Origin of the sequence: Tabrizicola flagellatus (assembly GCF_008271465.1) — a bacterium.
Taxonomy (GTDB): domain Bacteria; phylum Pseudomonadota; class Alphaproteobacteria; order Rhodobacterales; family Rhodobacteraceae; genus Tabrizicola; species Tabrizicola flagellata.
Window position 1 is genome coordinate 1 of record NZ_VMDU01000011.1, and the last position, 98560, is coordinate 98560.

Consider the following 98560-nt stretch of genomic DNA (forward strand, 5'->3'; position numbering starts at 1 on the left):
GACCCTCCTGCCCGAACAGCGCGTCGGTCTCGGTCCCGCCATAGAGCGAATCCTCGCCGAACGAGCCATAGAGCCAGTCCACCCCCTCGCCGCCTTCGAGCAGGTCGTTGCCGTAGCCGCCGTCGAGGTTGTCGCCGCCATTGTCGCCATAGAGCGAATCGTTGCCGAAGCCGCCGAACAGCGCGTCGGTCTCGGTCCCGCCCTCCAGCCGGTCCTCGTCGTCGCCACCGAACAGCCAGTCCACCCCGGAACCGCCGTAAAGGCGGTCGTTCCCGGTCTCGCCCTCAAGGTTGTCGCCGCCGTTGCCGCCGTAAAGGATGTCGTTCCCGGTCCCGCCCCAGAGCGCATCGGTGTCGTCCCCGCCGTCAAGGCTGTCGTTGCCGGCGTCGCCATAGAGCCAGTCCAGCCCCGCCAGCCCCGACAGCGTGTCGTTTCCCGCCCCCGCGGCCAGGGTGTTGTCCAGCGCGTTGCCCGTGCCGTTCGACGAAAAGCTGGACTTCATCAGCAGGATCTCGAAGTTCGCGCCCAGCGTGAAGGTCGTCAGGTAGCTCTCGATCGTGTCGGTGCCCTCGCCGGCCGCTTCGGTCGGGGCCTCGAGCATGCTGGAGATGACGTAGGTGTCGTTGCCGACCCCGCCGAACATGGCGTCGGTTCCCGCTCCGCCTTCGAGGTAGTCGTCCCCTTCGCCGCCATAGAGCGTGTCGTCGCTGGAGCCGCCTTCAAGCGTGTCGTTGCCCTGATTCCCCGTCAGCATGTCGGCGCCGGCGTTGCCACGCATGAAGTTGGCGACCTCGTTGCCGATCAGGGTGTCGTTGCCGGCCCCGCCGAAAGCGTTCTCGATGACCACGCCACGGGCGATGGTCATGTTGTCCACCAGGCCGCCAATGTCGGAGTAGGTCAGCGCGATCAGCGAGATTTCCTGGTTCACGCTGAAGTTCGAGAAGTCGATCGTGTCAATGCCGTTCGAATCGTAGATGGTGAAGGCGATGGGCTGGCCGACATAGACATTCGACGTGGCCGGGATCAGCCCGGTCCACTGGTTCAGCAGGTTCTGCAGGTAGCCGCCGATGTTCGAGTTGTAGCCGTAGGTCGAATTGCCGCCGTTCGTGGCGCCCGAGAAGCCGTAGAGGTTCTGGATCGCGATGATGTCCGCGGGCATCAGGGTCGCAATCCAGGCAAAGCTGCCCGGAACCAGCGTGTTGTCGATCTGGCTGAAATACGACATGACCGTCGCCAGCCAGCTGTCATTGTCGTAGAGGTTGTCGACGCCAAAGACCGCATTGCCGTTGTAGTTGCCGGCGTGGCCGAGACCCAGGGCATGCCCGATCTCGTGCATGTAGGTCTGCAGCATGTAGCTGTTGAGGTTCAGCTCTGCCCAATCGGCCGGGATGTTGATCGTCGACTGGGTGATCCAGCCATTGGTCGTGCTGAAGCTGGCATAGGCGCCGTTCGGATCGTTGTTGTCGAAGATCAGGTTCGCGTTGCCGGAGGTGCTGGCGATGAAGGTGATGCCCGTGACCTCGGACCAGGCTTCGAGCGCGGCCACCGCGATGGCCTGTTCGGCCGCAGAGAGGCCGGTGACGTTGTAGGTCAGCGACCGCGCGGGGTTCAGCTGGAACCGGTAGGACGTGCCGCCCCAGTATCCGTTGGTCAGCTGTGCGGCGATCTGGTCCCAGGTGAAGGGGGCCGAGACGATCGGACCGGCCGCGGCATCAACGTGCTGGTCCAAGCCGGCAAGGGAATCGTTCGGGTCACGGGTGGCGCAAAGCAGGCACATTGAACTTCATCCTTCGGCTAATGGTTAGCGTGGCGCGCTGGCAAGTATCTTGCGGAACAGGTTTGTGCGCATGGCTTCGGTCATCGCAGTATCCATAATCACGAAGCCGGTAGACGGCATGACGGTCCGCTGGCCTTTTGCGTCGATCCAGGTCGGCACCAGTTCGAGCTGGGTCGCGGTCGCGCGGATCACGTCGATCTCGAGGCCGGGCCCCTCGGTCAGACCGGAGTTCTGCGAGCCCAGGACCCGATAGCCGGGCTCTGCGCCGAGAACGTCAAGAAAATCCGTGCAGATTTCCGCAAGCCGATCGGGATCGACCCGAGCCGAGGACAGACAGGCAAACCGCAGCGAATGCTGCGCGATCGCTTCACCACCGGCCGACACTGCGGACAAGACCAGCACCCCCAGAACCGTCAGCATCCGGCCCGACTGACACGCTACGCGCCACATGCCGATACCTCAACCACCCTCGAAGGCTCAGCGATGCATGCGAACCGTTTCGTTTGTTCGACAGATTTACGGCAAATTGTGGGCATCTGGCAATGCACACGATCCGGCCGCTCTCGTGGCGCAGGCAGGTCCGTGCCATCATGCCTTGCGGCGCGAATCTTGACCTGCTGCGCCGGCTGCCCGGACCCTGCCCGCCCTCAGAGCCGCTCCATCTCGTGCACGGCGGTTTCGCGCAGGGCTTGCAGGTCGGCTATCGCTGCGTCGAGGTCCTGCCGCTGGCGTTCCAGCGCGGCGAGCTGCCGGTCCGCAAGCTGAAGCCAGGCCTCCAGCTGCGGCCTCTCGCCCTTCTTGCCGTAGATAAGGAGCCACTGGCGGATCTCTTCCAGCGAAAAGCCGAAGCGGCGGCCGCGCAGGATCAGCTTCATACGGGCGATCTCGCGCGGGCCGTAGAAGCGGGCGCGGCCCTCGCGCTCTGGGGCCAGAAGCTCGATGTATTCGTAGTAGCGCAACGTGCGCGGGGTCACGTCGAACCGGGCGCACATCTCCTTGAAACTGAGGCGGGTCTCGGCCATGCGCAATCCTCCCGGTTGCAAAGCGTAAGGCCCCGCCCCGGCCTGCGCAACGGTTTCGCCGCGCTTTCCGGGGGTTGCCTTCGCCCGGTCGCGGCGGTTTGATGCGTGCCGAGGACCCCATGACCGACACCAGCGCCACCGCCCGCAATTTCATCAGCGCCCTGCCGCACAGTCATGCGCTGGGGATGCAGCTCGAGGCGATCGGCGCGGGGCAGGCGACGATCGCGATGCCCTACGATCCGGCGTTGGTGGGCGATCCGGAGACCGGCGTGATCCATGGCGGCGCCGTTTCGGCCCTGATGGACACGGCCTGCGGCGCGGCGGTGATGAGCCATCCGCAGGCCGGCATCTCGACCGCCACGCTGGACCTGCGCATCGACTACATGCGTCCCGCAACGCCGGGCCAGACCATCCGCACCAGGGCCGAATGCCACCATGTCACCCGGTCCGTCGCCTTCGTCCGCGCGGTGGCGACGGATGACGACGAAAGCCGCCCGGTGGCCATGGCGACCGGCGCCTTCACGGTGGAGCGCAAGGGATGAGGCCGCCGCCCGAGCCGGTCCACGTCGTCAAGCAGCGGCGGGAGGCGTTGCTGCGCTCGCTGGTCGAGGGGGTGCCCTACATCCGCTTCCTGGGCGTCCAGTTCGACCGGCGCGGCGACGAGCTGACCGCCGTCCTGCCCTTCAAGGACAGCCTGATCGGCAACCCGCGCCTGCCGGCGCTGCACGGAGGCGCGACGGCGGCCTTCCTGGAGATCGCGGCGATGATCGAGCTGTCCTGGAGCACGCTGTGGGAAGGGGTCGAGGCGGACGGCGCCCTGCCCGAGGGGCCGCTGCGGTTGCCCAAGACCATCGATTTCACGGTGGATTACCTGCGCTCGGGCCTGCCGCGCGACGCCTATGCGCGGGCGCGGGTGAACCGGTCGGGGCGGCGCTATGCCTCTGTCCATGTCGAGGCCTGGCAGGATAACCGCTCGCGGCTGTTCGCGCAGGCGACGGGCCATTTCCTGATGCCGCCGGCCGCGCCGAAATGAGCGACATCACCCACGGCCGCGTGCTGCGGATCGCCGGGCCGATCGTCCTGTCCAATGCCACCGTCCCCCTCCTGGGCGCGGTCGATACGGCGGTGATCGGCCAGCTGGGCGACCCGGCGAGCCTTGGCGCCGTGGGCATCGGCGCGGTGATCCTGGCGACGCTTTACTGGGCCTTCGGCTTCCTGCGCATGTCCACCTCTGGCCTGGCGGCACAGGCGCAGGGCGCGGGGGACATGGGCGAGCGGTCGGCGGTCCTGTTGCGCGCGCTGATCGTGGGTGTGGGGGCAGGGCTGGCGCTGGTCCTGGCGCAGGTGGCGCTGTTCGCGGGGGCCTTCTGGCTGGCGCCGGCCTCGGAGACGGTCGAGGGGCTGGCGCGCGACTATCTGGCCATCCGCATCTGGGGGGCGCCGGCGACCATCGCGCTTTATGCGCTGACCGGCTGGCTGGTCGGACTGGAGCGGACGCGGGCAGTCCTGGTGTTGCAGCTATGGCAGAACGGGCTGAACATCGTGCTGGACCTGTGGTTCGTCCTGGGCCTCGGCTGGGGGGTCGAGGGGGTGGCGCTGGCCACGCTGATCGCGGAGTGGACGGGGCTTGCCCTGGCGCTGTGGCTGGCGCGCGACGCCTTCGGGTCCGCCGTCCGCGCGGCGCTGGCGCGGCTGGGCGACCGGGTGGCGATCCGGCGCATGTTCTCGGCCAGCCGGGACATCATGGCGCGGACGGTGCTGTTGCAGCTGGCCTTCACCACCTTCGTCTTTCTGGGCGCGCGGTTCGGCGACGTGACGCTGGCCGCGAACCAGGTGCTGATGCAGTTCCTGGAGATCACCGCCTTCGCGCTGGACGGCTTCGCCTTCGCCGCCGAGGCGCTGGTCGGGCAGGCGGTGGGGGCGCGGTCGGTGGCCGACACCCGCGCGGCGGGGCGGATCACGATGCAATGGGGGTTCGGCGGCGCGGCGGCGCTGGCCGTGGTCTTTGCCCTGGCCGGGCCGGTCATCATCGACCTGATGACCACCTCGCCCGAGGTGCGCGAGGCCGCGCGGTCCTATCTGCCCTGGCTGGTCGCAGCGCCGCTGATCGGGGTCGCGGCCTGGATCTACGACGGGATCTTCATCGGCGCGCTGCTGACCGGGGACATGCTGCGGGCGATGCTGGTTTCGGTCGCCGTCTATGTGCTGGCGCTGGCCGTGCTTGTGCCATGGGCGGGGAATCACGGGCTCTGGGCCGCGCTGATGGTGATGAACGGGGCGCGGACGCTGGCGATGGGGCGGCTGTATCCCAAGGTCCTGGCCCTGCCCGCGCGGGCCTGAGCCGCCGCGTCAGCCCGCTTGAGGCTTGCCTTCCCCCCGGCCCGCCTGCCATGATCGCCCGCCAAAGGGGAGCATCATGCGGAAATTCCTCGTCGTGCTGGACGACAGTCGCGAGTGTCTGAATGCCATGCGGTTCGCCGCGCTGCGGGCGGCCCATACCGGGGGCGGAGTCACGATCCTGTCGGTCGTGCCGCCGGAAGAGTTCCAGACCTGGATGGGCGTGGCCGACCTGATGCGGGCCGAGGCGCGCGAGCGGATCGAGGCGCATTTCGAGGTCTTCGCCAAATGGATGCGCGACAAGCAGGGGGTGAACCCGGAGCTTGTGATCCGCGAGGGCGACCCGGTGAACGAGATCCTCGCCCTGGTCAAGGAAGACCCGGAGATCGGCGTCCTGGTCCTGGGCGCGGGCACCGACAAGGCGGGGCCGGGGCCGCTGGTCACCGCCATGTCGCGCAATTCCGGCAACCTGCCGGTGCCGATCACGATCGTTCCGGGCGACATGTCGAAGGAAAGGCTGGAGAGCATTACCTGACGCGCGTCGGCCCTCGCGCAGGACCCGGAGCCGATGCCGATCTGGATGTCCGGGCGGTTTGATGCCAGTCTGACAGGCAAACCGACCGGACGGACGGCCACTGTCGAAGGGCCGGTCAGCCATGACGACATCTTTTCGAGGGCGCCCGGAATGCTGGATCTGACGACTGCGGCCCGGAAGCCGGTGCTGGACGTTTCCGGCACCCGCTGCCAGGTCAGGGACAGCGAATGACTGCGCCGGACAAGCCCCCGCGCAGGACCGGGATCGCACATTTCCTGGCCGCTGCCGGCTATTCGCTGGGAGGCTTGCGGCGGCTGGCCCGGGAAAGCGCCTTCCGGCAGGAGGTGCTGTTCATCGCCGGGCTCCTGGTCATCTTCCTGGTCGCCGGGGCTTCGCCGGCCGAGATCGCGGGACTGCTGGCGCTGGGGCTGGCGCTGGTCGCGGTCGAGGCGCTGAACACGGCGATCGAGGTGCTGGTCGATCACCTCTCGCCCGGCTGGTCCGAGTGGGCGAAGGACGCGAAGGACCTGGGCTCGCTGGCAGTGGCCTGCACGATCGGGGCGACCGTGCTTTATGCGGGCATTGTGCTGGTCTTCTAGGCAGAGCCCCTTGCCTGACGCAGGCGCATGGCCGCCATGCGGAAGCGCACATTGGTTCGGCCGGGCTTCGGGACTAGATTGTGCGCCAAGGGAGGAGCCTCTGATCGAAAGGCTCATGCAATGTCCGTCGTTCTGTTCCCAAGCCGCAGCGCCCCGCCCTTTCCCGAAGTGGCAGCGCCATACTACCAGACCGACCGCGCTGCGGATCGGGTTGTCCGGCTGCGTTCGCTGACCGCCGTCGAGCAGATGTATGCCTACTGGGGTTCCGACCGGGCCTGAACCTTAGAACGGTTCCAGACTTGACCTTCGGGGCGGCAAGGCGCATATCCGACAGGAACAGTCGGAGACCGGAACAATGTTCATCCAGACCGAATCCACGCCGAACCCCGCGACGTTGAAGTTCCTGCCCGGGCAGACAGTTCTGGAGATCGGCACGGCCGATTTCCCAAGCGTCGAGGCGGCCGCAAAGTCGCCGCTTGCGCGGCGGATCTTCGCGGCGGGCGGTGTGACGGGCGTATTCTTCGGCACCGATTTCGTGACCGTGACCAAGGCCGACGATGTGGACTGGGCCCATATCAAGCCGCAGATACTGGGCGCGATCATGGAGCATTACCAGTCGGGCCAGCCGGCGATCGAGGGCGAGGGCGCCACCGGCGGCGGCCATGCCGAGCACACGGGCGAGGATGGCGACGTGGTGCGGCAGATCAAGGAATTGCTGGACACCCGCGTCCGCCCGGCGGTGGCGCAGGATGGCGGCGACATCACCTTCCACGGCTTCGACCGGGGCGTGGTCTACCTGCACATGCAGGGCGCCTGCGCGGGCTGCCCCTCCTCGACGCTCACGCTGAAGATGGGTATCGAGAACCTGCTGCGGCACTATATCCCGGAAGTGCTGGAAGTCCGGCCCGTCGCGGCCTGATCCCCTCGTGACGGCTCCTCGCTCCCCTTCGGTCGCTCATCGCGGGGCGGGCGGCGACGAGAAGGCGCAGCCGCACGAGAAGCTTCCCCTGCTGGCCTTCGATACCTCGGGTCCGCATTGCGCGGCGGCGCTGCTGCTCTCGGACCGGCTCATCCTGCGCGAAGAGCAGATGGCCACCGGCCAGGCCGAACGGCTGATCCCGCTGCTGGAGGAGGTGCTTGCCGAAGGCGGCATCGACTGGTCCGACCTCAAGGCACTGGCGGTCGGCACCGGGCCGGGCAATTTCACCGGGGTCCGCATCGCGGTGGCCGCCGCCCGGGGGATGTCGCTTGGCCTTGGCATCCCGGCGGTGGGCGTGACCCGGCTGGAGGCGCTGGCACATGGCTTGCCGCGCCCGCTGGTCGTCGTCGAGGACGCGCGGCGCGATCAGGTCTATGTCCAGCTTTTCCTGCCCGCAGGTCCGGGCCCCGCGCATCTGGCCGACCGCGTGGTCCCCGCCTGCGCGGCCACCGGCTCGGCGGCCGGTCCGAAGGCGCTGCCCCCGGCGATGCCTCTGATCGAGGCCGTTGCACGGATCGGTGCCGTCCGGGCCGGAACGCCGCAGCCCCGTCCCGCACCGTTCTACCTGCGCGGGGCCGACGCGGCGCCGCCCTCGGACCCGCCGCCGGTGATCCTCCCGTGACGCCCGAGACGCTGGCCGCGCTGCACGCCCGCAGTTTCCGCACCCCTCCGCCCTGGACGGCGGCCGATTTCGCCGGATTGCTGGCCGATCCGCTCTGCTTCCTGCTGGTCGAGGGCGACGCGGGCTTTCTCCTTGGTCGCGCGGTCGCGGACGAGGCCGAGCTTCTGACGCTTGCCGTCGCGCCGGAGGCCCGGCGCCTTGGTCTGGGGCGCAGGCTGGTGGCGCGGTTCCTGTATCAGGCGCGGCTGCGCGGGGCCGGGCGGGCCCTGCTGGAGGTGGCCGCGGACAACGCAGCGGCGATCGCGCTCTACGAATCGTCCGGGTTCCATCCGGCAGGCACGCGGAAGGGCTACTACCGGACCGACGGGGGGCAGCGGATCGACGCGCTGGTCATGGCCCGCGATCTGGGCCCCGTGCCGGGTCCCTAGCCGTTCCTGACCAAAGGGTCAGGTTTTTGCCGGTCTCACGCGAATCTGGCTTGACCCCCATCGGGGCTTTGTCGCTAATCATGCCGGACCCCGCCCGCGACCGGTGCTTCCGGCGGACTGGGCGGGCGAGTGTTGTATCAACCGGGAGAACACCCATGAGCCTTATGAAATCCCTTGCCGGGGCCAGCTGCGCAGTCGCCCTGATGGCGGGCGTCGCCACGGCCGAACCGGCGATCATCTTCGACCTGGGCGGCAAGTTCGACAAGTCCTTCAACGAGGCCGCGTTCAACGGGGCGGAGCGTTGGGCGAAGGAAACCGGTGGCACCTACAAGGAACTGGAGATGCAGGACGAGGCCCAGCGCGAGCAGGCGCTGCGCCGTCTGGCCGAATCCGGGGCGAACCCGGTTGTGATGACCGGCTTTGCCTTCGGCGACGTGCTGAACAAGGTCGCGCCAGACTTTCCGAACACCAAGTTCGCCATCGTGGACATGGTGGTTGAACAGCCGAACGTGAAATCGGTCGTGTTCAACGAACACGAAGGCTCCTACCTGGTCGGCATGATGGCTGCGCTGGCCTCGAAGACCGGCACGGTCGGCTTCATCGGCGGCATGGACATCCCGCTGATCCGCAAGTTCGGTTGCGGCTATGCCCAGGGCGTCAAGGCTGTGAACCCGGACGCAAAGGTTGTCATCAACATGACGGGCACCACTCCGGCCGCCTGGAACGACCCGGTGAAGGGCGCGGAGCTGGCCAAGGGCCAGAAGGCTCAGGGCGCCGACGTGATCTACGCGGCGGCGGGCGGCACCGGCGTGGGTGTCCTGCAGGCGGCGGCCGACGAGGGCATCCTCTCGATCGGCGTCGACTCGAACCAGAACTACCTGCACCCCGGCAAGGTGCTGACCTCGATGCTGAAGCGCGTGGACAACGCCGTCTACGAGGCCTTCAAGGAAGGCGAGAACCTGACCCCCGGCATCAACGTCATGGGTCTGGCCAACGATGGCGTGGGCTACGCGATGGACGAGAACAACGCCTCGCTGGTGACGCCCGAGATGCAGGCCAAGGTCGATGAGGCCGCGGCGAAGATCAAGTCGGGCGAGATCGTCGTACACGACTACATGTCGGACAACACCTGCCCGGCTGCGACGTTCTGATCCGGCCCGGGTCGATCTGACAGGTGCCGCGCCAAGCCCTTGGCGCGGCACATTTGCAAAGGGATGCCGCGAAAGTCGCGCAGACAAGCGGCGGGCACCCGGCGGAAACAGGGGGAAGACATGGCCAACCAGAGCGGGGCCGAAGCAGCCTATGCCATCGAGCTGAAGGGCATCTCCAAGGCCTTCGGTCCGGTCCAGGCGAACAAGGACATCAACATCGCCGTGCCGAAGGGCACGATCCATGGCATCATCGGCGAGAACGGCGCAGGCAAGTCCACGCTGATGTCGATCCTCTACGGCTTCTACAAGGCCGATGCGGGCCAGATCTTCGTCAACGGCCAGCTTACCCCGATCCCCGACAGCCAGAGCGCCATCCGCGCCGGCATCGGCATGGTCTTCCAGCACTTCAAGCTGGTGCAGAACTTCACGGTGCTGGAGAATATCATCCTCGGCGCCGAGGAAGGCCAGATGCTGAACACCTCGCTGACCAAGGCGCGGAAGGAACTGGAACGCCTCGCCCGCGACTATGACCTGGAGGTCGATCCCGATGCCCTGATCGAGGACCTGTCGGTGGGGCACCAGCAGCGGGTGGAGATCCTGAAGGCGCTCTACCGCCAGGCCGACATCCTGATCCTGGACGAACCCACGGGCGTCCTGACGCCGGACGAGGCCGACCACCTGTTCCGCATCCTGAAGGGGCTCAAGGAGCAGGGCAAGACGGTGATCCTGATCACCCACAAGCTGCGCGAGATCATGGAGGCCACGGACAACGTGAGCGTCATGCGGCGCGGGACGATGGTGGCCACGGTCAAGACTGCCGAGACATCGCCCGAGCAGCTGGCTGAGCTGATGGTGGGGCGCAAGGTGCTGCTGGAGGTCGACAAGGGCACGGCCAGGCCGGGTGAGGTGGTGCTGAAGGTCGAGGACCTGCGGGTGCGCGACGAACACAAGGTGGAACGCCTGAAAGGCATCAGCTTCGAGATCCGGGCAGGCGAGATCCTGGGGATCGCGGGCGTGGCCGGCAATGGCCAGTCCGAGCTTCTGGCAGCCCTGGGCGGGATGCAGGCCGCGACCGGCACGGCCACGCTGAAGGGGGCCCCCCTGCCCCTGTCCGGCGCCGGGTCCGATGGGCAAAGCCGCCGCAGATCCGGGATAGCCCATGTGCCGGAGGACCGGCATCACCATGGGCTGATCCTGGACTTCACCGCCTGGGAGAACGTGGCCTTCGGCTATTTCAACGATCCCAGATACCAGAAGAACGCCCTGTTCATGGACAATGACGCGATCCGCGCCGATACCGAAAGGAAGATGGCGAAGTTCGACGTGCGTCCGCCGATCCCGACCCTGGCTGCCAAGTCCTTCTCGGGCGGCAACCAGCAGAAGATCGTGGTGGCGCGCGAGATGGAACAGAACCCCGCGCTGCTGCTGATCGGCCAGCCCACGCGCGGCGTGGACATCGGCGCGATCGAGTTCATCCACAAGCAGATCATCGCGCTGCGCGACGCCGGAGCGGCGATCCTTCTGGTCAGCGTGGAGCTTGACGAGATCATGAGCCTTTCGGACCGCATCGCCGTCATGTTCGACGGCCGCATCATGGGCTTCCGCGACCCCGAAAAGACCGACGAGCGCGAGCTTGGCCTTTTGATGGCCGGGGTGACGGGAAAGGGGGAAGCGGCATGAGGATTGACCTGCCCCCCACCCCCATCCCCTCCCCACGAAGGGGGAGGGGAGGCGCGATGCCCGCAATGGCGTTCGTGGTGCCCGACGGATCGACCGGGCGCCTCCCTCCCCCCGCAGTGGGGAAGGGCTGGGATGGGGGGGCTTTCCCCGCAGGAAAACGGAGGGCCGCCTGATGGACCGCTTGCCACGCTGGGCCGATGTCGCCCTTGTCCCCTTCGTCTCTCTGACGCTGGCCGCCTTGATCTCGGCCCTGGTCATCATCGCCATCGGGCAGGACCCCTGGGAGGCGATCAAGGTGATGGTACAGGGGTCGGTGATGAACGCCTACGGCTGGGGCTATACGCTCTACTACGCCACCAGCTTCATGTTCACCGGGCTTGCGGTTACGGTGGCCTTCCACGCGGGCCTGTTCAACATCGGCGGCGAGGGACAGGCGCAGCTCGGCGGCCTGGGCGTGGCGCTGGTCTGCCTGTTCCTGCCCTGGCCGCACTGGACGCTGGCCCTTCTCGGGGCCTCGCTGGGTGCGGCGCTGTTCGGCGCGGCCTGGGCGGCGATCCCTGCCTACCTCCAGGCGAAACGCGGCAGCCACATCGTCATAACCACGATCATGTTCAACTACATCGCCGCCAGCCTGATGATCTTCATGCTGGTCGACGTGCTGCGCCCGCCGGGCAAGATGGACCCGGCCACGGCGAACTTCCCGCCGGAAACCCACCTGCCCAGCTTCAACGAGATCCCCGGCCTGAACCTGGTCTTCACCAGCGGAGTGCCGGCAAACGTCACCTTCTTCATCGCGCTGGCGATGGCGGTGGTGGTCTGGCTTCTGCTGTGGCGCACGCGGCTCGGCTACCAGATCCGCGCCTTCGGCAAGTCGGAACCCGCCGCCCGCTATGCCGGGATCAACCCGACGCGGATCATCATGATCACCATGCTGATCTCAGGCGGGCTTGCCGGCCTGATGGCGATCAACAACGTCATGGGCGAAGCGGAGCGGCTTCTGGGCAACTCGGCCTCCGGCGCGGGGTTCATCGGCATCGCGGTTGCGCTGATGGGGCGCAACCATCCGGTCGGCGTGGTGCTGGCTGCGCTCTTGTTCGGCTTCCTGTTCCAGGGCGGGGCCGAGCTGGGGCTCTGGACCAAGATCCCGATCGAGCTGCGGACCGTCGTGCAGGGTCTGGTGATCCTGTTCACCGGGGCACTCGACATGATGGTGCGGATGCTTCTGACCCGCATCTTCGCCCTCTTCCGCACCCGGAAACTGGAGGCCGCGTGATGGATTACGCAACGCTTCTGCAACTGCTCGACTCGACCCTGCGCCTGGCCACCCCCCTGCTGCTGGCCTGTCTCGCGGGCCTCTATTCGGAACGTTCGGGCGTCTTCGACATCGGGCTGGAAGGCAAGATGCTGGTGGCCGCCATGTGTGCCGGCGCGGTGGCCTTCTACACCGGGTCGGCCTGGGTCGGCGCGCTTGCGGGGATCGCCGGGTCGCTGGTCTTTGCTCTGATCCACGGCGTGACCTCGATCACCTTCCGCGGCAACCAGCTGATCGCGGGGGTGGCGCTGAACTTCCTGGCCTCGGGGATGACCGTCCTGGTCGCGCAATACCTGTTCGGCCAGGGCGGCCGCACGCCGCCGCTCGAGGGCGCGGCGCGCTTCAACCCGATCGATCTGCCCCTGTCCGAGACGCTGAAGGGCGTCCCCGTGATCGGCCCCTTCTACCACGAGGTCATCTCGGGCCATTCGATCCTGGTCTATGCCGCCTTCGCCATTGTCGCCCTGACCTGGTGGGTCCTGTACCGTACCCGCTATGGCCTGCGGCTGCGCGCGGTGGGCGAGAACCCGGCGGCGGTCGATACTGCGGGCGTCAGCGTCCCAGCGCTGCGGTTCTCGGCCGTCATGGTCACGGGCGTCCTGTGCGGCCTGGCGGGTGCCTACATGGCGACCGCCCTGCAGGCAGGTTTTGGGAAAGAGATGACGGCGGGGCGCGGCTACATCGCCCTTGCCGCGCTGATCTTCGCCAAGTGGCGCCCGATCCAGGCGATGTGGGCCTGCCTTCTGTTCGGCTTCTTCCAGGCGCTGGCCACGCGGCCGGACATCGTCGAGGGCATCGTGCAGGTGAAGATCCCGGTGTCCTTCATCGAGGCGCTGCCCTATGTGCTGACCGTCTTCGTCCTGGCAGGTTTCGTCGGCAAGGCGATTCCGCCCCGCGCGGGCGGCGAGCCCTATGTCAAGGAACGCTGATCCGCTTGCCCCTTGCCAAATACTCCACGGGGGTGCGGGGGTGTGAAACCCCCGCTCCGCCGCCAACCAGAAGGAACGCCCCTTGTCCGACGCCGAGACCCTTGCCCGCCTGATCCGTTCCCGCGCCGGCGACGCTCCGGTCGCGCTCGGCCTGATCCTCGGCTCGGGTCTGGGCCATCTTGCCCATGCCGTCGAGGGCGTGGCGATTCCCTATGCCGACCTGCCGGGCTTTCCGCATGTCGGGGTCTCGGGGCACAACCCGAACCTGCATGTCGGCACGCTGGAGGGCGTGCGCGTCGCCGTCTTCGGGGCGCGAGAACACTATTACGAAAACGGAAATCCCCGGGCGATGCTCTTGCCGCTTCAGGTGTTGCAGGCGCTCGGGGCAGAAAGCCTGATCCTGACCAATGCTGCCGGCTCCCTGCGCCAGGACATGCCGCCCGGCAGCGTCATGCTGCTGTCGGACCACATCAACCATTCCGGCATGAACCCGCTGATCGGGGAAAAGACCGATGCCCGCTTCGTGCCGATGACCGATGCGCATGACCCGGCCCTGCGCGCCGCATTGCGCGCGGCGGCCGCAGCGCAGGGGATCGACCTGCCAGAGGGCATCTACTGCTGGTATTCGGGCCCGTCCTTCGAGACCCCGGCCGAGATCCGCATGCTGAGACTGCTCGGCGGCGATGCGGTAGGGATGTCCACCGTGCCCGAGGTGATCCTGGCGCGGTTCCTCGGCCTCAGGGTGGCCGCCATATCGACGGTCACGAACATGGCGGCGGGCCTGTCGGACGAGAAGATCAGCCACGAGCACACCAAGGCCATGGCGCCCCTGGGTGCGGCAAAACTGGAACGGATCCTGAGGGAATTCCTGCGCTCACGGAATTGAGACGTCAGGGCGTTTGACATCCCCCGCAAAGCCGCGCAACCCTTTGAACATTCCGCCGCTTTGCCCCCGAATGGGCCGCTCTTGATGCAGCTTTACCTCCCGATCGCCGAGGTTTCGGTCAACGCCTTCCTCATCCTGGGTCTGGGCGGGATCGTGGGCTTCCTGTCGGGCATGTTCGGGGTGGGCGGGGGCTTCCTCATCACGCCGCTTCTCTTCTTCATCGGCGTCCCCCCTGCGGTGGCTGTGGCCACCGGGGCGAACCAGGTGGTCGCCTCGTCGATCTCGGGCGTCCTTGCGCAGCTGAGGCGCAAGGGCGTCGATTTCACCATGGGCACCGTCCTCCTGATCGGAGGCGTCATCGGCTCGGCCATCGGGGTCTGGATCTTCGCCTGGATGACGCGGCAAGGACAGATCGACCTCTTCGTCCAGCTGTCCTATGTCATCTTCCTGGGCCTCATCGGTGCGATGATGTTCCAGGAAAGCCTGCGCAGCCTCTTGCGCAACCGCAAGAGCGGCGGGACGACCGTGCGCCGAGCGCATGTCCATTCCTGGGCGCATGGCCTGCCCTTCAAGATCAAGTTCCGCGCCTCGGGGCTTTACATCAGCGTGATCCCGCCGCTCCTGATCGGGGTGGCGGTGGGGATCCTTTCGGCCGTCATGGGCGTGGGCGGCGGATTCATCCTTGTGCCGGCGATGATCTATCTTCTGGGCATGCCGACGAAGGTCGTGATCGGCACCTCGCTGTTCCAGATCATCTTCGTCACCGCCTTCACCACCGTCATGCATGCCGTCACCAGCCAGACGGTGGACATCATGCTGGCGCTTCTCCTGATCCTCGGCGGCGTGGTCGGGGCGCAGATCGGCACGCAGGTCGGCGTGCGGCTGAAGGCCGAACAACTCCGGATCCTCTTGTCGCTGCTGGTGCTGGCGGTGTCGATCCGCATCGCCTTCGATCTGCTGCTGACGCCGTCCGAGCTGTATTCGGTCGCCGGGGTGCTGCCGTGATCCGCGCGCTGGCCCTGTGTCTGGCGCTGGCGCTGCCCGCGGCGGCGCAGGAGGTGATCGTCGCCGGGCTGAGCCAGAACCGCGTCTCGATCACCGCCGATTTCGACGGGTCCGAGATCCTGATCTACGGCGCGGTCAAGCGCGATGCTCCGCCGCCGGAAGGCGCGCCGCTGGAGGTCATCGTCACGGTCGAAGGCCCCTCGACCGCTGTGGACGTGCGTCGCAAGGGGCGCGTTGCCGGGATCTGGGTCAACACCGCCTCGGTCAGAATCGACAGCGCGCCGAGCTTCTACGCGGTGGCCACCACCGGCCCCCTGCGGCACATTCTCTCGGACACGGACAACCTGCGCTACGGCATCTCGGTCGATCGGGTGATCCGCGCCATCGGCATAGCGGCCGAGGCAGACGGGTCGGGAGAGTTCGTCAAGGCGCTGATGCGTGTGCGGACCAGAGAAGGACGCTACCGACTGCTGGAAGGCAAGGTGGAGCTGACCGAGGACACGCTGTTCCGCACCGACATCATCCTGCCGTCGAACCTGACGGAGGGGGAATACAAGGTCCGGTTGTTCCTCTTGCGCGACAAGCGGGTGATCGCCACGCAGGATCGGGTGATCGGGGTGCGGAAGGAAGGGCTGGAGCGGTTCCTGTACAACCTGGCGCAGGAACGGCCGCTGATCTACGGTTTCCTGTCGTTGGTCCTGGCTGCCGTTGCCGGCTGGGGCGCCTCGGCCGCCTTCCGGCTGCTGCGGCCCTGACCGCGCGGATCCCCGCCCGGCTCCTCGTCCGATTTCGTCGGCTCGTCGCGGGCGAGGAGGGACGAAGTCACCGACGAGCAGTCAGCCGGGTCATTTCTTCCTGGCCAGTGCCGCCTCGAGCGCCGCGATACGCGCCTCCAGCGCCGCGTTCTCCTCGCGCGCCTTCTGCGCCATGGCGCGGGCGGCGTCGAACTCTTCGCGCGTCACGAAGTCGCGGTCGGCCATCCAGCGGTCGATCCAGCTCTTGAACGCCGTCTCGGCCTCGGTCTTGGCACCCTGGGCCACGCCCATCGCGTTGGTCATGAGCTGGCTCATGTCGTCGAGGAACTTGTTGCGGGTCTGCATGGGCCGTCTCCTCTGCTTTCGCCCTATATGGCCCCGCCCGTCCGGCAGGGCAAGCCACAGCACACGGGGCGCGCGGTTGACATCCCGCGCCCCGCCCGCGACAAGCGGACCGGCACAGACGAGGGCCTCATGATCCCCTTCCCCGACATATCTCCCAACCTGTTCGAGATCGAGATCTTCGGCATCACCCTGGCCCTGCGCTGGTATGCGCTGGCCTATATCGCGGGCATCCTGTTCGGATGGTGGATCGTGCTGCGCGCCATCCGCAATCCGGGGCTCTGGTCAGAAGCCGCCCCGATGACCGCCGAACAGGTCGAGCGCCTGCTCACCTGGATCATCCTGGGCGTGATCCTGGGCGGGCGGCTGGGCTATGTGCTGTTCTACGACCTGCCGACCTATCTGGCCGATCCGTTGCAGATCGTGAAGGTCTGGGAGGGCGGCATGTCCTTCCACGGCGGCTTCCTTGGCGTCGTCGTCGCAGCCCTGTGGTTCGGCAGGCGCGAGAAGATCCCGCTTCTTTCGCTGGGCGATCTGATGGCGCTGGCGACTCCGGTCGGGCTGATGCTGGGCAGGCTGGCCAACTTCGTGAATGCCGAACTCTGGGGGCGTCCGACCAGCCTGCCCTGGGGTGTGATCTTCCCCGGCGATGCGGCGCAATATTGCCCGGAGGTCGAGGGCCTCTGCGCCCGCCACCCGAGCCAGCTGTACCAGGCGGGGCTGGAGGGGCTGCTGCTGGCGCTGGTCCTGTTCTGGCTGGCCTTCCGTGCGGGTGGGCTGAAGCGGCCGGGTCTGGTGATGGGGGTGTTCCTGACCGGCTACGGTCTGGCGCGCTTTGTGGTAGAGTTCGTGCGCCAGCCCGATGCGCAGTTCGTCAGCGAGGGCAATCCGATCGGCTGGGCCATCCAGTTCGGCGGCTGGGGCCTGACCATGGGCCAGCTTCTGTCGCTGCCGATGATCGCCGTGGGCCTCTGGTTCGCCTTGCGCGCCCGCAGGTCATGACCCCGCTTGCCCGCCTGATCGCCGAGCGCATCCGAGAGACCGGGCCGATCAGCATCGCCGACTACATGGCCGAATGCCTGCTGCATCCGGTGCATGGCTATTACACCACGCGCGAGCCCTTCGGCGCGGCGGGCGACTTCACCACCGCACCCGAGATCAGCCAGATGTTCGGCGAACTCTTCGGCCTTGCCCTGGCGCAGGCCTGGGTGGACCGTGGGGCGCCCGACCCCTTCATCCTGGCCGAGCCCGGCCCCGGCCGGGGCACGCTGATGGCCGATGTGCTGCGCGCGACGCGCGGCGTGCCCGGCTTTCACGCCGCCCTGCGCCTGGTGCTGGTCGAGGCCTCGCCCCGGCTGCGCGCCCTGCAGGCCGAGCGGCTGGCCGACCACCGCCCGCAGTGGGTGGATCGGATCGAGGATCTGCCCGAAGGCCCGCTGTTCCTGATCGGCAACGAATTCCTCGACGCGCTGCCCATCCGGCAGTTCCTCCGCAGCCCCGAGGGATGGCGCGAGCGGCTGGTGGGCCTCATCGACGGGGCGCTGGCCTTCGGCCTGTCCGCGCCCCTGCCGGAGGTGCCCGACACCCCCGCCTTCCGCCACGCCGCAGAAGGTGCGCTGGTCGAGGACAACCTTCCCGCCCGGCTGGCCGTGGCCGAGGTCGCGCGCCGCATCGCACGCCACGGCGGGCTGGCCTGCTGGATCGACTACGGCGGCTGGAGGTCGCAGGGCGACACGCTCCAGGCGCTGCGCCACCATGCCTTCGACGATCCCCTGGCCCATCCGGGAGAGGCGGACCTGACCGCCCATGTCGATTTCGAGCCCCTGGCCGCGCTGGCCCCGGCCTGGGCATACGACACGCAAGGCGCGGTGCTGCGCCGGCTGGGCATCGATGCAAGGGCGGACCGCCTGGCGCAGGGGCTGACGGGGGCGCGGCTTGACAGCCACCGTGCCGCACATCGCCGCTTGACCGATCCGGCGGAAATGGGTTCGTTGTTCAAGGTGCTGGCCGTCACCTCGGCCGGTGCCCCGCCGCCCCCCGGATTCGCCTGATGCCCTCGACCCTGGAAATCATCACCTCGGACGCGCTGGCAGCCCGCCATGGCTTCTTCACGCGCAAGGGCGGGGCGTCCTCGGGCATCTTCGCCGGGCTGAATTGCGGCACCGGCTCCTCGGACCAGACCGAGATCGTCGCGATCAACCGCGCCCGGGTGGCCGAGGCGATGGGCCTTGGCCCGGAGGCGCTGGTCACCGTGCACCAGGTCCATTCCGCCCGCGCCCTGCCCGTGACCGGCCCGTTGTCGATCCGCCCCGAGGCTGATGCCATGGTCACGGCCACGCCGGGCGTCCTTCTGGCGGTGCTGACGGCCGACTGCCAGCCGGTGCTGTTCGAGGACCCCGAGGCGCGGGTGATCGGCGCCGCCCATGCCGGCTGGCGCGGGTCGGTCGATGGCGTGCTGGAAGCGACGATCGAGGCGATGGAGGCCCTCGGCGCCCGCCGGTCGCGGATCAACGCCGTCATCGGCCCGACAATCAGCCAGGCGGCCTACGAGGTCGGCCCGGAATTCTTCGACCGCTTCCGCGCCGAGGACGAGGACAGCACTCGGTTCTTCGCCAACGGCCCGGGCGACCGGCTTTTGTTCGACCTGCCGGGCTATGGCCTTTACCGGCTGCGCGAAGCCGGGGTCGGCCATGCGGAATGGACCGGCCATTGCACCTACCGCGACCCCGAGCGTTTCTACTCCTTCCGTCGCACGACCCATTCGGGTGAGGCGGATTACGGGCGGCTGATCTCGACAATACGGCTATGATACGGCGAAAAGGGGCATGAAAATGCTCTGATTGCTGCAAGGTTCTTCCCAAACCCTGCCGCAATCTCGGGTCAGCCTGCCCGCAAGGGTTGAATTTCGCCGGGACAAGAGATGATCATCCAGATGAAGACCAAACGCCGCTGGATCCTGTCGATCCTGGAAACGGTCGGCGACGGGACCGACAGCCGTGTGGTGGCGCGCGCCAAGGTGCGCCAGACTTCGGGCCGGACCGTGACGTCGGGGCAGAAGGGTTTCGCGATGCGGCTGAAGTCGGCAACCCGGCAGGTCAGCGACGCCGCGCGCTAGCCGTCAGGCGTTCCTGGCCAGCCGCGCCTCGAGGACATCGAAGGGCAGGCCGGGTTCGTCCTTGGCGCAGCGGATCACCAGGCTGGTCTTGACGTTGGCCACATGATCCGCGCGCAGCAGCTCTTCGGTCAGGAAGCTCTGGAAGGTGGACAGATCCGGCGAGACGCATTTCAGGATGAAGTCGATCTCGCCGTTCAGCATGTGACATTCGCGGACCAGCGGCCATGCCCGGCACCGCGCCTCGAAGGCGGCGAGGTCGGCCTCGGCCTGCGAGTTCAGGCGCACCATGGCAAAGACCTGCACCTCGAAACCCAGTTCCCGCGCATTGATGTCGGCGTGATAGCCTCGGATGTAGCCCTGCTCTTCCAGCCCGCGGACGCGGCGCAGGCAGGGCGGCGCGGAAATGCCGACGCGGCTGGCAAGCTCCACGTTCGTCATCCGGCCGTCCGCCTGAAGTTCCGCCAGGATCTGACGGTCGATGGGATCCAGCTTGTGCGCGACCATGGTGCCTCCGTTCCATGACTTACTTACGCGCCGGGCATCGGTTGCGCAATATTATTTCAACATTGCGCAAGATTGCGATGCATGCATCCTCGGCAAGGCGGCCATGCGGGGGCTTTCGGCGCGGACTGCTGATGGATATATCGGGATACTGATATGGGGATCCTGATTTCCGGGGGACAGCATGGGCGAGACGCGGCACACCAAGGTTCTGATCATCGGCTCGGGCCCGGCCGGATACACCGCCGCGGTCTATTCGGCCCGCGCCATGCTGGAGCCGATCCTGATCCAGGGCCTGCAACCCGGCGGGCAGCTGACCATCACGACCGAGGTCGAGAACTGGCCCGGGGATCACTCGGTGCAGGGGCCGGACCTGATGATGCGGATGGAAGAGCACGCAAAGGCGATGGGAGCTGAGGTGATCGCGGACTACATCACGTCGCTCGACCTGTCGAAGCGGCCCTTCGTGGCGACAGCGGACAGCGGGACAATCTACACGGCGGATGCGGTGATCCTCGCCACGGGGGCGCAGGCGAAGTGGCTGGGACTGCCGAGCGAGGAGAAGTTCAAGGGTTTCGGCGTGTCGGCCTGCGCGACCTGCGACGGGTTCTTCTATCGCGGCAAGCAGGTCGTGGTGATCGGGGGCGGCAATACCGCCGTCGAGGAGGCGCTGTTCCTGACCAACTTCGCGTCGAAGGTGACCGTGATCCACCGCCGCGACAGTTTCCGGGCCGAGAAGATCATGCAGGAGCGCCTGTTCAGGAACCCGAAGATCGAGGTGGTCTGGGATACCGAGGTGGTCGAGATCCTGGGCACCGAGGCACCCCTGAGCGTGACGGGCGTGCGGGTGCGGAACGTGAAGACGGGGTCGGAGGGGGTGATCCCCTGCGACGGGTTCTTCGTGGCGATCGGGCACGCGCCGGCGTCGGAGCTGGTGAAGGATCAGTTGCCCTTGCATTCGGGGGGCTATGTGGTGGTCGAACCCGGCTCGACCCGGACCGCGATCCCGGGGGTCTTCGCGGCGGGGGACCTGACGGACCACGTCTATCGGCAGGCGGTGACCAGCGCCGGGATGGGCTGCATGGCGGCCCTGGATGCCGAGAAGTTCCTGGCGGGGCATTGAGCCAGACCTGCCTGGACAGGTTTTCGGCCCCGTGGAAATCTAGGGATTGGCCGCGGGTATTCAGGATCTCCTGACACTCGGCACGTCGTGCGCCTGCGGCTTCTCCTCGCAGGGGACGAGCGCATCGCGCGGCTAGCGCCGGACCTTTTCCGCCACGAAGGACGCCAGCGCCTGCACGGCCGCGGGCGCGCGAGGACGGGTCAGGAGCGCGATCTCGGCCTCGGCCAGAGGGGGGAAGCCGTCCTGCACCACCAGGCCCGGAGGCACCATCGCCTGGGGCATCACCGTCGCACCGAGGCCCGCCCGGACCGCCGCGACGGCCCCCGCGAAGGAGGGCGAGGTGTAGACGCCGAGCCAGGCCAGACCCGCTGCCTCCAGCGCCCCCGTGGCGCGCGCGCGATAGACGCAGGGCGCCGGGCTGAGGACCAGGGGCACGGGCCGCAGACCGGCGTCGAAGCCGGGTGATGAGACCCAGACCAGCCGTTCCCGCCACAGTGCACGTGAGCCGGGATAGGGTCGGCCCGGATCCTGCTTGACCACGATCAGGTCCTGCTCGCCCGCCTCGAACTCGGCGATCAGCGGCAGGGTCAGCTGGCAGGTGACGTGCAGCTCGACCGCCGGGTGGGCGGCGGCAAAGACGCCCAGGATCTCGGGAAGGTAGAAACTGGCAAAGTCCTCGGGGCTGCCGAAGCGCACCAGACCGGCAAGGTCGGGCGCGCGGAACCGGGCGAGCATCGCGTCGGCCTGCGCCACCATGGCGCGGGCATCGGGCAGAAGCCTTTCGCCCTCCGGCGTCAGCGCGACATTGCGGGTGTCGCGGGCAAGGAGCCGGACGCCCAGCGCCGCCTCCAGCCTGGCCAGTTGACCCGAGACGGCCGATTGCGACCGCCCGACCCGGCCCGCCGTGCGGCTGAAACTGCGCGTCTCGGCAAGGCTGACGAAGGTGCGCAGAAGCTGGGTATCAACGTCGTGCATCGCAATCCAATCTGTCAGACCGATCAGTCATATCTGAATTTTCCGTTTCTCTTTTCAATAGCCGCAGCGCAGAAACCTGGCGCCTGAAACCCTGGAGACAGTCATGGATACCGCTGTTCTGATCGAGAACCTGATCTCGCCCATCACCCTGGCCTTCCTGCTGGGGATCCTCGCCACCCTGATCCGGTCGGACCTGGAGATCCCCGAGCCGGTGATCCGCATCTTTGCGATCTTCCTTCTGTTCTCCATTGGCCTGCAGGGCGGGCGCGAGCTGGCGAGTTCGGACCTGTCAGGGATCGGACCGGCGGTTCTGGTCACGCTGGCGATCGTGCTGGGCGTGCCCGGCCTTGCCTATCTGGTGGCCCGGCTGGGGCTGGGGCTGGACATCCGCAACGCGGCGGGTGTGGCGGCGCTATACGGATCCGTTTCGTCGGTCACCTTTCTGGTGGCGCGGAGCTACAGCGAAAGCATGGGCTACCCGATGGAGGGGTTCATCACCGGGCTGGTGGCGCTGATGGAACTGGGGATCCTGGTGGCGCTGTTCTACGGCCGGCTGGCGCTGGCCCGGGCCGAAGGGGCAAGCGGCGCGCCGCTGTCGGCGATCCTGCTGGAGACGCTGCGGGGTCGGGGGCTGCTTCTGCTGGGCGGCGGGATGGTGATCGGCGCGGCCATCGGCGAGAAGAACTTCGCCAAGATCGAGCCGTTCTTCGTCGACCTGTTCCGGGGCGTTCTGGTGCTGTTCATCCTGGAAATGGGGATGACCGCCGCACGGCAGCTGAAGGATTTCGCGAATGTCGGGGGCCGGATGGTGGTGTTCGGCCTGGTGATGCCGCTGGTCCACGGGTTCATCGTCACCGGCCTGGCCACGACGGCGGGGCTGTCGGTGGGATCGGTCTTCGTGCTGGGCGCGGTGGCGGCTTCGGCGAGTTACATCGACGCCCCCGCCGCAGTGCGCGCGACCTTCCCCGAGGCGAACCCGGGGATCTACCTGACGGCATCCCTGGGGATCACCTTTCCGTTCATGCTCCTGGCCGGGATCCCGATCATCTACCAGATGGCGGTGTTCTGGGCCTGACCCAAGGGGCGGCGGCGGCACGGGACACGGCGGGTCAGCGCAGCCGCATCCCCTCCTTGTCGAAGAGCATGGCATCGCGGGCGTCGAAGCTGATTCCGACCATCGCACCGGGTTCCAGACTGACCTGGTCGTGGCGTTCGACGATCAGTTTCTCGCCCGAGGGCGCGGTGAGGTGGACGTAGCTCACGCCGCCAAGCGCCTCGGTCAGTTCCACCCGGTGCGTGTCGCCGGGGCCGATCTTCAGGTGCTGCGGGCGGAGGCCCACGGTCACCTCTGCCCCCGCAGCCGGCAGCGCAACCGAGGTCGCGACCGAGCCGGCAAGGCCCCTGGCGGCGACTGAACCGGCCCCGGCCACGCCGGCCACGAAGTTCATCGACGGACTGCCGATGAAGCCCGCGACGAAGCGGTTGTCGGGGTTGTTGTAGAGGTCCAGCGGCTTGCCGACCTGCTCGATCCGGCCCGACCGCAGCACGACGATCTTGTCGGCCAGCGTCATCGCCTCGACCTGGTCGTGCGTCACATAGATCATCGTCGCGCCGATCTCGCGGTGCAGCCTTGCGATCTCCACCCGCATCTCCACCCGCAACTCGGCGTCGAGGTTCGAGAGTGGTTCGTCGAACAGGAACACCTCCGGCCCCCGCACGATGGCCCGCCCGATGGCGACGCGCTGGCGCTGGCCGCCCGACAGGGCCTTGGGCTTGCGTTCGAGAAGCGGCTCCAGCTTCAGGATGCGGGCGGCCTCGGCCACCTTGCGCTCGATCTCGGCCCTGGGATGGCCGGTCATCTTCAGCCCGAAGCCCATGTTTTCCGCCACGGTCATGTGGGGATAAAGCGCGTAGGTCTGGAACACCATCGCCACCCCGCGCTCGCTGGGGTCGATGTAGGTCACGTCCTTCGCGCCGATGCGGATGGCACCGGAACTGGTCTCTTCCAGCCCCGCGATCATCCGCAAGAGCGTCGATTTCCCGCAGCCCGAGGGGCCGACGAAGACGCAGAACTCTCCGTCGTCCACCGTCAGGTCGACCCCGTGGATCACCTGCACATCGCCAAAGCGCTTGACGACCTTTTCCAGCGTCACTCCCGTCATGGGTTTCCTCCCCCCGGTTAAACCTGTTCCGGAAAGCGCCAGCTTTCCGCTTCGGCGGCGATCTTCGCCGCGATGTCCTTTATCATCGGCGCCTGGGCGCCCAGTTCCTCCAGAGTCGTCCGCGCCGTGGTCGAGGTGACCGACAAGGCCCCCATCACCCTTCCCCCGCGCGAGAGAATCGGCACTGCGCAGCAGATGATTCCCGCCTCGTGCTCTTCCCGGTCCCAGGCGTGGCCGCGTTGGCGAATCGCTTCCAGTTCCTTCAGCAATTCCTCGCGGCTGGCCAGCGTCTGCGGGGTGAAGCGGTGGAAGGACTGGCGGGCAAGCGCCGCCTCCAGCGCCTCGGGCGGCAGCCAGGCGAGCATCGCCTTGCCGACGCCGGTGCAGTAGGCGGGGCCGACCTTTCCGGCCTGGGCGAACATCTCGACCGGCTTCGCGGCATTGCGCTTGTCGACATAGAGGACCTGGCCGAGGTCCATCTGGGCGAGATGGATCGTCTCGCCGGTTTTCGCCGCCAGTTCATCAAGATAGGGCCGCGCGATGGGCGCGAGCGAGGATTGCGACCAGGCCGCATGGGCCAGCCGCACGAGGCGGACGCCCAGCGCATAGGTGCCGGTGTCGGGGTCGAGCGTCAGCATGCCCTGATGCGTCAGGGTCTGCAGAAGCCGGTAGAGCGTGGCCTTGGGATAGGCGGACTGGGACAGCAGATCGGAAAAGCGCACGGGGCGGCCGTGGCTGGCCACCATGTCCAGGACATCCAGCGCCTTGCCCACCGTGCCGTCGGCATGTCCCTCTGCGCCCATCGCCCCTCCCGCAACGTCGTTGTTGACAGCCTAGACGATAGCGCACATAGTTTTCAATATTCAAGACTAAGTTTCAAATAGTGAAACCAAACGGGAGGAAACCATGGTTCACAAACTGACGGGCGCGCTTGCGCTCGGGGCGGTGTTGATGCTGTCCACTTCGGCCTTCGCGCAGGACAAGCGCGTCGTCACCTGGAACGCGGACTACGACCCGATTCCGCTGGCCGCCGCCGAAGCCCTGATCGCCGATTTCGAGGCCGCGAACCCCGACATCGACATCCAGATGACCAACTTCGACCACGAGGCCTACAAGAACGCGATCCGCAACTTCCTGACCGCGGACCCGCCGGACCTGGCCAACTGGTATGCCGCGAACCGGATGCGTCCCTTCGTCGAGGCGGGCCTGTTCGCCGACATCACCGACGTGTGGGAAGCCAACGGGCTGAAGGACGCGCTCGCCTCTTCCGTGCCGTCGGCCTCGATCGACGGCAAGTTCTATGCCATCCCCTACACCTACTATCAGTGGGGCATCTACTACAACCGCGACGCCTACAAGGCGGCGGGTGTCGAGGTTCCGGGGCCGGAAGGCTTGACCTGGGATCAGTTCCTGGCCAACTGCGAGAAGTTCAAGGCCGCGGGCATCGACTGCGTGACGACGGGCTCGTCGGCGCTGTGGCCGGTGGCGGGCATCTTCGACTATGTCTCGATGCGCACCAACGGCTACCAGTTCCACTCTGACCTCGCCGCCGGCAAGATCTCGTGGACCTCGCCGGAAGTGGCGGCGGTGTTCGAGAACTTCGGCAAGCTGCAACCCTTCGTCACCGCGAACCATGCCGCGATCGACTGGCAGGACGCGGCGGCGCTGCTGGTGCAGGGCAAGGCCGCGAACTACGTCATGGGCAACTTCGCCGTCGGCGTCTTCAAGGAAGGCGGGATGACGAACGACAACCTCGGCTTCATGGTGTTCCCGGAAATCACCCCCGGCATCCCGCGCGCCGAGGAAGCGCCGACCGACACGATCCACCTGACCTCGGGCGCGAAGAACCCCGAGGATGCGAAGAAGTTCCTGGCCTTCATGGCCTCGGCCGAAGCGCAGACAAAGTGGAACGCGGCGGTAGGGCAACTCCCCACCAACAAGAACGCCTCGGTCGATGCGGCCGATCCGTTCCTGACCGCCGGCTTCCAGGCGCTGTCCACCGCGACGGGCGGCATCGCCCAGTTCTGGGACCGCGACGCGGATGCCGAATATGCCAAGGTCGGCATGGAAGGCTTCCAGCAGTTCCTGGTGCAGCCCGACCAGCTTCCGGCGATCCTTGACCGCCTGGAGCAGACCCGTCTGCGGCTTTATCCGCAGTGATCTGACGACCTGGGCGCCTCCCGATCCGGGGGGCGCCCTTCCGAGTCCGGGGGGAGAGATGGCCGAAGCCGCCGCCAAGACCGCTCCGAGGCGCTGGAGCCAGAGGAGCATCGCGCCCTGGCTGTTTCTGGCGCCGGGGCTGATCATGTTCACGATCTACGTGCTCTGGCCCATCGTGGAAAGCGTGACGCTGTCCTTCTACGACTGGAACGGGCTTTACGACCGCGACGGCAACTTCACCGGACGCTTCCTCGGCATGGGGAACTACCGGGAGCTGATGACCGACCCGGCCTTCACCGTCAGCCTTTGGAACAACCTGAAATGGCTGGTCCTGTACATGCTTGCGCTTCCCGCCGGGCTCTTCATCGCGATCTTCCTGAACCAGACGGTCCGGGGCATCCGCATCTACAAGTCCCTGTTCTTCTTCCCCTTCGTCATCAGCCAGGTCGTCGTCGGCCTGATCTTCAGCTGGTTCTACGCGCCGAACTTCGGGCTGTTCTACAAGCTGATCGAATCCATCACCGGACAGGGCGTCGCCGTGCTGGCCGACCCGACCCTGGTGACCTACGGCATCATCGCCGCCGGCCTCTGGCCTCAGATTGCCTATGTGATGATCCTCTACCTGACCGGCCTGAACAACGTCGCCCCCGACCAGATCGAGGCGGCACGGCTGGACGGGGCGAAGGGCTGGCGGATGCTGTGGTATGTCGTCCTGCCTCAGCTGCGCCCGGCCACCTTCATCGCGGTCATCGTTACGGTGATCGGCGCGCTGCGGTCCTTCGACCTGGTGTCGATCATGACCAACGGCGGGCCGTTCGGGTCGTCCCGCGTGCTGTCCTACTACATGTTCGAGATGGCGCTTGGCGAATACGGCTTCCGCATGGGCTATGGCGCGGCCATCGCCGTCGTCCTTTTCGCCATCATGATGGTCTTCATTTCGGGCTTCATCTGGAAGATGTGGCGCGACGAGAGGGAGCGCTGAGATGTTTCCGCGTCCGATCCAGAAATCCTCGACCGCCGCGCAGTGGATCTACACCATCGCGCTGCCCGTGGCGCTGCTGATCTGGCTCTTCCCGCTGCTTGGCGTGGCGCTGACCTCGGTCCGCCCGGCCTCGGACCTGGCGCAGGGGAACTACTTCGGGATGCCCTCGGGAATTGCCTGGGAGAATTATAAGTTCATCTTCACCCAGACGCCCATCGGGCAGTACATGATCAACTCGCTGTGGGTGACGATCCCCACGGTCATCGGCGCGGTCGGCCTGTCGCTGATGACCGGCTTTGCGCTGGCGGTCTACGGGTTCCGGGCGAACCTGCTGGTGTTCTTCCTGTTCGTCGCGGGCAACTTCGTGCCCTTCCAGATCCTGATGGTCCCGGTCCGCGACATGACACTGAACCTCGGCATGTATGACACATGGTATGGCCTGGCGCTGTTCCACATCGCCTTCCAGACCGGGTTCTGCACGCTGTTCATGCGCAACTTCATCAAGGCCCTGCCCTTCGAGCTGATCGAGGCTGCCCGGGTGGAAGGCGTCAGCGAGTGGCGCATCTTCGCCTACATCGTGCTGCCCCTGATGCGCCCGGCCATCGCGGCGCTGTCGGTACTGGTCTTTACCTTCATCTGGAACGACTTCTTCTGGGCCACCGTGCTGACACAGGGCGTCGACAGCCAGCCGATCACCGCCGGCCTGTCCAGCCTCAACGGCCAGTGGATCGCCCAGTGGCATCTGGTCAGTGCCGGATCCATCCTTGCCGCCCTGCCACCGGTCGTGATGTTCTTCCTGATGCAGAAGCACTTCATCGCCGGTCTGACCCTTGGGGCGGTGAAATGACGGTCGGGACGTGCGGCGGGAACAAGCCGCTGGAAGCATGAGGACAGGACCAGCGCGATGATCTTCGAGGATCTGAAGGGTCAATCCGTTTTCATCACCGGGGGCGGCGCAGGCATCGGCGCGGCGCTGACCGAGGCCTTCCTGCGCCAGGGGGCGAAGGTCGCCTTCTGCCAGCGGTCCGACGCCACGGCCTTCTGCGACCGGATGGAGGCCGCCACCGGCAACCGCCCGCTGTTCCTGCCCTGCGACATCTCGCTGACCGACCAGTTGCAGCTGACGCTGGACACCGCCGCCAAGGCGCATGGGCCGATAACGGTCCTGGTCAACAACGCGGCGAACGATACGCGGCACGAGACGCTGAAGACCGACCAGGCCTTCTGGGACTGGTCGATGGCGGTGAACCTGCGGTCCTATTTCTTCGCCTGCCAGCAGGTCATCCCCGGCATGAAGGCCGCGGGCGGGGGGTCGATCATCAACTTCTCCTCGATCAGCTTCATGATGGCCGACACGGGCTATGCCGCCTACATCACCGCCAATGCCGGGATCGTCGGCCTTACCCGGACGCTCGCGCGCGAGTTCGGGCCGGACCGTATCCGCGTCAACGCCATCGCCCCCGGCTGGGTGCTGACCGAGCGGCAGAAGGAGCTATGGGTCACGCCCGAGGCCCTGTCGGCCCACCTGGCCCGCCAGTGCCTGCCCGACCCGATCCAGCCCGAGGACATGGCGGGGACCGTGCTGTTCCTGGCCTCGAACGCCTCGCGCATGATGACCTCGCAGACCCTGATCCTGGACGGAGGCTATATCTCCTCATGACCGCCCTCTCTCCCGCCTGGATCGCAGTGGACTGGGGCACCTCGAACCTGCGCGCCTTCGCGATGGGCGCGCATGGCCGGGTGCTGGCCGAGGCCAGTTCGGACGAGGGAATGGGCAAGCTGAGCCGCGAGGGGTTCGAGCCGGCGCTTCTGCGGCTGATCGGGGCCTGGCTGGACGACCGGCCCCCGGTGGTGGCCTGCGGCATGGTGGGCAGCCGGCAGGGCTGGTGCGAGGCACCCTATCGCGCGGTGCCCTGCACGCCGCTGGACCATGCGGCACTGGTCAAGGCTCCGACGACCGATCCGCGCCTGACGGTCTGGATCGCGCCGGGGCTGAAACAGGCGCAACCCGCCGACGTGATGCGCGGCGAGGAGACGCAGATCGCCGGCGCCTTGCGGCTGATGCCGGGCTATGACGGGGTGATCTGCCTGCCCGGCACCCATTCGAAATGGGTCCATGTCAGCGCGGGCGAGGTGGTCAGCTTCCAGACCTGCATGACCGGGGAACTGTTCGCGCTGCTGTCCGGCGCCTCGGTCCTGCGCCACGGCATGCAGACCGAGGGCTGGGACGACGCGGCCTTCGACTCTGCCGTGTCCGAGGCGATCTCGCGTCCCGAGCGGATTGCCGCACGATTGTTCACGATCCGCGCCGAGGGCCTGATCGCGGGGCTGGCGCCGGATGCCGCGCGGTCCCGGCTGTCGGGTCTTCTGATCGCCACCGAGCTTGCCGCCGCCCGGCCCTACTGGCTGGGCCAGCGGGTGACGCTGGTCGGGGCCGAACGCATCTCCATGGCCTATGCCCGCGCGCTGGCCGCGCAGGGCGTAGAGGCGAAGCGGCTGTCCGCAACCGACTGCACGCTGGCAGGCCTTTCGCTGCTGGCGCCCGAAAAGGTATCCGACCGATGAGCCACCGAAACCTGATTGCCATCCTGCGCGGGATCACCCCGGAAGAGGCCGCCGCGGCCGCACGCGCCCTGGTGGCCGCCGGGATCACCAGGATCGAGGTGCCGCTGAACTCGCCCGACCCCTTCGCCTCGATCGCCGCCATGGCAGCGGCGGTGCCGGGGGCCGAGATCGGCGCCGGCACGGTGCTGACGGTCGCCGAGGTCGCCCGGGTCAGGGCGGCGGGCGGGACGCTGGTCGTCTCGCCGAACTGCGACCCCGAGGTGATCGCCGCCACCCGCGCCGCCGGCATGGCCAGCTGGCCGGGCGTGATGACGCCAACCGAATGTTTCGCCGCGATCAGGGCGGGGGCGACGGGGCTGAAGCTGTTCCCCGGCAGCCTGATCGGCCCCGAGGGGCTGAAGGCGCTGCGGGCGGTGCTGCCGAAGGGACTGCCGGTCTATGCCGTGGGCGGGGCCGGTCCCGCGAACTTCGCCGACTGGGCCAGGGCCGGGGCGGACGGTTTCGGCATCGGCACCGCGCTTTACACGCCGGGCCTGGCTCTGGACGAAATCGCCACGCGGGCCGCGCGGATCGTGGCCGCCTATGACGAGGTCTTCCGATGATCTTCGACGCCCGCCCCTGCGAACTGGGCGAAGGCGCCTTCTGGCACCCGGTTCATGAACGCCTGTTCTGGTTCGACATCCTGAACCGGACCTTGCACAGTCAGGAACAGTCCTGGACCTTTCCGCACATGGTCTCGGCCGCGGGCTGGCTGGATGCCGGGCATCTCGTGATCGCCTCGGAGATCGGGTTGTTGCGCTTCGATCTCGTCAGCGGCCGACACGAGGTGCTGGTCCATGCCGGCAGCCCCGCCACACGATCTAACGATGGCCGCGCCGACAGGCAGGGGGGCTTCTGGTTAGGGCTTATGGGCAAACGGGCAGAGCCGGGCGCAGGCTCGATCTGGCGCTGGCACCGGGGCGAGCTGCGGCGGCTGTTCGACGGCATCACCATTCCGAACGCGATCTGTTTCACCCCGGACGGACGCGCGGCGCATTTCGCCGACACGGCGAAAGGCCAGGTGATGAAGGTGGCTCTGGATGTCGGGGGCTGGCCGGTCGGAAAGCCGGAGGTCTGGCTGGACCTCGCGCCTGAGGGGCTGAACCCGGACGGGGCTGTCATCGATAGCGAAGGACTGTTCTGGAATGCGCAATGGGGCGCGGGCCGCGTTGCCGCATATGCGCCCGACGGTGGTTTCGTGCGCGCGGTGGAAACACCTGGAGCGCCGCAATCCTCGTGCCCGGCGTTCGGCGGCGCCGACATGAAAATCCTTTTCGTCACGACCGCGCTCGAGCACATGGACGAGGCCGCCCGCAAGGCGCATCCCGCCTCGGGCCAGGTCTTTGCCTTTCCCGGCATCGCCCGGGGCCTTCCCGAACCTCAGGTCCTGTCATGAAACGCACGCTTGGAGTCTGCTACTATCCCGAACACTGGCCGGAAGGGAAATGGGCCGAGGATGCCGACCGCATGGCGGCGCTTGGCCTGACCTGGGTCCGCATCGGCGAATTCGCCTGGTCGCGGATGGAGCCCGAGCCCGGCCGGCATGACTGGGCCTGGCTGGACCGCGCGATCGCGACGCTGGGCGCGCGGGGGCTGAAGGTCGTGCTGGGAACGCCCACCGCCACCCCGCCGCGCTGGATGCTGGACCGCCATCCCGACATGCTGGCCGTGGACAAGGACGGCCGGCCGCGCGGCTTCGGCTCGCGCCGGCATTACTGTTTCTCGCATCAGGGCTATCGCGCGGAATGTGCGAGGATCGTTTCTGCCCTGGCCGAGCGGTATGGCAAGAACCCCCATGTCGCGGCCTGGCAGACCGACAACGAATATGCCTGCCATGCCACGACCCTCAGCTATTCCGAAGCCGCGAGATCCGCCTTCCAGGACTGGCTGGCGCAGAAATATCAGTCGCCGGATGCGCTCAACCGGGCCTGGGGCAACGTGTTCTGGTCGATGGAATACCGCGACTTCCGCGAGATCGGCCTGCCGAACCTGACCGTCACCGAGCCGAACCCGAGCCATGTGATGGATTTCCGCCGCTTTTCCAGCGATCAGGTGGCCAGCTTCAACCGGCTTCAGGTCGAGATCATCCGCAGACACTCGGATGCCCCCATCGCGCACAACTTCATGGGTGCGGTGACAGAGTTCGACCATTTCAAGGTGGGCGCGGACCTCGATATCGCCAGCTGGGACAGCTATCCGCTGGGCTACCTGGCCGACCGGATACCGGCAGAGCCCGAACACAAGCGGCGCTTCGTCCGGCAAGGCGACCCGGATTTCCAGGCTTTCCATCACGACCTCTACCGTGCCGTGGGCCGGGGGCGCTGGTGGATCATGGAACAGCAGCCGGGCCCGGTGAACTGGGCCCCCTACAACCCCGATCCCTTGCCCGGCATGGCGCGGCTCTGGGCCTGGGAGGCCTTTGCCCATGGCGCGGAAGCGGTCTGCTATTTCCGCTGGCGCCAGGCCCCCTTTGCGCAGGAACAGATGCACGCGGGCCTGCTGCGCCCCGACAGCGCCCCGGCGCAAGCCTTCGGCGAGGCGGGGCAGGTCGCGCGAGAACTGGCGGCGATGCCCGAGGCCGGGACGGGACGCGCCGATGTGGCGCTGATCTTCGACTATGCGTCCGACTGGGCCTGGGAGACCCAGCCGCAGGGGCGCAGCTTCAGCTACTTCTGGCTGGTGTTCCACCTCTACAAGGGGTTGCGGCGGCTGGGGCTTAACGTGGACATCCTGCCGCCCGACACCGCCGACCTGTCGGGCTACCGGCTGGTGCTGGCGCCGGGGCTGTTCAGCCTGTCCGAGCCGCTGAAGGCCGCGATCGCGGGCTTCGCGGGCACGGCGATCCTCGGACCGCGGACCAATTCCCGGACGCCCGACTTCGCGATCCCCGTGCCGCTGCCGCCCGCCCTTCCGGGGCTGGACGCCGTGGTCGCGCGGGTGGAAAGCCTGCCGCCCGACGTTCCCGTGCCGCTGGCGCAGGGCGGGGCGCTGGTGAACTGGCGGGAGAAGCTGGAAGGCTCGGCCGAGGTGGTCGAGGCGGCCGAGGACGGCTGGCCGGCGCTGGTCGCCGCTGGCCGGTTGCACTATCTGGCCGGCTGGCCGGACGAGGCGGCACTGAACCGGATCCTGATGCGCGCCTGCGCGGCCGAGGGGATCGAGACCGATCCCCTGCCCGAGGGACTGCGCCGTCGCGATACCGCGACGCACCGGTTCCTGTTCAACTACAACCCGGTGCCGGTGGACTGGGGCGGGGTGACGATCCCTCCGGCCGGAGTGCACTGGGTCGGACGATGAGGGAAGCCCCAGGATTTTTCGACGAAAAATCCTGGGGTTGCGCCTAGTCCTGGATCGAGATTTCGCCGGCGACCGGCAGGAAGGCCGCGCCGTTCGGGCCTAGCGTCAGGCGGTCGCCTTGCAGGACCGCATGCAGCGAGGGGCCGGTCGGCGCGGCGGTGCCCGCAACCGTCAGCGACCGCGCCACGGGCGAGAGGTTGAACAGGCAGAGCAGCGCGCCCTCGCCTTCGCCCCGGACGAAGCCCAGCACCGGCTCGTGCAGGTCGAGAAAGCGGGTGCCGCCCGCGCGCAGGGCAAGCGAGCCCTTCCGGAAGGCCAGCGCCGCCCGGTAGTGTTCCAGCACCGAGCCCTGCGCGCCATCCTGTCCCGCGACATGGCGGGCGGCCTGTTCGGCCTTGACCGGCAGCCAGGGCTTGCCCGTGGTAAAGCCCGCATTGGGCGAGGCGTCCCAGACCATCGGCGTGCGGGTGTTGTCGCGGCCCAGAGGCTCGGGCCAGAAGGCGATGCCCTGGGGGTCGGTCAGTTCCTCGAAATCGAGCGGTGTGTCGGTCTGGCCCAGTTCCTCGCCCTGCCAGAGGCAGATCGAGCCCTCGAAGGACAGGAGGAGCGAGGCCGCCTGTTTCGCCAGATCCTCGGTCGAGGCGGCATTCTTCGCCCAGCGCGTCGCGTGGCGCACCACGTCGTGGTTGGAGAAGGCCCACATCGGCCAGCCCTCGGGTGCGCCCTTGAAGAAGCCTTCCAGCCGGTCGCGGAAGAATCCGGCCGAGAAGTCGTAGCCCATCATCTCGAAGGAATAGCACTGATGCAGGCGGCCGGGAGCGGTGTATTCGCCCATCATGCGGATCGCGTGGTGGCTTTCGCCCATCTCGCCCACCGAGGCCGCGCCGTATTCGTCGAGCAGTCTGCGGATGCGTTCCATCCAGAGCAGGTTCTCGGGCTGGTTCTTCGAGAACAGGTGATACTGCATGAAATAGGGGTTGCCTTCGGGTTCGGCCTTGACCCGGTAGTCGGCGGCGTCGTCCCGCAGGAGGGGGTCGTGGAAGAAGTAGTTCACCGTGTCGAAGCGGAAGCCGTCCACCCCGCGGTCGAGCCAGAAGCGCATGGCTGAAATCGCCCAGTCCTGCACTTCGGGGTTGTGGTAGTTCAGGTCGGGCTGCGAGGCGAGGAAGTTGTGCAGGTAGTACTGCTTGCGCCGCGCATCCCATTGCCAGGCGGAGCCGCCGAAGACCGAAAGCCAGTTGCAGGGCGGGGTGCCGTCGTGGCGGGGATCGGCCCAGACATACCAGTCGGCCTTCGGGTTCACCCGGTCCTTGCGGCTTTCGGCGAAGAAGGGGTGCTGGTCCGAGGTGTGGCTGAGCACCTGGTCGATGATGACCTTGAGCCCAAGGTCATGCGCCCGCGCGATCAGGGCGTCGAAATCGGCGAGCGTCCCGAAGACCGGGTCCACGTCGCAATAGTCGCTGACATCATAGCCCATATCCTTCATCGGGCTCTTGAAGAAGGGCGAGAGCCAGACGGCATCGACCCCAAGCGCGGCCAGATGGTCGAGCCGGCGGGTGATGCCCGGCAGGTCGCCCACGCCGTCGCCGTTCGTGTCCTGGAAGGACCGGGGATAGACCTGGTAGGTCACGGCGCCACGCCACCAATCGCTCATCCCCGCCTCCTTGCTGGACCGTTCCGGCCCTTATCTCCGGCCCGGTGCGGGCAAAAGCCCAAAGCGATTTCGCCGGCACCGTCCATACGATAATCCGCAGATTTGCGGCAGCCGCGCAACGGAAAGCTGCGAAGGGGATCAGTGCGCGGACGGGCGGGCTGTAACGGTGACAATATCGCCGTTGACCCCGGAAGGAGCGGGGCGCAGGGTGCCCGCCGGAACCGGAGCGCGCGCCATGCCGAAAGCCCCCCTGATCACCCCCGTCCTGATCGCCGGCTGTGCGGTCCTGATGATCTCCTTCGCGATCCGGGCGAGTTTCGGGGTGTTCCAGATCCCGATCGCCTCGGAATTCGGCTGGCTGCGGGCCGATTTCTCGCTGGCGATCGCGATCCAGAACCTGGCCTGGGGCATCGGCCAGCCCTTGTTCGGCGCGCTGGCGGAGCGGTTCGGCGACCGGCGGGCGATCATCGCGGGGGCGTTGCTTTATTCCGCCGGGCTGGTGCTGTCGGCCTATGCGGTGACGCCGGGGCAGCATCAGATCCTCGCGATCCTTGTCGGTTTCGGTATCGCGGGCACCGGGTTCGGGGTGATCCTGGCCATCGTCGGGCGCGCGGCCAGTGCCGAGAACCGCTCGATGGCGCTGGGGATCGCCACCGCCGCCGGCTCGGCCGGGCAGGTCTTCGGCGCGCCCACGGCGGAGTGGCTGTTGCAGAGCTACAGCTGGCAGACGGTCTTCCTGATCTTCGCCGCGGTGATCCTGGCGACGCTGGCCGCCCTGCCCTTCCTGCGCAGCCCGCAGCTGGCCAGCCGGCAGGAGCTGGAGGAAAGCATGGGCACGGTCCTGATCCGCGCCTTCCGCGATCCGTCCTACACGCTGATCTTCCTGGGCTTTTTCTCCTGCGGCTACCAGCTGGCCTTCATCACCGCGCATTTCCCGGCCTTCGTGACCGAGCTCTGTTCGCCGATCGATTCCGGCTCCATGCTGGCGGGGCTGGGCATCACCACGACCTCGGCGCTGGGAGCGGTGTCGATCGCGGTGATCGGCCTGTTCAACATCGTCGGCACGTTGACGGCGGGCTGGCTGGGCAAGCGGCACACCAAGAAATACCTCTTGTTCTGGATCTATGTCGGCCGCACCATCGCCGCCGCGACCTTCATCCTTATGCCGATCACGCCGGCCTCGGTGCTGATCTTCTCGGCGGTGATGGGCGCGCTGTGGCTGGCCACGGTGCCGCTGACCAGCGGGCTTGTCGCACATATCTACGGCATCCGCTACATGGGCACGCTGTATGGCGTGGTGTTCCTCAGCCACCAGATCGGCGGTTTCCTCGGCGTCTGGCTGGGGGGCAAGATGTACGACCTGAACGGCGACTACACGCTGGTCTGGTGGATCGGCGTCGGCGTCGGGGCATTCTCGGCGCTGGTGCACCTGCCCATCAGGGAACGGCAGATGATGCCGCAGGCGGCCTGAGGCGCGGGGCCCCCGTCACTCTTTCGGCAGGGGCTGGACAACGAGGATCTCCAGGTCGCGGTCGGGGGTGTAGTTCGTCTTCTCGATGACGAAGGTCGTGGGGCCGGTCTTGCGCACGCCTTCGGCGCAGAGCGAGATCACGTTCCCCGGATCGCCCTTGTCGAGTGTCAGGGTGAAGCGCCCGATGGGGCCGGCCCAGCTGTTCGCGGTGCGCAGGACGTAGGAGATGTTGTAGGCCGTGCCGGTATTGCCGAATTCCTCCGAGCCCGAGCCTTCAAGCGCCTTCACGATGGCGCGCGAGGTGCCCTCGTCGATGCAGTACTGGTCCTTGAGGTAAAGCTGCCAGTCCTCGGGCGGATGGGTCCAGTAGAACACGCCTCCGGGCGGGCGGTTGGCGTAGCTGTGGCTGATCCGGACCTCGGCCCCGGCCGGGAAGGTCTGGGTCCAGTGATAGCGGGTGACGATGGACCATCTGCCCCAGACATCGGGGGGCTGATCCTGCGCGGGGTCGCCGGCGTAGAATTCGGCCAGTTCCAGCGCCTCGGCCTCGGCACGCCTGTCCTCGGGCAGGGCGAGAAGTGCCTGGCGCACGGCCTCGATTTCCAGTGTCAGGGGGATGCCCAGCCGTTCGAGATCGGCCGTCACGTCGCGCCCCGGATCGTCGTATTGCCGAGAGGGCGGCATCTCCTCGTCGAAGCCGTCCTCGATCACCGCGATGCGGTCGATGGCGACCTTGACCGGCTGACCGTCCACCGTCGCGGTGAAGCCGACGAGGTCGGGCGCGGAGAGATCCTCGGGCAGGTTCATCATCGACTCGTAGCCGGACCAGACCCCGACCGGCGGCAGGGGGAAGATCATCTCTCCGGTCACGTCGGCATCGGTCAGGTTGCGGAACACATAATCCACGGCGATGCGGTCGAGGCCGATGAAGAGATTTTCCTCCTCCATCGCGATGGAGTCGGTCTGGCCGAAGGTCAGGCCGGTGGCCGAAAGACCGCCGAAGCCGTCATTGGCATGGACCGGCGTGGCAAGGCACAGGGCAACGGGCAGGAGGGACAGGCGCATGGTTGGCTCCGGTGGTGATCGGAGCCATCAGAGCCCCGGTTGGAGATTCCCGCAAGACCGGGCGCAAGGCGGCGGATCGGGTGGCGAAAACCGCCTTGCGCCCGGCGCGGGCGCTTGGCAGAAGCGCCGGACGCACCGAAAGTTCCGCCATGCGCATCGGCATCGCCGCCCTGATCCTCGCCTATATCCTGAGCCAGTTCTACCGCGCCTTCCTCGCGGTGCTGTCGCCGGTCCTGACGCGGGATCTGGGGGTGACGGCGGCCGAGCTGGCCTCGGCCTCGGGCTGGTGGTTCCTGGCCTTTGCGGCGATGCAGATCCCGATCGGCGCCTGGCTGGACCGGGTCGGGCCGCGGCTGACCTCGGGCCTCTTGATGGCGGTGGGGGCCGGGGGCGCGGTGCTGTTTTCCCAGGCGACGGGGGCGGGGCAGATCAAGATCGCCATGGCGCTGATCGGGGTGGGCTGCGCGCCGGTGCTGATGGCGAGCTATTTCATCTTCGCCCGCCAGTTCGCGCCCTCTGCCTTCGGCACGCTGGCGGCGCTGACGCTGGCGGTCGGGACGCTGGGCAATGTCGCCTCGTCGCTGCCGCTGTCCTGGGCGGTCGCCGCCTTCGGCTGGCGCGAAACTGTGCTGGGTCTCGCGGCAGTCACCGGCGCAGTGGCGCTGGCGATCCTGGTCCTGGTGCGCGACCCGGAGCGGCTGGCGGGCGCGCGGGACGGCTCTCTCGTCGAACTGCTGCGGATGCCTCTGCTCTGGCCCGTCCTCATCATGATGACGGTCTGCTACGCGCCGATCGCCGGGCTGCGGGGGCTGTGGATCGGGCCCTATTTCGCCGATGTCCATGGTGCGGACCAGCTGGAGATCGGGCGGATCAGCCTGTGGATGGGACTGGCCATGGTGGTGGGCAACTTCGCCTACGGGCCGCTCGACCGCTGGTTTCCCAGCCGCAAGCTGCTCGTCCTCCTGGGCAATGCGGCGATGCTGGTCTGCCTCTTCGGCCTGTGGTGGTTCGCCGCCGCGCCGCCGATGGTGGCGGTGGTGCTGCTGGTCGCGGCGGGGTTCTTCGGGGCGAGCTTTCCCATCGTGCTGGCGCATGGCCGGGCCTTCGTGCCGGCGCATCTGACCGGGCGGGGGGTGACGCTTCTGAACCTGTTCGGCATCGCGCCGATCGGCATCGCCCAGATCGTGACCGGCCGCATCCATGCCGCGACCGAGCCTGTCACCCCGGCCGCGCCATACGCGGCGGTGTTCCTGTTCTTCGCGCTGGCCACCGCGATCGGTCTGGCCGTCTATCTGCTGTCACGCGACCGCGCCGACTGAACCGGGGCGGACGAATCCGCTTTTCCGTCGCGCGGCCTTGCGCTATGGCCCGCCCGTCCCCGAAGGGCGGGGGCGGACAAGGAGAACCCCGATGGGCTACAAGGTCGTCGTCGCGGGTGCCACGGGCAACGTGGGCCGCGAAATGCTGAACATCCTCGCCGAGCGCGAGTTCCCGGTTGACGAGATCGCCGCGCTGGCGTCGCGCAAATCTCTGGGCACTGAAGTCAGCTTCGGCGACAAGACTATCAAGACCAAGGATCTGGACACCTTCGACTTCACCGGCTGGGACATCGCGCTGTTCGCCGTGGGGTCCGAGGCGACCAAGGTCTATGCGCCCAAGGCGGCGGCGGCGGGCTGCGTGGTGATCGACAACTCGTCGCTCTACCGCTATGACCCCGAGATCCCGCTGATCGTGCCGGAGGTGAACGCCGATGCGATCCATGCCTACAAGAACAGGAACATCATCGCGAACCCCAACTGCTCGACCGCGCAGATGGTGGTGGCGCTGAAGCCCCTGCATGACCGGGCCAGGATCAAGCGGGTGGTGGTGGCGACCTACCAGTCCGTTTCGGGTGCCGGGAAGGAGGGGATGGACGAGCTCTGGAACCAGACCAAGGCCATCTATAACCCGGTCGATGACGTGCCGCCGAAGAAGTTCTCGAAGCAGATCGCCTTCAACGTGATCCCGCATATCGACGTCTTCATGGACTCGGGCGAGACCAAGGAAGAGTGGAAGATGGTGGCCGAGACGAAGAAGATCCTCGACCCCAAGATCAAGGTCACCGCGACCTGCGTGCGGGTGCCGGTCTTCGTCGGCCATTCCGAGGCGATCAACATCGAGACCGAGGAGTTCCTGGATTGGCAGGAAGCCCAGGACATCCTGCGCGAAAGCCCCGGTGTCATGCTGATCGACAAGCGGGAACCCGGCGGCTACATCACGCCGATCGAATGCGTGGGCGAATATGCGACCTACGTCAGCCGCGTGCGGCAGGACTCGACCATCGAGAACGGGCTGAACCTGTGGTGCGTCAGCGACAACCTGCGCAAGGGCGCGGCGCTGAACGCGGTGCAGATCGCCGAGCTTCTGGGCCAGAAGGTGCTGAAGAAGGGCTAAGGCTTTCTTAACCCCGATGCGGGAGGGTCTCGGCCATGGCCGAGACCCTCTTTCATTGCGATGACGTGCCGTGGCGCCGGTTCGTGGCGCTGTGCCGGGAGCGGGACGAGACGCCCGGCGCAGTGTTGCGCGATCTGATACGGCTGGAGGTTCAGTGCTGCGAGCGCCGCAAAGCGAGGAGTGCCGAAGGCATCGACGAGCGGCTCCTCGTGCGCCTTCGGCTTCTCGTCGCCGAGGCCCTCGCGGGATCGGAAAGCTGGGGGCAGTTGCAAAGGCTGCTTGCCGATCGCGGGTTGAAGTTCGTGCCATCGGGCGGCGGGCTCGTCCTGACCGACCTTGCAACCGGCGCAACCCTGGCCAAGTCCAGCCAGGTCGGCCCGCCTTACATGGCGCTTGTTCGCCGCTTTGGCGCAGGCTTCCCCGGCCATCCGCAAACGGGCATTGCTGCCCAGGCCCTCGCCAGAACCTGACCCCTTGCACCTGTCCGCTGCTCGCGCTTTCCTGCACGCCCCTTCAGGAGACCCGCGATGACCCCGATGCTTCCCCTCAATGACGGCCGGCAGATGCCGCAACTCGGCTTCGGCCTCTGGCAGGTCCCTGCCGCCATCACGGCCGAGACCACGGCCACGGCCCTGCGGCTGGGTTATCGGCTGGTCGATGGCGCGGCGATCTACGGCAACGAGGAAGGCCAGGGCGAGGGCATCAGGCGGTCGGGCCTGCCGCGCGACGAGGTTTTCGTCACGACGAAGGTCTGGAACAGCGAACAGGGCTTCGACAAGGCGATCCGCGCGGCCGAGGCCAGCCTGAAGCGGCTGGGGCTTACCCATGTCGATCTTCTGCTCATCCACTGGCCCTGTCCGGCGCAGGACCTCTATCTCGACACCTGGCGCGCGCTGATCCGGCTGCGCGACGAGGGCAAGGCGCTGTCCATCGGCGTTTCGAACTTCCAGGAGCCGCATCTGGAGAGGATCATCGGCGAGACCGGCGTCACCCCGGTGCTGAACCAGGTCGAGATCAACCCGCGCCTGCAGCAGCCCGCCCTGCGCGCCTTCCATGCCGCCCACCGCATCGTCACGCAAAGCTGGACGCCGCTTGGCCAGGGCCGCAGTTTCGACGCCGCCCCGGTGCAGGCCGTCGCGCGTCGCACCGGCAAGAGTCCGGCCCAGGTGATCCTGCGCTGGCACCTCCAGATCGGCGCCTCGGTCATTCCCCGATCCACCCGCGAGGCCGGTCTGCGCGAAAACCTGGACCTCTTCGACTTCGCGCTGACCGACGCCGAGATGGCTGCCATGGCCAGCCTGGACGAAGGTGCGCGTTGCGGGCCCGATCCGGCGCGGTTCGAAATGATGTGACGCCGGCCGGCAGCCGATCCTTGGGAAGGGTTTTGCCGCCTTGCCCGCCCGGGCAGGGCCGCCCTAACCTGCGGGCGCATGTCAACCGAAAGGCCTCGTCCATGCGCGCCCTGATCGTCGCCCTGCTTGTCACCACCGCCCTGCCCGCCTGTGCCGACACCATCGCGGCGACCAGCCGGATCACCGCCGTCACCGTCTATCCCGATGGCGCCCGACTGACGCGCGAGGTGATGTTCACCGCCCCCGCCGCCGGCCCCCATGAGCTTCTGGTCACCGACCTGCCGATGGACAGCGACCCCGGCCTGATCCGGCTGATGGGCTCCGGTGACCTGCAGGTCGGCGCCTTCGCGCTGCGCGCGGACCGCCTGCCCCCGCGCGAGACGCCGCTGACCGACGCCCAGCGCGCCGCGAAGGCCGACGTGGAGGCGGCCGAAGCCGAAGTGCTCGGTGCCCAGCTGGCGCTGGAGGCGATTGAGGCGAAGGTCGAGGCCGCAGAGGCGCAGGTGCGGTTCCTCGCGTCCTTTTCGGGCGCGCTGCCCGACGGGGCCACGCCCGAGACCATAAAGGCGATGGCAGGGATGATCGGCGCCGAGACGCTTGCCGCGCGGCAGGCTGCCCTAGCCGCGAAGGCAGAGCTTCCGCCCGCCGAGAAGGACCTGTCCGAGGCAGAAGAAGCGTTGGCCGCGGCACGGGCGGCCTATGACGCGCTCCCCTCGGCCGACATGGACTACGCCGCGCTGTCGGTCGCGGTGACGGCCGAGGCGCCGGGCGCCCAGGTCGTGACGATGACGCAATATGTCGGCAATGCCAGCTGGCAGCCGGTCTATGACCTGAACCTGACCCGGAAGGGTGGCGACCGGCTGACGCTGGAGCGGTCGGTCCTCGTGACGCAGGACACGGGCGAGGACTGGGACGGGGTGGCGCTGACCCTGTCCTCGTCGCGCCCCTCGGAACAGGCGGCGCCGTCGCGGCTCTGGCCCGAACTGCGCAGCATCGGGCCGGAGGTCGAACCCGAGGCTCTGGCGCGGAAGTCGCTGGGCGGGGCGGACATGGCGATGCTGGACGCGCCGGTGGCCGAGGCCGCGCCCGCCCCGGTCACCGCCGGCATGGCGCTGGAGGGCGACACGGTCGTTTACAATTATCCCGAGCCGGTGACCGTGGCGACGGGGGCCGAGAACCTGCGGCTCGCGCTGGACAGGCTGGACTTCGCGCCGGTGGTGAAGGCGGTGGCCGTGCCCCGGCTGGACCGGACCGCCTTCGTTATGGCCAGCTTCGCCAACGGCAGTGACGAGCCCTTGTTGCCCGGCCAGGCGATGCTGTTCCGTGAGGGCGTGCTGGTCGGGCAGACCTGGCTGGACGTGATCGCGCCGGGGGTCGAGACGGACGTGGGCTTCGGGGCGCTCGAGACGCTGCGGGTCAAGCGCGAGATGCCGAAGCGCGCCGGGGGCGAGACCGGGATCTTCGTCAGCGCCAACCGGCAGAGCGAAAGCGCGGTGATCACTGTCGAGAACACCGGGCCCGAGGCATGGCCGGTGCGGATCCTGGACCAGGTGCCCTACAGCGAACAGGATGACCTGGAGATCGCCTTCGCGGCCAGCCCGAAACCTTCGGAAACCGATGTTGACGGCCAGCGCGGCATCCTGGCCTGGGAGTTCGATCTGCCTGCCAAGGGCAAGCAGACGATCACCCTGGAACAGACCCTGACCTGGCCGGAAGGCATGGTCCTGCGCTGATCGCTCTGCCCCGCACGGGCGCCGCGGGCCGGGTCGGCAAGGCCCGGCCCTTGCCGCTGCGTCACCCGCGCGCCGCGTCCGCGCCGATCTGACTTCACGTCAGGCGCGATTCTGACGTGACGTCACAGTGACGTTAACGTCAACTGCTCTGGTAATCCTGTCTGCGGGTTCGCATCTGCGCCGGCAGTGATGCCTTTATGACGAGTGCGACCATGACGACCGAGATACCGAGTGACGTGATGACCATCCGCGAGATGTGCGAAGCCTACGACGTGACCCCGCGCACCTTGCGGTTCTACGAGGCCAAGGAACTGCTGACCCCGATCCGCGTGGGGACCAAGCGGCTGTTCACCCGGCGCGACCGGGCGCGGCTGGCGCTGATCCTGCGCGGCAAGCGCTTTGGCTTCAGCCTCGAGGACATCCGGCAGACGCTGGATCTTTACGACCGCGACGATGGCCTGACGGCCCAGCGGAAGAAGGCCTGCGAGCTGGCGGTCAAACGGCTGGCCGAGATGGAGGCCCAGCGCGCCGAGCTGGACGTGGCGATCGCCGAGCTGAAGGCCGAGCTGGCAGACGCCGAGGCCAAGGGTCTGGTGCCGAAGCACGCGGCCTGAACGGGCCGCGCATGTGCCGCGCCTTCGGGCGCGGTTTCGATAGGGAAGAGGATAGAAGATGCCCAGCTACACCGCCCCCGTGAAGGACATGCAGTTCCTGTTGCATGACATGCTCAAGATCAGCGAGGCCGACATTCCCGGTTACGCCGACCTTGACCGCAGCTTTACCCAGGCGGTGTTCGACGAGGCGGCGAAGGTGGCGCAAGACATCCTCGCCCCGCTGAACGTGGTCGGCGACGTCGAAGGCTGCAAGCTGGAAAACGGCGTCGTCCGCACTCCGAAAGGGTTCAAGGAGGCGTTCCGTACCCTGTCCGAAGGCGGCTGGATGTCGCTGGATGCCGCCCCGGAATACGGCGGGCAGGGCCTGCCCTACCTGATGCACACCGCGGTGAACGAGACCTTCGTCTCGGCCAACATGGCCTTCAACATGTATCAGGGCCTGACCCATGGCGCCTATTCCGCGATCCTGGTCCACGGGACCGAGGAGCAGAAGCGGAAATGGCTGCCGAAGCTGGTGACCTGCGACTGGACCGGCACGATGAACCTGACGGAACCCCATTGCGGCACCGACCTGGGGCTTCTGCGCACCAGGGCCGAGCCGCAGGCGGATGGCAGCTACAAGATCACCGGGCAGAAGATCTTCATCTCGGCCGGCGATCACGACATGGCGGAAAACATCGTCCATCTGGTGCTGGCCAAGGCCCCGGGCGGCGGCGAGGGGACGAAGGGGATTTCCCTCTTCATAGTGCCGAAGTTCCTCGTGAACGACGACGGTTCGCTGGGGGCGCGGAATGCGGTGTCCGTGGGCAAGGTCGAGGAGAAGATGGGCATCCACGGCAACGCGACCTGCGTGATGAATTACGACGGCGCGACCGGCTGGCTTCTGGGCGAGTTGCACAAGGGCATGCGCGCCATGTTCACGATGATGAACGAGGCCCGACTGGGCGTGGCACTGCAGGGCTATGCGGTAGCCGAGGCCGCCTACCAGAACGCGCTGGCCTATGCGAAGGACCGACTGCAAGGCCGTGACGTGACCGGGGCCAAGAACCCGAACGGTCCGGCCGATCCGCTGATCGTCCACCCCGATATCCGCCGCAACCTGATGGAGCAGAAGAGCTTCGTCGAAGGCGCCCGCGCGCTGACCTACTGGGGCGCCACGCTGATCGACCGGGCGCACAACGGCGATGCGGCGGCCGATGGGCTTGTGGGTCTGCTGACCCCGGTGCTCAAGGGCTTCCAGACCGACAAGGGTTTCGAGATGGCGGTGCAGGCCCAGCAGGTCTATGGCGGGCATGGCTATATCGAGGAATGGGGCATGTCGCAGTTCGTCCGCGATGCCCGGATCGCGATGATCTACGAAGGTGCCAACGGCGTGCAGGCGCTCGACCTGGTGGGCCGGAAGCTGGCCATGGACGGCGGCAAGCATGTGATGGCCTTCTTCGAGATGGTGAAGGCCGAATGCAAGGCCCATGACGGGGACGAGCGGATGACGGGTTTCGTCGAGCCGCTGAAGGCCGCGTCGAAGCAGTTGCAGCAGGCGGGGATGTTCTTCATGCAGAACGGCATGAAGAACCCCAATGCCGCGCTGGCCGGGTCCTACGACTTCATGCACATGATGGGTCATGTCTGCCTGGGCCTGATGTGGACGCGGATGGCGAAGGCGGCCTACGAGGCTCTGGACGCCGGCGCCACGGACCGCGACTTCTACGAGGCGAAGATCGCCACCGGGCGGTTCTACATGGCCCGGCAACTCCCCGCCTGCGCGATGCACCTGGCGCGCATCGAAAGCGGGGCCGATCCGGTCATGGCACTGGCGGCCGAGGCGTTCTGAGCGGGAAGGCTCGTCGATGACTTCGTCACTCCTCGCCGGGTCTAACGGTGACGAGAAGCCGAAGGCGCACGAGGAGGCTTCCGGTCCGGCACGCGGCGGGTCAGGGTGGCGAGGCCACAAGGGAGGACGGCCATGAAACTCTACTCATTCGGCGAAAGCGGCAACGCCTACAAATGCGCGCTGGCGCTGGAGATGGTCGATCTCGACTGGGAGCCGGTCTTCGTCGATTTCTTCAAGGGCGAGGCCCGGTCGCCCGCGTTCAAGGCGATCAACGAGATGGGCGAGGTGCCGGTCCTCGTGGACGGCGACACCACGCTGACCCAGTCGGGGGTGATCCTCGACTACATCTCCTCGAAGACCGGCAAGCTGGGTGGCCGGTCGGCCGCCGAACGGCGCGAGGTGTTGCGCTGGCTCTTCTGGGACAACCACAAGCTTTCGACCACCATCGGCACGACCCGGTTCCTGATGAACTTCCTGCCGGCGGAAAAGCGGCCCGAGGCGGTGATCCCCTTTCTGCAGGGCCGGCTCAAGGCGGCCTACGGGGTGCTGAACGACCATCTCGCCGGCCGCGACTGGATCGTAGGCGAGGCACCCACCATCGCCGACCTGTCGTGCTGCGGCTACCTCTACTATCCCGAGCCCTTCGGCTTTGCCCGCGCCGACTGGCCCCATATCGACGCCTGGCTGGACCGCATCGCCGCCCTGCCCGGCTGGCAACATCCCTACGACCTGATGCAGCGGGCCTTCCCCGCGTAAGGAGACCACCATGACCGACGCCTTCATCTACGACGCAGTCCGCAGCCCGCGCGGCAAGGGCCGGCCGGACGGGTCCCTGCACGAACTGACCTCGGTCGCGCTGTCGGCCAAGGTGCTGAACGCAGTGAAGGAACGGAACGGGCTGGAGGGCCATTCGGTCGAGGACGTGATCTGGGGCAATGTCACCCAGGTCGGCGAACAGGGAGGGTGCCTCGCGCGGTCGGCGGTGCTGGCCTCGGACCTGGACGAGCGCATCCCGGGCCTGGCGATCAACCGCTTCTGCGCCAGCGGGATGGAGGCGGTGAACCTGGCGGCAAACCAGGTGAAGGGAGGCGCGGGCCACGCCTATATCGCCGGCGGGGTCGAGATGATGGGCCGCGTCCCCATGGGCTCGGACGGGGCGGCGATCGCTGTCGATCCGGGCCTTGCGATGAAGACCTATTTCGTCCCGCAGGGCATCAGTGCCGACATCATCGCCACCGAATACGGCTTTACCCGCGACCAGGCCGATGCGCTTGCGGTGGAGTCCCAGCGCCGGGCGGCCCGTGCCTGGGAAGAGGGCCGATTTGCGAAGTCCGTCCTGACCATCAAGGACCAGAACGGCCTGACCATCCTCGACCGCGACGAATACATGCGCCCCGGCACCGACATGCAGGCGCTTGGCGCGCTGAAGCCCGCCTTCAAGGACATGGGCGAGGTGATGCCGGGCTTCGACAAGGTGGCGATGATGAAGTATCCGCATCTGGAGCGGATCAACCACATCCACCATGCCGGGAACTCGTCCGGCATCGTGGACGGGGCGGCGGCGGTGCTGGTCGGCGACGCCGAGTTCGGCCGCGCGCATGGCCTGAAACCCCGCGCCCGGATCCGTGCAACCGCCAAGGTCGGCACCGACCCCACGATCATGCTGACCGGGCCGGTGCCTGCGACGCAGAAGATCCTGAAGGACTCGGGCCTGTCGATCCGCGACATCGACCTGTTCGAGGTCAACGAGGCCTTCGCCAGCGTCGTCCTGCGCTTCCAGCAGGCTTTCGACGTGGATCCTGCGCTGGTCAACGTCAACGGCGGGGCCATTGCCATGGGCCACCCGCTGGGCGCGACCGGCGCCATCATCATCGGCACGCTGCTGGACGAGCTGGAGCGGCAGGACAAGGAACTGGGCCTTGCCACGCTGTGCATCGCCTCGGGCATGGGCGCGGCCACGATCATCGAGCGGGTCTGACAGGGATGCAGGACCCCACGGTCGCAGAACGCTTGCGCGCGGTGCAACACCGCGTTGATGTCGTTTCCGGCGCATCCGATGTCGCAATCCTACGTCGCGGTCGGGGTGATTCTCCCAAGATGGTCGCTTCTTCAAATCGGTTTGAGAGGCGATCCCGCCATGCATTCGCAGATCGAAGCGCATTTCCGTTCCCGGGGCGACCTGCTTGTCGCGGGTTGTATCGACGAGCTTCTGGCCACCTATGTCTTTCCCCTGCCCATCTTCCTGCCGAGCGAGCGCCTGCTTCTGTCCGGCCCGCAGGAGGCTCGGGTGCTTTTCGCGCTCATGCGGGAGGCGCTGATCAAGGACCGGATCGTCGCGCTGCGGCCGGAGGTGAGGGCGGTCGAACTGCCGCGCGCCGGACGCTTCCGGGTCTGGGTCACCTGGCACGAGGTGCCGATGCAGGGCGGGGTGCCGCGGTCGTCCTCGGCGATCTACTTCTGCCGCGTGACCTCCCTTGGCCCGCGCGTCGAGATGGTGAACTATACCCAGGTGTCGATGCCCGAACTGGCACAGCAGTACGAGGCACTGGCCTTGTCCGCCTGACGCGGGGGCAACTCCGGCCGGGCGGTTTGCACCCGGAAGGAGACCCCGCATGCCCGTGATCGACCCCGCGAAAGTTCCGGTGAAGACCGGCTCGATCTACCCCGAACCCTATGCCAGCATGATGAAGGGCCGGTCGTCGCTGCGGCTGGGCGATGCGGGCGGGCTGACCCAGTTCGGCGTGAACCTGGTGACGCTGGAACCGGGGGCGCTGTCCAGCCTGCGGCACTGGCATCTGAACGAGGACGAGTTCGTGATGGTGACCGAGGGCGAATGCACCCTGGTCCAGGACTCGGGCGAGACGGTGATGCGCCCCGGCGATTGCGCAGCCTTCCCGGCGGGCAGCACGGATGGGCACCATTTCATCAACCGCACCGACCGGGTGGCGCGCTTCCTTGTCGTCGGCACCAAGGCCCCGCGCGAGGTGGCGACTTATTCCGACGTGGACCTTCGCGTCGAGATCGAGGGCGGCAAGGCCCGTTTCACCTACAGGGACGGCAGCGACTGGACGGGGCCGCGATGACGGCGCTGACGATCTATCAGGACGCCCTGAACCTCGTGTCGGCTGCCGTGCTGGCGGGAGACTTCGACGCCTATGCCGACCGGATCGACCTGCCCTACCTGATCCACACGTCGAACGCCCGCCTGCTGGTCGAGAGCCGCGAGGCGCTGCGACCTACCTTCGACGCGCTGCATGACGTGCTGAAATCCGAAGGGGTGACCCATTACGAAAGGGTCGCGCGCGAAGCCGACTTCGTCGGACAGGACCGCATCGAGGGCTGGCACCACACGCATCTGATCGCGAGCGGCCAGTCGATCAAGTACCCCCATGTCTCGCGGCATGCCATCGTGCGGCGGGGCCGGGACTGGCTGTTCTCGGAAGCGCATTACCAGATCAAAGCCGACCGCTGGCCGGTGACGCGGGAGATGCTGCTGGACCAGTTCGGCCTTGCCGAGGCCAGGGGAGACATCGAGTGATCTTCATGCATTACGTCCGCCGGAACGGCCTGCGCGCCCGGTTGCACAAGGACGGAACGCCCTGTCCGGGCTGGCCGCGCGAGGTCGTCCGATGATCTTCCAGAAAGTTGCCCTGCCCGCCTCGCTTGCGTCTGGAACATGGCAGACTTCGCACTATGTTGATACAACTACAGCTTGCAACGCGGTAAGCTTCCGCCCGTTAAGCGTTCATTCCAGTGAAATTTTCGGTGATTTCGGTGGGTTGCAGGTTCAGTCGGCCGGAGCGCACTGGGTCCAGGGGATTATGACAGCAACGGAAACGCTGCAGCGATTTCTCGACGACGTGGCCCTTGCCCTGACCCGGGGCAATTTCGAGTCCTATCGCGCATTCGTCGAGTTGCCGCTCTCGATCGTGACCTCGGCGGCAAGACTTATTGTGCGGACCGAGGACGAGCTTGCCGAGGGCTTCGACGAGCTTTCCGACATGCTGTGCTGTCGCGGCGCCACGGAAGTCCGGCTGAACGTGCTTCACGCCAGGTTCGACGGACCCGATCGGCTGATCGGCGTCTATGAATCGCATTACCTGTGCGATGGCCGGCCTCTCGTCCCGACCTTCTACAGCCGGATCTGGCTGGAGCGCCGCGCTGGCGCCTGGAGGGCCACAAGGGTTCACAACACGACCAGCGAGACCCGCTGGCCGATCCTGCTGACCAGGATCGAGACCGATCACCGATTGCCGATGGAGTTCATGCAATGACCGACTTCACCATGACCACCGACGCCGAGGGCGTCGCCACCATCACCTGGGACGTGACGTCCAAGTCCATGAACGTGATGTCCGCTGAGGCCTTCGCGATTCTGTCCGACCTTGTCGATCAGGCGCTGGCCGACGCGGGGGTGAAGGGGATCATCATCACCTCGGGCAAGAAGGATTTCGCCGGGGGGATGGATCTGAACGTCATCGCGCGGATGCGGGCGGGCGGGGCGCAGGCGATCTTCGATGGCGTCATGCAGATGCACCAGGTCCTGCGCAAGATCGAGCGCGCGGGGATGGACCCGAAGACGCTGAAAGGCGGCAAGCCGATCGTCGCGGCCCTGCCGGGCACGGCGCTGGGGATCGGGCTGGAACTACCGCTCGCCTGCCACCGGATCATCGCCGCCGACAACCCGAAGGCCAAGATCGGCCTTCCCGAGATCATGGTCGGCATCTTCCCCGGCGCCGGCGGCACCACGCGCCTGTCGCGCAAGCTGGGCGCGATGATGGCCGCGCCCTTCCTCCTGGAGGGCAAGCTCTCCGACCCGAAATCGGCCAAGGCCGCCGGGCTGATCGACGAGGTCGTTGCGCCGGAAGACCTTCTGAAGCGCGCGAAGGAATGGGTGCTGTCGGCCACCGATGCCGATCTGGTGAAACCCTGGGATGCCAAGGGCTACAAGATGCCGGGCGGTGCGCCCTATCACCCGGCCGGGTTCCCGACCTTCGTCGGCGCCAGCGCGATGGTGCACAGCAAGACCATGGGCGTCTATCCGGCGGCCAAGGCGCTGCTGGCGGCGGTTTATGAAGGCGCGCTGGTGCCCTTCGACACCGCGCTGAAGATTGAGGCGCGGCATTTCACCTCCGTCCTGATGAACCCCTCGTCCAGCGCGATGATCCGCAGCCTGTTCATCAACAAGGAGGCGCTGGAGAAGGGCGCGAACCGGCCCAGGGTCGAGGATCAGGCGGTGCGGAAGCTCGGCGTGATCGGCGCGGGCATGATGGGCGCGGGCATCGCCTATGTGGCGGCGAATGCCGGGATCGAGGTCGTGCTGATCGACGCGACGCAAGAGGCCGCCGACCGCGGGAAGGCGCATTCCGAGGCGCTTCTCGACAAGGGCATGAAGCGCGGCAAGGTGACGGCGGAGAAGAAGGCCGAGGTTCTGGGCCGCATCACCGCCACCACCGATTACGCGGCGCTCGCCGGCGCCGATCTGGTGGTGGAGGCGGTCTTCGAGGATCCCAAGGTCAAGCACGAGGTGACGGCGAAGGTCGAGGCGGCGGTGGGGCCGGACTGCATCTATGCCACCAACACCTCGACCCTGCCGATCACGGGACTTGCCGCCGCCAGCCAGCGGCCGGACCAGTTCATCGGCATCCATTTCTTCAGCCCGGTGGACAAGATGAACCTGGTCGAGATCATCCGGGGCAGGAAGACCGGGGACCGCGCCGTCGCGAAGGCGCTGGATTTCGTGCGCCAGATCCGCAAGACGCCGATCGTCGTCAACGACGCCCGCTTCTTCTACGCCAACCGCTGCATCATTCCCTACATCAACGAAGGCATCCGCATGGTCGCCGAAGGGGTGGAGCCGGCGCTGATCGAGAACGCGGCCAAGCTCGTGGGCATGCCGCTGGGCCCGCTGCAACTGGTGGACGAGACCTCGATCGACCTTGGCGTGAAGATCGCCAAGGCCACCAAGGAAGCCATGGGCAAGGACTACCCCGACGAGGCGGTGGACCATGTGCTGTTCTGGATGGCCGATCAGGGGCGTCTGGGCCGCAAGGCGAAGGCCGGCTTCTATGCCTATGACGACAAGGGCGAGCGTCTGGGCCTGTGGGAGGGACTTGCGCACAAGTATCCCCTGGACAAGATGCAGCCCTCGCTCGCCGATGTGCAGCACCGGATGCTCTTTGCCCAGGTGCTGGAGGCGGTGCGCGCGCTGGAAGAGGGTGTCCTGACCGACATCCGCGAGGGCGACGTGGGCGCGATCCTGGGCTGGGGCTTCGCGCCCTGGTCGGGCGGGCCGTTCAGCTGGCTCGACATGATCGGCGCCGCGCGGGCGGTGGAGATCTGCCGCGGCCTGACGGCCCAGTTCGGCCCGCGCTTCCATGCGCCGGCGCTGTTGCGCGAGATGGCAGAGAAGGGCGAAACCTTCTACGGCCGGTTCGGGGGCGAGAAGGCCGCCGCCTGACGCGACCGCGCCAAAATTCTTCGGCGAAGAATTTTGGCGCCCGTTCGGCTGTCGTCAGGCCGGGGCGGCAGCGGGGTCGCGGGCCAGCCGCAGGGCCTCGGCCAGGACGGCATGGTCGCCGACCTGGTTCATCAGGATCAGGATCAGCCGCGCGTTCAGAGCGTGGCTTTCCGCCTCGCTCAAGCCCTCATGGGCGGCGATGAGGGCGGCATAGCTGTCGTCGGGCCGGGTCAGGTTGGAGGTTTTGATCAGCATGGGGTTCCCTACTTGCCGATGGCGCGGGCCAGCGCGGCGCTGACGGCGGCCTCGTCATAGCCCTCCCAGCGCGCGGCGACGTGCTGGTCGGGGCGGATCAGATAGACGGCCGACCGCGCCGCGCCCAGGTAGCGTGCGGTCAGTTCGGGCGTGGCCGCGAGCGCGAGGCGCGGCACGGTCAGGCCATGGGCGGTCAGCCGCTCCGGCGCCTCGGCGTCGATCGTCATCAGCGTGAAGCCGCGCCCGAGTTGGGCCAGAAGCCAGCCGCCCGCGGCCGGCGCATCCGGGCAGGGGCTGCCGGGGCGGGTGCGGGCCGGCATCAGGGCGTGATCCGGCCCGTTCAGCGCCGAGCCGTCATGGGTGCAGGGCACCGACAACCGGCCCGAGTTCACCAGGGTCCGGGCGAAGGGCAGGTGTTCGGCCAGTTGCAGGACGGCGTTGCGGAACAGCTTCGACACCGGCGACTTCGGCGTGATGAAATCGGTCGCCCTTGTGGAGTTCAGGATGTTCTCGTCCGCCGCCTGCACCCGTTCGGCGTCATAGCTGTCCAGCAGGGCTTCCGGCGCGGTCCCCTCGACCACCAGCGCCAGTTTCCAGGCCAGGTTGTCCACGTCCTGGATGCCGGAATTCGCCCCACGCGCCCCGAAGGGCGAGACCTGATGCGCCGAGTCGCCGGCGAACAGCACCCGGCCGTGCCGGAACCGCTCCATCCGCCGGCACTGGAAGGTGTAGATCGAACACCAGTCGAGCTCGTACTCCACCCCCGGCCCCAGCATGGCATCGACGCGGGCGCGGATGCGGGCCGGTTCCAGTTCCCGTGCGCGGTCGATGTTCCAGCCCAGCTGGAAGTCGATGCGCCAGATGTCGTCGGGCTGCTTGTGCAGCAGGGCCGAGTCGCCGGACTTGAAATGCGGCTCGAACCAGAACCAGCGTTCGGTCGGGAAGTCGGCCTTCATCTTCACGTCGGCGATCAGGAAATTGTCCTCGAACACCCGGCCGTCGAAGGCGAGGCCCAGCATCCCGCGCAAGGGGCTTCGGGCGCCGTCGCAGGCGATCAGCCAGTCGGCCTGAAGCCGGTAGGGGCCGTCCGGGGTCATCACCTCCAGCGTCACATGGTCGGCCCCGGGCGTCACGGCATCGACGCGGTTGCGCCCGCGTAGCTCGATCGGCGCGCCTTCGGCCTGGGCGGTAAGGATCGCGTCGTGCAGGAACTTCTCGAACCAGGGCTGTTGCAGGTTGATGAAGGCGGGGAAGGCATGGCCGCCTTCGGGCAGCAGGTTGAATTCGTAAAGCAGCCGGTCGTCGTGGAACACCTTGCCCAGGTTCCACTGCACGCCCTTGGCCAGCATCGGCCCCGCGGCACCCAGACGGTCGCAGATTTCCAGCGTGCGCTTGGCAAAGCAGAGCGCCCGGCTGCCCAGCCCCGCGCCCTCGTGATCGTCGAGGAGCAGCACCGGCACCCCGCGCCGTCCGAGGTCCAGCGCCATGGCCAGGCCGATGGGACCGCCGCCCACCACGATCACCTTGTGGCGGACGGGCGCCGCGGCGTCCTGGTCCGGCGAGCGGGCATAGGGATAGAGGCGGAAGGCGACCTTGTAGCGGTCCTGGACAAGTTCGGTCATCGGCTTCCCCCCGTTTGCCCGTTCAGCCCTGCAAGGCCGCCCACATCTCCAGATCGCGCTGGGCGGTCCAGATCCGGGGGTGATGGATGCCGCGCGCCTCGTCATAGGCGCGGGCGACGTTGAAGGGCAGGCAGTGCTCGTAGATCGCGTAGTCCTTGAACTTCGGGTCGCATTCGGCGCGACAGGCATCCCAGGCCTCTTTCAGCGTCCCGTTGCGCGCGGCGACGCGGGCGACCGGCTTGTAGGTCGACTCCACGAAGTCCTTCGTCCGGTCCAGCGCCCCGTTCACCGCCGCGCGCCCCACCACCGCATCGCCCCGGCCCGGAGCGATGGCGTCGAGGTCATAGGCCCGGATCGCCTCGAGCGTCGGGCCCCAGTCGGCGAAATGGCCATCGCCGCAGTAGCAGGCGGAATGGGCCTCGACGATGTCGCCCGTGAACATCACGTTCTGGTCCGGCACATGGATCACAGCATCCCCCGCCGTGTGCGCCCGGCCAAGCTGGAGGATGTCCACCCGCCGCCGGCCGAGCCAGACGGTCATCTTTCCGTTGAAGGTCGTCGTGGGCCAGGTCAGGCCGGGGATCGATTCATGCCCCTGGAACAGGCGCGGGAACCGCTGGAATTCGCTGTCCCAGTCCTCTTGCCCCCGCTCGGCCACCATGTTGCGGGCGGCTTCGGACATGATGATCTGCGGCGCCCTGAAGGCCGAGGCGCCGAGGACGCGCACCGCGTGGTAATGGGTCAGGACCACATGGCTGATCGGCTTGTCGGTGACGGTCCGGATGCAGTCGATCACCTTCTGCGCAAGGCGCGGGGTCGCCTGCGCCTCGACCACCATCACGGAGTCGTCGCCGATGATGACGCCGGAATTCGGGTCGCCCTCGGCGGTGAAGGCGTAAAGGCCTTCGCCGATCTCGGTGAAGCTGATCTTCTTCTCGGTCAGGTCGCCCTGCGATGCGAAGGCCTTGGCCATGGGTCAGCTCCTTGCGTAGGGGTCGGCCAGCGCGGGCAGCACCTTGCCGGTGCAGTCGCCGAAGCCGATGGTGTAGCCGTCGCCCCGGGCCTGGCCGCGCAGGGTGAGGGTGTCGTTGTCCTCGATGAAGCTGCGGCTGCCGCCGGCGATGGCGACCGGTTCCTTGCCGCCCCAGCTCAGCTCCAGCAAGCTTCCGCGGCTGTCTGGGGTCGGACCTGAGATCGTGCCGGACCCGAGGAGATCGCCCGCGTTCATCGGGCAGCCCGAGGTCGTGTGATGCGCCAGCTGCTGGGCGGCGGAATAGTACATCTCGCGGTAGTTGGTGCGGGAGATGACGGTTTCCGGCCCGCCCTCGGGGGCCAGCGCGACCTCGAGCGCGATGTCGTAGAGCATCGGCCCAGGCTCGACCAGGTAGGGCAGAAGCGGCACCTCGCGCGGCGGGGCGGGGACGCGGAAGGGCTCCAGCGCAGCCGTCATGACGATCCAGGGGCTGATCGTGGTCGCCGTCGCCTTCGCCTGGAAGGGGCCGAGCGGCTGGTATTCCCAGGCCTGGATGTCGCGCGCCGACCAGTCGTTGAGAAGGACATAGCCGAAGATCATCGCGTCCGCCTCGGCCACCGTGACCGGCCCGGACGAGGGCAGGCCCACGACCGCGCCCAGTTCCAGTTCGAAGTCGAACCGGCGCGAGGGCTGGAAGGCGGGCATGGCGTGATCGGGTCCCTTCACCTGCCCCCAGGGCCGGCGGACCGGCGTGCCCGACACCACCACCGAGGAGGCCCGCCCGTTGTAGCCGATCGGGATGTGCAGCCAGTTCGGCGGCAGGGCGTTCTCGGGCCCGCGGAACATGCTGCCCACGTTGAAGGCGTGATGGCGACCCGCGTAGAAATCGGTGTATTCGCTGACGAGGAAGGGCATGTGCAGCGTCACGTCCGCCAGCGGATGCAGGAAGGGCTGCACGGCCTCGCGCTCTGCCGCACCTTCCGACAGGACCGCGGTCAGCCTGGCGCGGAGGGCGGCCCAGACCTCGGGCCCGGCCTCCATCAGGTCGTTCCAGAACGGCACGTCGAGCCAGGGGCCGCCGGGCAGGTGCAGAAGCCCCGCCTCCTCCAGCCCCGCGACATCCAGCACCCGGTCGCCGATGGCGACACCGCAGCGCGGATCCTCGCCTTTGCGCGAAAAGACGCCGCAGGGCAGGTTGTTCAGCGGAAAGGGGCAATCCGGCGCATTGGCGCTGGCAAGCCAGGAACGGATCAGGGGCATCAGTCGCGGTCCTCTTCCTCGTCGGGCCGGGTCAGGCCGCGCTCGATGGTTCCGGCCAGGCGGAACCCCCAGAGGATCAGCCCGGCGATGACCGCACCCATGACCAGGGTGAAGGCCAGTGTCATTTCACCCCCGGCGTGCCGTCGAACTTCTTCTCGAGGCTGCCCCAGCAGTCGATGTAATCCTCCTGCAGATGGCCGGCGGTCGCGGCCCAGGGGGTCAGGTGCTGCGGGAAACGGGTCTCGAACATGAAGGACATGGTGTCGTCCAGCTTCTCGGGCTTGAGGTCCGCGTTCGAGGCGCCCTCGAAGGCCTGCTTGTCCGGCCCGTGCGGCAGCATGCAGTTGTGCAGGGACATGCCGCCGGGGACGAAGCCCTTGGGCTTGGCGTCGTAGATGCCGTAGATGTTGCCCATCAGCTCCGACATGACGTTCTTGTGATACCACGGCGGGCGGAAGGTGTTTTCGGCCACCATCCAGCGTTCGCGGAACAGGACGAAGTCGATGTTCGCGGTCCCCTCGATGCCCGACGGCGCGGTGAGCACGGTGAAGATCGACGGGTCGGGATGGTCGAATAGGATCGCGCCGACCGGGCAATAGGTGCGCAGGTCGTATTTGCAGGGCGCATAGTTGCCGTGCCAGGCCACCACGTCCAGGGGCGAGTGCCCGATCTCGGTCACATGGAACTGGCCGCACCATTTCACGGTGACGGTCGAGGGTGCCTCGCGGTCCTCGAAGGCGGCGACGGGGGTCTTGAAGTCGCGCCGATTGGCCATGCAGTTCGCCCCGATCGGCCCGCGGCCGGGAAGCTGGAACTTCTGGCCGTAATTCTCGCAAACGAAGCCGCGGGCCGGGCCTTCCAGCACCTCTACCCGATAGACGAGCCCCCGCGGCAGGATGGCGATCTCGCGCGGCTCGAGGTCGATGATGCCAAGCTCGGTGCAGAAGCGCAGCCGGCCCTCCTGCGGGACGACGAGCAGCTCTCCATCGGCCGAGAAGAAGTATTCGTCCCGCATCGAGGTGTTGACCAGATACATGTGGCTGGCCATGCCAACTTGCGTGTTCACGTCCCCCGCCGTGGTCATGGTGCGCATGCCGGTGATCCAGGTCAGGGGTTCCGCCGGGACGGGGACGGGATCCCAGCGATACTGGCCGAGGCTGATGATGTCGGGGTCGATGCAGGGGGCCGAGCGCCAGAGCGGCACCTGGATCTTGCGGAAGCGGTGCGTGTGCTTGACCGAGGGGCGGATGCGGTAGCACCAGGTGCGTTCGTTCTGGTGGCTGGGCGCGGTGAAGGCGGTGCCGGACAGCTGCTCGCCGTAAAGCCCGTAATTGCACTTCTGCGGGCTGTTCATGCCCTGCGGCAGGGCGCCCGGCAGGGCCTCGGTCTCGAAATCGTTGCCGAAACCCGGCATGTAGCCTTCGTGCGGGCCGGCGATGGACGCGGCGCGGATCATGCCCTTGGGAAGGGAATGGCTGGTCATCGGCACCTCCTGTTGTCGGGGCAGAGGGTCGGGGATCGGATCCGCCCTTGCCCGGGCGGCGCTTTTAGTCTTGTATAGTTGCTAATGCAACCAAGTCAACATGAAGTTGCATCTGCAACGAACTGGAGAGGCGATGCCCGAGACGGTGCTTCATGATTACTGGCGGTCCTCGGCCGCCTATCGGGTGCGGATCGGCCTCAACCTTCTGGGCCTGCCGTTCCGCTCGGTCCCGGTCGATCTGACGGCGGGCGAGCAGACGGGGCCGGAGAACCTGGCGCTGAACCCGCAGGGCCTGGTGCCCACGCTGGAGATCGACGGGATCCGCCTGACGCAGTCGCTGGCGATCCTGGAATATCTGGACGAGACGCGGGGCGCGGGCTGGCTGCCCGGGGATGCGGCGGGGCGGGCCGAGGTGCGGGCGATGGCCTATGCCGTGGCGATGGACACTCATCCGGTCTGCAACCTGCGCGTGGCGCAGCATGCCGTCAGCCTCGGGGCAACGATGGAGGGCTGGATGCAGCATTTCATTCCCCTCGGCCTTGCGGGGCTGGAGGGGCTGTTGCAGCGGGCGCCCTTCGGGCGGTTCTGCCGGGGCGATGCGGTGACGCTGGCCGACATCTGCCTGCTGCCGCAGGTCTACAACGCCCGCCGCTGGGGGGTGGACCTGGCCCCCTTCCCGCGCGTGGCCGCCGTTGCCGCGGCGCTGGAGCCCCTGCCCGCCTTCCAGGCCGCGCATCCCGACCGGGCGAGGCCCCCGGCATGACCGACCCGACAGGCGATTTCGATTTGCAGGATTTCCTGCCCTACCTCCTGAACCAGGCGGCCGAGGCGACCTCGCGCGGGTTTCAGGCGGCCTACCGTGACCGCTACGGCTTTACCCGCACGCAATGGCGGGTGCTGGCCAATCTGGGCAAGTTCGGCGCGATGACCGCGCGCGACATCTGCGCGATCAGCCATATCGAGAAGACCAAGGTCAGCCGCGCCGTGGCCGCGCTGGAACAGGCCGGGATGCTGGCCCGCGCGCCGAGCCCGACCGATGGCCGGGCCGAGCTTCTGTCGCTGACCGACAGGGGCCGGGCGGTCTTTGCCGATCTGGGCGGGCTTGCGCTCGCCTTCGACCGCCAGTTGCGCGCGATGCTGGGCGAGGGCGACGCGGGGCAGCTGGTCGCGCTGTTGCGCCGGCTGGCCGAGGCCGCCCCGCCCGGCGAGGCGGCCGGGGACTGAAGCCCTACAGCGCCGAGAACCCGGCCTCGAGCGCCGAGAGGATCTTCGACACATCGGCCTCGGAGACCACCAGGGGCGGGGACAGGATGATGTTGTTGCCCGAGACGCGGATCATGACCCCGGCCTCGTAGGTGGCGCGATGCACCCTGGCGATGACCTTCTTGTCGATGGGCGCCTTGGTGGCGCGGTCCGAGACCAGTTCCAGCGCGCACATCAGCCCGTGCCCGCCGCGCACATCGCCGATCACCGCATGCCGCGCCATCAGCGCCTGAAGCCCGGCGAACAGCTGCGCGCCCCGGGCGGCGGCGTTCCGGTGGACCTGCAACCGCTCGGTCTCCTTCAGGCAGGCGATGGCGGCGGCGGCGCCGACCGGGTGGCCGGAATAGGTATAGCCCGACCCGATCGCCCCCTTGCCGCTGGTGTCTTTCTCGAACACCTCGGCCACGGCTTCCGAGATCATCACCGCGCCGAAGGGGAAGTAGCCGTTGGTGATCGCCTTGGCGGAAACCAGGAGGTCCGGCTGCACCCCCCAGTGGCGCGAGCCCGTCCAGCCGCCGGTGCGGCCGAAGGCGGTGATGACCTCGTCGGCGATCAGCAGGATCCCGTATTTCGAACAAAGCGCCCGCACCCCCGGCATGAAGCTTTCGTGCGGCGGGATCACCCCGCCCGCGCCAAGCACCGGCTCCATGATGAAGGCGGCGATGGTGGAGGCGTCCTGGAACCTGATCTCGTCCTCGATGGCCGCCAGGCACAGCTGTGCCAGCCGCGCCGGGTCGGTCTCGTTGAACGGGTTGCGGTAGGTGTAGGGGGCGGGCGTGTGGAAGCAGCCCGGCATCAGCGGCTCGTACTGGGTGCGGAAATTGGCGTTGCCGTTGACCGAGGCGCCCAGGGTATGCGTGCCGTGATAGCCCTTCTTGAGGCTGAGGAACTTGACCCGCCCGCCCTCGCCCCGGATCTTGTGATACTGCCGGGCCAGCCGCAACGCGACTTCCACCCCGTCCGACCCACCGCTGGTGTAGAAGGCGCGGGACAGCCCGTCCGGAGCAAAGAAGGTGGCCAGCATCTCGGCCAGTTCGATGACGTTGTCGTTCGTGGTGCCACGGAAGATCGAATAGTAGGGCAGCCGGTTCAGCTGCGCCGCGATCGCGTCCTTCACCGGCTGGCAGGAATAGCCGAGGTTGACGTTCCACAGCCCCCCCACCGCGTCGATGGTGCGGTGGCCGTCCACGTCGATGATCTCGACCCCTTCCGCCTCGCAGATGATGTCGGGCGGGTTGGCCAGGCTGTCGGCCGGATGCGCCATCGGGTGCCAGATGTGCCGGGCGTTGTGTTCCTTGAGGAAGTTGGAATCCTTCATCGGGCGGTCTCCTGTTCCAGAAGCGCAAGCGCGCGGGCATAGCTTTCGCCGGGCTTGGTGACATCGAAATGGACGAAGGGCATGCCGACGGACTCGGCGCCCTTCAGGTTCCTCGCCTGGTCGTCCACGAAGACGCAGGCCGCGGGCGGCAGGCCCAGACCCTCGGTGACCATGAGGAATGCGCGGCGGTCGGGCTTCAGGATGCCGGTATGGGTGGCGTCCACGATCAGGTCGAACTCGGCAAGGAAGGGCAGTTTCGCTCGGAAATCGGCGCCGTAGAACAGGTCGAGCTCGTTCGAGAGGATCGCCAGCCGGTGCCCCGCGGCCCTGGCCTCTGCGATGGCCGCCAGCGCCTCGGGCCGGATCACCGCCGCCGGGTCCGCACCCCGGACGCGGCCGACGAACTGCGGAAATTCGGACCACGCCTCGCCCACCAGCGCGCCCGTCTCGCGCATGCGCAGCGCCCAGTAGTCGCGTTCCGTCATCTCGCCCGCCTGCATCGCCCGCCAGGGCGCGTCCGAGGCCGGATCGAAGGGCCCCCGCCAGGTCAGCGTGCCGGGCGGCAGGCCCAGCGCGGCCTCGGAGAGTGCATGGGTCTCGAACAGGGTCTTCGAGATCACCCCGCCGAAGTCGAGGACCAGGGCGCGGCTCACAGCTTCACCCAGGCGGTCTTGAGGTTCACGAACTTGTCGAAGGCATGCAGCGACTTGTCGTGCCCGTTGCCGGACTGGCCGACCCCGCCCAGCGGCACGGTCAAGTCGGACCCGCCGTAGGTGTTGACATGCACCAGCCCCGCGCGGATCGCCCGGACCATGCGATGCGCGCGCGACAGGTTCGCGGTCCAGACGGCGGCGGCGAGGCCGTAGTCGGTGCCATTGGCCAGCGCCACCGCCTCGGCCTCGGTATCGAAGGGGGTGACGGTGACGACCGGGCCGAAGACCTCGTTCCGGAACACCCGGTCTTCGGGCGCGGCATCGGCGACGATGGCGGGCGACATGTAGAAGCCGCCCGTGCCTTCCAGAATCCGCGCGCCGCCGATCACCTGCCGACCGGCCGCCCGCGCCTCCTCGACGAAGGCGAGGTTCTGGCGCAGCTGGCGGTCCGAGTTCACCGCTCCGGCCTGGGTGGCGAGGTCCAATGGGTCGCCCACCTTCATCGCGGCGGCATGGGCGGCGAGCTTTTCGACAAAGGCCGCGTGGATGCTGCGTTCGACCAGAAGGCGCGAGCCGGCGATGCAGACCTGGCCCGAGTTGCGGAAGATGCCGTGGGCCGCGACCTTCGCCGCCTCTTCGAGGTCCGGGGCATCGGCAAAGACCACGTTCGGCGACTTGCCGCCCAGTTCCAGATAGACCCGCTTCAGGTTCGATCGCGCCGCGGCCTCCATCAGCCGCCGCCCCGTGGCGCCCGAGCCGGTGAAGACCAGAACGTCCACCTGCATCGAGTCCGCAATGGCGGCACCGACCACCGCGCCTTCGCCAGTGACGACGTTGAAGACGCCGGGGGGCAGGCCGGCCTCCAGCCCCAGTTCGGCGATGCGCAAAAGCGTCAGGCAGGCGGTTTCGGCCGGTTTCAGCACCATGGTGCAGCCCGCCGCCAGCGCCGGGGCGAACTTCCAGGCACCGATCATCAGCGGGAAGTTCCAGGGCACGATGGCCCCCACCACGCCCACCGGTTCGCGGTGGACGAGGCCCAGGAAGGCGGGATCGGTCGGCGCGATTTCGCCCGTCAGCTTGTCGATGGCTTCCGCGTAATAGCGCAAGGTGGCTACGGCCGAAGCGGGTTCGGCCTTCAGCGCCATGCCGATCTCGGTCCCGTTTTCGCGCACGCCGAGGACGGCCAGTTCCAGTGCTCGGGCCTCGATCAGATCGGCCCATCTCAGGAGCACCTTCTTGCGCGCGGCGGGGGCCATGCCCGACCAGCGGCCATCGTCGAAGGCCCGGCGCGCGGCGGCGATGGCGGCTTCGGCATCCTCCCGCGCGCCCCGGGCGCAGGTGGTCAGCTGCCGGCCGTCGATGGGCGAGACGACGGGCATCGTGCCCCCGTCCGAGGCCGCGACCCGGCGGCCGTCCACGACATGCAGGGCGGGCTCCACGGGCAGGACGCGCAGGCGGTCGATCTCGGCTTGGGTCATCTCGGTTCGCTATTTACACCAGCGGTTCATATGATGCGCCGTTTGCCGCTGCCGGTCAATCCGGCAATCTCGCTGCGCCCCAGGGATGCAGGGAACTGACAGCCGATCAGGCGGAGCCAAAGCGGCTTGCGGCGGCGCGGAACTCGGCCGACGGGTGGCCGCCGATGCCGACGGTCAGCTTGCCGGATTCGGCGAAGAGCGCGGCGATGATCTGGCGGCGCAGGTCGTTCGTCATCCGGTGCGCCGGCACGGCGACGGCGACCGCCCCGGCCGGAGTGCCGTCGGTATCGAAGACCGGCATGGCGATGCCATAGACATCATCCTCGTTGGTCTGGTCGGCCTCGGCATAGCCGGTCAGGCGCACCTCTTGCAGCCGGGCGCGGATCACGTCCGGATCGGTCGGCGTGCGCGAGGTCCGCGCCGTCAGCGGCTCGGCCAGCACGCGGTCCACGACCTCGGGGCGCGAAAAGGCCAGCACCGCAAGGCCGGAGGCCGTGCTGTGGAACGGCAGGATCTCGCCCGCCACCAGCGAGACGCGGCTGCCCCGGCTGGCCTCGCTGACCCCGATGGTGGCCAGCGCCCGGCCCGAGACCAGCGAGGCATGCGCCGTCTCGCCGATCTGCGCCGACAGAGCGTCGAGCGACTGCTGGAACACGGCAGACACCGGAAAGGCGGTCTCGCGCACCCGCGCCAGGCGCAGCACCCCCGCCCCCAGCCGGTAAAGCCGCGCATCGCCGCGCTTTTCCAGCAGGCCGTGGTCGCACATCACCGAAAGCATCCGGTGCACCGTCGCCTTGTCCACGCCCGAACGGCGCGCAAGTTCGGACAGGCCGATCTCGGGTTCGGAGTCCGAAAAGTAATCCAGCAGGGACAGGGCCTTTGCTACCGTGCTTGACATGATCCCCCCGAAGGCGCCCCGGCCGAGCGGCCAGACGGCAAAAGCGTTGACGCAGCTGTGGACAGCAGGCTATATTTGAACCATCGTTGATAATAATGAACCGATGGGAGGTCGTCAATGCCGAAGTTCACTTCTGCCCTCTGTGCCCTGCTTGCCGCTGGCGTCGCAGGTCCGGCCCTTGCCGAATATCCTGACCGGCCCGTCAGCTTTGTCGTGCCCTTCCCGCCCGGCGACCTTGAGGACGTGCTGACCCGCATGATCGCCGAGGACTTCCAGGCGAAATACGGGGTCGCGGCGGCGGTGGTGAACAAGCCGTCCGAAGGCGGCCCCTTCCCCGGCGCGGCCGAAGTCGCCGCCGCCCCGGCCGACGGCTATACCATCGGCTCCTTCGTGGTGGACATCCCCGTGGTCGGTCCCGAGGTCGGCGTGCCCGGCCTTAACCCCGACCCGTTCGAGCCGCTGGGCATCTTCCTGACCTATCCCTTCGTGATCGCCACCTCGGCCGACAAGCCCTATTCGACCATGGCGGAACTGGCCGAACACTCGAAGACCGAGCCGCAGCTCCTGGGCCATTTCGGCGCCTTCCTGTTGCCGACGCAGGCCACCTTCGCCGCAGCCAAGGAACTGGGCTTCGAATGGGGCGGCGAGGCCTCGGCCGGGGCGCTGGACTGCAATTCGCTGGCCTCGGGCGACTTCGACGTGATCAACACCACGATCCAGCAGATGCTGCCCTGCCTCGACAGCGTGAAGATCCTGGCCACGGTGACCGACGGGCCGATCTCGGTCGTGCCGAATGCGCCGACGCTGGCCTCGGTCGCGCCGGACCTGAACATCTCGCTGTGGAACGGGCTGTTCGTCCACAAGGACACGCCGGCCGACGTGCGCGAGAAGATCATCGCCTCGGCGAAGGAGACCATGGCCTCGGCCCGCGCGCAGGAGCTAGCGGCGCAGACGGGCGCCATCGTCTACTGGATGGATGCCGAGGAGGCAAAGGCGCGCATCGCCTCGGACATCGAGGTGTCGGGTCGCATCGCCGCCATGCTGGGCGAATAGGCCCGGGGAAAGGCCGGCCGGATGCGCGAGGGGCCCGAGGATCAGCCGCATGTCTTTCCCCACGGCCGCCGGCCGGGAGAGATGCTGTTCGTCACGATCACGATGACGGTGGCCGTGGCGCTTCTGGCGGCGCTGCCCTGGCAGACGACCTGGCTGCCGGGCAAGGGGCTGGCGGCGCAGCCGCGCTTCTGGCCGGCGGTGTCGCTGGGGGGCGTGGTGCTGTTCGGCCTCTTGAACGCGCTCACGCGGCTGCGCGTGCCCCGCACGCCGGGCCGTTGGCGGGAAGCCGCGGTCTGGCTGCGGTCGCTGGAGTTCATCGGCTGGTACATGCTCTACGTCCTGGCGATCCCGGTGATCGGCTATCTGGCCGCGACGCTGGCCTTCTGCACCGGGATTGCCCTGCGCACCGGCTATCGCGGGCGGGCGGTCTGGATCGCGGCCGCTTTCGGCCTGGTCGTCGTCCTGGTCTTCAAGACCGGGATGAACGTGAAGATCCCCTCGGGCGCGATCTACGACCATGCGCCCGAGGGCCTGCGCTACCTGCTGATGCGCTATTTCTGAGGGGCCGATGGACAGCTTCCTTTCCGGTCTCGAACTGCTCGCCCGCTGGGACGTGATCGCCGCCCTTCTGGTCGGATCGATCGGCGGCGTGCTGGTCGGCGCCATGCCCGGCGTCGGGGCGGCGGTGGCCATCGCCATCGCCCTGCCCGTCACCTTCTCGCTCGAGCCCATCGTCGGGCTGACGCTCCTCCTCGGCATCTACGGCTCGTCGATGTTCGGCGGCGCGATCCCTGCGATCCTGGTCAACACGCCCGGCACGCCGGTCAACGCGCTGACCACCTATGACGGCTATCCGATGACGAAACGCGGCGAGTCGCGCCGGGCGCTGAGCCTGGCCTATTCGGCCTCGTTCTACGGTGCGGTGGTCTCGATCCTGGCGCTGATGCTGCTGGCGCCGGTGCTGGCGAAGGTCGCCCCCCTGTTCGGCGCGCGCGAGATCTTCCTCGCGGCCCTCCTGGGCATCGTGCTGGTCGTCGTCACGCATCGCGGGCAGGTGCTGCCGGCGGCGATCCTCGCCTGTCTGGGCATCTTCCTGGCCACCATCGGGATCGAGCCCTCGGCCTACACGCAGCGCTACACCTTCGGCCTGTCATGGCTGCAATCCGGCGTCGATCTGATCGTGGTGGTCCTGGGCCTTTTCGCGATCAGCCAGGCGCTTGTGCTGCTGATGAGCCAGGACAAGCCCGTCGATCTGCCAAGGGTCGAGAAGACCGGATTCTTCCGCCAGATGCGCGAACTGTGGGTCTATCGCCGCATCGCTACCGTCGCCTCCTCGCTGGGCGTGATCTGCGGCATGATCCCCGGCGTGGGCGAGTTCATGTCGCAATTCATGTCCTACAGCTATGCCCAGCGCACCTCGAAGACGCCCGAACGGTTCGGAAAGGGCAACCCGGAAGGCATCGTCGCCTCCGAGGCCGCCAACAACTCGGTGCCGGCGGCGGCGATGATCCCGCTCCTGGCCCTGGGCATCCCCGGCGAGGAGCTGACGGCGATGATGCTGGCGGTGTTCTATGTGCACAACGTGGTGCCGGGGCCGCGGCTTTTCGCCGAGCAGATGGATTTCATCTATGCGCTCTACATCAGCCTCTTCCTTCTGAACGTCATCGTGGTGGTGTTCCTGTTCTTCGCCACCCGGACGCTGATGAAGGTCATGCTGATCCCCAGCCGGTTCCTGGGCATGATGATCCTGACCTTCAGCCTGATCGGCATCTACACGCTGCGCAATTCGCTGACCGACATCGCCATCGCCTCGGCCTTCGGGCTGTTCGGCTTTGTCCTGAAACGGCTGGAGCTGCCGACCTCGCCGATCATCCTGGGCATCGTGCTGGGCAAGCTGATGGAGGACCGGCTGCGCACCGCCATGGCGCGGGTGCGGGAGCCGTGGGACTTCATCGACCGGCCCATCGCCTTCGTCCTGTTCCTGATGATCCTTGCCGCCCTGGGCGCGCAGGTCTGGACCGTGGTGAAGGCGCGGCGCGAAGGGGGCTCGCATGACTGACCTGATGGCCCGGCGCCGGGCGCTTCTGGGGCCGAACGTCTCGACCTTCTACGACGACCCGGTGCATCTTGTGCGGGGCGAGGGCGTCTGGCTCTGGGATGCCGAGGGGCGGCGCTATCTGGATTGCTACAACAACGTGGCCCATGTCGGCCATTGCAACCCGCGCGTGGTGCGGGCGATCTGCGATCAGGCGGCGACGCTCAACACCCATACCCGCTATCTGCACGAAGGGATTCTCGATTATGTCGAACGGCTGACGGCGACCTTCGACGACCCGCTCAAGACCGCGATCCTGACCTGCACCGGGTCCGAGGCGAACGACATCGCGCTGCGCATGGCCGAGGCGATGACGGGCAAGCGCGGGATCGTGGCGACCGACGCGACCTATCACGGCAACACGGCGCTGGTCAGCCACCTGTCGCGGTCGAACGTGCCCGAAGTGGGCTTCGGCCTGGGCCAGTACCTGCGCCATGTCGAGGCGCCGGACAGCTATCGCATCCCCGATCCCGACGGCCAGCGCTTCGCCGCGCAGGTCGAGGCCGCGATCGCCGATCTGGAACGCTCGGGCGTGGGTTTCGCCGCGCTGATCGTCTGCCCGCTGTTCCTGAACGAAGGCTTTCCGACGCAAGCCGAGGGCTGGCTGCGCCCGGCGGCCGAGGCCGTGCGCCGCGCGGGGGGCCTGCTGATCTGCGACGAGGTGCAGTCCGGTTTCGGTCGGTCGGGCAGCCATTTCTGGGCGCATCAGCGGCAGGGCGTGGTGCCGGATGTGGTGACGATGGGCAAGCCGATGGGCAACGGCCACCCGGTCGCGGGCCTGGTGACCAGCGCCGAGATCATGGCGCGGTTCCGGGGGGCCTTCCGCTACTTCAACACCTTCGGCGGCAATCCGGTGTCCTGCGCGGCGGCAATGGCGGTGCTGGACGAGTTGCAGGAGCGGAACCTGCAAGCCAACGCCGCCCGCATAGGGCTTCTGGCGCAGCGGCGGCTGGGCGAACTGGCCGCGAAATACCCGGTCATCGGCGATGTGCGGCAATCGGGCATGGTGTTCGGCGCGGAATTCGTGCTGGACCGGCAGACCAGGGCCCCGGCCTCGGCCTATGCCGACCGGGTGGTGAACCGGCTGCGCCAGCGCGGGATCCTGCTGTCGAAGCTCGGGCGGCACAGGAACACGCTGAAGATCCGCCCGCCGATGCCCTTCGCCGAGGACCATCTGGACCTGCTGATCGCCACGCTGGACGAGGTTCTGGCCGAAACCCCGGTGGCGGCATGAGCGAGTCCCTGGCCGAGGCGCTGGCGCTCTGGGGCCTTCCGGCCGGTGACTGCACCTTTGTCGCCGGGCGCGAGAACCGGGTGTGGCGGGTCGAGACGCTACAAGGCGCCTACGCGCTGCGGCTGCGCCGGCCGGGCTATCGCAGCGAGGTCGAACTTCGGTCGGAACTCGACTGGCTGGCGGCGCTGGACCGGGCGGGGATACAGGTGCCGCGCCCCCTGCCCTCGCGCCACGGGCGGCTGCTGGAACGGCTGGGCGAGGGCTTTGCCGATGTCGTGGCCTGGCTACCCGGCCGACCCATGGGGCAAAGCCGCAGGCCGCTGGAGCTGGCGGACCGGGCAGGCACCTTCCGCGCGCTCGGGGCAAGGATCGCGGAACTGCACCTGGCCTGCGACGCCTGGACGCCGACGCCCGGCTTTCGCCGCTGCCGCTGGGACGCCGAGGGGCTGGTGGGCGAGGCCCCGGTCTGGGGCCGGTTCTGGGAGAACCCGACACTCGACACCCCCACGCGCGAGCTGTTCCTGCGCCTGCGCGACGCGGCGCGGGAGAGGCTTGCCGGGGACACTCCGGATTTCGGTCTGATCCATGCCGATCTGGTGCGCGAAAACCTGCTGCTGGACGACACCACGATCCGCCTGATCGACTTCGACGACGGCGGTTTCGGCTATCGGCTGTTCGACCTGGCCACGGTCCTGCTCAAATCCATGGACGAGCCCGACTACCCCTCCTTACGCGCGGCGCTGATCGCGGGCTATCAGGGGCGGCGGCCGCTCGACCTGTCGCATCTGGACCTGTTCATCGCCCTGCGCGCGCTGACCTATGTCGGCTGGATCGTGCCGCGCATGGCCGAGCCGGGCGGGGCCGAGCGCAACGCGCGTTTCGTGGCCGAGGCGCGGGCGCTGTGCGCGGGCTGGCTACGGGACCACAGGGCTTTCACGGGGGGAGGCGAGGCATGACGAAATGCATCCTGGTCATCGGCACGTTCGACACCAAGGCGGACGAGCTCGACTATCTGATCGGCCGGATCCGCGCCCAGGGCGGCGCGGTCCTGGCGATGGATGTCAGCATCCTCGGCGAGGCGAGGATCCCGGTCGATGTCGGCAAGCACGAGGTCGCGGCCGCGGCGGGCGAGACGATCGAGGGTCTCATCGCGCTCGGCGAGGAAGGCGAGGCCTTCGCCCGGATGAGCGCGGGGGCCGCCACCCTGACCCGGCGGCTTTACGACGAGGGGCGCTTTCACGGCATGATCGCGCTGGGGGGCACGATGGGCACCGACCTCGCGCTCGACTGCGCGCAGGCGCTGCCGCTGGGGGTGCCGAAATACATCGTCTCGACGGTGGCCGGATCCCCGCTGATTGCGCCGGACCGGATGGCGGCGGACGTGCAGTTCATCCTCTGGGCCGGGGGGCTTTACGGGTTGAACCCGCTGTGCAGGTCCTCGCTCAGCCAGGCGGCTGGGGCAGTGCTGGGGGCAGCACAGGCGGTGGAGCCGCCCGCCTTCGACCGGCCCCTGATCGGGATGACCTCGCTCGGCTCGTCCTGCCTGAAATACATGAAACGCCTGCACCCGGAACTAACCCGGCGCGGCTATGACATCGCGGTGTTCCACACCACCGGCATGGGCGGCATGGCCTTCGAGCGGCTGGCGGCCGAGGGGCATTTTGCCTGCGTGATGGATTTCTCGGTGCAGGAGTTCGTGAACGCCCAGGGCGGCTCGCTGGTCAGCGCCGGGGCCGACCGGCTGACCGGCGCGGGCCGCAGCGGCACGCCGCAGATGGTGGCGCCGGGGGCGGCCGACATCCTGGACTTCGCCGGCTGGCAGGACTTTCCCGAACGCTTCCGCGACCGTCCGTTCCACGTCCACAACCGCCTGATCAAGAGCGTGGCCTTCACCCCCGAGGAACGCCGTGACCTGGCCCTTGCGATGGCCGACAGGCTCGCCGGGGCGAAGGGGCCGACCCATGTCTTCCTGCCGAAGGGCGGGATCGAGGAATGGGACAAACCCGGCGAGGCCGCGCATGACCCCGAGGGTCTGGCTGCCTTCACCGAGGCCGCCGAGGCCGCCCTGCGCGGGCGGGTGGATCTGACCGTGCTCGACTGCCACATCAACGACGCCGCCTTCTGCGACGCGGTGCTGACACAACTGGATGCCTGGGTGGCGGCGGGCATCGTGCCCCCCGGAAAGGCCGCGGCATGACCGGGCGTTTCGCGGGCAAGGTGGCGCTGGTCTCGGGCGGCGGCACCGGGATCGGGGCGGCGACCGCCCGGCGTCTGGCCGGCGAGGGCGCACAGGTCGTGGTGATGGGGCGACGGCAGGCGCAGCTGGAGGCCGTCGCCGGCCCGATCGGCGCTGCGGTCTGCGTGGGCGACGCCGCCGATCCGGCCGGGGCAGAGGCGGCGGTGGCAGTTGCCCGCGAGCGGTTCGGCGGGCTGGATGTCGTCGTCGCCAATTCCGGCGGGCACGGCTTTGCCACGCTGGCCGAGACGACGGATGCCGACTGGGACGCCGCGCGCCGGGCCAATCTGGACACGGCAGTGATCCTTTTGCGCGCGGCGCTGCCGGAGCTGGTCCGCCGCCGGGGCGCGATCGCCGTCACGGCCTCGATCGCCAGCCTCGCCGCCCCGGCCGGCGCCTTCGGCTATACCGTCGCCAAGCACGCCCAGATCGGTCTGGTCCGCTCCATCGCGCGGGATTTCGGGCGGCAGGGGGTGCGGTGCAATGCCGTCTGCCCCGGCTGGGTCACGACCGAGATGGCCGATGCCGAAATGGACGAGCTTTGCGCCCGGCAGGGTCTGGCCAGCCGCGAGGCCGCCTACGCGCTGGTCACGCGCGACGTGCCCATGGGCCGCCCGGCCCATCCTGACGAGGTGGCGGCGGCGATCGCCTTCCTCTGCTCCTCCGATGCGGCGATGATCACCGGTGCGGTGCTGACGGTGGACGGCGGCTCGACCATCGTCGATGTGCCGACGCTGGCCTTCGGCTGAGGGCGCGGGCCGCGCTATTTCCGGGTCAGCGCAAAGACGCCCGACCCGACGACCAGCGCCGCTCCGATCCAGGTGGCCAGGTCGGGGCGTTCTCCGAACAGGGCCATGGCCAGCGCCATGGCGAAGAGCAGCCGGGTGTATCGGAACGGGGTGACGGCCGAGACCTCTCCGGTCCGCATGGCATAGGTCAGGGCGTGATAGCCGGCCATGCCGAAGACGGTGCCGGCGGCGAGACGGGCGAGATCGGCAAGGTCCGGCAGCCGTGCCCCGCCGCTGACCGCCAGCAGGATCGCCCCGGCGACCGCCAGCATGGCAAAGCCCAGCGCGCCAAGCTGGCGGTTCGACAGGCCCTTCGGCGCCGCGCGGGTTGCGAGATCCCGCCCGGCAAAGCCCAGAAGCCCGACCACGGCCAGCAGCGACAGCGCCGAGAAATCCGCCCCCGGCCGCAGGATGACCAGCACGCCCACAAAGCCCACCAGAACCGCCAGCCAGCGGAAAAGGCTGACCCTTTCGCCAAAGACCAGCGCCGCCCCGGCGACGACGACCAGCGGCGTGGCCTGCAGGATCGCCGAGGTGGTGGACAGCGCGGTCAGCGTGATCGCCAGCCCATAGAACAGCCGCCCGGTGATCTCGAACCCGCTGCGGATCAGCATGGGCCGCGACAGGAAGGCGGCGGGCAGGACCGGCTCGCCCTGACGCGCGGCCATGGCAGCGAAGACCAGCATGCCCAGCAGGCCGATGGTCAGCAGGACCTGGCCCAGCGGCAAGCTTTGGGCAGCAGCCTTTACGAACACGTCCTCGATGGCGAAGCCCGCCATCGAGACGGTCATGTAGGCCGCGCCGCGCTGGTTGTCGGTCAGGGCCAAGCCGCCCTCCTCAAGCCCTTCGGGCATTCGTCGGGGGTCTGCGAGGAGTGCCCGAAGGGCTCGACGAGCGTCACCGCGCGCCCCAGGTGTCGGACAGCCGGTAGCCCTCGGGCCAGGGATCGGCGGGATCCAGCATGTGCTGATGCGTCCCCGTGATCCAGGCGCGGCCCGAGATCTCGGGCAGGATCGCGTCCAGATCGCCGACCTTCGCCGCGCCGACGATCCGCCCCTCGAACTGCCCGCCGATCAGCGAGCGTGCGCGCAGCACCTCGCCCGGGCCGATCTGGCCCCGCGCAGCCAGGATCGCCAGCCGCGCCGAAACCGCCGTCCCGGTAGGCGAGCGGTCGATCTTGCCCGGCCGGATCGAGACGGCATGCCGCGTCTCCCAGCCATCGGCGACACGGGTCAGGGGCCCCGCGAAGAGGCAGAACGAAAAGTGCCGCCAGTCCGGGTTCTCGGGGTGGCGGAAGCCCAGCTGCTCATCGGCGGCCCGGGTGATCTCGACCCCCAGTCTCGCCATGGCATGGGCCTCCCCGGGCGCATGGGAAAGGCCGAGGGCGGCCACATCCACCACCACGAAACTGTCGCCGCCATAGGCCGTGTCCACCGTCAGACGGCCCAGCCCCGGCACGTCCAGCGGCACGTCCAGACGGTCGGCGAAGCTTGGCAGGTTCCGCACATGGACCCGCTCGGCCTTGCCATTCCGGCAGTTGGCGCGGACCTTGACGAGGCCCCCTGGCGCCTCGAGCACCAGTTCGGTCACCGGTTCGGACATGGGCAGGATGCCGCTGTCCAGCAGCACCGTCGCCACGCAGATCGAGTTCGAGCCCGACATCGGCGGGTTGTCCTCGGGCTCCATGATGATGAAGCCCATCTGCGCGCGCGGGTCCCTGGGCGGGACCAGGAGGTTCACATGCCGGAACACGCCACCGCGCGGCTCGTTCAGGACGAAGTTGCGCAGGGTCTGATCGCGCCAGAGCGCCTCGCGCATCTTCCACAGGGTCGCGCCGGGGGGTGGGGCGACCCCGCCCACGATCACGTCCCCGACCTCGCCTTCGGCATGGGCCGAGACGACATGAATGGTCTTGGTGCTGCGCATGCTGGCCTCCGTCGCCGGCATGCCAGCAGGAATCGACACATGTATCAAGTTTTCCGGTGCGTCGCAGGCCACGAGGGCCGGGGCGTCAGATCAGCCCGGCATGCTTCATCGCGGCCTTGATCTTCGCCTTGGTCCCGTCGGTCAGCCCGACCAGCGGCAGGCGCACCTCTTCCGAGCAGAGGCCGAGCACCGACAGCGCGTATTTCGCGCCGACGAGACCAGGCTCGATGAAGATCGCCTCGTGCAGCGGCATCAACCGGTCCTGGTATTCCAGCGCCTTGGCATAGTCACCGCGCAGCGTCGCTTCCTGGAACTCGGCACACAGACGCGGGGCGACGTTCGCGGTCACGCTGATGCAGCCGACCCCGCCATGGGCGTTGAAACCCAGGGCGGTCGCGTCCTCACCCGACAGCTGGATGAAGTCCTTGCCGCAAGAGGCGCGCTGCTGGCTGACGCGCTCGATCTTGCCGGTGGCGTCCTTGACCCCGATGATCCGCGGCAGTTTCGCCAGCTGGCCCATGGTATCCGGCGTCATGTCGATGACCGACCGGCCGGGGATGTTGTAGATGATGATCGGCAGGGTGCAGCAGTCGTGCAGCGCGGTAAAATGCGCGATCAGGCCGGCCTGGGTGGGTTTGTTGTAGTAGGGCGTGACGACCAGCGCCGCATCGGCCCCCACCTTCTCGGCATGGCGGATCAGGCTGATCCCTTCCACCGTGTTGTTCGACCCAGCCCCCGCGATCACCGGCACCCGCCCCGCGGCAGCGGCCACGACCTCCTCGATCACCCGCTGATGCTCGGCATGGCTGAGCGTCGGGCTTTCGCCCGTCGTCCCCACCGGCACCAGCCCGTGCGAGCCTTCGGCGATGTGCCAGTCCACCAGTTTCTTCAGCGTCACCAGATCCAGCTCGCCGTTCTTGAACGGCGTCACCAGGGCAGGAAGGGACCCTCTGATCATGACGCTTCTCCTATGATGGGCGGGATTGCCCGGACAGACCGCGCCTGTCTTAGCCGCTGGTCCGCGCAAAGCCAAGTCTCGCCGCTAACGCAGTCGTGGGTTGTAGGGCCGCCCTTGGTCAGGCAGATTCAGGGGCCATGAGCAGCAAGAAAACGATGCGGGCGCTGGCGCTGGCCCTGGCCATCCTCGCGCAACCGGCAGGGGCAGACACGACACAGGCGATGCGGACGGCGCTCGAGCTGGCCGCCGCCAAGGATTACGACGGCGCGCTGGCCGTGGCGCCCTCGGGCGTCGGGCGCGACGTGATCGACTGGCAGCGCCTGCGCGCCGGTGAGGGGCGGCTGGGCGACTACGAGGCCTTCCTGCAACGCCGCCCGGACTGGCCCGGCCTCGCGCTTCTGCGCGAGAAGGGCGAAGAGGCGGTGGCGCGCTCCACCGACCCGGACCGGGTGATCGCCTGGTTCGAGGCAGGGCCTCCGAAAACCGGCAAGGGCGCCATCGCCTATGTGCGTGCGCTTCTCGCAGCGGGCCGCGCGGCGGATGCCGAGACCGAGGCGATGCGGGCCTGGTCCAGCCTGCCCTTCTCGCCCGAGCAGGAGCAGGAGATGATCGGCCTTTCACCAGAGGCCGTGGGCTTCGTCCATGAGGCGCGGCTGGACAATCTGCTCTGGGACGGCCGCACGAAGGAGGCAGAGCGCATGCTGCCCCGCGTTCCGGAGGATCTGCGCGCCCTCGCCCGCGCCAGGATCGCGCTACAGACCCAGGGCAAGGGCGTCACCGGGCTGATCGAGGCGGTACCGAAGCCGCGGGCCGGCGACCCCGGACTGGCCTTCGACCGATTCATCTGGCGGATGAAGAAGGATTTCTACGACGAGGCGGCCGAGCTGATCCTCGAGCGGTCCAAGTCTGCCGAAAGCCTCGGTCGCCCACAGGCCTGGGCGGAACGGCGGGCGCTCCTGGCACGCTGGCTGATGCGGCAGGGTCGCGCGAAAGAGGCCTACCGGGTCGCCGCGAACCACCACCTGCCGACCGACAGCGGCGCCTCGGCCTATGCCGACCTGGAGTTCCTGGCGGGTTTCATCGCGCTGCGCCGGCTGAACGACCCTGCCACGGCCGAGACGCATTTCCGGCATCTCCTGGCCGGCGTCTCGACCCCGATCAGCCTTGCGCGCGCGCATTACTGGATCGGACGCGCGCAAGAGGCGGCCGGCAAGGACGGAACCGCGAGCTACAAGGCGGCGGCGGCGCATCAGACCGCCTTCTACGGCCTGCTTGCGGCCGAACGGCTCGGGCTGTCGCTGGACGAGGGGCTCTTGCGCCGCCCGGCCACGCCGGACTGGCGCGGGGCAAAGTTCACCCAGTCCTCGGTGCTTGCCGCTGTCGAGATCCTGCGCAAGGCGGGCGACAGGACGCTGGCCAAGCGGTTCCTGCTGCATCTCGCCGAGAGCCAGGACACCACGGGCCTGGCGCAGATGGCCGACATGGCGCTGGCCTGGGGCGACCCGCATCTGGCCCTTCTGGTCGCCAAGGCGGGCGCGGAACGCGGGCTGATCCTGCCGCATGCCTATTACCCGATCCCGGATTTCGTGCCCGACGGGTTGAAGGTCAGCCGGGCGCTGGCCCTGTCCATCGCGCGGCGAGAGTCCGAGTTCGACCCGGCCGCCCGGTCCTCGGCCGACGCGCGCGGGCTGATGCAGGTGCTGCCGGGGACGGCAAAGCTGATGGCGGGCAAGCTTGGCAAGGACTTCGACGCCGGCAAGCTGATCTCGGACCCGGCCTACAACGTGACCATGGGCGCGGCCTACCTCGCAGAGATGGCCGCCGAGTTCGGACCCTCGATCGCGCTGATCGCCTCGGGCTACAACGCGGGTCCTGGCCGCCCCCGGCGCTGGATCGGCGAGTTCGGCGATCCCCGTCGCCCGGATGTGGATGTGGTGGACTGGGTGGAAACAATCCCCTTCGCCGAGACGCGGACCTATGTGATGCGGGTGGCCGAGGGCGTGGTGATCTATCGCGCCAAGCTGAAGGGCGCGGTCGGACCGGTCAGGATCACGCAGGAGCTGAAGGGCTGACCCCGAGGGGCGCCAAAATTCTTCGCCGAAGAATCTTGGCGCGGGCGCTCACCTGGGACGGCGGTTTTCCAGCTGCGCCAGCCGCACCTGTCGCAATGCCTCGACCAGCAGCGCGGTCAGGAGGCCAAAGCTGAGGAATCCGTTCACTGCTGCCATTGCCGCCAGGATGCGCCATCCATGCACCGGCACTATGTCGCCCAGCCCGAGGGTCGAAAAGGCGACGATGGCAAAATAGACGGCCTCTTCGAGCCTTGCGAAGGCACCAAGCGCATGCAGGACCAGCGCCCAGACCCAGACGCCGATCGTGACCAATGCCAGCACCCAGAGCCCGACACCGATCAGCATCAGAACCAGCTTCAACCGCTGCGGTCCGGCAATCAGCCAGGGATGGGCACGACGGAACCCGACCTCCAGAAGCAGGGCCGAGATCGCCATGACCACAAGGTTGACGATCAGTAGCCCGGTTCCGATTGCGATCTGTGCGAACATCTTCACCCTTCTGGACTACGCCCTCGGCAAGGCTTATCTCACCGCGATCATGGTGGCAAAGTCCGATCCCAACTCGAAGCTCATCGCCGAGAACCGGCGCGCGCGGTTCGATTACCACATCGAAAGCGATCTCGAGGCCGGGATCATGCTGCTCGGATCGGAGGTCAAGAGCCTCCGGCAGGGCGGAGCGAACATCGCGGAAAGTTATGCGTCGGTCGAAGGCGGCGAGCTTTGGCTCATCAACAGCTACATCGCGCCCTATCTTCAGGCCAGGACCTTCGGGCACGAGGAAAGGCGGCGGCGCAAGCTGCTGGTGTCGAAGAAGGAACTCGGCCGCCTGTGGAGCGCGGTGGGGCGCGAGGGCATGACCATTGTGCCGATGAAGATGTATTTCAACGACCGTGGCATCGTGAAGCTGAAGCTCGGCATCGCCAGGGGCAAGAAGCTTGCCGACAAGCGCGAGACCAGCGCCAAGCGCGACTGGGATCGGCAGAAGGCGCGGCTCCTGAAGCAGAACAGCCGCGAATGATCTTGCACAAATCACACATTTCTTGCCGCATTAGCCGCTTTCTGGCACTCTGACACATACCGGATAGCAATTCCGGGGATAAAGCCGGGCGAACCCGGTGCGGGAACCGGCGAAAGAGGGAAGGGTTGAGTCATGGGTATGGAACTGATCATCCAGATCATTGCGGGCCTCCTGGGCGGCAATGCGGCGGGTGCCGGGCTGAAGAACCTCAGCCTGGGGACGGCAGGCAACTCGGTCGCGGGAGCGGTCGGTGGCGGGCTTGGCGGCGTCCTGATGGGCATGCTCGGCGGTGACGCAGGGGCAGCGGCCGGGGCGGCGATGGAAGGGCTCGACATCGGCGCCATCATCCAGTCGGTCGCGGGTGGCGGCATCGGTGGTGCCGTGCTGACGGCGATCATCGGCATCCTGAAGAAGGCCCTGGTGAAGTAATCGCCCTGGCGCGGGGGCCGCTGCGCCCCCGCGCCGCTTGCACCGCCCCTTGCGCCATGGGTATATCCCGGGGAACGCTCGGGAGGCCGCTCATGACCCCATCGCCGCAGGACGACCCAAGGACGCTGGTCTCGACCGACTGGCTGGCAAGACACCTGCGCGACCCCGACCTGCGGGTCCTCGACGCAAGCTGGTATCTGCCCGCGCAGAACCGGGACGCCAGGGCCGAATATTCCGCGGCCCACATTCCCGGCGCGCGGTTCTTCGACATCGACGAGATCTCGGATCAGCGGTCGCCGCTGCCGCACATGGCGCCCCCACCGGAAAAGTTCATCAGCCGGATGCGGGCGATGGGCGTCGGCGACGGGCACCAGGTCGTGGTCTACGACGGAGCCGGCATCTTCAGTGCGGCCCGCGTCTGGTGGACCTTCCGCCTGATGGGCAAGACCGATGTGGCGGTGCTGGACGGGGGCTTCCCCAAGTGGCAGGCCGAGGGCCGCGAGATCGAGGACATGCCTCCGGTGATCCGCGACCGGCACATGACCGTTTCCCGCCAGAACCACCTGGTGAAGGATGTGACGCAGGTCGCCCATGCCGCCAAGCTGGGCGAGGCCGAGATCCTCGATGCCCGCTCTGCCGCGCGGTTCCGGGGCGAGGAGCCCGAGCCGCGTCCGGGCCTGCGGCCGGGGCATATCCCCGGGTCGAAGAACATTCCCTTCACCGAGGTCCTGAATCCCGACGGGACGATGAAGCCCCCGGCCGAGCTGAAGTCCATCTTCGAGGCCGCGGGCGTGGATCTGCGGAAACCGGCGATCACCAGTTGCGGCTCGGGCGTCACTGCGGCGGTGCTGTCGCTGGCGCTGGAACGCGTCGGGCACCGCAATCATGCGCTCTACGACGGCTCCTGGGCGGAATGGGGCATGTATGACGATCTGAAGGTGGCGACCGGCCCCTGAGGCTTCTTGCCGAAGCCAGCGGCTTGTGGCACTGGGCTGCCGTCCAGAACCCCGGGAACGCCCATGCTCGAAACGCTTCAGCCCCAGCCGCAGGACAAGATCCTGGCCCTCATCGCCATGTTCCGGGACGACCCCCGGACCACCAAGATCGACCTCGGCGTCGGCGTCTACAAGGATGCGACCGGGCTGACCCCGGTGATGCGCGCGGTCAAGGCAGCCGAGAAGAAGCTGTGGGAGGTGGAGACCACCAAGACCTACACCGGCCTTGCCGGTGAACCCGCCTACAACGCCGCGCTGGTCAAGTTGATCCTCGGACCGGGCTACGCCGACCGCGCGGCCTCGGTCGCGACGCCCGGCGGGACGGGCGCGATCCGGCAGGCACTGGAACTGATCCGCATGGCGAACCCGAAGGCGCGGGTCTGGATGTCGGCGCCGACCTGGCCGAACCATCCCTCGATCGTGAAATACCTTGGCATGACGGGGGTCGAGTATCGCTACTTCGACGTGGCGACTTCGGGCATCGACTTCACGGGCCTGATGGCGGACCTCGAAGGTGTTGGGGCGGGCGACGCGGTCCTCCTCCACGGCTGCTGCCACAACCCGACCGGCGCGAACCTTTCGCCCGACCAGTGGGACCAGGTGATCGCGCTTCTGCAACGGAAAGGCGCGGTGCCCTTCGTCGATCTTGCCTACCAGGGTTTCGGCGACGGTCTGGAAGAGGACGCCGAGGCCACCCGCAAGATCGCCGCAGCCTTCCCCGAGGTGCTGATCGCCGCCTCGTGCAGCAAGAACTTCGGCATCTACCGCGAACGCACCGGGATCCTGATCGCGCTGACCTCCCCCGACCGCAAGGCCGTGGTGCAGGGCAACCTGAACTTCCTGAACCGGCAGAACTACAGCTTCCCGCCCGACCACGGCGCACGGCTGGTGACGATGATCCTCGAGGACCAGGCCTTGACCGCCGACTGGAAGGCGGAACTGGAGGAAGTCCGCCAGAACATGCTGGGCCTGCGCAGGCAGCTGGCCGATGATCTGCGCCGGGCGACCAACTCCGACCGGTTCGACTTCGTCGCCCACCACCGCGGCATGTTCAGCCGCCTTGGCCTGACCGAGGCGCAGGTGACCCGACTGCGCGAGGAACACGGCATCTACATGGTCGGCGACAGCCGCATCAACATCGCCGGATTGAACGCAAGGACCGTGCCCATCCTAGCCGCCGCCATCGCGCAGGTCATCTGAGCTTCATGCTGGCCGTCGTCCTGTCCCTTGCAGCGGCGGCGGCCTTTGCCGCCTCGGCCATGTTCATCGACAGCGTCTCGGGGCGGGTCGGCCCGTTGCAGCTGTCGCGCTGGCAGATGGGGCTGGCCTTCCTGATGACCGCCGCCATCGTGGCCGTCACCGGCGGCTGGCGGACGCTGGACCTGGCGATGATCCTGTGGCTGACCGCCTCTTCCGCCGCGGGCATCATGATCGGCTCGCTGACCTATATCGCGACGATCCAGTATACCGGCCCGCGCATCTCGGCCCTTCTGTTCACCACCGCCTCGCCATTTGCGCTCGCCCTCGGCTTCGGCTTCCGGGGCGAGACCGTCTCCCTGACCCAGGCCGCCGGGGTGGGCCTGATCGTGACCGGGATCGCGCTGGCCGTCATGGGCCCAAGGCAGGACGAGGGCGCACGAACCCCGAAGCCCCTCTGGATCGGGATTTCGCTTGGCCTGCTGACTTCCTTCGCGCAGGCGCTGGGAAGTCTCCTGGCCCGCCCGGCGATGCTGGCCGGCGCCGATCCCGTGGCCGCGATGGGGGTGCGTTCGGGAACCGGGGCATTGTTCTTCATCGCCCTTCTCGCCCTTCCCGCCCTGCGCCCGGTCGCCCTGCCCTCGCGCGGGGAAGTCCGGCAGATCGGGCTCTCGGCGCTGGCCGGCATGGTCGTCGGCATGTCCTTCCTCATGGCGGCGCTTGCCCGCGGAGACGTAGGGATCGTCACCACCCTGTCCTCGACCACGCCGATCCTGATCCTGCCAATGGTCTGGGCCGTCTATCGCCGCCTGCCGGGACCGTTGGCATGGGTGGGGGCGGCATTGGCTGTGGCGGGAACGGCGCTGATCGCCCGGCCGGGGTGACGGCTGGCAACGGTTACGGGGCCGTTTGGCCGCATTTTCTCCGTTCTTTTTGCCGAATCTTAGGCTAAACCGCACAGCGTTCGTGAAGATCCGGGTAATCAGGGCACAGGCATGCCGACGACATTCAACGTCTTCCAGCTGGGCGTCCAGCCCAGCATCGACCCGAACGAGGGCAACCAGGTGGCCGAGAACGCCGGCGCTCTGGTCGGGCTGACCTTCGGCGCGCCGGGTTCGCCGCTGCTCAACACCGCGGCGGTGTTCTCGCCGGGCGCATTCGCGGGCGGAACGGCCAACGCCTACGACATGAACAACAGCCTGTCGAACGACACCTTCCGCATCAACGGGGGTCCGCTGCAGACCTTTGACGGAACCGCGATCTACAACGCAACCGTCACATACCTGGACGGCACGACAGCCACGATCACGGCCGTCATCTTCCAGGACACGGCCGGGAATACCTACTGGGCACCGGAAATCCTGGCCAACCCCGACCAGACCGCGATGGAGGCAAAGCCGATCCGGTCGCTGACGCTAGACAGCGTGAACGGCAGCACCTTCTCGGGGTTGAACGCGGACCGGCAGCCCTGGAACTACCTGATCTGCTATGTGCGGGGCACCCATATCCTGACCCCTGCGGGCGAGGTCCGGGTCGAGGATCTGCGCCCGGGCGATCTGGTCGTCACCCGCGACAACGGCCCCCAGCCGATCCGCTGGATCGGATGCAGCACGGCCCCGGCGCAAGGCAAGTTGGCGCCGATCCGGATCGCGCGCGGTGCGCTGGGGCGCGGGCTGCCGCATCGCGACCTGATGGTCTCGCGCCAGCACCGGATGCTCTTGCGCAGCCCGGTCGTGGAACGCATGTTCGGCTCGCCCGAGGTTCTGGTGCCGGCGGTCAAGCTTCTGAGCCTCCTGGGCGTCGGACAGGTCGCCTCCCGCGATACGGTGGACTATTTCCACCTGCTGACCGACCGGCACGAGATCATCTTTGCCGAAGGCGCCCCCAGCGAGACGCTGCTGACCGGCCCCGGTGCGCGCCAGGCCATCGGCCCCGAGGGGGTGGAAGAGATCGAGACGCTGTTCCCCGGTCTGATCGATGCGGTCAGAACGCCCGCCTGCAAGGTGGTCCACGACGCGCGGGTAGAGCGGCTGATCGAACGTCACGCGAAACACCACAAGAGCTTTGTCTAGCCAGACGTGCCGTTTGGCCCGATAACGGACCTGGCGCCACCGCAGGGCGGCATGGCTCCGGCAGCGGGGGTCAGGGGGCAAGGATGGCGAAGGCGGCAAGGCGGATCACGGCCGAAGAGGCGGCGGCGCTGGTGCGATCGGGCATGTGGCTCGACTACGGCGCGGTGCTGGGCCAGCCGGATGCCTTCGACGAGGCGCTGGCCGCGCGGCTGGGTCAGGTGACGGACCTGCGCTTCCGCTCGGTCCTGACCGCCCGCCCTCGCGCCGTCCTGGAGGCCGACCCCGAGGGGAAGCATATCCACTGGTTCTCAACCCATTTCTCGGGCTACGACCGCCGAAAGCACGATGCGGGGATGGCGCATTACCTGCCGGTGAACCTGGGCGAGGTGCCCGACTACTATCGCCGCTTCATCGACCCGCCGGACATCGCGGTCTTCAAGACCGCGCCGATGGACGAGAAGGGCTACTTCAACTTCGGCCCCAACACGCTGTGGATGCGGGCGCTCGTCGAACGCGGCAAGGTGGTGATCGTCGAGGAGACGCCGACGCTTCCCTATGTAATGGGCGAAGGGACCGGGGTGCATGTGTCCGAGGTGGACTACATCATCCCCGGTTTCGACCGGCCGATGGCCGAGCTTCCGAAGCCCCCCGCGACCGAGGTGGACAAGGCCGTCGCCCGCCTTATCGCGGCCGAGGTCGAGGACGGGTCCTGCCTGCAGATCGGGATCGGCGGGATGCCGAACGCGGTCTGTTCGCTGCTGGCGGAAAGCCCGGTCAAGGACCTGGGCATCCACACCGAGATGATGACGGACGGGATTGTGGACCTGTATCGGGCGGGACGGGTGACGGGGGCGAGAAAGCAGCTGAACCCGGGGAAGATGGTCTGCACCTTCGCGCTGGGGGCGCAGTACCTGTACGACTTCATCGACCGGAACCCGGAGGTGGAGTTCCATCCGGTCGACTACACCAACCTTCCCCACAACATCATGCGGAACGACCGGGTGGTGTCGATCAACAACACCACCCAGATCGACCTTCAGGGCCAGGCTGCATCCGAGACGGACGGGTTCCGGCATATCTCGGGCACCGGGGGGCAGTTGCAGTTCGTGCGGGGGGCCTACGGGTCGAAGGGCGGGAAAAGCTTCATGTGCCTGGCGTCCACCTACGAGAAGAAGGGGGAGCGGAAGAGCCGGATCGTGACGGCGCTGACGCGGGGCAACGTGGTGACGACGCCCCGGACGGACATGATGTATGTGGTGACGGAATACGGGATGGTGAACCTCAAGGGGCGGTCGATTGCCGAGCGCGCGAGGTTGCTCATCTCCATTGCCCACCCGGATTTCCGCGAGGAGCTGGAGCGGGACGCCCACGAGCACCGGCTGATCCCGCGGGGGTTCTTCTGAGGGTGTCCACGGTGGACAAACGGCGGAACGTCAATCGAATCATTGGCTTGGCGTTTTCCGTCAGGGATTTCTTAACCCCAGCCCACGGACCTCCTCGTGCGCCTTCGGCTTCTCGTCGGCGGGACGTGGCGAGGAGTGACGAAGTCATCGACGAGCGGCGGCAGCGCGGGGGGCGCGGCGAGGATCGGTCTGCGCCGCTGCCGCCTCAGCGGCTGGCCCGCCAGGCGGACAGGAGCCCCGCCGCCGCGATCAGACCCATGCCCGCAAAGCCCGGGGCATCGGGCAGCTGGCGGAACACCAGCCAGCCGAGGATCGTGGCAAAGGCGATGTGCATGTAGTTGACGGGGGCGAGCGTCGAGGCCGGAGCCTCGCGGTAGGCCGAGGTGAACAGGAGATGCCCGACCGTCGCGCACCCGGCATAGCCGAGGATCATCAGCGCATCCCCGGCCACCGGCCATGCCGGGACGCCCAGGACCAGCATCAGCCCGACCGACAGCACCGACCCCACGGCCGCAGTGTGGAACAGAAGCGCCATGGTGGTCTCGGTCCGGGTCAGGATGCGGGTCAGCAGGTGATAGCCGGTCCCAAGCAGCGCATTCAGCAGGCAGAGGGCCACCCCCCAGGGATCGAGTCCGCCACCTGGGCGCGCGATCATCAGCACTCCGGCAAAGCCGAGGCTGGCGCAGACCCAGCCCAGCGCGCTGACCCTTTCGCCCAGGACCGGGCCGGAGGCGATCATGAGCAGGACCGGGGTGATGTAGATGATCGCGACTGTCTCGGCCACCGGCATCACCCGCAGCGCCAGAAGCATGGTGACGGTGGCCAGCGCGAGGCACAGACCGCGCACCAGCACCAGGCCGCCGCGCCGCACCCGCCAGACCGCGCTGCGGTGGCGCGGCCACATGGTGACGAGGACGAGAATCAGGTTGATGACATAGCGCGCGGCCAGGATCAGCGGCGCGGCATAGAGCATCGCCAGATGCTTGCCCAGCGTGTCGCCCACCGCGAACAGCAAGGTCGCGGCGATCACCAGCGCCACGCCTTTCAGCGGATTGCCTTCGGGGTGCATTGTCTCTCCTGGGTCTGGCGGACCCTAGACGCAGGCGGCAGCGGGGGGAAGGGCGGCGCAGCAAGGGAAACGGCCCGCAGGGGGAGGTCCTGCGGGCCGTCGTCGTCTCGGTGGCGGACAGGGAGGGAGGAATGTCCGCCGCCGGGTCGTCCGCTTACGAGTGGTAGGCCTGTTCGCCGTGGCTGGTGAGGTCGAGGCCCTGACGCTCGGTGTCGTTGTCCACGCGCAGGCCCATGGTCATGTCCACCAGCTTGAAGGCGATGAAGGACACGACGCCCGACCAGACGATGGTGATCAGCACGCCCTCGATCTGGATCCAGAGCTGGGCCATCATCGCGTAGTCGTCGCCCTTCACCCCGCCGAAGGCGGCGGCCGAGAAGACGCCGGTCAGCACCGCGCCGACGATCCCGGCGACGCCGTGGATGCCGAACACGTCCAGGCTGTCGTCATATTTCAGCTTCAGCTTCACCACGGTGACGAAGAAGTAGCTGGCCAGCGTGGCAAGCACGCCGAGGAGGATCGCGCCCATCGGGCCGATGGTGCCGCAGGCGGGGGTAATGGCGACAAGGCCGGTCACCATGCCCGAGGCCGCGCCCAGCATCGAGGCCTTCCCACGGGTCATGCCTTCGATCGCGCACCAGGCCAGCGTCGCGGCCGCGGTGCAGATGAAGGTGTTGATCATGGCGAGCGTGGCACCACCGTTGGCCTCGAGGTTCGAACCGACGTTGAAGCCGAACCAGCCGACCCACAGCATCGAGGCGCCGATCATGGTCATGACCATCGAGTGCGGCGCCATGTTGTCCTTGCCGTAGCCGAGGCGCGGGCCGATCACGAGCGCACCGACCAGCGCCGCGATCCCGGCGTTGATGTGGACCACGGTGCCGCCGGCAAAGTCGATGGCGCCCTTGCCGAACAGATAGCCATTCGCATCCCAGACCATGTGCGCGATCGGGAAGTAGGAGAAGGTGCCCCAGAGGACCGAGAATGCCAGGACCGACTTGAACTTCACCCGTTCCGCGAAGGCGCCGATCACGAGCGCCGGCGTGATCGCGGCAAAGGTCATCTGGAAGGCGATGAACAGGTATTCCGGGATGACGTAGCCCGCGCTGAAGGTCGCGGCCATGCTGTCGGCGGTCACACCCGACAGGAACAGCTTCCCGGTGCCTCCCCACCAGGGCGAGGTCGAGCCGCCGAAGGCGAAGGAATAGCCGTAGATCACCCACACCAGCATCATCACGCAGGCGATGGCCGTGGTCTGCATCAGGACCGACAGCATGTTCTTCTGCCGCACCAGACCGCCGTAGAACAGCGCGAGGCCCGGGATGGTCATGAACAGGACGAGGACGGTCGACATCATCATCCAGCTGACGTCGCCCTTGTCCATCACCGGGACGACTTCGGCGGCGACCTCGGCGGCGGCTTCGGTCGCCTCGGCCGTGGCCTCCTGCGCCCAGGCGGGCAGGCTGGCCAGAAGGGCGGCAGACAGCGCGCCGAGGCCTGCGAATTTCGATTGCATCTTCATGTCAGGTGTTTCCCCTTTTCCCCGCCGATCACAGCGCGTCGTCATCGGTTTCGCCGGTGCGCACCCGCACGGCATGTTCAACGTCCAGGACGAAGATCTTTCCGTCGCCGATCTTGTCGGTCTTCGCCGTCTTCTGGATGGTGGCCACCACCTGGTCGGCCAGCGCGTCCGAGACCACGATCTCCAGCCGGACCTTCGGCACGAAGTTCACGGCATATTCCGCCCCTCGGTAGATCTCGGTGTGGCCGGACTGGCTGCCGAACCCCTTGATCTCGGTCACCATCATCCCGCGCACGCCGATGGCGGTCAGCGCCTCGCGGACCTCCTCGAGCTTGAACGGCTTGATTGCTGCAATGATGAGCTTCACGTTCTTCCCCTCTGTCTGTTGCAGGCACCCAGGGGTGGGACCTTCACCGGTCATCAGGCAGGGGAATGCTGCGTGCGCACAAGAAACAGCCGAGGATGAGAAGCCGCGTTCCGGGCCTGGGTGCACAATTTTTGCACTTGTCTGGATAGATGCACAATTATTGGGCGGCGACGGAATGCGAATCGTGGCTTGCCCGACTTCGCATTCCGGCAAATCCGGGATAATGTGCCGGTCAAACGGGCCGGAACGGCCAAAGGTAACGATTGGCAGAGCAGGCATGGCATCTGGAAACCGGGGGCGCGGCCCCCTTGTCGCGGACAAGAGATATCCTTCGGCGCGCACGGGCGCCTCTGCCGGTGCCTCGACCGGCGGACCGAGAAAGCCTGCGCCGCCCAATGGCCCGAAGGCTCCGCGCGGAAGGACCCGCAGCCCGCGGCCGGCCCGGCAGCATGGGCTGGTCATGGGCCTGTTCCTGGCGATCTGGCGGGCGATCTGGGGGCTGGTCTGGCGGCTGACCGCAATCGGCGCCCTGGTCTATGCCGGCATCGTCGCCTATTTCTACGCCCAGCTGCCCGAGATGGAGGCGCTGGTGGACGGCCGCGCCCGCGGGTCTGTCACCATGCTGGACCGCAACGGCGAGGTCTTCGCCTGGCGGGGCGAGACCTTCGGCGGCATGGTGACGGCGGACAGCGTGTCGAAGTTCCTGCACGACGCCGTGGTGGCGACCGAGGACAAGCGCTTCTACTGGCATTTCGGGATCTCTCCGCGCGGCATCGCCAGCGCCATCCGCATCAACCTGTCGGAAGGCCGCGGCCCGTTCGAGGGCAACGGCGGTTCGACCATCACCCAGCAGACGGCCAAGCTTCTGTGCCTCGGGGTGAAGTGGGACCCGAATGTCTGGAAGTCCGAGGCCGACTACGAGAAGGACTGCCGCAAGGGCGGCATCTGGCGCAAGTTGAAGGAAGTGCCCTTCGCCATGGCGATGGAGGCGAAATATTCCAAGGAAGAGATCCTGACGATCTACTTCAACCGCGCCTATCTGGGGGCGGGCGCGCGGGGGTTCGAGGCGGCGGCGCAGCGTTATTTCGGCAAGTCCGCCAAGGAGGTCAGCGCGGCCGAGGCGGCGATGCTGGCGGGGCTTCTGAAGGCACCCTCGACCTATGCCCCGACTGCCAGCCTGGAGCGGGCACAGAACCGGGCAAATGTGGTCATCGGGCTGATGGAGGAGCAGGGCTATCTGACCAAGGCCCAGGCCGACGAGGCGCGGGCCAAGCCTGCGGTGCTGTCGAAGGCCGCCAAGCAGCGCGCCGGCGGCTATTTCGCCGACTGGGTGATGGAGACGACGCCCGACTACCTGGCCCGCGACACGACCGAGGATGTCATCATCGAAACGACGCTCGACCCCGAGATCCAGCGCAAGGCGGAAGAGGCGCTGAAATGGGTGTTCGAGAACAAGGTCAAGGCCGGGTCCGAGGCCCAGGCGGCCATCGTGGTGATGAGCGCGGACGGCGCGGTGCGGGCCATGGTCGGCGGGCGCAACGTGCCGAACGCGGGCGACTTCAACCGCGCGACCCAGGCGCTGCGGCAGACCGGATCGACCTTCAAGCCCTTCGTCTATGCGGTGGCGATGGACCTGGGCTACAGCCCGATGGACTATGTCGAGGACAGCCCGATGTGCATCTACACGCCGGGCTCGGGCGACTGGTGCCCGCAGAACTACGACCGCAAGTTCAAGGGCACGATCACCCTGACCCAGGCGCTCGCCGAAAGCCGCAACATCCCGGCGGTGCGGGTCAGCGAGGCGGTGGGCCGCGACCTGGTGAAGCAGGTCGCGACCGACTTCGGCCTGGCGCAGAACTTCGCCGATGGCCCGGCACTTGCTCTGGGGGTGTCGGAATCGACGCTGATCGACATGACCGGCGCCTTCGCGGGCATCCTGAACGGCGGCTCGGCGGTCACGCCCTTCGGACTGCAGGCGCTGCGCCTGAAAGGGATGGACGAGCCCCTGTTCGGCGCCGGCGGCGGGATCGGCGAGCGGGTGATCAGCGAGAAGGCCGCTCATGCGCTGACCTACATGATGACCGAGGTCCTGAACGGCGGCACCGGCACCCGCGCCCGCCTGAAGGACCGCGAGGCCGCCGGCAAGACCGGCACCACGCAAAGCGCGCGCGACGCCTGGTTCGTGGGCTTCACCGCCGATTATGTGGTTGGGGTGTGGATGGGCTATGACGACAACCGCCCGCTGACCGGCGTCACCGGCGGCGGCCTGCCGGCCGAGATCTGGCACGAGGTCATGGTGCGGATCAACGAGGACGTCCCGCCGAAGCCTCTGATCAAGGAGATCCCCGAGTCCACCTATGCGCCGATCGGCGAGGGCGCGGGCGAAGGCGCGGTCAGCGCCGAGGACGTGCCCTATTTCGACGACCCGAACGCCCCGGTCTTCAACGGCGAGTTCTACGAGGATCCGGTGACCGGCGAGAGCGTGCCGATCTACGACGGCGCCCCGCCGGCGGGCGCCGTCATGGAAGGCCCGGTGAACGACGATCTTGCCAGCCGGATCAACGATCTTCTGGGCGGGAACTGAGACACGGCAGCACTTCAGGAGGGCTCGTCGTCGCCTTCGGCGCTCCTCGCGCGGGGGGCGCCCGCGACGAGGAGACGAAGTCGAACGAGGAGCCTCGGCCTAAAGCGTGCGCAGGTCGGCGATCAGCCGGTCGAGGTCGCCCTTGCGCTGGTCCAGAAGCGCACCCATTTCGGTGCGTTCCGAGGCCAGCATGTTCACGCCCTCGATGATGATGTTGAAGAACAGGCTCTTGCCCGACTTGTCGCTGACGTGCCAGCGGACCTCGAACGGTGCCTGACCCTTCAGCTTCGCGGTCGAGATCACCTCGTAATAGCTTTTCACCGCCCTGGCCTCGGCCACCTCGATGCGCCCGCCCTCGAACTCGCGGAAGCGGCGGCCGTACTTGCGGCTGATGTAGCCCTGGAAGGCGCTGGTATAGGCCGAAAGCTGCGCCTTCGTGGCCGAACGCGCCGCGGTGCCCAGGACCGATCGGGCGATGGTGGGCACGTCGGCATAGCGGGCAAAGAGCTTCTCGAAATCCTTCAGCATCGCGCTTTCGGACCTGCCCGAGTTGATGATGCCCTGGATGTCGGCAACGGTCTTGTCCACCAGCCCCTTGGCCGCCTCGGCCGTCAGCGCCAGAGCCGGGCGTGGCAGCGCGAACGCTGCGACTGCGGCGGCGAGACTTGCGGCAAAGCCGCGGCGCGAGAGGCTGATGTCATTCTGCATAGGGGTCCTCGTAGGGGTCGATGAATGCGTCGTCGCCAGCACCTTCGGCGCTGCCCGCCGCCTTGCCCCGCGCCAGCTGGAACCGCCGGTTCTGAAGGTAGAGAAGCCGCGCCTGGGCATAGCTGTCCGCACTTTCATATAGGATCGAATCCACCGTGGCCGAGAAGCGGTCGCGATCACCAAGCCGTGAGATGAGCCGGATGATGCGTGCCGCGTTGGCCTCGCGGACCGGCAGGGCGTTGCTGACCGGATCGAAGACGGTATCGACGATCATCCCCACCGTATCGCGGGCGGTGGACGGTCCGGCCAGGGGCAGTTCCAGATAGGGCCCCTCTCCCACCCCCCAGACGTGCAGCGTCTCGCCGAAATCGGTGGGTTTGCCCTCCAGCCCGATGGCGGAGGAGAAGTCGAACAGGCCCGCGACGCCGAAGGTCAGGTTCACGCCCAGCCGCAGCGTGTTCTGCCCCGCATCGGCCAGGCGGAGCTGCAACAGGTTGTTGGCGATGTCGCCGGGCAGGTTCAGCGTGTCGGCCAGGTTGCCGATCCCGCGCTTGACGGGTTCGGGCACGATGCCGACGCCCTTCGAGGCCGGGCCGACCAGCGTGCGGTCCACCGCCTTGTTCAAGCCGTGCACCTTGCGGTTTGCGGGCTCGAAGGGGTCGTTGATCGCATCGGGATCGGAGGGCGCGGCACAGGCGGCAAGAAGCAGGCATGCCGACATCACCATTGCCGAAATCGGCGGGACCTTTCCCGAAATGAATGGAATGTTCAGAACCATGTCCCTACTGTCCGGCCTCGACGCCGCTAAGACTAGTCTTCACGAGCCGCCGGCCAAGGCATAAGTCCCCGTCCTGACCAAGACAACGGTCAAACGTGGCGGATGCGCCGCCTGTGGCAGGAAGACGCCAAGGAAGGACAGATGACGGACACCGCGACACAGATCGCCGAAACACGGGCCGGAATGGCAGAGCTTTCCGCCGTGCGGGCAGCCTCGCGCCAGGCGTTCGTGACCACTTTCCTGTTCTCGGCCCTTGTCAACCTGCTGATGCTGACCGCGCCGCTCTACATGCTGCAGGTCTATGACCGCGTGCTGGTGTCGCGGTCGGAAGAGACGCTCATGGCGCTGTCGATCCTGATGGCCTTCCTGTTCCTGGTGATGGGGATCCTCGATTACGCTCGCGGGCGGATCATGGCCCGGGTCGGCGCGCGGCTGCAGGAGCGGCTGGACCCGCGCGTCCTGTCGGCCGCCTTCCGCCGCCTGACCGTCGCGCCGCAGGATCCAGCCGCCCTGGCGGCACAGCGCGACCTCGACGCGCTGGCCCGATTCTGGGCCTCGCCCGTGGTGCTGGCGATCTTCGACGCGCCCTGGGCTCCGCTCTTCGTCGCGGTGATCTTCGTCTTCCATCCCTGGCTGGGCTGGCTGGCCGTGGCCGGCGGGCTGGTGATCGTCGGGCTCAGCTGGCTGAACCAGCGGGCGACCGTGGGCCCGCTGCACGCGGCCAACCATGCGAGCATGGCGGCCGAACGCCAGGCCGAGAACCTGAAGCAGGAATCCGAACTGGTGCAATCGCTGGGCATGACCGGAGCCGGCTTTGCCCGGCTGAAGGCGCGCCGCGACCTGGCGCTGGACGAAGGCTTGCGCGCCTCGGACGCATCGGGGCGCTATTCGGTGCTGATCAAGACGTTCCGGCTGTTCCTGCAATCGGCGATGCTGGGCCTTGCCGCCTGGCTTGTCCTGCAGGAGGAACTGTCGGCCGGCGCCATGATCGCCGCCTCGGTGCTGATGGGCCGGGCGCTGCAACCGCTTGAGCAGGCCGTTGGCCAGTGGGCGGTGGTGACACGGGCCCGGCAGGCGCGGCTTCGGCTCGCCGACCTGCTGGTCAAGGCGCCGCCGGTCGCTGCCCGGACCGAACTGCCGCGCCCCAGGGCGCTGGTCGAGGTGCAGGCCCTGACCGTGGTCCCTCCGGGCGGCAACGCGCCGGTGCTGCGCAACCTTTCCTTCACCCTGCCGCCGGGCAAGGCGCTGGGGGTGATCGGGCCGTCCGGGTCGGGCAAGTCCTCGCTGGCGCGGGCGCTGACCGGGGTCTGGCCGCCGGCGGCGGGGCGCATCCGGCTGGACGGTGCGACGCTGGACCAGTACGACCCCGATCGCCTGGGCAGCTACATCGGCTACCTGCCGCAGCGGGTCACGCTGTTCGACGGCACCATCGCCGAGAACATCGCCCGCCTGCAACCGGGGGCCGATGCCGCGGCGATCGTCGCCGCCGCCCGGGCCGCGGCGGCGCACGAGATGATCCTGAAACTGCCCAACGGCTACGACACCCAGGTCGCCACGATGGGCAGCCAGCTTTCCGGCGGCCAGATCCAGCGGATCGGCCTGGCCCGGGCGCTGTATGGCGACCCGGTGCTGCTGATCCTGGACGAGCCGAACTCGAACCTCGACAACGACGGGTCCATCGCGCTGAACGCAGCGATCCGCTCGGCCAAGGCACGCGGAACCTCGGTCTTCATCATGGCGCACCGGCCGGCGGCGATCCAGGAATGTGACCTGCTTCTCGTGATGAACCAGGGCGCGGCCGCCGCCTTCGGCCCGCGCGACGCCGTGTTGCGCGAGGCGGTGAAGAACGCCGGCGACATCGCCAGGTCGGCCGCGCCCGGAGGTGTGGCATGACCGGTTCGCGGATCTCCATGCGCCGCCCGGTGATCCTGGGTCTGGCCGCAACGCTGGTGCTGGTTGCGGGCTTCGGGGTCTGGGCAACGACAACCCGGATCGCGGGTGCCATCGTCGCCTCCGGGCAGATCGAGGTCGAACAGGACCGCCAGGTCGTCCAGCACCCGGACGGCGGCGTGGTCGAGGAGATCCTGGTCTCGGAAGGTGCGACGGTGGCGGCTGGGGATCCGCTGCTGCGGCTTGACGGGGCGGCGCTGCGGTCGGAGCTGACCATCGTCGAGGGCCAGCTGTCCGAGCTTGCCGGCCGCGCCGCCCGCCTGACCGCGGAGCGCGACGGCTCCGACACCCTTGAGTTTCCCGAGGAGGTCCTTGCTCTCGCGGCAACTTCACCGGAAGTCGCCGCCCAGCTTGACGGACAGAAGCGCCTGTTCGAGGCCCGCAAGGCCACGCTTGCCGAACAGCGCGACCTGCTGACCCGGCGCATCGACCAGATCCGCGCACAATCCGACGGAATCTCGGCGCAAAGGGCGGCGCTGGCCACCCAGCTTGACCTGATCGAACAGGAGCTCGCCTCGCAGCAGAGCCTGCTCGACAAGGGGCTGGCGCAGGCGGGCACCGTCCTGGCGCTGCAACGCGAACAGGCGCGACTGCAGGGCCAGCTGGGCGAACTGGCCGCGGAACTGGCGCGGACCGAGGACCAGGTGACCGAGATCGAGATCGAGATTTCCAGCCTGGCCACCCGCCGCCGCGAGGAAGCCACCGCCGAATTGCGCCAGATCGGCCCCACGACCCTGGAACTGGCCGAGCGCCGCCGCGCGCTGGCCGAGCGCATCGCCCGGCTGGAGATCCGGGCGCCGGTCTCGGGCGTGGTCCTCGGCCTGCAGGTGACGACACCGCGCGCCGTCCTGCGCCCGGCCGATCCGGTCCTGTTCGTCATCCCCCAGGACCGCCCGCTGGTGATCACCGCCCGCATCGCGCCGATCCATATCGACGAGGTCGCGGTCGGACAGGAGGCCGAACTGGTCTTTCCGGCCTTCTCGGCCCGCGACACGCCGCATCTGAAGGGCCGGGTCACGCTGGTCTCGGCCGACGCGCTGACGGATTCGCAGACCGGGGCCACCTATTACACCGCCGAACTGCAACTGGACGATGGCGAGCTGGCCCGCCTCGGCGACCGCGTCCTGTTGCCCGGGATGCCGGTCGAGGTCTTTCTTCAGACCGGCCGCCGCACCCCGCTGGCCTATCTGGTCAAGCCCTTCACCGATTATTTCGTCCGCGCCTTCCGCGAAAGCTGATCCTGCCGGATTGTGCGAAAAAACTGCAATACTCGGGCTCTGCGGCACAGACTGACCCTCAAATGGCCACAAAGCTTGGGCTAGATGGTGCTCAACCAGAGCGAGTCGGCAGAGACCGGGGCGGAATTGGACGGAATTGTGGCACGCGGAAACGCAGTGATCGAAGGATTGCGCAACAGGGTGCGGCTGGGCAGCATCGCGGGACCGGACAGCCGGGCGCGGCTGCTCATGTCGCGCGCCACGGCGGCCGGGGTCCGGGCCTTCCTGGTGATGATCCTGATCGTCATGCCATCGGTCATCCTGCCGGGCATCGGCACCGACACCCGGCAGATCGTCGCGCTGGTCGCGCTGTTCGCCGGGGCGCTGGTGTTCTTCGAATACAATGCCGTCTATCCCAGCCTGATCGAGTTCCGGGACGGCGCGCCCTACAACCGCATCCGCTATCTGATGATGCTGACCGTCGTGGTCTTCCTGTCAGCCATCGTCGCCGATCTGGAAGCCTCGACAACCGTCACCCGGCTGTTCCACGCCATCGGGCTGATCATCGGCACGGCGCTGGATTTTCCCTACTCGCCGGTGCGCCTGGTCAGCTACATGCTGGCCGACGACGCCAGCGCGACCCAGGTGGCGATGGTCAAGGTGGCGGCCGGCACTGCCTATATCGTCTCGCTCTTCTCGCTGGCGCTGTTCGTCATCGTGCTGAAACTGGCCGGCTGGCCCTCGACGAAGAGCGCGTTCAACGTCTGGGTCAACCTGCCGACCTTCGAGCCGACGGCGGGCGGCGATGTGGTGGACCGGCTGGTGCGCGATTCGCATGCCAACCTTGCCGTGGGCTTCCTGTTGCCCTTCGTGATCCCCGCGCTGGTCGCGGTGCTGACCCGGGGCATTCCGGCCGAGACGCTGACCTCGCCGCAGACGCTGATCTGGACGATGGCGCTCTGGGCCTACATGCCGGCGGCGCTGATCATGCGCGCGGTCGCCATGGCCCGGATCGCCGACATGATCCGGATCAAGCGCGCGGCCAAGCTGGCCGTCCTGGGGACGATCGAGCCCTCGGCGCTGCACAAGGATGACGACGAGGACGACGACGATCTCTAGCCTCGGCAAAAGGGTCGCGGCCTTGCTTGTCGCCCTGTCGCTGCCGGGTGGCGATGCGCTTGCCGAGACCCTGCGCGTCGCAACCTGGAATGTCGGGCTTGACCGGAAGGGCCCCGGCCTGCTGGTGCAGGATCTGGGCGAAGGCGACGACCCGCAGATCGCCGCCGTGGTCCGGGTGCTGGCCGCGCTGGACGCCGATGTGGTGCTGCTGACGGCCGTCGATTACGACCGGGGCGGGGTGGCGCTGCGGCTCCTGGCCGAGCGGCTGGCAGCAGTCGGGGCGCCCTATCCCCACCGATTCGCCTTCCGTCCGAACACCGGGACGCAGACCAGCTTCGACGTGGACGGCAACGGGCGGAGGGGCGATCCGCGCGATGCGCAGGGCTACGGGCTGTTCTCGGGCCAGGGTGGCATGGCGATCCTGTCGCGCCTGCCGCTGGACGAGGCCGGGGCGCGGGACTTCTCGGCCTTCCTCTGGCGCGACCTGCCGGGGTCGCTGAGCGACGACCCGCCCGACCTGGCCGCCGTGCAGCGCCTTGCCACGACCGGGTTCTGGGACGTGCCGGTCATCACCGACGCCGGTCCGCTGCACCTTCTGGCCTGGCATGCGACGCCGCCGGTCTTTGACGGGCCCGGGGACCGCAACGGCCGGCGCAACCATGACGAGGCCGCCTTCTGGCGCCTGTTCCTGGAGGGCGCGCTGCCGATGACCCCGGCCGATGCGCCCTTCGTCATTCTGGGCGACGGCAACCTCGACCCCGCCGATGGCGACGGGCGGCGCGAGGGGATCGGGGCGCTTCTGGCCCATCCGGCCCTGCAGGACCCGCAGCCGCGCGGGACGCACGGGCGGGCCGAACCGGGCCAGGCGGGCGATCCGGCGCTGGATACGGTGCTTTACCCCGACCTCGGCGGCTTGCGGCTGGACTATGTGCTGCCCGCTTCGGCCCTGCGGGTGACGGCGGCCGGGGTGCTCTGGCCCGGGCCGGACGATCCCTTGTGGCCCGACCTGCAAGCCGCCTCGCGCCACTTTCCGGTCTGGGTGGACATCGACCTGCCCTAGATCAGCCCGCGCGCGCGAAGGTGACGGGCGATCACCTCGTCCAGCGCGGTGTCCTGCCAGTCCGGCAGCCAGCGGCGCAGCGGCGCGGGGTCGAGCGCGTGCGGGTGGTCGAAGAGGTAGAGCATCTCGCGCAGTTCGCGGGCCAGTTCCCAGACCGGGCTGGCCAGGGTGAAGATCCAGCGCGGGAAGCGTTTGATGCGCATGGGGCGGCCTGAGAGGCGGGTGATCCGCGCCGCAAGGTCGGAAATGGTAAAGGCGTGGCCGGCGAAGGGGATGTCGGCATAGGCGGGCAGAGCTTCGCCCAGGGCCACGAGCGCCACCGCCGCGCGGGCCATGTCGGGCAGGAAGGCATAGGCATGCAGCGCCTCGGGGTCGCCCAGCGCGGTGACCCTGCCCTTTCCCACCTCGCCCAGGATGACCCGGTTCATCACCATCTGCGGCGCCTCGGGCAACAGGAAATCCCCGCCGCGCAACAGGATCGTCCGCTGGCCCCGGTCCGCCGCCGCCCGGTAGCGCGCCTCCATCTCTGCGCGGATGCGGCCCTTGCGGGCGACGGGGCGGTGCGGGGTGTCGGGGCCCCAGGGGCCCGGCTCCATGCCGTAGGGATAGACGTTGCCGGGGACGAGCAGCGTCGCGCCCGAAGCCCGCCCCGCCGCAAGGACCGAGGTGGTGATCTCGGGGATCAGCCGGTCCCAGTCGTGATAGGCGGGCGGGTTGAGGCCGTTGACGATGAGGTCGGCCCCCCGCGCCGCCGCGGTCATGTCGGTGCCGCGGGCATAGCGGTTGACCGTCCAGCCGGCCCTCTGAAGCGCAAGCGCCACCTGCCCGCCAAACCCGCCCGAAGCGCCCAGAACCAGTGCCGTCCGTGTCATGATGATCTCCTTTCGCCGTCTGGCGCGGATATGCCGGCAGCGACAGCCAAAAGGAATTGCATGAAATCAACCATGGGCTATTCAATATCGCATGAATGTGCCCGACTGGTCCCTGATCCGATCCTTCCTTGCCGTGGCCGAGGCCGGCTCGCTTTCGGCGGCAGCGCGGGCGACGGGGATCAGCCAGCCGACGCTCGGCCGCCATGTCCAGGCGATCGAGGCGGCGCTTCAGGTCGCCATCTTCGCGCGCACGGCGCAGGGCCTGACGCTGACCGAGGCCGGCCAGGCCCTGATGCCCGCCGCCCGCGCCATGCAGGCCGCCGCCGCCGAACTGGCGCTGACCGCGCGCGGCCGGGCCGAGGGGATCGCCGGCACGGTGCGGATCACCGCGAGCCGGGTCGTGTCCTATGCGCTGCTGCCCCCCGTGCTCGCGCGGCTGAGGGCCGAGGAGCCGGGCATCCAGATCGACCTCGTCCCCTCGGACGCGACCGAGAACCTGTTGTTCGGCGAGGCCGACATCGCGCTGCGCATGTACCGGCCCACGCAGGGCGACCTGGTGGCGCGCCACATCGCGGACCTGAAGCTCGGGCTTTATGCCGCGCGCAGCTATCTGGACCGCCGGGGCCGGCCGAGGGGGCCGGAAGACCTGGCCAGCCACGATTTCGTCGGGCAGGACCGGGGCGACCAGATCATCCGCGTCCTGCGCGGCATGGGGATCGAGGCGGTGCGCAGCGACTTTCCGGTGCGCTGCGACGATCCGGTGACCTACATGCAGCTGGTGCGCGCGGGCTGCGGTCTGGGGGGCCTTCAGCGCGCGATCGGCGATGCCGACCCGGGACTGGAGCGGCTGGACATCCTGCCCGACCTGCCCGTCCTTCCGGTCTGGCTGACCGCCGCGCCCCGCCTGCGCCAGTCGCCGCGTCTGCGCCGGGTCTGGGACGCCCTGGCCGGGGCCTTCGCCGCTTGAAACTTCCGGGCCGAAGGGCTAGGCCCACGGCGACCATTTCCAGCGGAGCATCCCATGGCGAACCCGTCCCTCCTGATCCTTGCCGGCGACGGCATCGGCCCCGAAGTCATGGCCGAGGTGAAGAAGATCATCGGCTGGATGGGCGACCGGCGCGGCATCCGGTTCGACGTGTCCGAGGACCTGGTCGGCGGCTGCGCCTATGACGCGCACGGTACCCCTCTGACCGACGCCACCATGGCCAAGGCGCAGGAAGTGGACGCGGTCCTGCTGGGGGCCGTTGGCGGGCCGAAATACGACAAGCTGGACTTTTCCGTGAAGCCCGAGCGGGGCCTTCTGCGTCTGCGCAAGGAGATGGACCTGTTTTCCAACCTGCGTCCGGCCCAGTGCTTCGACGCGCTGGCCGATTTCTCCAGCCTCAAGCGCGACGTGGTCGCGGGTCTCGACATCGTCATCGTGCGCGAACTGACCTCGGGCGTCTATTTCGGCGAGCCGCGCGGCATCTTCAAGGAAGGCAACGAGCGGGTGGGGATCAACACCCAACGCTACACCGAAAGCGAGATCGCCCGGGTGGCACGCTCGGCCTTCGAGCTGGCACGCAAGCGGCGCAACAAGGTCTGCTCGATGGAGAAGGCCAACGTGATGGAGTCAGGGATCCTGTGGCGCGAGGTGGTGCAGGAGGTGCACGACCGCGACTACCCGGATGTGGAGCTGTCGCACATGTATGCCGACAACGGCGCGATGCAGCTGGTCCGCTGGCCCAAGCAGTTCGACGTGATCGTGACCGACAACCTGTTCGGCGACCTGCTGTCGGACTGCGCCGCGATGCTGACCGGGTCGCTGGGGATGCTGCCCTCGGCCAGCCTGGGCGCGCCAATGGCGAACGGCCGGCCGAAGGCGCTGTATGAACCCGTGCATGGCTCTGCCCCCGACATCGCCGGCCAGGGCAAGGCCAACCCGATCGCCTGCATCCTGAGCTTTGCCATGGCACTGCGCTATTCCTTCGACCTGGGCGAAGAGGCGACCCGCGTCGAGAAGGCGGTGGAGAAGGTGCTGGCCGACGGTGTCCGCACCGCCGATCTGATGGGCCCCGAAGGCGGCACCCCGGTCTCGACGGCCCAGATGGGCGACGCCATCGTCGCCGCGCTGGACGCGAGCCTCTAGGCCCGGCCGGGCCCCTTTACGGATCTCTTGCGTGCGTCGGCGGCCTGCCGGCGAGGAGTGCACGAAGTGCTCGACGAGCGTTACCGGGACGGCCCCATTGCCAAGGCCCGGTAATGCGCAATCCGCTCGGCGTGGTCCGCCACCCGGTCCAGCCAGCGCAGCGCGTCGGTCTCGCGGAAGACATCGGACAGCTCGATCAATCCCGCATGTTCCCGCAGCAGGGCGCCGCGCCGGTGCTGGCGGGCAAAGCCCTGCACCCGTTCCACCAGCCGCCGCGCCTGGTCGGGCCGCGGTCGTTTCCGCAAGGCTGCCGCCACTGCCCGCGCAGGCCGCGCAAGCCGCGGACTGTCGGCCAGATGCGCGATCCGGTCGGCCTCGCGTGCCCGCGCGGACAGGCGCGCAAGGTGATCGGTCAGGTGCATCAGCGCCGACATCCGCGCAAGTTCTTCGGGCCGGTCTGGCGGAACATGCAGCCGGGACAGCCAGGTCTCCAGCCGCCGCAGTGCCGGGTCAAGCTGGTCCGGCAAGGCCGCAAGAGGCCCCGGATCCCGGCGGTCGCGTGGGTGTGCGTTGACAACAGAATCTGCAGTGAAGGCGGAGGACGCCGGAAGACGCCGGA

Annotated in this window: 101 protein-coding genes; 70 read left to right on the forward strand and 31 right to left on the reverse strand. The window is 67.9% G+C overall.

Going from position 1 to position 98560, the window contains the following annotated elements; translation table 11 throughout:
- The 3 genes from FL625_RS13420 to FL625_RS13430 all read right to left on the reverse strand — a co-directional run.
- Positions 1–1729, reverse strand: a 1729-nt coding sequence (locus FL625_RS13420) for a M10 family metallopeptidase (RefSeq protein WP_160147781.1), incomplete at its 3' end; no start/stop codon positions are given.
- 72 nt (positions 1730–1801) lie between these two features.
- Positions 1802–2197: a hypothetical protein gene (locus tag FL625_RS13425; RefSeq protein ID WP_149589195.1), complete on the reverse strand. Its 396-nt coding sequence runs from the start codon at positions 2195–2197 to the stop codon at positions 1802–1804.
- Positions 2198–2424: 227 nt separating this feature from the next.
- Positions 2425–2799, reverse strand: a complete 375-nt coding sequence (locus tag FL625_RS13430; RefSeq protein WP_149589196.1) for a MerR family transcriptional regulator — start codon at positions 2797–2799, stop codon at positions 2425–2427.
- Between the two features lie 119 nt (positions 2800–2918).
- On the opposite strand from FL625_RS13430, the gene FL625_RS13435 reads away from it, so the two are divergent.
- The 17 genes from FL625_RS13435 (at position 2919) to FL625_RS13510 (ending at position 16017) form a co-directional block, all read left to right on the forward strand.
- On the forward strand, positions 2919–3341 hold the full coding sequence (locus FL625_RS13435; RefSeq protein ID WP_149589197.1) for a PaaI family thioesterase: 423 nt from the start codon (positions 2919–2921) through the stop codon (positions 3339–3341).
- Positions 3338–3832: a PaaI family thioesterase gene (locus FL625_RS13440; RefSeq protein WP_149589198.1), complete on the forward strand. Its 495-nt coding sequence runs from the start codon at positions 3338–3340 to the stop codon at positions 3830–3832. The genes FL625_RS13435 and FL625_RS13440 overlap by 4 nt, the downstream gene beginning before the upstream one ends.
- Positions 3829–5139 (forward strand): MATE family efflux transporter, encoded by a 1311-nt coding sequence (locus FL625_RS13445; protein ID WP_149589199.1) that lies wholly within the window; start codon positions 3829–3831, stop codon positions 5137–5139. Before FL625_RS13440 ends, FL625_RS13445 begins: the two co-directional genes overlap by 4 nt.
- Positions 5140–5215: 76 nt before the next feature.
- Complete coding sequence (locus FL625_RS13450) at positions 5216–5671, forward strand: universal stress protein (protein WP_149589200.1); 456 nt, start codon at positions 5216–5218, stop codon at positions 5669–5671.
- Positions 5672–5704: 33 nt separating this feature from the next.
- On the forward strand, positions 5705–5902 hold the full coding sequence (locus tag FL625_RS13455; protein ID WP_149589201.1) for a hypothetical protein: 198 nt from the start codon (positions 5705–5707) through the stop codon (positions 5900–5902).
- The gene (locus FL625_RS13460; RefSeq protein WP_149589202.1) at positions 5899–6270 is read left to right on the forward strand and encodes a diacylglycerol kinase; all 372 of its coding nucleotides are present in this window, start codon (positions 5899–5901) and stop codon (positions 6268–6270) included. The genes FL625_RS13455 and FL625_RS13460 overlap by 4 nt, the downstream gene beginning before the upstream one ends.
- A 120-nt stretch (positions 6271–6390) precedes the next feature.
- Positions 6391–6549 (forward strand): hypothetical protein, encoded by a 159-nt coding sequence (locus FL625_RS18095; RefSeq protein WP_160147782.1) that lies wholly within the window; start codon positions 6391–6393, stop codon positions 6547–6549.
- 76 nt (positions 6550–6625) lie between these two features.
- Positions 6626–7189, forward strand: a complete 564-nt coding sequence (locus FL625_RS13465) for a NifU family protein (RefSeq protein ID WP_149589203.1) — start codon at positions 6626–6628, stop codon at positions 7187–7189.
- Between the two features lie 88 nt (positions 7190–7277).
- A complete protein-coding gene (gene tsaB, locus FL625_RS13470) occupies positions 7278–7871 on the forward strand; it encodes a tRNA (adenosine(37)-N6)-threonylcarbamoyltransferase complex dimerization subunit type 1 TsaB (protein WP_149589284.1) in 594 nt (197 codons plus the stop codon).
- A complete protein-coding gene (gene rimI / locus FL625_RS13475; protein ID WP_149589204.1) occupies positions 7868–8299 on the forward strand; it encodes a ribosomal protein S18-alanine N-acetyltransferase in 432 nt (143 codons plus the stop codon). Before tsaB ends, rimI begins: the two co-directional genes overlap by 4 nt.
- A 155-nt stretch (positions 8300–8454) precedes the next feature.
- Positions 8455–9450, forward strand: a complete 996-nt coding sequence (locus FL625_RS13480; RefSeq protein ID WP_149589205.1) for a BMP family lipoprotein — start codon at positions 8455–8457, stop codon at positions 9448–9450.
- Between the two features lie 120 nt (positions 9451–9570).
- The gene (locus FL625_RS13485; protein ID WP_149589206.1) at positions 9571–11130 is read left to right on the forward strand and encodes an ABC transporter ATP-binding protein; all 1560 of its coding nucleotides are present in this window, start codon (positions 9571–9573) and stop codon (positions 11128–11130) included.
- A 172-nt stretch (positions 11131–11302) separates the two neighbouring features.
- On the forward strand, positions 11303–12403 hold the full coding sequence (locus tag FL625_RS13490) for an ABC transporter permease (protein WP_149589207.1): 1101 nt from the start codon (positions 11303–11305) through the stop codon (positions 12401–12403).
- Entirely contained in the window at positions 12403–13371 is a 969-nt protein-coding gene (locus FL625_RS13495; RefSeq protein ID WP_149589208.1) for an ABC transporter permease, read from the forward strand. The genes FL625_RS13490 and FL625_RS13495 overlap by 1 nt, the downstream gene beginning before the upstream one ends.
- Positions 13372–13453: 82 nt before the next feature.
- Positions 13454–14257 carry a purine-nucleoside phosphorylase gene (locus tag FL625_RS13500; RefSeq protein ID WP_149589209.1) on the forward strand — a complete coding sequence of 268 codons (804 nt, stop codon included), beginning with the start codon at positions 13454–13456 and terminating at the stop codon, positions 14255–14257.
- Between the two features lie 84 nt (positions 14258–14341).
- On the forward strand, positions 14342–15262 hold the full coding sequence (locus tag FL625_RS13505) for a sulfite exporter TauE/SafE family protein (RefSeq protein WP_149589210.1): 921 nt from the start codon (positions 14342–14344) through the stop codon (positions 15260–15262).
- Positions 15259–16017 carry a TIGR02186 family protein gene (locus tag FL625_RS13510; RefSeq protein WP_149589211.1) on the forward strand — a complete coding sequence of 253 codons (759 nt, stop codon included), beginning with the start codon at positions 15259–15261 and terminating at the stop codon, positions 16015–16017. Before FL625_RS13505 ends, FL625_RS13510 begins: the two co-directional genes overlap by 4 nt.
- A 90-nt stretch (positions 16018–16107) precedes the next feature.
- Here the strand turns inward: FL625_RS13510 and FL625_RS13515 are convergent, their stop codons facing one another.
- On the reverse strand, positions 16108–16362 hold the full coding sequence (locus FL625_RS13515) for an accessory factor UbiK family protein (protein WP_149589212.1): 255 nt from the start codon (positions 16360–16362) through the stop codon (positions 16108–16110).
- Between the two features lie 129 nt (positions 16363–16491).
- On the opposite strand from FL625_RS13515, the gene lgt reads away from it, so the two are divergent.
- The 4 genes from lgt (at position 16492) to FL625_RS13535 (ending at position 19474) form a co-directional block, all read left to right on the forward strand.
- On the forward strand, positions 16492–17361 hold the full coding sequence (gene lgt, locus FL625_RS13520; protein ID WP_149589285.1) for a prolipoprotein diacylglyceryl transferase: 870 nt from the start codon (positions 16492–16494) through the stop codon (positions 17359–17361).
- Entirely contained in the window at positions 17358–18410 is a 1053-nt protein-coding gene (locus FL625_RS13525; RefSeq protein WP_149589213.1) for a class I SAM-dependent methyltransferase, read from the forward strand. The genes lgt and FL625_RS13525 overlap by 4 nt, the downstream gene beginning before the upstream one ends.
- A complete protein-coding gene (pgeF, locus tag FL625_RS13530) occupies positions 18410–19168 on the forward strand; it encodes a peptidoglycan editing factor PgeF (protein ID WP_149589214.1) in 759 nt (252 codons plus the stop codon). The genes FL625_RS13525 and pgeF overlap by 1 nt, the downstream gene beginning before the upstream one ends.
- A gap of 111 nt (positions 19169–19279) precedes the next feature.
- Complete coding sequence (locus FL625_RS13535; RefSeq protein ID WP_149589215.1) at positions 19280–19474, forward strand: hypothetical protein; 195 nt, start codon at positions 19280–19282, stop codon at positions 19472–19474.
- 3 nt (positions 19475–19477) lie between these two features.
- Here the strand turns inward: FL625_RS13535 and FL625_RS13540 are convergent, their stop codons facing one another.
- On the reverse strand, positions 19478–19978 hold the full coding sequence (locus tag FL625_RS13540) for an Lrp/AsnC family transcriptional regulator (RefSeq protein ID WP_149589216.1): 501 nt from the start codon (positions 19976–19978) through the stop codon (positions 19478–19480).
- 181 nt (positions 19979–20159) lie between these two features.
- Here FL625_RS13540 and trxB point away from each other — a divergent pair, with 181 nt between their 5' ends.
- Complete coding sequence (trxB, locus tag FL625_RS13545) at positions 20160–21098, forward strand: thioredoxin-disulfide reductase (protein WP_149589217.1); 939 nt, start codon at positions 20160–20162, stop codon at positions 21096–21098.
- 132 nt (positions 21099–21230) lie between these two features.
- On the opposite strand, the gene FL625_RS13550 is transcribed toward trxB, so the two are convergent.
- Positions 21231–22073, reverse strand: coding sequence for a LysR family transcriptional regulator (locus FL625_RS13550; RefSeq protein WP_149589218.1), 843 nt, complete (start codon positions 22071–22073; stop codon positions 21231–21233).
- Between the two features lie 103 nt (positions 22074–22176).
- On the opposite strand from FL625_RS13550, the gene FL625_RS13555 reads away from it, so the two are divergent.
- Positions 22177–23148 (forward strand): sodium-dependent bicarbonate transport family permease, encoded by a 972-nt coding sequence (locus tag FL625_RS13555; RefSeq protein ID WP_149589219.1) that lies wholly within the window; start codon positions 22177–22179, stop codon positions 23146–23148.
- Between the two features lie 34 nt (positions 23149–23182).
- Here the strand turns inward: FL625_RS13555 and FL625_RS13560 are convergent, their stop codons facing one another.
- Both FL625_RS13560 and FL625_RS13565 read right to left on the reverse strand, forming a co-directional pair.
- Positions 23183–24235 (reverse strand): ABC transporter ATP-binding protein, encoded by a 1053-nt coding sequence (locus tag FL625_RS13560; protein ID WP_149589220.1) that lies wholly within the window; start codon positions 24233–24235, stop codon positions 23183–23185.
- A gap of 17 nt (positions 24236–24252) precedes the next feature.
- The gene (locus tag FL625_RS13565) at positions 24253–25038 is read right to left on the reverse strand and encodes an IclR family transcriptional regulator (RefSeq protein WP_149589221.1); all 786 of its coding nucleotides are present in this window, start codon (positions 25036–25038) and stop codon (positions 24253–24255) included.
- 103 nt (positions 25039–25141) lie between these two features.
- On the opposite strand from FL625_RS13565, the gene FL625_RS13570 reads away from it, so the two are divergent.
- The 8 genes from FL625_RS13570 to FL625_RS13605 are packed head-to-tail and all read left to right on the forward strand — an operon-like array spanning position 25142 to position 33275.
- A complete protein-coding gene (locus FL625_RS13570; protein ID WP_149589222.1) occupies positions 25142–26395 on the forward strand; it encodes an ABC transporter substrate-binding protein in 1254 nt (417 codons plus the stop codon).
- A gap of 58 nt (positions 26396–26453) precedes the next feature.
- The gene (locus FL625_RS13575) at positions 26454–27377 is read left to right on the forward strand and encodes a carbohydrate ABC transporter permease (RefSeq protein ID WP_149589223.1); all 924 of its coding nucleotides are present in this window, start codon (positions 26454–26456) and stop codon (positions 27375–27377) included.
- Position 27378: 1 nt separating this feature from the next.
- Complete coding sequence (locus tag FL625_RS13580) at positions 27379–28224, forward strand: carbohydrate ABC transporter permease (RefSeq protein WP_149589224.1); 846 nt, start codon at positions 27379–27381, stop codon at positions 28222–28224.
- Between the two features lie 57 nt (positions 28225–28281).
- On the forward strand, positions 28282–29037 hold the full coding sequence (locus FL625_RS13585; protein WP_149589225.1) for an SDR family NAD(P)-dependent oxidoreductase: 756 nt from the start codon (positions 28282–28284) through the stop codon (positions 29035–29037).
- Complete coding sequence (locus FL625_RS13590) at positions 29034–29942, forward strand: 2-dehydro-3-deoxygalactonokinase (protein WP_149589226.1); 909 nt, start codon at positions 29034–29036, stop codon at positions 29940–29942. The genes FL625_RS13585 and FL625_RS13590 overlap by 4 nt, the downstream gene beginning before the upstream one ends.
- A complete protein-coding gene (locus FL625_RS13595; RefSeq protein ID WP_149589227.1) occupies positions 29939–30544 on the forward strand; it encodes a 2-dehydro-3-deoxy-6-phosphogalactonate aldolase in 606 nt (201 codons plus the stop codon). The genes FL625_RS13590 and FL625_RS13595 overlap by 4 nt, the downstream gene beginning before the upstream one ends.
- Positions 30541–31377: an SMP-30/gluconolactonase/LRE family protein gene (locus FL625_RS13600; RefSeq protein WP_149589228.1), complete on the forward strand. Its 837-nt coding sequence runs from the start codon at positions 30541–30543 to the stop codon at positions 31375–31377. The genes FL625_RS13595 and FL625_RS13600 overlap by 4 nt, the downstream gene beginning before the upstream one ends.
- A complete protein-coding gene (locus FL625_RS13605) occupies positions 31374–33275 on the forward strand; it encodes a beta-galactosidase (RefSeq protein WP_149589229.1) in 1902 nt (633 codons plus the stop codon). Before FL625_RS13600 ends, FL625_RS13605 begins: the two co-directional genes overlap by 4 nt.
- 43 nt (positions 33276–33318) lie before the next feature.
- On the opposite strand, the gene FL625_RS13610 is transcribed toward FL625_RS13605, so the two are convergent.
- Positions 33319–34929, reverse strand: a complete 1611-nt coding sequence (locus tag FL625_RS13610; RefSeq protein ID WP_149589230.1) for an alpha-amylase family glycosyl hydrolase — start codon at positions 34927–34929, stop codon at positions 33319–33321.
- Between the two features lie 235 nt (positions 34930–35164).
- Here FL625_RS13610 and FL625_RS13615 point away from each other — a divergent pair, with 235 nt between their 5' ends.
- Complete coding sequence (locus tag FL625_RS13615) at positions 35165–36400, forward strand: MFS transporter (RefSeq protein WP_149589231.1); 1236 nt, start codon at positions 35165–35167, stop codon at positions 36398–36400.
- Between the two features lie 15 nt (positions 36401–36415).
- Here the strand turns inward: FL625_RS13615 and FL625_RS13620 are convergent, their stop codons facing one another.
- Positions 36416–37465: a DUF4424 family protein gene (locus tag FL625_RS13620; protein ID WP_149589232.1), complete on the reverse strand. Its 1050-nt coding sequence runs from the start codon at positions 37463–37465 to the stop codon at positions 36416–36418.
- 149 nt (positions 37466–37614) lie between these two features.
- Here FL625_RS13620 and FL625_RS13625 point away from each other — a divergent pair, with 149 nt between their 5' ends.
- From FL625_RS13625 to FL625_RS13690, 14 genes are all read left to right on the forward strand, one after another.
- Positions 37615–38784 (forward strand): MFS transporter, encoded by a 1170-nt coding sequence (locus FL625_RS13625; protein ID WP_149589233.1) that lies wholly within the window; start codon positions 37615–37617, stop codon positions 38782–38784.
- 91 nt (positions 38785–38875) lie between these two features.
- Complete coding sequence (locus tag FL625_RS13630; protein ID WP_149589234.1) at positions 38876–39898, forward strand: aspartate-semialdehyde dehydrogenase; 1023 nt, start codon at positions 38876–38878, stop codon at positions 39896–39898.
- 35 nt (positions 39899–39933) lie between these two features.
- Complete coding sequence (locus FL625_RS13635; RefSeq protein WP_149589235.1) at positions 39934–40368, forward strand: hypothetical protein; 435 nt, start codon at positions 39934–39936, stop codon at positions 40366–40368.
- Between the two features lie 57 nt (positions 40369–40425).
- Positions 40426–41250 (forward strand): aldo/keto reductase, encoded by an 825-nt coding sequence (locus FL625_RS13640; RefSeq protein ID WP_149589236.1) that lies wholly within the window; start codon positions 40426–40428, stop codon positions 41248–41250.
- 101 nt (positions 41251–41351) lie between these two features.
- Positions 41352–42983 (forward strand): DUF4139 domain-containing protein, encoded by a 1632-nt coding sequence (locus tag FL625_RS13645; RefSeq protein ID WP_149589237.1) that lies wholly within the window; start codon positions 41352–41354, stop codon positions 42981–42983.
- Between the two features lie 224 nt (positions 42984–43207).
- Positions 43208–43597 (forward strand): MerR family transcriptional regulator, encoded by a 390-nt coding sequence (locus FL625_RS13650; protein WP_149589286.1) that lies wholly within the window; start codon positions 43208–43210, stop codon positions 43595–43597.
- 58 nt (positions 43598–43655) lie between these two features.
- The gene (locus FL625_RS13655) at positions 43656–45428 is read left to right on the forward strand and encodes an acyl-CoA dehydrogenase C-terminal domain-containing protein (RefSeq protein ID WP_149589238.1); all 1773 of its coding nucleotides are present in this window, start codon (positions 43656–43658) and stop codon (positions 45426–45428) included.
- Between the two features lie 132 nt (positions 45429–45560).
- Positions 45561–46184: a glutathione S-transferase family protein gene (locus FL625_RS13660; protein WP_149589239.1), complete on the forward strand. Its 624-nt coding sequence runs from the start codon at positions 45561–45563 to the stop codon at positions 46182–46184.
- A 10-nt stretch (positions 46185–46194) separates the two neighbouring features.
- A complete protein-coding gene (locus FL625_RS13665; RefSeq protein ID WP_149589240.1) occupies positions 46195–47406 on the forward strand; it encodes an acetyl-CoA C-acetyltransferase in 1212 nt (403 codons plus the stop codon).
- A gap of 159 nt (positions 47407–47565) precedes the next feature.
- Entirely contained in the window at positions 47566–47991 is a 426-nt protein-coding gene (locus FL625_RS13670) for a hypothetical protein (protein WP_149589241.1), read from the forward strand.
- Positions 47992–48040: 49 nt separating this feature from the next.
- Positions 48041–48511: a cupin domain-containing protein gene (locus FL625_RS13675; protein WP_149589242.1), complete on the forward strand. Its 471-nt coding sequence runs from the start codon at positions 48041–48043 to the stop codon at positions 48509–48511.
- Positions 48508–48966 (forward strand): hypothetical protein, encoded by a 459-nt coding sequence (locus FL625_RS13680; RefSeq protein ID WP_149589243.1) that lies wholly within the window; start codon positions 48508–48510, stop codon positions 48964–48966. Before FL625_RS13675 ends, FL625_RS13680 begins: the two co-directional genes overlap by 4 nt.
- A gap of 283 nt (positions 48967–49249) precedes the next feature.
- Positions 49250–49702 carry a hypothetical protein gene (locus FL625_RS13685; protein WP_149589244.1) on the forward strand — a complete coding sequence of 151 codons (453 nt, stop codon included), beginning with the start codon at positions 49250–49252 and terminating at the stop codon, positions 49700–49702.
- On the forward strand, positions 49699–51888 hold the full coding sequence (locus tag FL625_RS13690) for a 3-hydroxyacyl-CoA dehydrogenase NAD-binding domain-containing protein (RefSeq protein ID WP_149589245.1): 2190 nt from the start codon (positions 49699–49701) through the stop codon (positions 51886–51888). Before FL625_RS13685 ends, FL625_RS13690 begins: the two co-directional genes overlap by 4 nt.
- Positions 51889–51942: 54 nt before the next feature.
- On the opposite strand, the gene FL625_RS13695 is transcribed toward FL625_RS13690, so the two are convergent.
- The 6 genes from FL625_RS13695 to hmgA are packed head-to-tail and all read right to left on the reverse strand — an operon-like array spanning position 51943 to position 57481.
- Complete coding sequence (locus tag FL625_RS13695; protein WP_149589246.1) at positions 51943–52143, reverse strand: DUF2783 domain-containing protein; 201 nt, start codon at positions 52141–52143, stop codon at positions 51943–51945.
- A gap of 8 nt (positions 52144–52151) precedes the next feature.
- Positions 52152–53765 (reverse strand): FAD-dependent oxidoreductase, encoded by a 1614-nt coding sequence (locus FL625_RS13700; protein WP_149589247.1) that lies wholly within the window; start codon positions 53763–53765, stop codon positions 52152–52154.
- 22 nt (positions 53766–53787) lie between these two features.
- Entirely contained in the window at positions 53788–54738 is a 951-nt protein-coding gene (locus FL625_RS13705; protein WP_149589248.1) for an MBL fold metallo-hydrolase, read from the reverse strand.
- Between the two features lie 3 nt (positions 54739–54741).
- On the reverse strand, positions 54742–55998 hold the full coding sequence (gene fahA / locus FL625_RS13710; protein ID WP_149589249.1) for a fumarylacetoacetase: 1257 nt from the start codon (positions 55996–55998) through the stop codon (positions 54742–54744).
- Complete coding sequence (locus FL625_RS18510; RefSeq protein ID WP_268815781.1) at positions 55998–56123, reverse strand: hypothetical protein; 126 nt, start codon at positions 56121–56123, stop codon at positions 55998–56000. Before FL625_RS18510 ends, fahA begins: the two co-directional genes overlap by 1 nt.
- Positions 56120–57481, reverse strand: a complete 1362-nt coding sequence (gene hmgA, locus FL625_RS13715) for a homogentisate 1,2-dioxygenase (RefSeq protein WP_149589250.1) — start codon at positions 57479–57481, stop codon at positions 56120–56122. Before hmgA ends, FL625_RS18510 begins: the two co-directional genes overlap by 4 nt.
- Before the next feature lie 133 nt (positions 57482–57614).
- Here hmgA and maiA point away from each other — a divergent pair, with 133 nt between their 5' ends.
- Both maiA and FL625_RS13725 read left to right on the forward strand, forming a co-directional pair.
- Complete coding sequence (maiA, locus tag FL625_RS13720; RefSeq protein WP_149589287.1) at positions 57615–58244, forward strand: maleylacetoacetate isomerase; 630 nt, start codon at positions 57615–57617, stop codon at positions 58242–58244.
- On the forward strand, positions 58241–58705 hold the full coding sequence (locus FL625_RS13725; RefSeq protein WP_149589251.1) for a MarR family winged helix-turn-helix transcriptional regulator: 465 nt from the start codon (positions 58241–58243) through the stop codon (positions 58703–58705). The genes maiA and FL625_RS13725 overlap by 4 nt, the downstream gene beginning before the upstream one ends.
- Positions 58706–58709: 4 nt before the next feature.
- Here FL625_RS13725 and FL625_RS13730 read toward each other — a convergent pair whose 3' ends face one another.
- The 4 genes from FL625_RS13730 to FL625_RS13740 form a co-directional block, all read right to left on the reverse strand.
- Positions 58710–60062 (reverse strand): aminotransferase class III-fold pyridoxal phosphate-dependent enzyme, encoded by a 1353-nt coding sequence (locus FL625_RS13730; protein ID WP_149589252.1) that lies wholly within the window; start codon positions 60060–60062, stop codon positions 58710–58712.
- Entirely contained in the window at positions 60059–60715 is a 657-nt protein-coding gene (locus FL625_RS18265; RefSeq protein ID WP_200833948.1) for an HAD-IA family hydrolase, read from the reverse strand. Before FL625_RS18265 ends, FL625_RS13730 begins: the two co-directional genes overlap by 4 nt.
- Positions 60712–62193 carry an aldehyde dehydrogenase family protein gene (locus tag FL625_RS18270; protein WP_200833949.1) on the reverse strand — a complete coding sequence of 494 codons (1482 nt, stop codon included), beginning with the start codon at positions 62191–62193 and terminating at the stop codon, positions 60712–60714. The genes FL625_RS18265 and FL625_RS18270 overlap by 4 nt, the downstream gene beginning before the upstream one ends.
- 106 nt (positions 62194–62299) lie before the next feature.
- Positions 62300–63091, reverse strand: coding sequence for an IclR family transcriptional regulator (locus FL625_RS13740; RefSeq protein WP_149589253.1), 792 nt, complete (start codon positions 63089–63091; stop codon positions 62300–62302).
- Between the two features lie 117 nt (positions 63092–63208).
- Between FL625_RS13740 and FL625_RS13745 the strand changes: the two genes are divergently transcribed.
- Genes FL625_RS13745 through FL625_RS13775 form a run of 7 tightly spaced genes read left to right on the forward strand, consistent with a single transcriptional unit; the run spans position 63209 to position 70458 of the window.
- Positions 63209–64144, forward strand: a complete 936-nt coding sequence (locus tag FL625_RS13745) for a tripartite tricarboxylate transporter substrate-binding protein (RefSeq protein WP_149589254.1) — start codon at positions 63209–63211, stop codon at positions 64142–64144.
- A gap of 21 nt (positions 64145–64165) precedes the next feature.
- Complete coding sequence (locus tag FL625_RS13750) at positions 64166–64705, forward strand: tripartite tricarboxylate transporter TctB family protein (RefSeq protein ID WP_149589255.1); 540 nt, start codon at positions 64166–64168, stop codon at positions 64703–64705.
- Positions 64706–64712: 7 nt separating this feature from the next.
- Positions 64713–66203, forward strand: a complete 1491-nt coding sequence (locus FL625_RS13755; protein ID WP_149589256.1) for a tripartite tricarboxylate transporter permease — start codon at positions 64713–64715, stop codon at positions 66201–66203.
- Entirely contained in the window at positions 66196–67473 is a 1278-nt protein-coding gene (locus FL625_RS13760) for an aspartate aminotransferase family protein (protein WP_149589257.1), read from the forward strand. The genes FL625_RS13755 and FL625_RS13760 overlap by 8 nt, the downstream gene beginning before the upstream one ends.
- Complete coding sequence (locus FL625_RS13765) at positions 67470–68429, forward strand: phosphotransferase (RefSeq protein WP_149589258.1); 960 nt, start codon at positions 67470–67472, stop codon at positions 68427–68429. Before FL625_RS13760 ends, FL625_RS13765 begins: the two co-directional genes overlap by 4 nt.
- The gene (locus tag FL625_RS13770; RefSeq protein WP_149589259.1) at positions 68426–69670 is read left to right on the forward strand and encodes a Tm-1-like ATP-binding domain-containing protein; all 1245 of its coding nucleotides are present in this window, start codon (positions 68426–68428) and stop codon (positions 69668–69670) included. The genes FL625_RS13765 and FL625_RS13770 overlap by 4 nt, the downstream gene beginning before the upstream one ends.
- Complete coding sequence (locus FL625_RS13775) at positions 69667–70458, forward strand: SDR family NAD(P)-dependent oxidoreductase (protein WP_149589260.1); 792 nt, start codon at positions 69667–69669, stop codon at positions 70456–70458. Before FL625_RS13770 ends, FL625_RS13775 begins: the two co-directional genes overlap by 4 nt.
- A gap of 14 nt (positions 70459–70472) precedes the next feature.
- On the opposite strand, the gene FL625_RS13780 is transcribed toward FL625_RS13775, so the two are convergent.
- The 3 genes from FL625_RS13780 to dapA all read right to left on the reverse strand — a co-directional run bounded on the left by FL625_RS13780 (position 70473) and on the right by dapA (position 73381).
- Positions 70473–71351: a DMT family transporter gene (locus FL625_RS13780; RefSeq protein WP_435532708.1), complete on the reverse strand. Its 879-nt coding sequence runs from the start codon at positions 71349–71351 to the stop codon at positions 70473–70475.
- A gap of 43 nt (positions 71352–71394) precedes the next feature.
- A complete protein-coding gene (locus FL625_RS13785) occupies positions 71395–72423 on the reverse strand; it encodes a trans-3-hydroxy-L-proline dehydratase (RefSeq protein ID WP_149589261.1) in 1029 nt (342 codons plus the stop codon).
- A gap of 85 nt (positions 72424–72508) precedes the next feature.
- A complete protein-coding gene (dapA, locus tag FL625_RS13790) occupies positions 72509–73381 on the reverse strand; it encodes a 4-hydroxy-tetrahydrodipicolinate synthase (protein ID WP_149589262.1) in 873 nt (290 codons plus the stop codon).
- A 137-nt stretch (positions 73382–73518) separates the two neighbouring features.
- Here dapA and FL625_RS13795 point away from each other — a divergent pair, with 137 nt between their 5' ends.
- Positions 73519–75453, forward strand: coding sequence for a lytic transglycosylase domain-containing protein (locus FL625_RS13795; protein ID WP_149589263.1), 1935 nt, complete (start codon positions 73519–73521; stop codon positions 75451–75453).
- Positions 75454–75501: 48 nt separating this feature from the next.
- Here the strand turns inward: FL625_RS13795 and FL625_RS13800 are convergent, their stop codons facing one another.
- Entirely contained in the window at positions 75502–75888 is a 387-nt protein-coding gene (locus FL625_RS13800) for a potassium channel family protein (protein WP_235019417.1), read from the reverse strand.
- Between the two features lie 103 nt (positions 75889–75991).
- Between FL625_RS13800 and smpB the strand changes: the two genes are divergently transcribed.
- The 7 genes from smpB (at position 75992) to FL625_RS13835 (ending at position 82567) form a co-directional block, all read left to right on the forward strand.
- Positions 75992–76471 (forward strand): SsrA-binding protein SmpB, encoded by a 480-nt coding sequence (smpB, locus tag FL625_RS13805; protein ID WP_149589290.1) that lies wholly within the window; start codon positions 75992–75994, stop codon positions 76469–76471.
- Between the two features lie 132 nt (positions 76472–76603).
- The gene (locus FL625_RS13810; RefSeq protein ID WP_149589265.1) at positions 76604–76900 is read left to right on the forward strand and encodes a hypothetical protein; all 297 of its coding nucleotides are present in this window, start codon (positions 76604–76606) and stop codon (positions 76898–76900) included.
- A 92-nt stretch (positions 76901–76992) separates the two neighbouring features.
- The gene (gene sseA / locus FL625_RS13815; RefSeq protein WP_149589266.1) at positions 76993–77856 is read left to right on the forward strand and encodes a 3-mercaptopyruvate sulfurtransferase; all 864 of its coding nucleotides are present in this window, start codon (positions 76993–76995) and stop codon (positions 77854–77856) included.
- Positions 77857–77919: 63 nt separating this feature from the next.
- Positions 77920–79095, forward strand: coding sequence for an amino acid aminotransferase (locus FL625_RS13820; RefSeq protein WP_149589267.1), 1176 nt, complete (start codon positions 77920–77922; stop codon positions 79093–79095).
- Between the two features lie 5 nt (positions 79096–79100).
- A complete protein-coding gene (locus FL625_RS13825; protein WP_149589268.1) occupies positions 79101–79976 on the forward strand; it encodes a DMT family transporter in 876 nt (291 codons plus the stop codon).
- A gap of 111 nt (positions 79977–80087) precedes the next feature.
- A complete protein-coding gene (locus FL625_RS13830) occupies positions 80088–81164 on the forward strand; it encodes a Hint domain-containing protein (RefSeq protein ID WP_149589269.1) in 1077 nt (358 codons plus the stop codon).
- An 83-nt stretch (positions 81165–81247) separates the two neighbouring features.
- The gene (locus tag FL625_RS13835) at positions 81248–82567 is read left to right on the forward strand and encodes an acetyl-CoA hydrolase/transferase family protein (RefSeq protein WP_149589270.1); all 1320 of its coding nucleotides are present in this window, start codon (positions 81248–81250) and stop codon (positions 82565–82567) included.
- 205 nt (positions 82568–82772) lie between these two features.
- Here the strand turns inward: FL625_RS13835 and FL625_RS13840 are convergent, their stop codons facing one another.
- The 3 genes from FL625_RS13840 to FL625_RS13850 form a co-directional block, all read right to left on the reverse strand.
- Positions 82773–83636 (reverse strand): DMT family transporter, encoded by an 864-nt coding sequence (locus FL625_RS13840; protein ID WP_149589271.1) that lies wholly within the window; start codon positions 83634–83636, stop codon positions 82773–82775.
- Between the two features lie 154 nt (positions 83637–83790).
- Complete coding sequence (locus FL625_RS13845) at positions 83791–85158, reverse strand: ammonium transporter (RefSeq protein ID WP_149589272.1); 1368 nt, start codon at positions 85156–85158, stop codon at positions 83791–83793.
- A gap of 28 nt (positions 85159–85186) precedes the next feature.
- Complete coding sequence (locus FL625_RS13850) at positions 85187–85525, reverse strand: P-II family nitrogen regulator (protein ID WP_149589273.1); 339 nt, start codon at positions 85523–85525, stop codon at positions 85187–85189.
- A gap of 277 nt (positions 85526–85802) precedes the next feature.
- On the opposite strand from FL625_RS13850, the gene FL625_RS13855 reads away from it, so the two are divergent.
- Positions 85803–88109, forward strand: a complete 2307-nt coding sequence (locus tag FL625_RS13855) for a transglycosylase domain-containing protein (RefSeq protein ID WP_149589274.1) — start codon at positions 85803–85805, stop codon at positions 88107–88109.
- Between the two features lie 99 nt (positions 88110–88208).
- Here FL625_RS13855 and FL625_RS13860 read toward each other — a convergent pair whose 3' ends face one another.
- Entirely contained in the window at positions 88209–88817 is a 609-nt protein-coding gene (locus FL625_RS13860) for an MlaC/ttg2D family ABC transporter substrate-binding protein (RefSeq protein WP_149589275.1), read from the reverse strand.
- Positions 88807–89538 (reverse strand): MlaA family lipoprotein, encoded by a 732-nt coding sequence (locus FL625_RS13865; protein WP_149589276.1) that lies wholly within the window; start codon positions 89536–89538, stop codon positions 88807–88809. The genes FL625_RS13860 and FL625_RS13865 overlap by 11 nt, the downstream gene beginning before the upstream one ends.
- A 198-nt stretch (positions 89539–89736) precedes the next feature.
- Here FL625_RS13865 and FL625_RS13870 point away from each other — a divergent pair, with 198 nt between their 5' ends.
- The 4 genes from FL625_RS13870 to FL625_RS13885 all read left to right on the forward strand — a co-directional run bounded on the left by FL625_RS13870 (position 89737) and on the right by FL625_RS13885 (position 94941).
- The gene (locus FL625_RS13870) at positions 89737–91488 is read left to right on the forward strand and encodes a type I secretion system permease/ATPase (protein ID WP_149589277.1); all 1752 of its coding nucleotides are present in this window, start codon (positions 89737–89739) and stop codon (positions 91486–91488) included.
- Positions 91485–92783 (forward strand): HlyD family type I secretion periplasmic adaptor subunit, encoded by a 1299-nt coding sequence (locus tag FL625_RS13875; RefSeq protein WP_149589278.1) that lies wholly within the window; start codon positions 91485–91487, stop codon positions 92781–92783. The genes FL625_RS13870 and FL625_RS13875 overlap by 4 nt, the downstream gene beginning before the upstream one ends.
- Positions 92784–92939: 156 nt before the next feature.
- Positions 92940–93881, forward strand: a complete 942-nt coding sequence (locus tag FL625_RS13880) for a hypothetical protein (RefSeq protein ID WP_235019418.1) — start codon at positions 92940–92942, stop codon at positions 93879–93881.
- 22 nt (positions 93882–93903) lie between these two features.
- Positions 93904–94941 carry an endonuclease/exonuclease/phosphatase family protein gene (locus FL625_RS13885; protein ID WP_235019419.1) on the forward strand — a complete coding sequence of 346 codons (1038 nt, stop codon included), beginning with the start codon at positions 93904–93906 and terminating at the stop codon, positions 94939–94941.
- Here the strand turns inward: FL625_RS13885 and FL625_RS13890 are convergent.
- On the reverse strand, positions 94938–95813 hold the full coding sequence (locus FL625_RS13890; RefSeq protein ID WP_149589280.1) for a Rossmann-fold NAD(P)-binding domain-containing protein: 876 nt from the start codon (positions 95811–95813) through the stop codon (positions 94938–94940). The genes FL625_RS13885 and FL625_RS13890 overlap by 4 nt on opposite strands.
- A gap of 91 nt (positions 95814–95904) precedes the next feature.
- Here FL625_RS13890 and FL625_RS13895 point away from each other — a divergent pair, with 91 nt between their 5' ends.
- The gene (locus tag FL625_RS13895) at positions 95905–96780 is read left to right on the forward strand and encodes a LysR family transcriptional regulator (RefSeq protein ID WP_149589281.1); all 876 of its coding nucleotides are present in this window, start codon (positions 95905–95907) and stop codon (positions 96778–96780) included.
- A 54-nt stretch (positions 96781–96834) separates the two neighbouring features.
- Entirely contained in the window at positions 96835–97941 is a 1107-nt protein-coding gene (gene leuB, locus FL625_RS13900) for a 3-isopropylmalate dehydrogenase (RefSeq protein ID WP_149589282.1), read from the forward strand.
- 80 nt (positions 97942–98021) lie between these two features.
- Here leuB and FL625_RS13905 read toward each other — a convergent pair whose 3' ends face one another.
- Positions 98022–98468: a Na/Pi cotransporter family protein gene (locus tag FL625_RS13905; protein ID WP_149589283.1), complete on the reverse strand. Its 447-nt coding sequence runs from the start codon at positions 98466–98468 to the stop codon at positions 98022–98024.
- Positions 98469–98560 lie beyond the last annotated feature (92 nt).

What these genes read in the sequence shown, in the direction of transcription:
- FL625_RS13425 (WP_149589195.1), bottom strand. Translation starts at nt 2,197, where the DNA reads ATGCTGACGGTTCTGGGGGTGCTGGTCTTGTCCGCAGTGTCGGCCGGT.
- FL625_RS13430 (WP_149589196.1), bottom strand. Translation starts at nt 2,799, where the DNA reads ATGGCCGAGACCCGCCTCAGTTTCAAGGAGATGTGCGCCCGGTTCGAC.
- FL625_RS13435 (WP_149589197.1), top strand. Translation starts at nt 2,919, where the DNA reads ATGACCGACACCAGCGCCACCGCCCGCAATTTCATCAGCGCCCTGCCG.
- FL625_RS13440 (WP_149589198.1), top strand. Translation starts at nt 3,338, where the DNA reads ATGAGGCCGCCGCCCGAGCCGGTCCACGTCGTCAAGCAGCGGCGGGAG.
- FL625_RS13445 (WP_149589199.1), top strand. Translation starts at nt 3,829, where the DNA reads ATGAGCGACATCACCCACGGCCGCGTGCTGCGGATCGCCGGGCCGATC.
- FL625_RS13450 (WP_149589200.1), top strand. Translation starts at nt 5,216, where the DNA reads ATGCGGAAATTCCTCGTCGTGCTGGACGACAGTCGCGAGTGTCTGAAT.
- FL625_RS13455 (WP_149589201.1), top strand. Translation starts at nt 5,705, where the DNA reads ATGCCGATCTGGATGTCCGGGCGGTTTGATGCCAGTCTGACAGGCAAA.
- FL625_RS13460 (WP_149589202.1), top strand. Translation starts at nt 5,899, where the DNA reads ATGACTGCGCCGGACAAGCCCCCGCGCAGGACCGGGATCGCACATTTC.
- FL625_RS18095 (WP_160147782.1), top strand. Translation starts at nt 6,391, where the DNA reads ATGTCCGTCGTTCTGTTCCCAAGCCGCAGCGCCCCGCCCTTTCCCGAA.
- FL625_RS13465 (WP_149589203.1), top strand. Translation starts at nt 6,626, where the DNA reads ATGTTCATCCAGACCGAATCCACGCCGAACCCCGCGACGTTGAAGTTC.
- FL625_RS13480 (WP_149589205.1), top strand. Translation starts at nt 8,455, where the DNA reads ATGAGCCTTATGAAATCCCTTGCCGGGGCCAGCTGCGCAGTCGCCCTG.
- FL625_RS13485 (WP_149589206.1), top strand. Translation starts at nt 9,571, where the DNA reads ATGGCCAACCAGAGCGGGGCCGAAGCAGCCTATGCCATCGAGCTGAAG.
- FL625_RS13490 (WP_149589207.1), top strand. Translation starts at nt 11,303, where the DNA reads ATGGACCGCTTGCCACGCTGGGCCGATGTCGCCCTTGTCCCCTTCGTC.
- FL625_RS13495 (WP_149589208.1), top strand. Translation starts at nt 12,403, where the DNA reads ATGGATTACGCAACGCTTCTGCAACTGCTCGACTCGACCCTGCGCCTG.
- FL625_RS13505 (WP_149589210.1), top strand. Translation starts at nt 14,342, where the DNA reads ATGCAGCTTTACCTCCCGATCGCCGAGGTTTCGGTCAACGCCTTCCTC.
- FL625_RS13515 (WP_149589212.1), bottom strand. Translation starts at nt 16,362, where the DNA reads ATGCAGACCCGCAACAAGTTCCTCGACGACATGAGCCAGCTCATGACC.
- lgt (WP_149589285.1), top strand. Translation starts at nt 16,492, where the DNA reads ATGATCCCCTTCCCCGACATATCTCCCAACCTGTTCGAGATCGAGATC.
- FL625_RS13525 (WP_149589213.1), top strand. Translation starts at nt 17,358, where the DNA reads ATGACCCCGCTTGCCCGCCTGATCGCCGAGCGCATCCGAGAGACCGGG.
- pgeF (WP_149589214.1), top strand. Translation starts at nt 18,410, where the DNA reads ATGCCCTCGACCCTGGAAATCATCACCTCGGACGCGCTGGCAGCCCGC.
- FL625_RS13535 (WP_149589215.1), top strand. Translation starts at nt 19,280, where the DNA reads ATGATCATCCAGATGAAGACCAAACGCCGCTGGATCCTGTCGATCCTG.
- FL625_RS13540 (WP_149589216.1), bottom strand. Translation starts at nt 19,978, where the DNA reads ATGGTCGCGCACAAGCTGGATCCCATCGACCGTCAGATCCTGGCGGAA.
- trxB (WP_149589217.1), top strand. Translation starts at nt 20,160, where the DNA reads ATGGGCGAGACGCGGCACACCAAGGTTCTGATCATCGGCTCGGGCCCG.
- FL625_RS13550 (WP_149589218.1), bottom strand. Translation starts at nt 22,073, where the DNA reads ATGCACGACGTTGATACCCAGCTTCTGCGCACCTTCGTCAGCCTTGCC.
- FL625_RS13555 (WP_149589219.1), top strand. Translation starts at nt 22,177, where the DNA reads ATGGATACCGCTGTTCTGATCGAGAACCTGATCTCGCCCATCACCCTG.
- FL625_RS13560 (WP_149589220.1), bottom strand. Translation starts at nt 24,235, where the DNA reads ATGACGGGAGTGACGCTGGAAAAGGTCGTCAAGCGCTTTGGCGATGTG.
- FL625_RS13565 (WP_149589221.1), bottom strand. Translation starts at nt 25,038, where the DNA reads ATGGGCGCAGAGGGACATGCCGACGGCACGGTGGGCAAGGCGCTGGAT.
- FL625_RS13570 (WP_149589222.1), top strand. Translation starts at nt 25,142, where the DNA reads ATGGTTCACAAACTGACGGGCGCGCTTGCGCTCGGGGCGGTGTTGATG.
- FL625_RS13575 (WP_149589223.1), top strand. Translation starts at nt 26,454, where the DNA reads ATGGCCGAAGCCGCCGCCAAGACCGCTCCGAGGCGCTGGAGCCAGAGG.
- FL625_RS13580 (WP_149589224.1), top strand. Translation starts at nt 27,379, where the DNA reads ATGTTTCCGCGTCCGATCCAGAAATCCTCGACCGCCGCGCAGTGGATC.
- FL625_RS13585 (WP_149589225.1), top strand. Translation starts at nt 28,282, where the DNA reads ATGATCTTCGAGGATCTGAAGGGTCAATCCGTTTTCATCACCGGGGGC.
- FL625_RS13590 (WP_149589226.1), top strand. Translation starts at nt 29,034, where the DNA reads ATGACCGCCCTCTCTCCCGCCTGGATCGCAGTGGACTGGGGCACCTCG.
- FL625_RS13595 (WP_149589227.1), top strand. Translation starts at nt 29,939, where the DNA reads ATGAGCCACCGAAACCTGATTGCCATCCTGCGCGGGATCACCCCGGAA.
- FL625_RS13600 (WP_149589228.1), top strand. Translation starts at nt 30,541, where the DNA reads ATGATCTTCGACGCCCGCCCCTGCGAACTGGGCGAAGGCGCCTTCTGG.
- FL625_RS13605 (WP_149589229.1), top strand. Translation starts at nt 31,374, where the DNA reads ATGAAACGCACGCTTGGAGTCTGCTACTATCCCGAACACTGGCCGGAA.
- FL625_RS13610 (WP_149589230.1), bottom strand. Translation starts at nt 34,929, where the DNA reads ATGAGCGATTGGTGGCGTGGCGCCGTGACCTACCAGGTCTATCCCCGG.
- FL625_RS13615 (WP_149589231.1), top strand. Translation starts at nt 35,165, where the DNA reads ATGCCGAAAGCCCCCCTGATCACCCCCGTCCTGATCGCCGGCTGTGCG.
- FL625_RS13620 (WP_149589232.1), bottom strand. Translation starts at nt 37,465, where the DNA reads ATGCGCCTGTCCCTCCTGCCCGTTGCCCTGTGCCTTGCCACGCCGGTC.
- FL625_RS13625 (WP_149589233.1), top strand. Translation starts at nt 37,615, where the DNA reads ATGCGCATCGGCATCGCCGCCCTGATCCTCGCCTATATCCTGAGCCAG.
- FL625_RS13630 (WP_149589234.1), top strand. Translation starts at nt 38,876, where the DNA reads ATGGGCTACAAGGTCGTCGTCGCGGGTGCCACGGGCAACGTGGGCCGC.
- FL625_RS13635 (WP_149589235.1), top strand. Translation starts at nt 39,934, where the DNA reads ATGGCCGAGACCCTCTTTCATTGCGATGACGTGCCGTGGCGCCGGTTC.
- FL625_RS13640 (WP_149589236.1), top strand. Translation starts at nt 40,426, where the DNA reads ATGACCCCGATGCTTCCCCTCAATGACGGCCGGCAGATGCCGCAACTC.
- FL625_RS13645 (WP_149589237.1), top strand. Translation starts at nt 41,352, where the DNA reads ATGCGCGCCCTGATCGTCGCCCTGCTTGTCACCACCGCCCTGCCCGCC.
- FL625_RS13655 (WP_149589238.1), top strand. Translation starts at nt 43,656, where the DNA reads ATGCCCAGCTACACCGCCCCCGTGAAGGACATGCAGTTCCTGTTGCAT.
- FL625_RS13660 (WP_149589239.1), top strand. Translation starts at nt 45,561, where the DNA reads ATGAAACTCTACTCATTCGGCGAAAGCGGCAACGCCTACAAATGCGCG.
- FL625_RS13665 (WP_149589240.1), top strand. Translation starts at nt 46,195, where the DNA reads ATGACCGACGCCTTCATCTACGACGCAGTCCGCAGCCCGCGCGGCAAG.
- FL625_RS13670 (WP_149589241.1), top strand. Translation starts at nt 47,566, where the DNA reads ATGCATTCGCAGATCGAAGCGCATTTCCGTTCCCGGGGCGACCTGCTT.
- FL625_RS13675 (WP_149589242.1), top strand. Translation starts at nt 48,041, where the DNA reads ATGCCCGTGATCGACCCCGCGAAAGTTCCGGTGAAGACCGGCTCGATC.
- FL625_RS13680 (WP_149589243.1), top strand. Translation starts at nt 48,508, where the DNA reads ATGACGGCGCTGACGATCTATCAGGACGCCCTGAACCTCGTGTCGGCT.
- FL625_RS13685 (WP_149589244.1), top strand. Translation starts at nt 49,250, where the DNA reads ATGACAGCAACGGAAACGCTGCAGCGATTTCTCGACGACGTGGCCCTT.
- FL625_RS13690 (WP_149589245.1), top strand. Translation starts at nt 49,699, where the DNA reads ATGACCGACTTCACCATGACCACCGACGCCGAGGGCGTCGCCACCATC.
- FL625_RS13695 (WP_149589246.1), bottom strand. Translation starts at nt 52,143, where the DNA reads ATGCTGATCAAAACCTCCAACCTGACCCGGCCCGACGACAGCTATGCC.
- FL625_RS13700 (WP_149589247.1), bottom strand. Translation starts at nt 53,765, where the DNA reads ATGACCGAACTTGTCCAGGACCGCTACAAGGTCGCCTTCCGCCTCTAT.
- FL625_RS13705 (WP_149589248.1), bottom strand. Translation starts at nt 54,738, where the DNA reads ATGGCCAAGGCCTTCGCATCGCAGGGCGACCTGACCGAGAAGAAGATC.
- fahA (WP_149589249.1), bottom strand. Translation starts at nt 55,998, where the DNA reads ATGCCCCTGATCCGTTCCTGGCTTGCCAGCGCCAATGCGCCGGATTGC.
- FL625_RS18510 (WP_268815781.1), bottom strand. Translation starts at nt 56,123, where the DNA reads ATGACACTGGCCTTCACCCTGGTCATGGGTGCGGTCATCGCCGGGCTG.
- hmgA (WP_149589250.1), bottom strand. Translation starts at nt 57,481, where the DNA reads ATGACCAGCCATTCCCTTCCCAAGGGCATGATCCGCGCCGCGTCCATC.
- maiA (WP_149589287.1), top strand. Translation starts at nt 57,615, where the DNA reads ATGCCCGAGACGGTGCTTCATGATTACTGGCGGTCCTCGGCCGCCTAT.
- FL625_RS13725 (WP_149589251.1), top strand. Translation starts at nt 58,241, where the DNA reads ATGACCGACCCGACAGGCGATTTCGATTTGCAGGATTTCCTGCCCTAC.
- FL625_RS13730 (WP_149589252.1), bottom strand. Translation starts at nt 60,062, where the DNA reads ATGAAGGATTCCAACTTCCTCAAGGAACACAACGCCCGGCACATCTGG.
- FL625_RS18270 (WP_200833949.1), bottom strand. Translation starts at nt 62,193, where the DNA reads ATGACCCAAGCCGAGATCGACCGCCTGCGCGTCCTGCCCGTGGAGCCC.
- FL625_RS13740 (WP_149589253.1), bottom strand. Translation starts at nt 63,091, where the DNA reads ATGTCAAGCACGGTAGCAAAGGCCCTGTCCCTGCTGGATTACTTTTCG.
- FL625_RS13745 (WP_149589254.1), top strand. Translation starts at nt 63,209, where the DNA reads ATGCCGAAGTTCACTTCTGCCCTCTGTGCCCTGCTTGCCGCTGGCGTC.
- FL625_RS13750 (WP_149589255.1), top strand. Translation starts at nt 64,166, where the DNA reads ATGCGCGAGGGGCCCGAGGATCAGCCGCATGTCTTTCCCCACGGCCGC.
- FL625_RS13755 (WP_149589256.1), top strand. Translation starts at nt 64,713, where the DNA reads ATGGACAGCTTCCTTTCCGGTCTCGAACTGCTCGCCCGCTGGGACGTG.
- FL625_RS13760 (WP_149589257.1), top strand. Translation starts at nt 66,196, where the DNA reads ATGACTGACCTGATGGCCCGGCGCCGGGCGCTTCTGGGGCCGAACGTC.
- FL625_RS13765 (WP_149589258.1), top strand. Translation starts at nt 67,470, where the DNA reads ATGAGCGAGTCCCTGGCCGAGGCGCTGGCGCTCTGGGGCCTTCCGGCC.
- FL625_RS13770 (WP_149589259.1), top strand. Translation starts at nt 68,426, where the DNA reads ATGACGAAATGCATCCTGGTCATCGGCACGTTCGACACCAAGGCGGAC.
- FL625_RS13775 (WP_149589260.1), top strand. Translation starts at nt 69,667, where the DNA reads ATGACCGGGCGTTTCGCGGGCAAGGTGGCGCTGGTCTCGGGCGGCGGC.
- FL625_RS13780 (WP_435532708.1), bottom strand. Translation starts at nt 71,351, where the DNA reads ATGCCCGAAGGGCTTGAGGAGGGCGGCTTGGCCCTGACCGACAACCAG.
- FL625_RS13785 (WP_149589261.1), bottom strand. Translation starts at nt 72,423, where the DNA reads ATGCGCAGCACCAAGACCATTCATGTCGTCTCGGCCCATGCCGAAGGC.
- dapA (WP_149589262.1), bottom strand. Translation starts at nt 73,381, where the DNA reads ATGATCAGAGGGTCCCTTCCTGCCCTGGTGACGCCGTTCAAGAACGGC.
- FL625_RS13795 (WP_149589263.1), top strand. Translation starts at nt 73,519, where the DNA reads ATGAGCAGCAAGAAAACGATGCGGGCGCTGGCGCTGGCCCTGGCCATC.
- FL625_RS13800 (WP_235019417.1), bottom strand. Translation starts at nt 75,888, where the DNA reads ATGGCGATCTCGGCCCTGCTTCTGGAGGTCGGGTTCCGTCGTGCCCAT.
- smpB (WP_149589290.1), top strand. Translation starts at nt 75,992, where the DNA reads ATGGTGGCAAAGTCCGATCCCAACTCGAAGCTCATCGCCGAGAACCGG.
- FL625_RS13810 (WP_149589265.1), top strand. Translation starts at nt 76,604, where the DNA reads ATGGGTATGGAACTGATCATCCAGATCATTGCGGGCCTCCTGGGCGGC.
- sseA (WP_149589266.1), top strand. Translation starts at nt 76,993, where the DNA reads ATGACCCCATCGCCGCAGGACGACCCAAGGACGCTGGTCTCGACCGAC.
- FL625_RS13820 (WP_149589267.1), top strand. Translation starts at nt 77,920, where the DNA reads ATGCTCGAAACGCTTCAGCCCCAGCCGCAGGACAAGATCCTGGCCCTC.
- FL625_RS13825 (WP_149589268.1), top strand. Translation starts at nt 79,101, where the DNA reads ATGCTGGCCGTCGTCCTGTCCCTTGCAGCGGCGGCGGCCTTTGCCGCC.
- FL625_RS13830 (WP_149589269.1), top strand. Translation starts at nt 80,088, where the DNA reads ATGCCGACGACATTCAACGTCTTCCAGCTGGGCGTCCAGCCCAGCATC.
- FL625_RS13835 (WP_149589270.1), top strand. Translation starts at nt 81,248, where the DNA reads ATGGCGAAGGCGGCAAGGCGGATCACGGCCGAAGAGGCGGCGGCGCTG.
- FL625_RS13840 (WP_149589271.1), bottom strand. Translation starts at nt 83,636, where the DNA reads ATGCACCCCGAAGGCAATCCGCTGAAAGGCGTGGCGCTGGTGATCGCC.
- FL625_RS13845 (WP_149589272.1), bottom strand. Translation starts at nt 85,158, where the DNA reads ATGAAGATGCAATCGAAATTCGCAGGCCTCGGCGCGCTGTCTGCCGCC.
- FL625_RS13855 (WP_149589274.1), top strand. Translation starts at nt 85,803, where the DNA reads ATGGCATCTGGAAACCGGGGGCGCGGCCCCCTTGTCGCGGACAAGAGA.
- FL625_RS13860 (WP_149589275.1), bottom strand. Translation starts at nt 88,817, where the DNA reads ATGCAGAATGACATCAGCCTCTCGCGCCGCGGCTTTGCCGCAAGTCTC.
- FL625_RS13865 (WP_149589276.1), bottom strand. Translation starts at nt 89,538, where the DNA reads ATGTCGGCATGCCTGCTTCTTGCCGCCTGTGCCGCGCCCTCCGATCCC.
- FL625_RS13870 (WP_149589277.1), top strand. Translation starts at nt 89,737, where the DNA reads ATGACGGACACCGCGACACAGATCGCCGAAACACGGGCCGGAATGGCA.
- FL625_RS13875 (WP_149589278.1), top strand. Translation starts at nt 91,485, where the DNA reads ATGACCGGTTCGCGGATCTCCATGCGCCGCCCGGTGATCCTGGGTCTG.
- FL625_RS13890 (WP_149589280.1), bottom strand. Translation starts at nt 95,813, where the DNA reads ATGACACGGACGGCACTGGTTCTGGGCGCTTCGGGCGGGTTTGGCGGG.
- FL625_RS13895 (WP_149589281.1), top strand. Translation starts at nt 95,905, where the DNA reads ATGAATGTGCCCGACTGGTCCCTGATCCGATCCTTCCTTGCCGTGGCC.
- leuB (WP_149589282.1), top strand. Translation starts at nt 96,835, where the DNA reads ATGGCGAACCCGTCCCTCCTGATCCTTGCCGGCGACGGCATCGGCCCC.